This window comes from Nocardia sp. Tas62D01, from assembly GCF_055232035.1.
Genome location: NZ_JBUYUZ010000001.1, coordinates 8,619,685 through 8,732,953, shown reverse-complemented (window position 1 = coordinate 8,732,953; position 113,269 = coordinate 8,619,685). Strand labels below are relative to the sequence as shown.

Here is a 113,269-nt window from a genome sequence, read left to right as displayed (position 1 = left end):
TTGCCGCCGTGGTCGGCGAGAACGTTCGCGAGAGCGTCGGTGATGCGCGCCGACCCGCCCTTGGCGACCGGCCACCCGTAGCGGTGTGCGATCGCCGCGAACATGATCGCGTACGCCGAGGTGGTCGGCCGGTTCAGCGGAAACCATCCATGGGCTGCGTTCCCTCCGAACAGGGCGCGGGCTTCCGGCGTTTTCCATAGTCGTGCCAGGACCGTTGCCGGCATCAGTGCTGCGGGTCCGAAACGCGCGAGCAGCAACGGGTGCCGCGGTATGTGGGGCAGCGGCTGAAGTACTTCGGCGGCGAGTTCGTCGAATCCGTTCGCCAGCGGTTCGAACACTCGCCGCCACCTGGGCCCGTCGGCGCCGAGCAGGTATTCGGTCTGCTCGAGTGAGCGCGCCATGACGCCGGCGCGGCCACCGTCGAGGGGGTGGGCGAGGTCGATGTCGGGCCAGGCCCATTCGAGGCCGTGGGATTGGAGATCGAGGCTGCGAAAGAACGGGGAGGCGAGGGCGATCGGGTGGATGGCGGCGCAGTCGTCGTGGATCAGACCGGGCAGGATCCGCTCGCTGGTGCGGGTGCCGCCTCCGATCGTGTCGGAGGCTTCCAGGACCGTCACGTCGACACCTTGCTGGGCCAGGGTTACGGCGGCGGCGAGCCCGTTGGGTCCGGAGCCGACGACGAGTGCATCAGACATCGATACTGTTCGGGATCGTGTCGGTGGTGTCCTCGGACCGAGCGTTCTTGCCGCGGGCCAGAGGTTGGACCGGCCACCGCCACGAGTGGCGGGTGATCGGGCTGTCGATCACCTCGACCGGGAAGGTCGGGTCATCAGGATCGAGGCACGGTTGGCGGGTCAGCATGTCGTCGGTGTAGACGTATCCCTGCTCGATCAGGCCGGTCTTGGCGTCGACGATCCGATAGTGCTGACGCTTCCGGTGAATCGGCTGCGACTCCAGGAACACCAGGCGCAGCTCGCCCTCCTCGAAGTTGCAGCGCCGCTGGACGGCAGCCAACTGCCCTTCGTCACCAATGTGGCCGTCACCGAAGTTCCAGCCGCTGATCACGCCGGTGAAGGGTTCCCCGTCGACGACCACGTAGTCGTCGAGGTTGTCGACCGCGCGGCTGAGCAGTCCGTTCAAGGCTCGGCCCTGCGGGTGCATCGACCGGAACGCGCGGAACCGGAACGCCGTCACCTGTGCGAAATCGCGGTTGTAGAGTGTCTCGAGCTGAACCTCCATCAAGCTGGACGCCTTGGTGATGTGGGTGTCGAGCTTCTTCTCGGCGCCGTTCTTGAACAACCACAGCCCGACCGCCCAGTTGCCGGCGTAGTAGCGCATGGCGGGCAGGAACGAGACCAGATCGGGCCGGACGTTGCCCAGGATCACCGGGAACACCAGCGCCGCAAGCAGGAAGGCGATCAGCAGCGGGTTGGTCAGGTCCGACAATGCCACGTCGGCGTGGCCCCAGAAGAGGAACAGCGTGCCGAAGATCATGAACACGTTCCACTCGTTGGGTACGCCCACCGGGATCGTGGAGATAATGTGCAGGTGGAAGATGACCATGAGGCCCACGGCTAGCGCCGAGACGATGCCGCCGTGGCTGAAGAGCATGACCCACGGCAGGCCCAGCTCGATGACGGTCCCCGTATGAGCCCATGCGAACGCGGTCTTACTCGGCCGGATGTCCTTGGTCGGGTGGATGTACATCGCGCGCTTGAGTGACTTCGGCCGCAGCGGCGCCGCGCTGATCATGACGGCCACGACCGACGGGAAGATGTGGGTGAGTTTGGAGGTGCCGGCACCGATCCAGATGAGTAGCAGCGCCATCTTCAACCCGATCATCATCTGGTCGTAGGGGAAAAGGAAGATGACCGAGGCGACGAGATACATTTCGGCTCGCGCGGCCAGGAACACCACCTTGTCCCGCAGTCCCATGAGGCCCCCCAGCACGACGATGGCCACGATCGGCGCGTGGTGGAGTAAACCGACCGAATAGCCGGGGGGCGGCGTGCCGACACCGGGCGAGAGCAGCGTGTAGATGAGCACGGCGATGAACGCCGTGAACAGCGATACGTCGACGACCGTGCGGGCGTCGCCGCGCGTCAGCGGGATCTGACGGGGCCAGGGCGGCTGCCGGACGGTGCCCGGGCGGAACCAATGCAGAAACGCGGTAAACGGGGGAAGGAATCTGAACATCAGCGGGCCTGAGCCGCCAGCGACACCGAGCACCTCGACCAGCATCGTGAAGAGCACGACCTTCTGGTACACGATCGGTTCGGTCCACCATGTAGAGAAGTCACCGATCCCGCCCAAGCCGGGTGTGGTGGCAACGATCGCGAGCCCGCCGAAGATGTAGGCCGTAATCTTCAAAATGTAGAAGATGTGGATGACAGGCGGGGAGTCCGCTCCGTGCTCGACCCATCGCAGCACCAGCGGGTGGATTTTCCGAATATCGGTGAGTGTGTTCCACGACACCGGCTCCACGGGGATCGGTGGGGCTTTCAGCTTCTTCATCAGGAGTTCTCCTCGAACCTGTTGCGGTGGCGTTAAGTGTGAATTTCGTCGCATTACCGGGCCATGTGCGGAAGAACAACACGTTTGTTTGCCGGTCACAAACGGCACGAGTAACGTCTCCGGTACTGTGCGGGCATGACCGCATCGGACGCGGCTGTCGGCCCGCTTCTGTGACTCGACCGATTCGACTGGGCGGTCACCGCGCTCAGCTGAGGCGCTGGCGTGACCGAGGCGAGGGGGATGCACTGATTTGCAGTGTCAATTGGCGCGTGATGAAGTGTTTGCGCTGGATCTGATAGGGCGAGAAACTCATTGAGCCTTTCCGGGTAGCGGTGGTGTCGGCCGCGTGACCTCGCGACACGCCGGAAGCTGTTGGGGTGCAACAAGAAACGCAGAGCCCCTGGTATGAGGTTGTCTCGACCAAGATCCAACTTCACAGAGGCTCTGCGCAAGATGGGCGTGACATACACGGCGGTTCTGCCGATCTCCGAGACCACGGTCGAGTGCCTGGCCGGCGTGCTCGAGACCCATCGACGTGTTCGGGGCACCCGGTGGCGGGCGTTGACCTGTTTTGATCAAGCAGTGATGGCGTTACGCTGGTTCCTCGACGGCACCCGGATCGCCCAGCTCGCGGTCGACAACGCGATCGGTAAGACCACCGCCTACGACTACCTGCACGAGGTGATCGACACCCTCGCAGCCCAGGCTCCGGACCTGACCGCGGCACTGCTGGCAGCGAAAATGGCTGGCCATACCCATGTTTCGGTCGACGGGACACTGATCCACACCGACCGGATCAGCGAACTCGGCCTCACGGTACGTCAGGGGCGCAGCACCAAACCGGTGGACCTGTGGTGGTCGGGAAAACATCACTGCCACGGCGGTAACGTGCAGGTCGTGACCGCCCCGGACGGATGGCCGTTGTGGGTCTCGCCGGTCCGGCCCGGCCGCGAGCACGACGTCACCGCCCTGCGTACCCACCCCGCGCTGCGTGTCGGGCTCACCGAATGGGTCAGCCAGGCCGCACGGCCTGTGCTGGGCGATCTGGGATACGAAGGCGAAGCCGAGTTGATCACGGTCGCGGTCAAGAGGCCGGCCGGCGGCGGACTGACCGACGCCGAGCGTGACGCGAATAAGGCCCACAACAGCAAACGCGCCATCGGGGAACGAGGGAACTCGCTGCTCGAGACGTTCAAGGCGTTGCGGCGAGTCAGCCTGTGCCCGTGGCGGATCGGTGCGATCGTCGCTGCCGCTCTCGTGCTCCTCCACATCGAAAACGATCGCACGACATGACCACGACACACCGCTACCCGGAAAGGCTCATTGTGCGGTGGACCTATGAAGGTCCCTCGGGGAGTGAATTCCCGGTGGTTTCAACGATTCTCAGCGCCATTTCAAGTTCGAACCGATCCTCACTCAATGGGCGCCCCCGCAGTCGTTCGGCGTTGCGCAGGCGGTAGAGCACAGTGTTCTTGTGGACGAAGAGGCGCTGTCCGACGGCCGCGGCCCCGTCGGGGGTGCTGAGGGATAGCCGGAGGGTACGCCTCAGGCAGGCAGTGGTGTCGTCCTGGGCGGCGAGGCCGCCTAGCTGTTCGAGCACAAATGCGCGGATCCTGGACACATCCGTGTTCAGCAATGTCATCGCGGCCAGGGGTCGGTATCGGCATACCCCGCCGCTTGCCGCTCGGGCTTGTGCGAAGGAAAGGACCGACTGTGCTTGCTCAAACGTGCGCCGGAAGCCATTGACGCCCGTCTGTGGTTCGCCGATCGCCAATCCGATGCCCTCCGACACGTCGAGACTGTCGAATCGGTCGGGAGCTGCAAGAGATTCGGCGTCCAGCCAAGCGCATACCCCGGCGTCCTCGGTCGACGTCAATAGTGGCCGACCAACGCCTAACAGTGACGCGACACGATTGAGGTAGCGGCCCAGTCGTTCGATTTTCTGCTCGGGTTCGTCGTTGTGTCCGAACTGCGCGTCCGCGACCGCGATCAGCGCCACATGCCGACCGGACATCCGCCACCCGACGCGGCGTGACGCCTCGGTCTCGTCTGTCAGCGTGCCGTCCAGTACCGCGCCGATTGCCTGTGCGAGCCGGAGTTCGTGGTCGCGTCGAAAGCGTCGACTCTCCTCCGCGAGGGCCTCGAGGCTCGATGTCAGCGCCCGGTCGAACAGCGTGAGGCTGATCTGCGAGGCCAGGCTGGTTCCCCGAACGAGATCGTCGACTTTACGGGCGTGCTCGCCGAGGTGTCGGAAGACGTCATCGAAGTAGGGGGCCTGTCCAGTGCGGTATATCTGGATCAGGGTGCTGGAATCGTGACCGTGCTGAACGAAGACTGGCACCACTTCCAGCGACTCGGTCGCCACCGGGGCAACATCGCCGCCGCACAGTTGATCAACCACTTGCCTGAGATTCGATTGAGCCGACTGTGTGATGGCATTCCGCACCGCCGCGGAGCCGTCGAATTCGAAATGCCGTGAGAGCACAATGTCGGCATACTTGCGGGCGTACTCCGGGGCGTGTCGCTGCATGTCTGCTGCGGCGGCTGCGAGCAGTGCCCGCAAAGCCGAGTCGGGCTCGCCGTCGGCCCGCGGCGTGGTGCTGGTTGTCAGCCGTTTCCGATCCATGAAGTCTTCTATCTCGGTGAAAATCGCCCTGATGTGAGTCAGGGGTAGTCAGGACGCGGTATGGCGTACGCCATTATAGGCATCAAATGTGGTCTACATCATAGTAAGTTGCAGTCTTCCATCTGGTCGGCGAGCCGTGTCGACCGCGTGCGCGGATCGCTCATCTCGTCGGCTGGCAGCGAACTCCGATCCAAGCCCGAGCAGAACCCGCGCCCGGCGCCCGTGAGGACGATAACCCGTATATCAGGGTGCGCCCCAGCTCTTCGACCGCTCCGGATTCCGTGCATCAGGTCCCATGTCAGCGCGTTGAGCACGTGCGGGCGATCGAGGGTGATCGTCGCGATCACGCCATCTACCTCCACCCGGATCATCGCTGCGCCACCTCACGATGCGACAGCGCCTCGCACAGTTGGCGTTTGAGCATGATTCCGGATGGATTGCGTGGAATCTCTTGCGCGACAACCAGATCGCGGGGCAGCCAGCGCCGTGCGATGCGAGACGCGGTGAACCTTTCCAGCGTCGGACTCACGAAGATCGCGCCGAACCGGTGCCCGGCCTAGAAGGCGATGACGAATCGGTCGACGTTGCTGACTGGCAGGGCCAGCCGGTCGTCCGTATGCAGACCGCGTTCGGCCGGCCGTCCGTAGGTGTAGCGGGTGTCGCCGCATACCAGCGCCTCTCGGTCCGGCGCGCGGGCGGCGGTGATGCGCAGGAGCGCGCCGATAGGTCGGCATGGTTCTCCTTCAGCTGGCCCTCATGGTCACGGCCAGCGCGACCCAGGCGGTCGTGACCGAACTCCTCCAGATACTATAAGTGAATGCTAGATAGTTGTAAACGGTGAAGTTTGGGTGAAGGCGCCGATTGCATGCGTGCTATTGACATGTGCTAGCTAGACGGTGCTCAATAAGTGAATATTAGATAGCCAAATTTGAGGAGTTCGGTGATGAGTGCGCGTACTCTGGTGGCGGGCGTGGGGATGATCCCGTTCACCACTCCACGCATGAGTGAGACCTACGACGTGATGGGCGAGCGTGCCATTCGCGCGGCACTCGCCGACGCTGGCCTCGACTACGGGCGGATCCAGCAGGCCTACGTGGGCTACGTCTATGGCGATTCGACCTCCGGGCAGGCCGCGCTCTACCGGGTCGGCGCCAGCGGTATTCCAGTGGTCAACGTCAACAACAACTGCGCCACCGGTTCGTCGGCGCTGTTCCTGGCACGGCAGGCGATCGAGCACGGCGTCGCGGATGTGGTGCTGGCCTTGGGTTTCGAGCAGATGCAGCGCGGCGCACTGGCCATGTCCTACACCGACCGGCCGACTCCGTTCGACAGTTTCGGCGAGGTGGTCACCCGTCTGCAGGGTTCCAGCGATGCTCCGTTCGCCGCGCAGTACTTCGGTGGCGCCGGTCGCGAGTACGCCGAGAAGTACGGCATGGACCCGAAGGTTTTCGCCGAGATCGCGGTGAAGGCGCGCAAGCATGCGGCCAACAACCCCTACGCGGTGTTCCGCGACCCGATCACCGTCGAGGAGGTGCTGGGCTCACCACATATCTATGGTTCGCTGACCCGGCTGCAGTGCTGCCCGCCCACCTGCGGCGCCGCCGCCGCTGTGCTGGTCAGCGAGGAGTACGCGCGCAAGCACGGCCTGCGGGCCGACGTGGCGATCACTGCCCAGGCCATGACCACCGACTTCGCATCCACTTTCGACAGCGCCTCGATGGCGAACATCGTCGGCTACGACATGGCCAAGGCCGCCGCGCAGCAGGTCTACGAGTCGGCTGGGGTCGGCCCGGAGGACATCGCAGTGGTCGAGTTGCACGACTGCTTCACCACCAACGAACTGCTCACCTACGAGGCGCTGGGACTCACCGCCGAAGGCACCGGGGAGAAGTTCATCGCCGACGGCGACAACACCTACGGCGGACGCGTGGTCACCAACCCCTCCGGGGGGCTCCTGTCGAAGGGACACCCGCTGGGCGCGACCGGGTTGGCCCAATGTGCCGAATTGGTCTGGCAGCTGCGCGGTCAGGCCGACAAGCGTCAGGTCGACGGCGTGAATGTCGCTCTGCAGCACAACATCGGGCTCGGCGGCGCGGCCGTGGTGACCCTCTACCAGAAGGTGGGTTGAGCTAATGCCCGTGGACACCACGGCAATCGGCGCCGAATTGCCGCGGACTGAACTCACCGTCGACGCGGGCCGATTGCGATACTTCGCCATGTCCATCGGCGAGACCAACCCGATCTTCACCGACGAGGTAGCGGCGAAAGCCGCAGGGTACGAACGGCTTCCTGTGCCACCGACCTTCCTGTTCGCTATCGAGTTGGAGAATCCGAATCCCTTTGCCTGGCTGGTCGAGCTCGGTGCAGATCTGCGGCATCTTCTGCACGGCGAGCAGCGGTTCACTTACCACTCGGTGGCGCATGCCGGTGACATCGTCACCGCCCGGCCCCGCATCACCGACATCTACAGCAGAAAGGGCGGTGCGCTGGAGTTCATCGTGAAGGAAACCACGGTCACCCGAGCCGACGGCACCCTGATCGCCGACCTGACCTCCGTGCTCGTCGTCCGCAACCCAGAAGCAACCAAATGAGCACACCTACAGCGGAAGTCGCGGTCGGCGCCCAACTGCCACCGCTCACCGTCGGCCCGATCACCCGCACCACCCTGGCCCTGTTCGCGGGCGCCTCCGGCGACCACAACCCAATGCATGTCGACATCGACGTCGCCCGCTCGGCCGGTCTGGACGACGTGTTCGCCCACGGCATGCTCTCGATGGCCTACCTCGGCCGCATCCTCACTGATTGGGTTGAGCCGCAGTCTATTCGCTCTTACCGCGTGCGCTTCGGCGCGATCACCCCGGTTCTTGGTGAGCCGACCGCAACTGCCGTCGTCGCCGCGATCGAGGAGGTCGACGGCGAGCGCCGGGCCACGCTGAATCTCGCGGTCACACTGCCAGACGGCACCGTCACCCTCACCGGTGCCGCCGTCATTGCCCTCTGAACCCGCAACCGCACAAGGACATTCACCATGGGAAATCTCGAAAACAAGGTCGCCATCGTCACCGGCTCGGGCCGCGGCATCGGCCGTGATATCGCACTGAAGTTCGCCGCTAAGGGCGCGCGGGTCGTGGTGAACGACCTCGACGCCGAACCGGCCAAGGAAACCGTCGCCGCGATCGAGGCCGCCGGTGGCGAGGCGGTCGCCGCGCCGGGAAGCGTCACCGAGGAGGGCTTCGCCGAGAAATTCGTCGCCGCCGCCGTGGACAACTTCGGCGGGCTGGACATCATCGTCAACAACGCTGGCTACACCTGGGATTCGGTGATCCAGAAGATGACCGACGAACAGTGGGACGCCATCCTCGACGTGCACCTCAAGGCACCGTTCCGGATCCTACGCGCTGCCCAACCGGTAATCACCCGACTGGCGAAGCAAGCAAGGGAAGCCCGCGAGCCGATCCCGTGTCGCAAGGTCGTCAACATCTCCTCGGTGGCCGGCACCGGCGGCAACGCTGGGCAGGCGAACTATTCTGCCGCCAAATCGGGGATCATCGGCCTGACCAAGACCCTCGCCAAGGAGTGGGGCCGCTACAACGTCACCGTCAACGCGGTCGCGTTCGGCCTCATCAAAACTCGTCTCACCGAGGCGCCGGCCGACGGTGACAGCACCATCGACGTGCACGGGCGTGAACTGAAGGTCGGCGTGAATCCCGATCTGCTGTCGGCCATGGAGCGCATGATCCCCCTGCGCCGTGCCGGGACTCCGGCCGAGGCCGCGGGTGCGGTGTATCTGCTGTGCACGCCCGAATCCGACTACGTCAGCGGGCAGACGCTGATCTGCGGCGGCGGGTACACATTCTGATGCTCGGCGACGCGATCGGCTATGAGGCCGCCTGGTTCGACGGCGATGTCGTCGCCGTGGCGCAGATAGCTACGACGTTTTTCAAGACCGAACGCTGCCACACCAGGAACGTTTTGCGGCGCAGAAGCATGTCGACCGCGAATTCTGTTACAGGGCAGGCGAAGTCGGCCTGCTGTGCGCCGGAATCCCGGAAAACGATGGAGGCGGCGGCGGAACGATCGCCCACGATGTGGCGATCTTCGACGCGCAATACCGGCTGGGCGACACCAGCTTCGGCAACATGGTGCACAGCGGTCTGATCGCACACTATCTGCTCGCATACGGCACCGAGGAGCAGAAACAACGGTGGCTACCCGGCATGGCCAACGGCCAACTCGTCGGTGCGATCGCCATGACCGAACCTGGCATAGGCTCGGATCTGAAAGCCGTCCGCACCACCGCGATTCGCGGCGGCGGACGGTACCAGATCAGCGGCGCGAAAACATTCATCTCCAACGGCAAACACGCCGACCTCGTCATCGTCGTCGCCAAGACCGACCCCGCCGCCGGCTACCAAGTCGGATGGCTACTCGACAAGGTCGGCATGAAAGGACAGGACACCGCAGAACTCTTCTTCGACGACGTCCGGGTCCCGGCAGACACCTGCTCGGCACCGAGAGCGCCGGATTCGGGTATCTCATGAAGCAACTCGCCCACGAATGGCTCATCGTCGCGGTCTGCGCCGCGGCAGCGACCGAGGCCGCACTCCAGGAAACGGTGCGATACACCAAGCAGCGCACGGCGTTCGGCGCGCCATTGTTCGACATGCAGAACACCCGCTTCGAACTGGCCCAGTGTGCGACGCTGGCCCGGCTCTGCCCGTCTTCGTCGACGAATGCATCGAGCAGCACCTGCGCGGCCAGCTGGACAGCACCACGGCCTCCATGGCCAACTGTCGGCCAGCGAGATCCAGGGACAGGTCGTCGACCGGTGTGTGCAGTTGTTCGGCGGCTACGGCTACATACTCGAATATCCGATCGCCCGCATGTACGCCGGCGCCCGCGTCCAGCGGATCTACGCGGGCTCCAACGAAGTGATGAAGGAGCTGATCGCGCGCTCGCTGTAGCCTGTCGGGACAGCAGTCAGAGGGAGACGACAACCGTGAGCGAGAACCGTCGGCCGACACTGGAAGCGCCGGCTCGCGGTACCCGCCCCACCAACCGGCGGGCACTGATCATCGTCGCGGCCGCCGATCTCTTCTACCGCAACGGATACGCGAAGGTCGCGATGAAGGACATCGCCGCCGCCGTCGCCATCGGCCCCTCCGCCCTGTACCGCCACTTCTCCGGCAGACAGGACCTGCTCTATGCGGCCGTCGCCGACACCCTGACCACCGTCGAGACGATCCTGGACGAGCTGCTGACCGATCCCACTGCCGACGTCGCAACCACACTGGCCGCGACCATGCTCGACCACCGCGGAACCGGAGTCCTCTGGCACGCCGAAGCCAGACATCTCGCGGACACGGCCCAAACGGAACTACGCCACCAACTACGCGAAATCAGCGCCCGGCTCGCCGAAGTCCTGCAACGCCTACGCCCCGATCTCGCCTCCGAACAAGCCGACTTCCTGTCCTGGTGCGTACTCGGCATCACCACCAGCGTGTCCTACCACCATCTCCACCTTCCGGCGGACCGATTCACCAATCTGATCGCCGACCTCGCCCGCGCGGCAATGTCGGCACCACTGGCCGGATTCAGTCCGGCACCCGGAAGGGAGGATCATGCGGGGATCTCGTGGTCGCCGAGCCGCCGCGAAGCGATTCTCGCCGCCGCCACCCGCCTGTTCGCCCAGCACGGATTCGCTAGCGTCGGAAACGAGGATATCGGCGCCGCTATCGGCATCGCGGGCCCCAGTATCTACAACCACTTCGACAGCAAAGCCGGCATCCTTGCCGCCGCCATGCGTCGCGGCACCGAGCTACTGCACGCGGACATGGTCCGCCAGCTGACACGAGCCCAGGGACCTAGCGACGCAGTGCGCCGCCTCATCACCAGCTACTGCGAGTTCGCCTTCGAGAATAGCGATCTCATCCGACTGCTGACCTCCGAGACCGACCAGCTCTCCCCAGACGAACGCCACCGCACCCGCGCCGCCCAACACGACTACATCACCGAATGGTCCCAGCTCCTGCGCCAGGTCCACTCGACCTGGGATCCCACTGAAACCCGCGTCCGCATCCAAGCCGCCCTCACCGTCGTCAACGACATCGCCGCTACCCCACACCTGCGCGCCTTCGGCCACATCGATGACCAGACCGCAGCCGTATGCAGAAGGATTCTCGACATCGCCTGACCGTCATCAGACCGCAACCAAAACGGGGGACTGCACGAGTCCGCTGCGCGCGGAGCAATCCCGCGCAGCTGGGAGCCTCGTGTTGAGCCTGTGGGCTGGTCGGGGTTCATCCGATTGCGGCGCTCACGAACGGTGCATTTACCGTCGCCTTGTCTGTGGCGATCGCATTCCCCGTCGCCGGAGCCACTGTGTCCTTCAAGGCGTGAACCCTGACTTCCAGGGTCAGCGGCGGTGGCAGCTGGAGCACTCGGTCGAGGATTCTGTCTTGAATACTCAGGCGCGGGTGCCCCTGCTTTCGGCGGTACAACCTGCCATCGGTTCGCCTGATTCGTCGGATCTATCTGTGGTGCAATCGGTTTCAGGGTACTTGCCGGGCGCCGTCGCCCAGTGCATGTCGAGGAACGCACCGATGCCGGACGTGTCGAAGGTCGAACTTTCTCTAGTGCGCAGCGGTCGCTGCCCCTGGACGAGATCGCCCGCGGACCAGGCACGGGCGACTGGCGCAGGGGGCCGGGTTTCGCCGATGACACCACTCTGGAGATCGTGCTGTCCGCCCTGCACCGCGCCGCCCCGGGAACCGGCTTGCCGTTGATCCATGCCGCGCTGAGCGGCTATGGCCTGCGGTTGCACCGCGCCGCACTGGAAGTGCTGGTCAAGTGGTCTGCCCACGACATGCCTGACCAAGTCCACGCTTGGGTGTCCACCGCTGCCGTTCTCGAGCCCGATGAAGAGCTACGGGCCGAGCTGACCGCATTCACCCGCCTCTGACCCGTTACCGGGGCGTGTCAACGTACACGTCGGTGCCTTGACACGCCCCGGCAACGGATGCCTACCACTCATGATCGGGCGGTTCCGCCTCCTCTGCCGGTCTGTAAGCGTTGCGCGACAGGACTCGGCGAAGCAGCCTAGCCAGGTCCGATGGCAGCGCGTCGATCGTGGTGGTCACTATGCGCGGTCCGATGCTCGGCACCGTCTTGCACGTCGTCTATTACCCCGACAATGCGCAGGCGTCGACGTTCGCCGACGGGTGCATGGCCGAGGGGTATTGCGGCAGCCGCGTTCGAGATCCCTTGTTCCGAAGGGTTTCCGGTTATGATCGCCGATCGCGCGGATTGACGGTGCGCACGATTGGACCGAGTTCAGGGTGATCGACCTGCTTGTGGCGGTGTGGGATCAACGGAGGTTGTGCCGCCGACGCCGTCCCCTGCTTGTCAGGCTGAGTTGAGTCCACTGGTTAACAGCAAATCGGCCTGACACGCAGGGCGAGATACGGATCAACTTCTTCATGACCACCAGCACGAGGACCTCAACGATCGGGGGCCACAATGGACGGATGGATTCACCGGGGCCACGAGCCGACGAGCCCAAGCGGCGCCGCGCGTTCAGCGCGGCCGAGAAGCTCGCTCATCTTCGGGCCTACGAGGCCGCTGTCGAGCACGGCGACGGCGGTGGGTATCTGCGGCGTGAGGGCCTGTACTCGTCGTTGATCAGCGAGTGGCGCAAGCAGCGTGACGCCGGGGTGCTCGCGGGCCGCAAGCCCAGCGACAAGATCGGCAAGCTGACCGCCGAGCAATCCGAGATCGCCCGGTTGACGCGGGAGAACGCCCGGCTGAACAAGCGCCTGTCGACCACCGAGGCCGCCCTGGATATTATGGGAAAAGCGCACGCTCTCTTGGAAAACCTTTCCGAGAGAGCGGATTCCGACGAGCAGCGCAAGAAGCGTTGACCGCCGCGTATACGGCGTTGACCGCCGTGGGGGTGCCCACCCGGCAAGCGGCGTCGTTGACCGGGCTGGTGCGTTCAACCGCGATCCGCCGGGGCAAGGCCGCCGCCGCGCTCACTGTGGCGATGTCCACGACACCGCCTCCGGACCCGGTTAACAAGCTGACCATCCTGGAACGAGCGGGCATTCTGGCGGTGCTCACCAGCGACCGGTTCGTCGACCTGGCGCCGCTGCAGATTTACGCCCAGCTGCTCGATGAGGGTGTCTACCTGTGTTCGGTGTCCACGATGTATCGGGTGCTGCGAGAAAACCGGCAAGTCGGCGAACGCCGACGACTGGCGCGACACCCTGCGAAGGTGTGTCCGGAGCTGGTCGCCACCGCGCCCCGGCAGGTGTATTCGTGGGACATCACCAAGCTCGCCGGCCCGATCAAAGGCCAATATTTCGATGCCTACGTGATGATCGACATCTACTCCCGCTACATCGTCGGTGTCCATGTCCATACTCACGAATCCGGTGTTCTGGCAACGGAATTGATGAAGGAGATCTTCGGTGTCCACGCCCGTCCCGCAGGTCGTGCACGCCGACCGCGGCACCTCGATGACATCCAAGACCGTCGCAGCGCTGCTCGCAGACCTCGAGGTCACCCGGTCGCATTCCCGGCCGCGGGTGTCAAACGACAACCCCTTTTCCGAGGCGCTGTTCAAAACCTTGAAATACGGGCCGGAATTCCCTGAACGCTTCGGAACACTCACCGAGGCAAGACAATTCATGGATTCATTCGCCCAGTGGTACAACCACGAACACCGCCACACCGGCATCGGCTTACACACACCCGCCGATGTCCACTACGGGCTGGCCACCGGCAAAGCAGCCGACCGGCGCACCGTGCTCGACGCGGCCCGCGCCCGACACCCGCACCGCTTCGCCACCACAACACCGCCGAAGATCCTCGACCTGCCCCACACCGTCTGGATCAACCGACCCGCCGACGACAACACCCAGGAGACCGATACCTCAGCCGCATAACACACCCAGCGGTCTCATTCGGCTTGACAAATTCCGCAGCAGCCGCGGTCGGCTTCTAGCGTTTACCGACCACGGCCCACCGCAGTAGACCGACTCGGTCCGGTCCGAAACGCCCGCTCATGCCGCATATCGCGCGTCCGGCACTGGGTCGACGCAGATCATGTACGTAGCCGCCAAGAAAACCTGGGAACACCCGCCAACTACACCTGGGAACGGACGGAAACAGGCTCCTCAGCCTTCTCGCCGCCGCTATATATAGCTGGGAGTCACAGGCGTGCGACTCGGTGGGATATGGCGTTTGGGCCGACACCGACCGCTCAATGGCGCAGACTATCCCGCAGAACGGTCTAACGCTGCGTACCCGAGTGCCCATTGCCACCACGTTTCGGTGGTACACGAGCCGATCAGTGGATGGAGGTCCGCAATGTCTATTTCGTCGACTGTGGAAGCATGCTTGCGCGATGCGGGCGTCACGTACGAAGTCGTACGTCATCCGCACAGCTTTACCAGCGCCCAGGCAGCGGAAGCGGCACATATCCCCGGCGACCGCCTCGCCAAGACGATCATGCTCGAAGACGAGCAGGGCTACGTTGGCGCGGTGGTGCCGTCTACGCATCACCTGCGTCTGTCGAAGCTGTGGTCGCAAACCGGACGACATCTGGTGCTGGCCAAGGAATCCGAGCTACGCAACGTGTTCCCGGATTGCGAGGTGGGCGCGATCCCGGCCGTTTGTACCGCGTACGGCGTACAGACGCTGATGGACGAAAGTCTCACCACGGTGCCCGATGTCTACTTCGAGGCCGGAGACCACGAGGAGCTCGTCCACCTGGGTACGGATCAGTTCATGCGTCTGATGGAACAGGCGGAAAAGGGACACTTTTCGCACCGATCGAGCGGCGGTGAACAACACTGAGCCTTCTCCGCAGTGGGTGATCGTCGGCGGGAATCCGGACCGAAGGCACGCCCCATACATGCCGACTGGGTGCGCGACCTGCGTGACCAGTGCGTCGACGCCGAGGCCGCGTTCTTCTTCAAACTTCTCTGCACCAACCTGTCAGGCGGTATCGATCCACGGTCGAGCCGGCAGGGCGTTGAGTTGCTGGGTCCATTCATCGGCGGCGGCGGTGAGTTGGTCGCGGACCAGCCGCAGCAGCGTATCCCGGCTGCCCGGCAACCCCAACTGGGCTGCCAGCCGAGCCCCGGCACGCCCCGCCAGCGCCACCGCGATCCTGGTGAGCATCGCGTTCAGCTGATCAGTGCGCCGTGACCGTTTTACCGTGAGCCCGTCGACCTGTTCAGCGAAAGTCTTTGCCCGGCAGTCGGTATTCACACAGAAGAACCGTCGCACCACCAGCCGCAGGACCATCCTCCGGCCGGCGACAGCAGCATCGGCGAGCCGACGGCGATAGCGGGAATGCACACGGACCGAGGAGGTTCCGCATCCGCTGCACCGGGCCATCGAAGTGGCAACCATAGCGTCCACAAGTACGGTGTCAGCCTCGGTTCGGACATCCTGGATCAGCAGATCGCTCAAGTGCGGCAACAATATTCGAACAAGATCAACGCACGCCTGCCACCTTCACCCATACCGAGCCGGATCTTGCGGTGACACGCCGACCAGCGCGATCACGCTATCTGCGTCAGAACCCTTCCCCTGGCAGCCGATACCTTGTGCGACCGATTGCGGCGACAGTAGCCAGCCGTGACAGCGGCGGCAGTGCGCGACCAGTCTCACCGTGGGCCGGTCATCGGTGGCGGCCATTTTGTTCTCCTCTGGCCAGGGCGGATCCATCGCAAAGTGTGGCACAACGGACCGACACCGAATAGACGAAAAGTGTGGAGTACGCCGAGGGTTCTGTTCCTGTCGGTGGCTGGGGTGACCATTCGGGATATGGAGGGGTCCCGGTAGAAACGGCGCGCAAAACAACACATTTGACCTAGCCCCGGATAACGGGGCCGCTTCGCGCACGGTTGAAGCGGTGTCGCCGCAGGTCGGCAGTCGCGCTGCCCCGGATGTCGGGCTGATATCCGGGGCAGCTCTCAGATCGAGTCGCGGGGCTCTGACCAGCTGATATGCCGAACACTGTTGTTTTCCGCGCCGTTTCTACCGAGACCCCTCGTAGCAGTCCATCTCTGACGTAAGGGTGTGCAGCCTGCGGCGCTCAGGCGAGCGAGAGGAACAGCTTCTCCAACTTCTTCGTGTCGACGCTGTCCGGGCCATCGTGGGTCAGGCAATGTTGGAGCCCGGTGGCCACGAGCGCGTAACCACTGCGACTAAGGGCTTTGTTGACCGCGGCGAGCTGGGTGAGGACGTCCTCGCAGTCCGAACCCTCCTCCATCATGCGAATCACGGTGGCGAGGTGCCCGTGTGCCCGTTTCATCCGGGTGATCACGGCCTTCACTTCTTCAGGGGCCAATCGCATGGTCTTCCTCCTCTACCGGCCGGCGACTGTGCCGGCAGTCTCAGTTTATATCCCCCCGGGGGGATGTTACAGTTGCGTCATATACCCACAGGGGGATATGGAAGGAAGGAACACGATGTCGTCAGCTATCGAAACCGCGCATACCTCCGGTCACGGCAAAGACGTGCTTCGCGAGATTTCCCCGCTACACCGCGAGCTCCGCGGCGCCATCCCTGATGTGTACCGGGGTTTCGGCGAACTCAGCAAGGCCGCCTTCGTTCCTGGTGCTCTCGACCGCAAGACCAAGGAACTGATTGCACTGGCCATCGGCGTGGTCGAGGGCTGCGATGGCTGCATCGCCTCGCACGGGCAAGCAGCTGCCCGTGCCGGGGCTACCCGCCAGGAGGCCGCCGAGGCCATCGGTGTCACTTTCCTCATGCGCGGCGGCCCCGCCACCATCTACGGCGCCCGCGCCTACGACGCATTCTGCGAATTCGCCGACGCTGTCGACGCCGGTGAAACTCCGGCCTGACCATTCCCTGGAGGAATCACCCCATGTGCCGACCCGTCCGCTGCAAGACCTGCGGTAAAACCACCTGGTCCGGCTGCGGCCAGCACATCGCCCAGGTCCGAGCCGCCGTCCCCGCCGACCAGTGGTGCTCCGGCCACCGCAACGTCGAGGGCAGCACGTGGCTGCGCCGCATCCTCGGCCGCTAGAAACCCCGGTCACTGTCGGCGCTTGCCGCTCACAGGCGTGTCGGCGCAGCCCGGGCGCCGGTTGCGGGAGTGGGACGACATTGCGCGGCTGTCCGCGGAGGAAGGCGTCGATGTTGTCCAGCGTGGCTTCGATGAGCCGGTGGCGGGCCTCGTGGGTGCCGGAGGCGTTGTGTGGGGTGATGAGAACGTTGGGCATGGTCAGCAGGACGTGGTCGGCCACCAGTTTCTCCAGTTCCTGTATGCCGGATGTCCGGTCGTGGAAGATCTCGGCCTCCTCGCGGATGACTGGTTCCTCGGGTAGCACGTCCAGAAATTCGACCGCTGTGAGGCGGATGATCACCTGCATGCGTGTGGTGTTGGGGTACACCCATACCCGACAAGACGAAGGACCGCGCTGCGGTGTCGGAATAGGGTCAGAATGTGATCTTCGGAGATATCTGGCGCTGATACTTCGGCGATAGTTGGCGTGTCGTACGACGTCGCTGGGGTTGGTGAGCTGAAGCGGGGTAGTTGTCACATAGGCGGGCTGTTGTCACCGGAGCGCTTTGTCGATCTCGGCGGCCAGCTGTTGGGCGTGTTCGGTGAGAAGTGCTCGGAGATGTCGGTAATGGTTCACCGGGTCCGGGCGGCTGAGTTGGTAGTCCGTGGCGCCGCGGCGGGATGCCCAGTTCGCACGGATGTGTTCGGGTTGCCCCGCTTCGATGGAGCGGGGTGTGTAGCGGAGTTCCCCTCCCCTCGAGTGACGCAGGCGCAGACCCCAGGTCAGCCCGCACCGTCGGTGACAACTACCGTGCTTCTGCTCAAGGATCGTGTTAGGAGCGGCAAACGAAGCTGATCGCCCAGGTCAGACGCCCCGATCGTGTCACCGGGCATGGGCGAACATACCGACGAAGTGGCCGAGGTGCGCCGGGGCGCCGGTCACCTGAACCAGCCCGCCGGCGAGCGCGGACTCGGCTGGCAGGTCTCCCGTCAGCAGAGCGTGCAAGGTATGTACATCCATGATCATTACAGCGTCTGGGCTGGTCGCCTCGCCCTCCCGCGTACTGCAACGACCTCCACTCACCCGCACCTCGAACACCAGGTCATCCACCCTGATCTCGTAAGTCACGTCCGCCGCATCGTCGTTTCCCGGTCGGAACACAGTCCTCATTGCGACGAAGTAGGCGCGCGGCAGTAGCGCATCCTCACGGCTAGGGCTGCCCAGGAACCCCGCTCCCCAGCGCCCGATAGCGGAGAGCACCGGCTCCAGTCCTTGGCCCACCGCGGTGAGCCGGTAGACCGATGACGCGGCCGGCGGCGGCAGGACCGCGCGCTCAACCAAGCCTGCGTCCTCCATCTCCCGCAGGCGCGCGGCAAGCATGTTGGTGCCGATCCCCGGTAGGCCACCCAGCAGGTCCTTGTACCGCTTCGGCCCCAGCAACAGGTCCCGGGTGATGAGCAGCAGCCACCGGTCACCGATCAGGTCCAAAGCCCGTGCCACAGCGCAGTACTGGTGATAGCTCCGCTTCGTCATGCTCCGTCCCTCCTCTGCACTGTCTCTTGCAAAAGACATAACTTCAACTATATATTTTACAAGCACCGTAGCTCCTGTGGGAGATCCGGGCACCAACCATCAGCATGAGGAGAGCCGATGTCAGCCGACCCGATCAGCCATCTGTCCACCGCGCTCCGCGTCACCGGAGCGCTGATCAGCGGGGTGCGGGACGAGCAGTGGACCGCGCCTACGCCCTGCACGGAATGGCACGTTCACGATCTCGTCAGTCACCTGGTCGGTGGCAACACACTGTTCGCCGGCGTCCTCCGCGGCCAGCGCTGGGCCAGCGGCCTGTCCCCTGCGGACACCGCGCAACCAGCCAGCGCCCTCGTAGCAGGCTTCCAGGACTCCGCTGACAACCTGCTCGAAGCCTTCCGCCAGCCAGGCGCGCTGGAGCGGACCATCACCATCCCGGTCGGGACGATCCCTGGTGTCGCCGCCCTCCACCTACGGATCACCGAACTGCTTGTGCACGGCTGGGATCTGGCGGCGGCGACCGGGCAGCGCCCTACGTTCCCCGCTGAACTCGCCGAGCAGGCACTGCCCTTCACTCGCAGCAGACTCGCGGACATCCCGCTCGACCGGAGGCCGTTCGGACCTCCGCAGCCGGTCGCCGATGACGCGGCGGCCATCGATCGGCTCGTTGCCTACCTGGGCCGCGACGTCACCGCAGCCATGGCGAGAAGCGGGAGTACCCGATGACCGTACTCGGCAGAATCGTGCACATCTTCGCCCGGCCACAGCGGCGCGAGGAACTCGAGTGGTGCTTTGGGACAGTGCTGGGCTGCCCGATAGCAACGGCCAGCCTGCCAGGGATTGCCGAAACGATGCTCGTCATCCGCTTCCCCGCAGGTAGCGGGAATCTCAGCATCGAGTTCACCAACGACGCTCCGGATAGTGACCAGCCCCGGCTCGGGGCATGGCTGGAGTTGCGGGCGGATGAACCAGCGGCGCTAATGGAACGCGCCGTCAGCGCAGGCCTCAAGGAGGTCAAGCACCCAGGCCACCCGTACTACTTCATGGCCCCAGGTGGCCAGGTGTTCACGATCGCCCCCACAGGATGAGCCCGGCCGCAGGACGCTTCTACCCGCAGCATGGCGTCTGGCGTGGTGTCTCCTCTTGTCGTTGGACCGGTACCTCGACAGGACTCGCAGGCGTCGACCAGCTTCTCACTGGCATCGGCGAACAGGTCGGCGGGCATTCGAGTGTCCACACAGCCGACAGCTTGTCCACCTCCCGCAACAGGGTCTCGAGGCTGACCTTGCCCGGATCGACTTCAACTCCGCCAACAGATTCCGGCCACTGGCCAACGGTGCGGCACCGACCGCGACCAGATTGCTCAACGGTCGATCGACACGGCACTCAGCCGTGAGACAGTGCGAACCGCAGCGCTCGGCGAGGCCCGGCCGCTGGCCGAGGTCGCCGGGACGGTGCGCACCAGCACCGGGCGGTGACCGCTGACGAAGACCAGCGCCCGCCCGCGCGGCAGTGCCGCCAAATCGCTGGCGGTCAACGTCTTTTCGGTCTTGAGCGACATCGACCGCGACAGACCGCCCTGGCCGCGCGAGATAGAGGTGGTCTGCTCGTAGTGCTCGCCGATCAGCTCCGAGATGTCGCGCAGGAACGAGGCGTCGGCCAGGCCCGCGCCGAGGACGCGTACGTTCGCGGCCGACCACAGGGCGGTCATTCCGTCTGAGCCCCAGCAGCGCATGCCTTGGGCCCAGGACTGCAAGATCGTCATGACGACGATGCCGCGCGACCCGAAATGGCTGTACTGCTTGGGCAGCTCAGCCCATTTGACGATGTTCGCTGCCTCATCCAGGACCACCAGCATCGGCACCGGCAGACGCCCACCGTGGCGGGTGCCTTCCTCGGCGGCCGCACCGACCACCGCCGCCGTCAACGCCGTGATCAGCGGACCCGCCGAGCCCTTGCCTTCCTCGGACAGCGGGTAGAGGGTGTCGCGGGAGCATACGAACGCAGCCACGTCGAACGACTCCCGCTCGGCCTCACCCTCGGTCGGCGGGGTCACCCACTTGGTGATCGACGCCAGCTTGAGGCAGCTGGCCATCTTCTTCGCCGTGGAGAAAATGCCCGCCCGCTGCCGGTCCGGGGCGCTGTACTGGTCCGACAGCGCGGCGGACACCATCGGGTAGCCGTGGGCGTCGAGGATCTTGATCGGCTCGTACTCCGATGGCCGCTGAGAGAACATGTTCCAGATCCGCTATGCGGACCGATCATGGCGACGGCGGCCGAACGTCCGGAAATGCCGAGGGGCGGAAGGTTCTTATGCTTGGCGCCGCACTCTCCGAAGGTGTGGGCTGTGCGGAACCTAGTGCGTCTGATTCGCGGCTGTCGATTCCTCGAAGTCGACGAGTGCTTCTCCGTGCACCTGTGCCCACTCCGTCAGCATCGCTATCGGCTCCTGGAGCGTCCGGCCGAGCGGGGTCAGGCTGTATTCCACCCGTGGGGGCGCTTCGGCGTACCGCTGTCGATCGATGAGGCCGTTGCTCTGCATGCGGCGGAGGGTCTGGGTTAGCACCTTCCGGGAGATCCCGCCGGACAGAGCGACAAGTTCACTGTGCCGCTTGGGGCCGTCTTTGAGCGCGTACAGGGTGAGTACGGACCACTTGTTCGCGATGATCTCGATTGCTGTGCGCGCAGGACAGTCGGACATGAACATGATTCCGGCAGGGGGGCTCACGGTCCGAAGGTTACCAAAGGGTACCTATCGGATTCCTAGCGTTGCCATCATGCAAATCGCAGCCCTGATCCTGTCCGTCCTGCTCGCTCTGGCGATGCTCCAGTCCGGAGTGATGAAGTTCGTCCGCCCAGCGTGGATACGCCAATTCGCGGAAGCGGTCCACCTCACCACTTCCCAGCTCACCGTGCTCGGGAGCCTGCAGATCGCCGCGACGGTCGGTCTCATCTGGGGCATCTGGTTCCCGCCCTTCGCGATCGCCGCCGCGATCGGGCTGGTGCTCTACTTCGGCGGCGCGATCGTCGCCCACATCCGCAGCGGCGACCGGAACATGCTGGGAGCCGTGATCTTCCTCGCGTTCTCGATCGCGACGTCAGTCGTGCTCGTTCTCAATGTTCGCGTCGCCTGAGCTCGCGTTTTACCTCGGCGGCCAGCCCACCTCGCCCTCCGACCCGAGCTTGCGGCAACACACCACCCCACACCAGGAACGGTTGGGTGGGCTGCGTGGCGAGGTGCCTACCGAATGGTGGGTCCTTTTCCGCACAGCCTCCCGCCGAACCGGACGTGCCAGTTTCAACAAACCCACACAAGCAGCCTGGTGACCAGCGACAATGCCGAGCCTATCCGCCAGCTCGGCATAATCCGAAGCTCGGGATATTCCCGGCATCCGGCTCTCCAGTGACTTATTCCGTGGTTGTGTCCGGTTGGCCGCTGTGGATCAGGTCGTGACAGGATGGGCAGACTACCAGTGTCTTTCGCCGTTTCCGTGCCATGATCCTGACCCATCGCGGCTGGTCCGGGCCGGGGTATGCGAGATCTGCGAGTTTGGCGATGTGGTGCACGTGCACCACACCGTCGTGGCAGCAGAGCTCGCAGGTTTTCCGCAGGAGCCTGGTTACTATCTCCTTGCGGACCAAGGGGTTCGGTCCGGTGGCGCGATCATGAAGGATCGCGGTCCGGTTCCGGGCAAGAGGGATACCTCCGAACCGTGCGACCTGTGGTTTCCGGTTGCCCTCGCGGTGTCGGACAGCCTCGAAGCAGGTGCGTGGACCGTGCGGTGTGTCGATGGTGGCGCGGTAGCGGGCCGCCATCTTGAGCACCGACGATTTGTGCTTGCCTGCCAGCGTCTTCAGCAGCGAGGTCTGCATGACCCACAACAGTCGACCGAAACGGTGAACGTCGCCGGCCAGCTGGTAGTAGGCCACGATGCCCCGGTATTTGGCCCCGTATATCGCGACGATGTTGAGGTCGTCGAGGTTTTGCAGGGCACGCCGCGCGGCGGGTTTGCTGCGGGCCAGGTAGGGCTTGCACGAGTCCTTGATCACCGACAGCGGCACCCGCAGCCCGATCGTGCCGTTGAGCCGCACGCGGCCGCCGACGCCGGTCTGGGTGGTGATCTCGTAGCCGAGGAATCTCGCCGCACTGGTGCGCGCGTGAGTGATGAGGGTTTTCTCGGCCGACAGTTCCAGGCACAGATCATTGCGCATGAACTCGGTCAGCCGCCTCTTGATGTCCTCGGCCTCGTGTTTGGGTCCGGGAACCCGAGCAGCACGTCATCGGCGTACCTCGTGTAGCGCAGTCGACGGTAGCCGGGGTCGCGGCAATCGACGCTGGGCAGGCGTGCCTGCCGTGCGCGCAACTGCCGCGCGGTGTCCCGGTTTCCTTTCTTCCGCGCCCGTTTGATGGCGTGACGCAACCGCTCGTATTCGTTGTTGATGGTTCTCTTGTCCCCTCGGGTGTATTCACCGATGAGCGTGTTCTCGACGAAGCTGTCCAGTTTGTGCAGGTAGATGTTGCAGAGGATCGGGGAGGTTACGCCTCCAACGCAATGGGCAATGTTCGCCCTCCGAGTCGGTGCTGTCGGCGTTTGGGGTGTCGTCGCCGGTGCGTTCCCGGATGGGGATGCGGTGGCGGATGGTGATCTTGTCGGCCCCGACCAGGACATCTTTGACGAGCAGCCGCAGCACCCGTTGGCGTTCCTCGACGGTCATGGACGCAGCGGTTCGCTTCGCCGCCTCCTCCATCTGCCGATAGGTCAGGCCGGCGTGCGACATCGCCCGCCGCAACAACCCACCCAACTGCTCGAGCGACGTCACCGCGGCAAGATCCGCGTCGCTGACCGCAGTCGGGGGTGATGGCGCCATGCTGGAATCCTCCTCGCTGGCGGGCCTGCACGCGTCCAGGCCCTGTCCGATGTCCGAAGACACCGATAGCTAACCACCTCTGACCGGCCAGGACGAGGTTTCCCAGTCCGAATCTTTAAGACGCGCTCCCAGGCTGCTGTCCTGTTCTGGCGGTACGAAATCCGTACCGCCAGCGCACCTTTCAGGAGAAAAGGATGTGGATTCAACTCGGCCGGACCGTCCGCAAGGCCATGGACAGCTGGGCACAACTTGCCCGGTTCTGCGCCTGCGTGCTCGTTCTCACCGCGGCCGCCGCCGCGATCATCTGGATGAGCGCCCCGCATTGAGTTACCGACCCGACGAAAGTAAGGATCAGGGGTTGCCGCGACAGCGAGCCGTCCCCGGCCTGTGCAGCTCCCGCGGGCTCACCACCCAGCTGCGGCGACTACACCCCGGGCGCGCCGTTCACGCGACCGCCGACGAGCCGTGGGCCCCAGCCGAACTTGCTCAGGGCCTTCGCTACTTCTCGCCCCACACTGTCCGCTGCGATCGGCGTCTGGATGGACGCCACGAACACGCGACAGTTGAATACGCGCCTCTGCCAGTACTGAACCCCTACCCGTCGACCAAGGGAAGGTCTTGTTCGCGATGCCACACCGGCAGTTTGAGTGTGTTGCGGTGCACGTGCTCGGCACGGGGGAAATCGCAGGGCCGATAAGCGAATTCACTAGTGTAGCCAGGGAAGAGGGTACCGGGGTTCAGGTCGAGCCCGGTCTGTCGATCTCGTGGCAGCCTTCGGCTATCAGTGCCTGATGGAAGCGTTCGATCGGCAGCGCGTCGAGTTCTTCACCGAGATATTGCATGGCCATTCGAGCAATGACCAGAACCTACCGGGGAAGGAGTACCTTCCCGGATGATCTTCGAATCCAGGATCTGATCAGTCCGGCGCGCCAACGCCGGGCGGGAAGGTACGTCCCGTGCTCAAGATAATCGACGGCGGCACCGAGTCCAATCAGGACGGTGTGGCGGCCGGGGTGTCGCGTTCACCGATCGACGAGATCGTGCGCGAAGGTGCCCGCCGGATGATCGAGGCCGCGTTGCGGGCCGAGGTCGCCGCGTATGTCGAGCGGTTCGCCGACCAGGTCGACGAGGACGGCCGGAAGCTGGTGGTGCGCAACGGCTACCACAACGAACGCCAGGTGCTGACCGCCGCCGGCGCGGTGACGGTGAAAGCGCCACGAATCAACGACAAACGTATCGACACCGAATCCGGTGAGCGGCAACGGTTCTCCTCGGCGATCCTGCCCGCCTGGGCGCGTAAGTCACCCCAGGTCACCGAGGTGCTGCCGCTGCTGTATCTGCACGGACTGTCCACCGGTGACTTCGGTCCGGCGCTGGAACAGTTCCTCGGCTCCGGCTCCGGCCTGTCACCAGCGTCGATCACCCGGTTGACCGGCCAGTGGCAGGACGAAGCCGAGGCATTTGCGCAGCGGGAGCTCTTGGGCACCGATTATGTGTATCTGTGGGTCGATGGCATTCACACCAAGGTCCGTCTCGAGCAGGAGAAACTGTGCCTGCTGGTGATGATCGGCGTGCGGGCCGACGGCCGCAAGGAGTTGATCGCGATCGCCGACTGGTATCGGGAATCGGGTGAGTCGTGGGCGGATCTGCTGCGGTCATGCCGCCGCCGCGGGATGACCGCCCCGGTGCTCGCGGTCGGTGACGGTGCGCTCGGGTTCTGGAAAGCGCTGCGCGATGTGTTCCCCGAAACCACCGAGCAGCGCTGCTGGTTCCACAAATCGGCGAATGTGCTTGCCGCGATGCCGAAGTCGGCGCATCCCGGCGCGGTCGCGGCGATGAAGGAAATCTACATGGCCGAGGACATCGACAAGGCGCAACTCGCGGTGAAGCCTTCGAAATCGAAAGTATCCCAAAGCCGTCGCGAAAATCACCGAGGATCTCGATGCGCTGCTCGAGTTCTACAAGTATCCGGCCGAGCACTGGATTCATCTGAGGACGACAAATCCGATCGAATCAACCTTCGCTACCGTCCGACTACGAACCAAGGTCACCAAGGGGCCGGGCTCCCGCGCGGCCGGAATGGCCATGGCCTACAAGCCGATCGAGGCCGCCCAAGGCCGCTGGCGCAAGGTCAACGCCCCCGAACTGGTCGCACTCGTCCGCAACGGTGCCGTCTTCCATAGAGGTAAACTGCTTGAGCGGCCGATCAACATCACACCCACCGAACCAGCCGCCGAATCACCCGGTCAGGAGGTCGCTTGAGCCACACGGTTCACGCGATCGAGGACGCGCTGACCGGCCTATGACTGTGGATGGTCAGGTGGCGGAAACTGCAGTGTAGTGCGTTTTTCACGGGCATATCGCCGTAGTACCGGAAGGCCGAATGCTATCTCACCGGCTTCGGCGGGCCGGCCACCCACGCCATGCACCGAGTAGATGGCACCCTCCCAGAACAGCACTTGGTCGAACACGACGTCATCGCCCTCCCGCCGGAAACGCCTCGCGGTGACCTTGCCGCACGCGACGAAACCAGATCCGAATGAGCCACCAGCCAGCTGCAATAGCAACAAAGGCAGTGGGGCCTCGTCGTCGAGATCACCGTGACGGGAAACCGGCGTGAGGGTGAGCCCGCCCGTGAATCGCGGGTCCAGTTCCATCCGCTCCACGCCTTCGAAACAAATCTCAGTCCTATACTCGAACGCCCCGAAGTCGTTGCTGCGCAACAACAACTCCTTATGACTGACCGTATATCGATGAATATACAGATCGCAGCCGACGGTGAAGGGGAGGTTACTCACACATCCACAGTGCCATGTTCACCGCGCTGCCAGCATCCGGCCACGACCGGCAGATCAAACCGACGACCCCATCCGTCCTCGTCCGCCCGGTCCAGCCGTTCGCCCATAAAGCAGTGCTCGCACCTGAGTTGGCAGGCTTCGGTGATGTACAGGTAGACGTTGCGGAAGCGGCCATAGGCCACGCGGTCGATCCGATCCGGTTCGGGCACGTTGCCGCCGCGCGGCATGCGGGCGTGGCCGTAGCCATCACCGCGAAGTTGCGGGGTCGGCAGGGAGATGGCAGTCATAACGAGACGCTCCGGGAGATGAGAAGCGGGGCAAGCAGATTCGCCGCCCCGTCGATGGTGTTGGTGGTATCGAGGTGGAACGGCAATCCCGGAATCGGTGAAGCCAGCACGGATACCGGCTGCCGTCTGGTGGTAGCGCTGCATCCGCGCCTTGAACAGGCGAGGTGAATAGCCGCGTCGTGGATGCAGCAGCCCGCGGCACCGGGCGCACTTCCAGTTGTCGTCATCGGTCGGAATCGCCGGCAGGCGAGGATCGGAGATCGGATCCCGTTCGCACCGGTGGCAGACCTTCCGGTTCCGCGACCGCTGGTTCAACGTCTTGGCGTCGGTCAGCAGTTCGATCGCCTCGACGCGGCAGGTAGGTGCCACCGCCCGAACGGCAGCAAGTAGGTGATCGACCTGGCTGGCGAACCTGGGAAGTTATCCAGCAGCACGGTGTGGATGCCGGGGTTGGAGCCGGCGTCAGTGAAGTACGAGCGCACCGCTTCCATCACGGTGAACTCGTCAATCCACCCCAGCCGTTCGCTGCTGGTGGCGGTCGCGGCCAGCACTTCCTTCGATACGTGCTCTCTGAGGCGGAAGACCCGGCGCCCAGGTTCTGATCCCAGACGCAGGGTGAGGGTGGTTTTGCCAGCGGCTGGCGGGCCAAATATGGGGACTACTAGGGACAATGCCACGGCCTACCCCTTTCCTAGGGGCCATTTCTCGAGACCGGCCAAGGGTGGGCCGGGGCGGCGAAAACGGCCACGACAAGGGCGTATGCGGGGTATGTATGAAACGTATAGTCGTTGGTGTCAAGCCCTGGTAGCGTCACGCGACCAAGGCAGAAGGCGACAAAATCCCCAGGAAACCCCGGGAGCGGCCACCATGACGCGGGTATCCCATGTACAGCGCTACTGCGCGCGGTGTGGGACCAGGTTGAACAACTACAACCTCGAATCATTCTGTGCGCCTTGTGAATCCGCATATCGCGATCAGCGGCAACAACCACCGCTCCTGCCGCCCGCTTTTTGGCTGACTGATCAGATGCGTGATGCCCTCGCTACGTGGCTTCCTCGGGCACACAGCAGGTTTCATGGCCTTTGACGCCTACGCACACACCGATGCTCGCAGCATGTTCCAGCTCGGCCTTACCTGTGCCGAAGAGGTCGGTGACTGGCACCTCCGTGGCAAGGTGCTGTCGTCGATGGCACGGCAAGCCATCTGGTGTCGGCACCCCGATGACGGGTTGACCTTCATCGAGCTGGCCATGGTGCGTGCCGATCGACTGACCGCCACTGAACGGGCGATGCTGCATTCAGCGCGGGCACGGGCGCTTGCCAAACTCCATCGAACTGAGGAAGCAGTCCGGGCGGTCGGCCAGGCAGACGACGAATTCGCGCATGCCTCACCAGCAAATGACCCGCCGTGGATGTCGTACTACGACGCGGCCCAGCACTCGGGCGATACCGGTCACGCCCTGTTTGATGTTGCGCTCGACGGCCGATTCGTCGGCGAAGCCAGGCAGCGATTGGAGGTGGCGGTCGCTGGGCATGCGGCCAATTTCGTTCGCTCGCGGGCGATTTCGGGCATCAAGCTAGCGTCGCTCACCATGGCCACCGGTGACCCGGTCGAGGCAGCGTCCTTCGGCCAGGCCGCGCTGATTGATGCCGGTCATCTGCGCTCTCGGCGTGCGGCTGATGATCTGCGTGAGCTTCGAACCTTCGCCGAACCGCACCGTCAGGCCGGGGAAGTTGAAGAACTTGATGCACGGATTGGCAGCACATTGGTGGGTGCATGAGGGCCGGGGAAACGGACCTGCTCGCGATCGTGCGTTTGGCCGGAACCGCAGCCGGGCTGGACGTCGATGATGCCGAACCGCTTCGGCTGAGCGAAAACGCGCTCTTTCGACTGCCGGGATGCGTGATCGCTCGCGTCAGCCGGCCAGGCCAGCATGCAGCAGCTCGGCGCGAGGTGAACGTCGCCCGTTGGCTGGAGGCATCAGGCATCGCCGCCGTGCAGGTTATGCCAGACGTCGAGCAGCCGATCGAGATTTACGGTCGGGCGATCACCTTCTGGCGGGAGCTGCCGCAGCATGAACACGGCACACCTGTACAGGTGTGCCGCAGTGCTCGAGCAGCTGCATCGTCTACCACCGCCCACAGATTTCGACCTCGGTCAAGTGGCGCCGTTCGTCAGACTCGAGGAGCGCATCGCTGCGGCGTCGATTCTGAGCGACGCCGATAGGCGTTGGCTCCGTGAACATCTGGCCGAACTGCACCAACAATGGACGGATCTTCCGGCCGGATTGCCGTGGTGCGTCATCCATGGTGACGCGTGGGTCGGCAACGTCGTGGCGGCCGACGATGGCACCGTGTTATTGCTCGATCTGGAACGGACGTCGATTGGGCCGCCGGAGTGGGATCTGGTGCACACGGCGATCAAGTGGAGATCCTTCGGGTGGATCACCGCGGACCAGTACGGCGAGTTCTGCGATGTCTACGGACATGACGTCACGGCCTGGGAGGGGTACGAGCTGCTCCGCGATATTCGTGAGTTCCGGATGACCACGATGGCGGTGCAAGCAGCATCGAACAATCCGGCATTCCAGGAGCAGGCGCAGCACCGGCTGGCGTGTATCCGAGGGCAGCGGGGGCTACGACCGTGGTCGGGATGGAAGGCTCTGGAGTGACTGCGTGACCAGATGCGAATTCCTGTCTGGCCGACCGTCAGACAGAAATTCTTGCCGACGTGTACGACCTACGGATGTCGGCGGGCCGGTGTAACCTCACCTTCTTGTGGCGATAACTGATCGAGACCGGAAGATGTTGAAAGTCCAGGTAGAAGCGTCTCCAGTGTTGCTCGATCAACCCTGATCAGATAGAATTCGAACATTAGTTCGACGATGCGAACTTGCGGCTATCGCGCTCGCCGCCCGCACGGCACCTACACTGAGCGCCGAAGCGAGGGGCGGGGCCCTCGCCGGAGAGGTAAGGGGAGTCCGATGGCGTTGGCACGTGATGACGGCACCTACCCGGCATCGACGATCGCCAAGTGGTTCATCGACTGGGCGAACGCCGAGGACGCTGGCCTGTCCAACCTGAAGCTTCAGAAGTTGCTGTATTACGCACAAGGACACCACCTGGCAGCGAAGGGAACACCCCTGTTCCGCGAGCCGATCCAGGCGTGGTCGCATGGTCCCGTTGTTCCCGCCGTCTACCACCAGTTCAAGGAGTTCGGCTCCGACTGCATCATGCTTACCGAGGACGATCCCTTCGACTGGGGCGACATCAACCCAGACACCACGCGATTCCTGAACAAGGTGTGGAACACCTACGGGGGGATTGCGGCATGGAAGTTGCGCAACATGACCCACGACGAACCACTGTGGCAAAACCACTTCGAGCATGATGTCCGCAACGCCGAGATCCCGATAGACGAGATCGCCGCGTACTTCACATCACGACATGGGCGCTAGTCGAGCTGCCCGCCGGAAGGGATCGCGGCCGAACCTGCCCACGGACGAGAAGTTCATCCCGCCGACACCGCCCGCGGACTCCAGAAATCGAACCCCCGTCTTCTGCCTGCACCACCTGCAGGATGACTTCGGCGTCGCCGCCCTGCGTGACAAGGATGCTCAAGCCCAGTTCGCCCTCACCCTGCATCGGCGGGCCAAGCTGACCTGGCAGGACATCATGCAGGCGGGCCGACACGGCAATGGGACGGAGTGGATACCCGCTCGGCAGATCAAGGCCCCGATCCCGGAGACATTCCGCGACCAGGAGAAGTTCATGGCATTTCGGTACAAAGGGAAGCTGCCGATGCTGGGTGTCCGGATCAATGAGGTGTTCCACGTGCTGTGGATTGAGCGCCATTTCGGTGAGGTCTACGACCACGGATGATCTCCCGGCGCGTCACCGACGACGAGAAGGTGGACCCCTAGTATCTCCGCGCCCGCCTGGCCCATCACGAGGCACAAGACTGGATTCGAGATTGACCGGGCGGCAACATGATTCGCTCCGTCAGCGTGGGAACGCTTCGGGCGCATTGAGTCGCTACCACCAACGTTTCTGCCTGGTCTTGATGTAGACGACGGGCATCTCCCAGGGCTCCAACGGCCGGTCGACAACGGGCCGGGCATTCCAGTTGGTTGGCGCAGCTCGCTGCGGAACATCCACGCCTCCAGGAACAAGCGGCGCATCGGATTGCCTGCGACTCACGCCCCACACGGCGATGCCGGATGTCGACGACTTCCGGCAGCAGGTGTTCGAGCTGACTACGCGTCGAGACCGAGTGTCCGGTAGACAGCGACGATCGTTGCCGCGCCGACGATTTCACCGAGGTCGATCATCGCCGCCGCTTCGGTGAGCGGTATCCTTCGGCTTCGATGATGTCGGGTGCTGTGTCGGTCAGCTCGGCGCCGCGGCCGAGGTAGATTTCCTGCGGCTGGTCGAGGCTGCCGATCGAGGGCTGATAGGTGACCAGGTGCTTCATGGTCCTCGGTCGCACCCAGTCAGCAGATGGGGCTGGGCTGTCGGCCAGACATGGAAGACTGTTCCCTCGTGACCGCCGACTCGTCGATAAGCTGTGGTCCTACTGCCACGTCCTGCGTGACGACGGCGTTGGTGTCATCGAGTACACCGAGCAGCTCGCCTATCTCTTGTTTCTGAAGATGGCGCATGAGCGCGAAACGCGGAAACTGAACCCGCAGCGGATCGTCCCGGCCAAGTACTCGTGGCAGCGCTTGCTGGATGCCGAGGGCACCCAGCTCGAGCTCGTGTACACCGAGGCGCTCGTCGGCTTGGCGGAGGAGCCGGGCACCCTGGGCACGATCTTCCGCAAGTCGCAGAACCGGATCCAGGATCCGGCCAAGCTGAAACGGCTCATAGTCGACCTGATCGACAAGGAGAACTGGTCCCCGTCCGGTACCGACCTAATGAGATGTAGCGGGTCGGTCGATCGGGCAGACTCGCTACTGGTAGCGGCTGGTAGGTGAGCACTGATTGGCCCCGGACTTCGAGTCCTGCTTTGAGATCGTGCCCCTGCCGGTCGGCCGGGAGAAATGGATCGCTGATGGGATGTCGTGCCTGCCGCATGACGGCGTGAGCACCGATTCATTAGGTCGCCGACGTTCTCCCGCACGCTGCCGGATTTGGTGTCCGACAACGATGAAGAGGGAACAGCTGTGCTGCTGGTCGGTGATGACTGGGCCGAGGACCACCACGATGTCGAGCTGATGGATGAGGCCGGGAAACGGCTGGCCAAGGCTCGATTACCGGAAGGGATCGCCGGGATCACCCGGCTGCACGCCATGATCGGTGAACACCTCGGCGACGACGCCGATGCCGCGCGGGTACGGATCGGGATCGAAACCGATCGTGGCCCGTGGGTCGCGGCGTTGATCGCGGCCGGCTACACGGTGTACGCGGTGAACCCGTTGCAGGCGGCCCGGTTCCGGGAACGCCGCAGCGTTTCGGGTGCGAAGAGCGATGCCGCCGACGCGCATACCCTTGCCGACATGGTCCGTACCGACGCGCACCAGTTGCGTCCGGTCGCCGGGGACAGTCCCGCCGCAGAAGCGGTGAAAGTTGTTGCGCGAGCACATAAAACGTTGATCTGGGAACGCACCCGCCACACGCAGCGGTTACGGTACGCGTTGCGGGAGTACTTCCCCGCCGCTTTGGAAGCGTTCGACGACCTCGACGCTCCCGACGCCCTGGAGCTGCTCGGCAAGGCACCCGACCCGGCCGCCGCGGCGCGGTTGTCGCTCAACCAGATCCGGGCCGCGCTGAAGCGGGCCGGCCGCCGCGGCGACCTCGACGCTAGAGCCGCCCGTATCCAGGCAATCCTGCGCAGCGAGCAGCTGGGCCGCAACCAGGTCATCGCGGCGGCCTACGCGGCAGGGACCCGCGCCGCGGTCGCGGTCCTGGCCACCCTCGACGAGCAGGTGAAAGTCCTGCAAGGGGAGGTCGAGGCCCATTTTGGCCGGCACCCGGCCGCTGAGATCATCTTGTCCCAGCCAGGACTGGGCAAGATCCTCGGCGCCCGGGTGCTCGCCGAGTTCGGGGACGACCCCACCCGCTACGCCAGCGCCAAGGCCCGCAAGAACTATGCCGCGACCAGCCCCATCACCCGCGCCTCGGGGAAAATGAAGGTCGTCGCGGCCCGGTTCGTGCACCAGGACCGGCTCGTCGACGCGCTGATGGCCCAAGCATTCAGTGCGCTCAACGTATCGCCGGGAGCCCGCGCCTACTACGACAAGCAACGCGCCCGCGGCCTAGCCCACCGTGCCGCCCTGCGTCAGGTCGCCAACCGGCTCGTGGGCATCCTCCACGGCTGCCTCAAATCCGGAACCCTCTACAACGAGACCACCGCCTGGACACACCACACCCAAGATCAACAAGCCGCAGCTTGACAAGCTAAGCCCTGGGATGTCTCAAAGGCGACGCCTATGAGGAACTGCTGTCCAAGGGGGCATCCGACAAAGGCTCGGGTGCCGGCCAGTACTTCACCCCGCGTGACTTGATTACCGGGATCGTCGATGTCATCGACCCGAAACCCGGCGACACGGTTGTCGACCCGGCCTGTGGCACTGGCGGCTTCCTGCTCGTGGCGCACGAGCACGCCGCCCGCGGCGCCGAGAACCTCACTCCCGCCCAGCGAGCCCACCTGCGCGACCACTTCGCCACCGGCTACGAACTGGTCGATGGCACCGCGCGGCTGGCCGCGATGAACCTGCTGCTGCACGGTATAGGCACCCCGAACGGCGATTCGCTCATCGAGGTCCGTGACGCTCTCATCGCCGACCCCGGACAGCGGTGGAGCGTAGTGCTCTCCAACCCGCCGTTCGGCCGCAAATCGTCGCTGACGATGATCGGAGCCGACGGGCGGGAGGTTCGCGAGGACCGCGAAATCGAACGCCAAGACTTCGTCGTCACCACCAGCAACAAACAGCTCAACTTCCTGCAGCACATCATGACCATCCTCGACATCAACGGCCACGCCGCCGTAGTGCTGCCCGATAACGTCTTGTTCGAGGGCGGCGCGGGCGAAACCCTGCGCCGCAAGTTGCTGGCCGACTTCGACCTGCACACCCTGCTGCGACTGCCCACCGGCATCTTCTACGCCAAAGGCGTCAAGGCCAATGTGCTGTTCTTCGACAAGAAACCCGCCGCCGAGCAGCCCTGGACCAGCAAGCTGTGGGTGTACGACCTGCGGACCAACCAGCACTTCACGCTCAAACAGAACCCGCTGCGCCGCCGCCACCTCGATGACTTCGTCGCTGCCTACCGTGCGGGCGCGGACCGCAGTGAGCGCAGCGAATCCGAACGCTGGAAATCGTTCACCTACGACGAACTCATCGCCCGCGACAAAACCAACCTCGACATCACATGGCTGCGCGACGAATCACTCGAAGACACCGACAACCTGCCCGCCCCCGAAATCATCGCCCGTGAGATCGTCGAGGATCTCACCGCCGCGCTCACCGAGTTCGAAGCGGTCGCGGCGGCGCTGGAGCAGGGCGCGGTGAACGCGACAACCAGATCGTCGAGCTAGCCCGGTGGTCTGGTGAGGCCGGCATCGACTTCTTCGCTATCGCCGCCGCCGAAGACGTTGTCCGCCCGGTGATGCCGCAGGAATGCCTGCTCGGATGGTGAATCGATCTGGACCTACACGCTGTGCATACTAGGTGATATCATGTATACATTGCTAGATATCACCGGAGGTTGCGCCATGGCTCGAACTGTGATTGATCTCGATGACCAACTGGTGGCCGATGTGTCGAAGGCGCTCGGGACTGGAACCAAGAAGGACACAGTCAATGCGGCGCTGCGAGAGGTCCTCGACACGCGTCGTCGTGCGCTTGCCCTGACTCGGTTGCAGGACGCCGCTGCGGATGGCGCCTTCGATCTGGAGCTGTTGGAGGACAAGCGGAACTACCGCCGGTGAGCGCGGCTGCGTTCCTGATCGATACCAGTGCGTTAGTTCCGCTCATGCGACGTGATTCGGGTACAGACAGCTGGTACAGCGCGGCCGCGGCCGGGTTGCTCGCGGTATGTCCGATCATCGAGTTGGAGTTCTTCTTCAGTGCACGTTCTCTCGTCGATCGGGAACGCGCGATCGAAGACATGCGATTGTTGTTCGGCTGGGAGCCGGTCGACGATCGGGCCTACGCCCGCGCCTGGGATGTGCACAGGGAGCTGACCAAACGGGGGCAGCATCGCAGCGCAGGTCCAGTCGATCTCGTCGTGGCCGCCACGGCCGAACTCCGAGGGCTGACGCTGCTGCATCGCGATCACGACTTCGACTGCGTTGTCGGAGTGACCGGCCAGCCCCATCAGTGGTTTGGATCGACTTAGCCCGTGCGTTCTCGTATCGGTTCGGCGAACGCGCGGATCTGCGGTCGCGAAAGTCGGACAAATCGGCGATCATGAATCGTGATCTGCCCGCATTGCAACACGAACCTGCTACGCAGGGAGCGCGGTGGGCGGCGCTGCTTGAAATGTCGGCGGGTGTTCGCGCTCGAGCCGAAGGAAAGTCCGCTCGGGCTGCACGATATTCGGATGCGCAAGCTGGCGCAGCGGCTCGGTGACGGGCGGGGCTTGCGCTACACGCCAACGCAGCTCTGGTACGCGGCCGCGCGCAAGAAGATTCCGGATGCGTACCGGCACTTCCGGCGGGTCCGGATCGGGATATCGATCGCCATCGTGGTGATCGGGTACTTCTGCGCCGTCAGCGGTGGGTTACCGGCGGCGGTGGTGATCGGTTCGGCCACAGCGTTATTGGTGTTGGCCAACGTCGGTCTGGTGGTGGCCAGGCCGTGGTTCGCCGACCGGGCCACGATCCGGATACCGGTGTCCTATCAGACTTTCCGCGACGAGGTGATCGGCTTGTGGACACGGGTCTACGGCGGTCTGCCGCCAGGTGCGGTGGACGAGAACACCGTGTCGCCGCCCGCCGTGGACCGGCCGCGATTCGCGGTGCTGTGCCCGGACCGCAGCGTGCCGACACTGTCAGCACTCGATGTTCGGTATGGCAGTGCGCGGCAACGAGTCCGGAGTAGGCGAGTTCATTCGGGGTGGTCCCGCCGAAGCTGATCGAATAGGAATGCACGGTCTGGTCGTGCAGTTCGGCGGCGAGCGCGGTGACCAGGCTGCTGTCGATACCGCCGGACAGCAGCACGCCGACCGGCTCACCGGCGGGCAGCCGCCGTGCGACGGCGTCTTCGAGCAGGGCACGCAGAGCGAGCGCATGTTCGGTGGCGGACCGGTCATCGTCGACTTCGACCGGCTCCCAATAGATTTCCTCGGTCAGCGAGCCATCGGCGTGCAGCCGCACGCAGCGACCGGGCAGCACCTCGTGGATGCCCCGCAGCAGGGTATCGCGTCCCGGCAGATAGGCAAAGGTGAGGAAGGACCGCACGGCGGGCAGATGCAGTCCGGTTCGCAACGCCGGCCAGCGCTGCAATGCCCGCAGCGAGGTGGCCGCGGCCCACGCCGCACCGGCCCTGGCATGGAAGACGGTGCGAGCCCCGACATGATCGCGCACCAGCACCAGATCAGCGCCGTCGGCGATGGCCAGCGCGAACATACCGTCCGCACCGGCGATTCCGTCGAGGCCGAAGCGTGCGTAGCAGCGCAGCAGCAGTTCACCGTCGGCACAGTTCCGCGACGGCGCGTCCGCACCGAGCCGGGCGCGCAGCCGGGCGGCGTTGAACAGCGTGACCTCGCCGACCGCCGACAACTCACCGACGGCGAACGGTCCGTCGGCGACACCGGGACCGTCGAGCAGACCGAGGGCATGACCGCCGCCCACCGACACCGGTTCACCACCGACCGCTCGCACCTGACCGGACGGATCCCGCGCGGTCAGAAAGGCACACCAACGAGACATCGTTCCCTCAGCCGAAATCGCCGCCGCCGTCGTCGCCGGCGTCATCGTCCCAGCCGCCGTAGTCGCCGCCCGAGGAATCACTGGAACCCGACGACTGCGCGGCCGCCTGTCTGCGCAGTTCCTCCTCCTCGGCCGCGGTCAGCGCGCTCGGCGGCATGATCAATCCGCCGAGCAGCGCACCGCCCGCCACCGCGGCCAAAATGCCGCCGAGCCTGCCACCGAACGAGGACCGGTTGACGGTCAGCACACCGTCTCTCCAGAGGGTGCGTCCGTAACCGGCTTCCCGGCCGTAGACGAAGGAGCCGTTGCGATAGGTGCGTTTGACGAGCGCCCGGCCGAGTGGTTCATCGGTCCCGGAGAGTCCGCGATCGTCGCGCCAGGACACGACATGGCCGGGACCGCGGGTCCGCCACTCCTGCCTGCCGTCGGCGTAGCGCCGGTGCGCCGTGCCGTCGGCGAGCAATTCATCGGTATAGGTGATCTGCCGATGCTCGGGCACGGCTGTTCCCTTTCATGCGGCAGGCCAGGTCATGAAGCCCGCGGTCCGTGCGCGGCGTAGCGCGGTCAACGTTGTTCTCGGCGCGCGAACCTCACGGACCAAGCGGGTGCACGGTGCGTAGCAGCGACGCCGGGCGCACTGCTTCCAACTCGACGAATCGGCCGTGCCGCAGCCACGCGCGCTCCCACCGATCGACGTCGGTCGCCACCGCAGCCGGTGCCGGCCCGTGGCGGTGCGTCACATGCAGCGCGCCCGCTTGCCGCGGTCGCAGCCCCAGCGCCACCACTCGTACACCCTCGGGGATATCGGTGAGTCCGGCCAAACGCGCCGGGAAGGTGAGCCCGTCCGCGCTCGCATCGTGCAGCAGATAGACGGTGCCCTCGACCCGGGCCAGCATGCCCGCGACGCCGGGATCCAGCGGCAGTTCGGTCGCGCTCAGCACCGGACAGGCCGATTCCATCGGTAACCCGTTGGCGCGCAACATCTGTGCGATCCCATCCGACTCGCACACGAGCAATCGCGGCAGTCCGTAGTCGAACAGATCCGGTTCGGTCGTGTGCCGCCCGGCACGGGTGGCCGGCGGCGGCCCGAGGGACAGCAGGCCGGGCACCGCACCGTGGTGGTCGAGCGCGGATCGGAAGACCGGGTAGCTCACCGGCGCGGCGAGTGTGAACGCGAACCGCCGCGGCACTCGATGCACGGGCGAGAGAAAGCGGCAGACTTCGTAGTAGAGCTGACGCTCGGTGAACCGGATATCGTTCGGCGCGGCCGCATGTTCGGCCGCGATGCGTAGCAGCCGACCGAGCACGTGCTGCTTCACCCCTGCGGCCACGTGAGGAAACCTACCTCGCGGGCGCGGCGGCGCTCCGGATCGGCCGCCTCCTCGACGCGCTCGACCGACCGCTGCAGCACGGCAAGCAGCTTCGCGGGCGGGATCGCCGCCACCGGCGACCACCCCCCGCCCGCCAGCCATTCGATCTCGGCCTCCGACAAAGGTTCCCGGCGCAGGAACGCTGCCTCGGCATCCGTCGGCCGCGACTCCCGCAACCGCAGCGCCGACTGGTTGGCCAGCACCGCGCGCGGTGACAGTCCGACCACCACGGCCCGGTTGCCGAGCGTGACGCGGGCCTGCCCCGCCAGTGCGATACCAGGCAGGCTGGCGTCGTGCAGCACGATCACCGGGACCTGCGGTGGGAGCCGATCGATGCGGTCGCACAGCGCCACCGCCCAGCTGCCCGGCACATTGTTCGCGGCGAGGCAGGCCAGCTTTGCTGTGGAGTTGGCCGAGGAATCCCTCGAGGTCGGCGGCGAGCGCGAGGTAGCCTTCACGGTCGGCGAGTTGACTGTCGAGTGCTTGAATCTGGTTGTGTAGGTTGGCTTCTCGCGCTCGTAGGTCCGGCATGCGTGAGCGCAACTCGTCGATGGTGATCAGTTGCTCGCCGAATGCTTCGATCATGCGGGCGATCCCGGTGCGAGCCTTGGCCAGCGCGGTCTCGAGCTGCTTGCGTTGCTTGAGGACCGGGTCGCTGCTGCGCTCGGCGACGAGGCGTTTGTCGATCTCGGTGCGGATCAGTTGCGGGTCGGCGAGCATCCCGGTGATGTGGTCCCAGACGACGGTGTCGAGGTAGTCGGCGCGGACCGGTTTGTTGGCGCAGACCCGCCCACCCTCGTAGCGGTAGTCGTCGGAGCCCAGGCATCGGTAGTAGTAGATCTTCTTGTTCGTGGTGCGGGTCGAGGTGCGGTAGTAGCCGTATCCGCAGCTCGAGCATGCTGCGAGGCCTTGCAGCAGCGAGGGGATCTTGCTGTTGCGGGAGGCGAATCGCTTGTTGTCGGTCAGCCGTTGCGCGACCCGGTCGAAGGTCTCTTCGGTCACGATCGCGGGAACGGCGATCTCGGTCCATTCCTCGCGGGGCCGGTCGACGGTTTTCGACGCCTTCGGTGTTGAGCGTCCCTGCAGTCGGGCGACCCGATTGAGCCCCGGCGATTCGTGCACGACCATGGTTTTGCCGAATACAGCGCGACCGGCGTAGGCGGGGTTGCGCAGCATCCCCCAGATCACCGAGCGGTCCCAGCGGCTCTTGCCGGTGCGGGTGGGCACGTCCTGTTCGGTGAGCCAGCGGGTCAGCTCGGCGATGGAGGCGCCGTCGTCGGCATAGCGCCGAAACATCTCCGCGACCAAAACTGCTTCGTGGGCGAGGATTTCGTAGGCCGCGCCGGTGTGGTCGCTCTTGCGCAGGTATCGGTAGCCGAACGGCGCGCCCGAGAGCACGTTGACCGACCCGGTCTTGGCGCGGTGGGTCTTGCCGCGCCGATAGCGTTCCATGATCTGGGCTTTCTCGTATTCGGCGAACATGCCCTGGAACTCCCACCAGCAGTTGATCCTCCGGGGTGTCCCCGCGCGGGCCCTTGACGAACTCGACCCGTGTCCCGGCGCGGGTGAACTCCTCGATCAACAGCGCCTGGTAAGCGAACTTGCGGGCCAACCGGTCCGGGGAATAACACAGCACCACGTCCACCCCGACCCCGGCGACCAGGTCACGCAACCGTTCCAGCGCCGGCCGGATCAGGGTAGCCCCGGAGTGTCCTTCGTCTTCGAAGACCCACTCCGCGGGGACCTCAAGCCCCAGTTGCTCGGCGTGGGCGCGCAGCGCCACGGTCTGCGAGCGAATCGTCTCGTCCTTCTTCTGCCGGGCCGAAGACACCCGGGCGTATATCACCGCACTCGTCATCAGGCGGTAGTCCTTCCTCCCGGGTCCGCGTGAGGCGGGCCCGGCGTTGTGGCACAAGAATGTCGTAAGCCACCGACAAATCCGTGGCCGCGTGGCGGTCGAAGACGAATTCCGTCTCCACCGCCCGGTCGTTCACCTGCGCCGGGGCTGGTGGTGACCCCGCGCCAGGAACTCGGTCAACGCGCGCGTAACCAGGGCGGAGATCGTGCCGCCCGACTCACCGGTTCGTTCACGCACCCGATCCACCAGCGCCACAGGCAGTTTGACGGTGAACACCACCGTCTGCTCCGGCACAACCACCCGCCCCTGCGCGGCGGCCCGCTCGACATACCGGCGAGCCTGACGCGGCGAGCAGCCGAACTCGCCCGCCAGCACCCGTGCAGCCTCGGCAACCACGACACCGTTGCCGAGCAACTCAGCCGCCGAGTTGACCCGCTGCGCGAATTCCATAGCGCCGCAACGACTATCACCAACACGCATGACACAAAGATAACATCAAACATGTCACACCGCCGTCCCTGCGATGCGCCGAGGACGTTCCAGCCGCCGGTAATTCAGCGTGACATCGAAGCAGAAGTTGCCCATTGCGTTGGAGGCGAGAAAATACCCCCTTGCGGTGCGCCACTCAATGTTTCGTGGTAACGCCATTCCTCTAGATATCCAGCCTGGAGCAGTCCGTCGATCAACCGCAAGAAACGGTTGTCGTGAATGTCTTCGACCAGAATGGAGTGCAGCACCCCATGGTCGAGCCGGTCGAAACACTGGGAGATATCTCCCTCGACGAACCACGTCATACTGCGCCACGACTGCGATATTTCCGTCAGAGCGGTGTGACAGCCCTTCCCCGGCCGGAAGCCGTGAGAACGTTCGGAAAACTGCGGCTCGTAATACGCTTCCAACAGGGAACGGATCACTTCCTGCAACAGCTTATCCGACCACGACGGCAGACCCAGGGGTCGGCGTTTCTTCGGCGATCCTTTCTTGTCGATATATACACGCCTTACCGGGGACCACCGATAGCGCTCATACCGCAGCGCTTCGATGATCGCCTGAATCTTCTTCAGGCTCATGCCATCCACGGTCTCCTGATTAGAGCCGGGCGTCATGGAACCGTCGTTTCGGTAGATCTTGCCGTAGGCACGCAGATACAACTCCGGGTTGAACAAGTGCCGATACAATCTCTCCAGTGGCAATCCTCTCTTACCGCGTTCATGGATGATCTCCCTCAGGACTTCGGCTCTCTGCATTACGCATACCTCATCTATCCGGATAACCTCGACACCTGTGCCACTTGGCCCTGTGAACGGCTTTCCCGCTCTCCCTGGTGGGGCGTCACTCCCACGACTACTATTGGCACTCCGTCACCGTGGGGCTCGCGCCCGGTAGGTGATCCCGAATTCCTCTTGCGCTGGACGTATCGAGTGCGACGTAGGCGGCCCGTCCGTTCCCTTGAGTGAGCTCGTTGCCCACCGCCCACCAGCCGGAAGGGTTGGGGCGAAGCAAAGGGGATTCGCCTGATGCTGGTGGCTCCGCTCCGGGCGTTGTATGTCGGAGGATGCACATTTCCATCACCGGGAACTGGGCTTCAAACAGTCTGGTCTTCGCCATATCACACGGGTCTTGCGCGGCAGCACCATCAACGCCTTCACAATGCTCCACGCTTTCCCGCCATGCTGTTGTCCCCTCGCGCTTTCGCGTCCAGGTAAGACGGGTGACCCAAAGGGTCTGCTCCTTCCGAACCTCTACTCTCTGCGAGAGTGATCCAACGCCGAGTTAGACGGCGCAACTTCGCCCTGCAGACGGCTTTTGAGGTTCACCCCGAACGGTGGACAGGGGGCTATGCGGCTTCCGCTGCGGCTGTCGCCAGGGACTGCTCGTAGCGTAGCGGACTGATCATCCCGATCGCAGAGTGACGGCGACCGGTGTTGAACCATCCTATCCAATCATCAACGGCGGCAACAAGTTCAGCCTTCGTCGCGTAGGCGTGACGGTAGTAACACTCGTGCTTGAACGTGGACCAGAACGATTCGGCGGGACTGTTGTCCCAGCATATTCCGGTTTCGCCCATCGACCGCCGAAGCCGGTGTCTGGCACAGGATTTCGCCGTCAGACCAGCGGTGAACTCGCCACCACGATCGGAATGCAGCACGGTGTCCTCGCATCGGCCGCCGCGGGTGGCCACGGCCGCATCAATGGCCTCACAGACCATGTCGGCGCCGATGTGGTCGGCCACGACATGCCCGAGCACGCGGCGGGAGTGCCCGTCCCGGATCGCACACATTCTGTGGAATCTGAATTGTCCGGTTTATATGGATTTGCTTGGGTCTGCAGGGGTTATGGGCAACAGGGTGGCGGTGGGCGGGACGCCGATCTCGCGGGGCGTGGCGCCAGTTGGGGCGGGGACATCGATCAGTCGTTCGAGGAGCTGATCGAGGGCGCTTTGTCCCTCGTCGACGGCGACCCGTTCCTCGTCGGTGAGCGGGATGTTGGCCAGCATCCGCTGCAGGTTCTCTTTGGCCTCCAGGAGTTGCCCCTTGCTGGAGTTCTTGGGGGTGTAGAAATCGCAACGAGCGCAGGCCATTCGGTGCGGGCATTGTTCGAAGAAGGTGTAGGTGCAGAAGCCGTGACCGAGGTCGTAGTGCTGCCAGGGTTCTCCGGCGGCGGCTGCGCCGGAGGTGACAGCGTCTCGGTCGACGAGGACCTCGATGGTGCGGATGTTGCGGGCGAAGTACCCGGCCTCGGAATACGCCTTGGACAGGGTGTTCGGGGTGATTTTGGCGTAGTGCTGGGTGGTGTTGGGGGTGCGATGTCCGAGCCATGCCTGCAGCTCGAACAGGGTCATCGGTTCCTTGGCGTTGTAGAGCTGGCTCGCGATCGTGGACCGGGCGCGGTGGCTGGTGATGTTGCCGCGGACGTCGGTGGTGGGGACACCGGCTTTGGCGCAGAGCGCCGGGATGACGGTGCGGTTGATGTAGTACTTGGCGACGGGCTGGGCGCGGACCGAGAACAGCATGTCGACATGTTCATTGGTCTTGCGGTCGAGCCGTTTCGGCTGGTGCGGCCGTATTTTCTGCCAGGCTTCGATGGCTTGTCCGACGATCGGGTCGACCGGTTTGGTGAACGCGGTGCCGGTCTTGTGGACGGGAACGTCGAGCAGGCAGACCGCGTCCTCGGCGAGGACGTCGTCGGAGTCACCGGGGATGGGCAGTCCGGCGTGTTGCCAGCGGATGCAGCCCACCCGCAGGCGGGAGAGCTCGTCGCTGCGCAGCCCGGAGAACAGCCACGTCACCGTGATGGCGCGGACCAGCTCCATCGGATAGGCGGTATCGCCGGAAGTGCCGGGCAGGTCGGGGGGTTCCAGGTTGAGCCCGGCCCACAGCAGTTTGGCCCAGACCTCGTCGGCGATCACGCGGGGGTTGGGGCCGATCAGCGCGGCGACGCTGCGGGGGACGGCCAGCGCCCGGTTCGGGTCGAACCGGCGATCGATCCACTCCCATTCCTGGCAGTCCCGGAAGAACGTGCGGGTGGCATTGAGGTTCTGGGCCTTGGTGCGTGGTGAGATCGGAGTGCCAGCGCGGTCGCCGAGGGCGTCGTGGCGCTGAACCCAGTCACCGACACTCATCCGGTCGACCACGGCGACCCAGGCTGCGCAGGTCGCCCTGGTCCAGTGGCCCGGTTCGGTGATCTCGGGGTGCTCGGCGGCCAGCCAGCGGCCGGCTTTGGCCATGATATTGCGGACTGAGGCGCGGACTTTCGGGGTCAAAGTTGATGTGGCATACCATCGTTCGACCCACGGCGCCCACTCAGGATCGGTTTCTTCGATGCCGAGGACAGGGTTGTATCCGCTGCGCACCGGCGCCTCACAGTGCCCCAGTTCCGCCACGACGCGTTGCAGCGCGAACAGCATCGACCCCTGATGCCCCTCAGTTGCCGGATGCGCTCGCAGGGCCGCGAACGCCGTGGTGCTCAACTCGTCGAGGCGGGGACTGCCGTTGAGCAGCAGGGCTTGACTGACCCCGCCCCGCATCCGATGCTTGGCGTCCATGACGTCGCAGTAGCCCCACCGTTGCAGCGTCTCGCCGGTAGTTCGCAGGGACTGCTCTACGTCGGATTCACCGAAAATCAAGCAGGCCAACCGAAAACGGTTGAACGTGCCCAACCGGTGGAAGTCGGTGAACCCGCCGAGCAAGTAAGCCAGCGCCACGACGAACGGCCTGACCGTCGACTCGGTCGGCAGCGGCTGGGCGGTTTCGAACTCCCGCGCGCTGCCGCCACACACCCTGGCCCACTCCCACGGTGTCCACCCCCAATACGACCGGCCAGTGTCCGCGCAGTGCGCCAGCACGATCGCCGCGGCGTGCAAGCCAGCCCGCCGGAACCGGACATCCTCACCATGATGCAGCCCGGCCAGAGTCTCATCGAGCGGAACGACCAAGCGGGTCACCGCATTCCAGTGCCGCGCCGTCCGCCGCGGGACACCGGTGGACCGTTTGCGCCGCAGCCCCGCGGGCCCCAACGCCAGCACCGCCGCAGCCTCACCGTCGAGCAACACACCACGGCGGTCCCAGCCGCGGCGGCGGCGCGGCAGCGCGGCGACACCGCTTGCCGCCGACGACACCGCCTCGGCCGCCGTCACGCCGGCCCGTCCTGTCGGCCGTCACCGGTTCCGGTGAGCATTCCGATCCGCCATGCGTGGACGTGCGTCATCGAGGAATTCAGTTTTGCCGACAACTCCCGCCCGGACAGGTGGATGTACTGCAGTGTGGAATCGGTGCTGCGATGCCCAGCGAAACTGGCGATCGCGTGCAGCTCCCACCCCATCCGGGCCAGATCCGTCAAACACAGATGCCGGGTGGTATGGGTGGAGAACCGAGAAACATCAGCCGCCAACGCAATGCGCCGCACCACCTTCGACCACGTCCACAACGTCAGCGGCTCCGCGCGATTACGGCGTGACTCCGACAGAAACAGCGCGCCGCGAGCCCTGCTCAGGGTGGCCCGGTGCTGCAAATACTCCGACAGCAGCACCCCGGTCGGCGCCGAATACGGCACCACACGTTCCCGGCGGGTCTTGGTCGTCTCCGCCCGCACCCGCACCGTGCGGTGCGCCGGATCGATATCGTCGCTGCGCAACGAGCACAACTCCTCCCGCCGCAACGCCGCGTCGTAGGCCAGCGCCAGCATCAGCCGATTACGGATCGGCTCCTCGGCGAACACCCCCAGCAGCCGCAGCCACTCCTCCTCGCTGGGAATCCACGGCAGCTTCACCATGCGAGGCACCAGCGACCGCGCCCGACCGCTGACCACCCGGCCAGGCGTATACCGGCCCCGGCCAACAGGATTCGAGTCCCGCACCCCCTCCTCAACCAAGAAATCATAGAACAGCCGCACCGGCACCAGACGCTGCTGCATGGTCGCGTTCGCCAGCCCCGACCCCGAATCCAACGCCACCACATTCGCCCCTCGCCGACTCGGCCGCGACGTCAACTCCCGCACGAACACCGCCACCTGAGCGCGAGTCGCGGTCAGCGGATCGAAACCCTCCCGCTCACAGACCAGCAGATACTCACCCAAACCCCGCGCATACGCATCGATCGTTCGCGGCGCACGCCCCAGATCGGTCCAGATCCGCAACCACTCCGCCGCCCGCACGTGCCGACCGAGAACCGGCCACTTCGCCTCCACCGTCTCCGGCATGCACCAGCCCCGTCTGTCCGTCGAGTTCGAAAGTTCGCCGCGACGTTACTGAGCCCAGGCCCGGACCCCGCTGACCGACACACGGTCAGATTCCACGTAACTTATAAGTAGGCCCAGCCATCCCAGGTCTTGATGTAGGTGATGTCACCGCACCAGCGTTGATCGACAGCATCAGCGATGAAATTGCGTCCGATCAGGTCTGGGGCGGGGACCGGTGCGTCACCGGCGACGGTGGTACGTTTCCACTGCTTCGGGTGCCGTCCGCGCAGGCCGGCGGCCTGCATCAGCCGCCACACCCGTTTGAGGCCTATCCGGATGCCATGGGTGTGTAGCTCGGCGCGCATGCGTCGCACGCCCGGGTTTCCACGTAATTCCTCGTGCAGGGTGAGGATCAGCGCAGCGAGCTCGGTATCGGTGCGTGCCCGGTCGCATTCCGGGCGGATCCGCCAGGCGTAATAGCCCGAACGAGAGACATCCAGTTCGATGCACATGAATGAAATCGGGTATGAGTCGGAGTCCGCCCAGTCCGCGATCGCAGCGAAAACTATCGCTGGTCTTTCGCGAACCAGGTCGCTACTTTTTTTGCGAACTCCAACTGCATCTTCAGGTGCGCGTTCTCTTTCCGGAAGCGTTCGAGTTCCGCTCGCTCGTTGATATCGAGCGGTCGGTCCGATTCTGCACCGTCAGCGTTTTCTTTCTTCACCCATTTCCTCAACGTCATTTCGTGCACACCGATATTCGCGGCTACCGTCGCCACCGATGTGCCGCCGACCACTAATTGTACAGCCTGCTTTTTATACTCGGCAGTGAAGCTCCGTCTCGTCGATCCCATAACTGTTCCTCACGCTCGGAGACCAGTCGCTAATCAAGCGACTGTCCACCAAACCGGGAACGGTCCATCCAAGGTCGGCCCTCGGCAAGCATGACGAGGACTTCGAGGAACTGGTGGCCGTGTTTGGCGGCTGTGGATAGGTAGCTGCGGATGGCGCAGAACTGTTCGGCACCGGTAAAGGTTCGCAGGCAGCCGGAGACTTTTTGTCGGAGTTTGATCATGCGGATGTCGCGTTCGGAGCCGTTGTTATCGGGCGGGATCCGGATGTCGGTGGTGAACCGCAGGTAGTCGTCTTCCCGTTTGAGGAGCCGACGGGCCAGCGCGTTCTGCTTCTGCATCAGCTTCGTGGAACGGGCGGAAGTCTCGGCGAGGCCGATCTTGGCGGCGTCGCGGTAGAGACGGACCTGCGTGGCGAGCGCGTCGGGGTCGATCAGTGGCATGTTGTCGGCGACGGCACCGCTGTCGACGGCGGCGGTGACCAGCCGTTGAATCGCGACCAGCGCGTCGGCGACCTGATCTGCCCAACACCACGGGGTGCCGGCGGGCGCGTTGTCGGCGACACCTTGCAGCTCGCGTTGGGCATGGGCGCAACACAATTGGTGTTCGGCGTCGGTGTAAGTGTCATACGGCGCCCACGCGTCGTGGACCGCGACGGTCTTGAAGTCGGGCAGAACCCCAGCGGCTTTCATCGCGTCGGTGCCGCGCTTGGCGTGGCAGGTGATCAGCGTGTACTTGTCGGTGCGGGCGCAGTGGACCCAGTGCAGCTTGCCCGCGACCCGCAACCCGGTTTCGTCGAACCCTGCCACGGCGACTGCGCGATCCAGAACACGAGCCCCGCCAAGAAGGGCTCCAGGCCGGTCGCCGCGCGTTTGGTCATCGACGCCACTGTGGCGTCCGACATCGGCGCGCCGAACAACTCGCTCAGCGCCTCGGCGGCACGTTTCTTCGACAGGAACTGCCCCACGTACAGATACAGCACGATCGCATGGACGCGCGGCCCGTACTGCACCGGCGCGGACACCCCTTCCGGCGCCGTCGCGCAGGTCGACGCCCCACAACCACACCGGCGGGTGATCAACCGGTGCTCGGTGACCTCCAACTCCATCGGCGGCAGGTCGAACACCTGTCGCCGGGTCACGCCCACCTCCGGGGCACCGCCAAGACCAGCGCCGCACCCGCCACACGCGGGCGGCTCATGCCGCACGACCCACTCCTCGGGCACGTCCTCGACCTGCGACAACGTCGATCCCGGATGACCGTCCTGCCCACCCGGTTTGCGACCAGACTTGCGGCGCAACGACTTCAGTGCAGGCTTATCCAAGCCGTAACTGGTCAGGTACTCGCTGGCGTGGCGTGACTGGTTTTGCTTGTTGGTGATGGATTATGTTGGGGTGCTTGGTGATCCGCGTCCGTCCTATGAGCAGCTCGCTGCTCTGGTGGTGGCGCTGGGCGGGCAGATCGAGCGTCTCGAATCCGAGATGGCTGAGCGGACGGCTCGTTTCGAGGCCGAGATCGCGGAGTTGAAGCGGCGTTTGGGGCAGAATCCGCGCAACTCGTCGAGGCCGCCGTCGAGTGAAGGCTTGGAGTGACTGGTCAGGTCCTCGTTGGCGTGGCGGCTTGATTTCGGTGGATTGTGGTCAATGATGTTGCAGTGCCTGGTGATCGGTGTCCGTCCGTTGAGGAGCTGATGGCGGAGAACGCTGCGCTTCGGGCGGTGATCAACGAGTTGCGTGGCGAGATCGCGGAGTTGAGGCGGCAGTTGGGGCTCAACAGTCGCAACTCCTCGAAGCCTCCGTCGACCGACGGGTTGGGTAAACCGGCTCCGAAGTCGTTGCGCCGCAGGTCGGGCCGTAAACCTGGTGGCCAACCCGGGCATCCGGGGTCGACGTTGGCACTGGTCGATGGGGTGCCCGACGAGCGGATCGTGCGCCACGAGCCAGCGGCCTGCGGTGGATGCGGCGCGGGCCTGGACGACGCGCCCGAAGTCGGGGTGGTGCGGCGTCAGGTGTTCGACCTGCCGCCGATGAGGATCGATGTCACCGAACATCAACTGGTGACCCGCCGATGCGGATGCGGCGTGTCGACGTGCGGGCCGGCCCCGGCGGGGGTGTCCGCGCCGGTGCAGTACGGGCCGCGGGTCACCGCGATCGTGCTGTATCTGTATGTGGGCCAGTTCCTGTCGAAGAAACGCGCCGCCCAAGCCTTGTCGGAGCTGTTCGCCACGCCGCTGTCGGATGCGACGGTGGCGGCGATGACCCGCCGCGCCGCCGACGGTCTCGAGGGGTTCCTTGCTGCCGTCGGCGACCGGATCGCCGACGCGCCGGTCGCGGGTTTCGACGAGACCGGGCTGCGGGTCGCGGGCAAACTGCACTGGGTGCACGTCGCACGCACCGACATGTTCACCCTCATCACCTGCCACGCGAAACGCGGCAGGGACGCGATGACCGCCGCCGGGGTGCTGGGTCGGTTCCGCGGCATCGCGGTGCACGACGCGTGGGCACCCTACGACACCTTCACCGGCATTGCGGCACACCAGCTTTGCGCGGCTCATGCTCTTCGAGAGTTGCAAGCCGTCGCCGAGACAGCCCCCGCAGACGACGACTGGCCGTTCAGGTCGCCGACGCGCTGGTCGCGATGCAACGCCTGCTCACCGATGCCCTCGCCACCGGCACCGCCATCGACGCAGACGCGCTGGCCGAGCAAGTACGGCTCTACCGCGCGGGCGCCCAGATCGCCATCACCGAGACCGCCGCCCGCGAGAACACCGTCACGCGCAAACACCACGCCCTGGCCCGCCGATTGTTCGACCGGTGCGAGGACTACCTGAGGTTCACCACCGACCACGTGATACCTCCGGATAACAACGGCTCCGAACGCGACATCCGAATGATCAAAATCCGCCAGAAAGTCTCCGGTTGCCTGCGCAGCCTCACCGGAGCCCAACAGTTCTGCGCGATCCGCAGCTACCTGTCCACCCAGGGCCCCGGCAAAGTCGTGTTTCAGCATGTCAGGAGTAGTTCGACGGGCCGGTTGAAGTCGTGGGCATTGTGTCGTAGGGCGGCGGTGATGTTGGTGTGGCCGGTCAGGCGGAGCAGGCTGATGGCGGTGTTGCGGAGGGTGGCCATGACTTGCGGTCCTGCGCCGGTGCGGATCTGGGAGCGGTCTTCGTCGGAAGCGGTGTCGCGGACCCAGTGGAGTTTGTTCTCGATCGACCAGTGCCCGCGCAACCATTCTGCTATCTGTTCGGGGGTGGCGTCGGTGCACGATATGGACGTGACGGCGTAGACGGTTTCGGTGTGACGTTTGCCGGTCTTGGCGATGGTCCGGGTGCGGGTGATCCGCAGTACCTGCGCGGCGCCAGGGAATCCGATTCCGGTGGTGATGGCGGTGGCTTTGAGGGTTCGCCGCTCACGGCGGCCGTGACCGGAGGAAACAGTGCTGGATGCGGGAATGTGTTTCCATGGAAGGGCTTTCACGCGTTTGCGCAGGCCGGGTTGGTTGTTCTTCACGGTCAGGATGTAGTGGCCGCCGCGGTCGGTGATAGCGGTGGCGGTGTCGCGGCAGCAGTGCAACGCATCGGCGGTGACGACCGCGCCGGTGATGTCTAATGACTCCAGAAGTGCTCGCAGCACGGGGATTTCGTTGGTTTTCGCGCCGACCGTGATCTGCGCGAGCACCATGCCGGTGCGCTGGCACAATCCCGCCAGCAGATGCGTCAGGTTCCCGGCGGCGTCGCGGGCTCCGCGCACGGTTTTCCCGTCGAACGCGATGACCCGCCGCCCACCGATCATGCTCGTACGCAGCCACATCCACGCGCCGATCACTTCGTCGAACCCATCGGCGGACAGCTGCGCGAGCACACGGCGGATCGTCGATTCAGACGGCACTGGTCCGGTCACTCTCAGCCGCGCCAGCACCCCGGCAGGAGCGTCGGCGGCCCATTCGGCGATCGCGGCGAACGACCGCGCTCCGGCCAGCGTCGCCGACAGCGCGATCCCCAGCAACGGCCCCAATCGGTGGCGCGTACCCCGACGATCCCGCGGGTCGGCCACCCGATCCAACACCTCCAGCAAACCCAACGGAACCAACACCCCAGCCTCGCCACCAGCAATACCGCCGGCTTCGGCACCGACCCGGTGAGCCGACGAATCCAGGACAGGGGATGATGAGAACGCGGGCACGGCAACAGCTTTCGGACGGTCCAGGTGTGGTAACCAAGATCATCACCGACCGTTGCCGTGCCCGCCCAAACGACACTCCAAACCCGCAGGTCAAACCCTCACATCACGACTTTGCCGGGGCCCTGCCTGTCCACCGCCAACAAGCACGGCAAACAATTCCTCGAAGTCCTCGTCACACTCGCCGAGGGCCTACCATGGCTGCCCGCATAACCTGACCAGTCACAGGCCGATCGACCTTTCTTCTCGGGAGCTGGTGATTCGTGGGCGATGAGGGGACTGCGAAATCCGTGGTAGCCCACCGGAGTGGCATAAGTGAGGACGCTTCGTTACCGTGACCGCATGGTTGGCATGCGTTACCGAACACCGTCCGAATACAAATGGAATGCCGTCTGGCCTGAATCACGGCGTCCAGGGGCGATTCTGTTCGGAACGGCAATGATCGCCTCCGCTGTCTACTCGACTGCAGAACACCTTCTCCCAGTCATCCTCAACATCACGTTCGGCGTCCTGGGATTACTACTCGTTGTCGGCACTAGAATCAATGCCGCTTAGCTCGCCCCCTGTAGAGCTGTGACCGGCGGTTTTGCGGATGGTCGTCGTTGTGTCGGCGTGATGCAGCTTTGGTTGGCCAGCCGGATGGTAGCGGGTCCGGTGTGACGGGTTCCCTTGTCTGCCTTGCGTTTTACTCGGAAGCTGTTGTGTCTGGCGCGTTTGACGACGCGGGGGTAGGAGCGGTGGCGGCGGGGGTTGAGGTGGCGTTTTGCGGTGATCTGTTCGGCGAGTTCGGTGTGGAGCTCGAGTTGGCGGTCAGGGGGAAAAACCGTCCGGGCCTGCGATGGTGTCGCGGGCGAGTCGGACGGTCTGGGTGAACTTCACGCGGTCGGGATCGATGCCGGTCTCGACCGCGGCCCGGCAGATCAGCGAGCAGATCGCGTAGTGGGCGATGAGGAATCCGTATATTTCCTGGCGGACCATGTCCGGGGTTTGCGAGCGCAGGGTTTTGGCGGGGCCGCGGAGCTGCGTCTTGATTTGCCTGTTCGCGGCTTCGTGTTCCCAGCGTTGGTGATAGGCCTCGGCCAGGATCAGCGAGGGTGCCTCGTGCGGGTCGAGGATGGTGGTGAGCAGGCAGATCAGCTCACCGCCTTCGCCACGGTCGGTGATCTCGTACTCGATGACGCGGGCGAAACGAGTCCGGTCCCAGTCCAACTCCTCCCCGGCTATGGCCGCCTCCAGCAGCTCGGCCCGCATTTTCGCCGGGGTTTTGGGCGCGAAAAGCAGTGTCACATAGGAGCCGTCACCGAGGCGGTCCACGATCGGCAGGTCCATAATGTCACCGAGACGCCACAACAGGTCGGCGTCGGTGTCGGCGCCCTGGCACCACAGTTTGAAACTGTAGAACCCCTGGTCACACACCAACATCATGCCGGGTTCGAGTAACCAGATCAGTTCGGCCGCGGCGGTGCGTTCACCGGTGCCCTTGCCCACGACCGGCCCGATCACCGCGCCCAGGCTCACATGCGAGCCGCATTCGGTCAACGTCACCACCCGTGCCTGTGGCAACACTCCCTTGCTCGGTTTACCGAATTCCGTTGCGTTGGCCTCGGTGTCGGCCACGTCGAACACCATGCCATCAATCGAGACCAGCCTGCGTCGCGCGTAGAACGCGTCCAGGGTCAGCCGCGACGCCACCGGCACCGCGATCCGCTCGAACAGTGTTTTCATCGGCTCGAACCCCAGCCGCTGCCGGGCCTGGGTGATCCCACCCGAGGTCGGCAAACTCCACTTCGGATCCCAACAACGCCAAAGCCGCAGCGGCCCAACCAGTTTCCGCATCACCCCCTCGTAGTCCACACCTGCGAACAACGCCAACGCGACCACGAAATACATCACCAAATGCGGCGGCAACGTCCCACCACGACGCTTGGGCGCCTTGCCGTGCTCGGAAATCGCCATCTCCACCGCATCACGGTCCACCACAGCGGTCAACACACCCAACGACACCTGATCGATCAACGACACCGCACCCACATCCACCACGTCGGCGACGCTAACCCCAGCACCGACACGATCCGGCACCGACACGCCCAAAAACGCTCCACACCAACCAGTCTCACAGACCAACCAGCTGGCACTACATCGCAATCATGCCGATGACCTGCGAAAACACGTCAAGCTAAGTGGCATTGGCACTAGAATCGGTCGACGGCCGGCCGTTTCCGCCGATGGCGCCGGTCGATTTGTGCTCCGTTACAGCCCATGGCTAAGCCCGCAATTTCACATGTTCTTGTTGTTCGGCATCGCTGGCGTCATGACGATCTGCAGCGGCCTGACAACTGCGACGCCCGGGTGGTTCATCGCAGCCGGCGGTGTATTGACATTCGTTGCCCTACTGTCGATTTCGATGCTTCTCGTCAGCGCAGGCGCAGCCCATCTCGTCTTCGACACAAAGACTTTTCGTGTTGTAAACCGGCTGCCACGAGTTGGTTTCGATCGGGAATACCGCTGGGACAGCGTCAGCACGCTCACATTGCAACGCGACACCACTCGCCAAACGAGCACGCCGTTGCCAGTGATCACCTTCATCTGCCCGCCGGAGTCGGTCACAGCCCATTCTTCGCCGAGCCGAGAAGACGCCGCCACAACGATCAACAACCAGTGGCAGCTCAGCGTCACCTGGTTCAGTGTCGAACCCAACGCACTGCTGGCCACCATGCAGTACCTCAGCGCCGACCCGAAGCACCGCGAGACAGCAACCATTGCCAGCATCAAGGCGATGCTGACCCCTCCGCCGTGGTCGGAGCGACCGAGTGTTACTGAATCACCTACGGCCGCATGATGTCTCCGTTCTGCACCGTGAGCAGCAACTGGCGCTCCGTGACGGTGAACGGATGATTGGCAAGCGTTACCGAACACCGCCTGAATACAAATGGATCGGGGCGCATTGATAGTTGTTGCGCTACTACTGATCTCATTGGGACTCATCACTGCGGGGAGGATCTTCCTGGTACTCGGTACAAGCACCTTTCGAGTCGTCAACTTGATTCCGCGCGTCGGCTGGCGTCGGTGGCGTCGTCGCTGAACACGGTGTCGTGCCGGAAAATGATCGAGGCGCTGATCAACGGCGAACGCGACCCGCGGGTGTTGGCGGAGTTGGCGCGCGGAGTGATGCGGCTCAAACACGATGCTCTGGTCGAGGCCCTGACTGGGCGGTTCGACGACCACCACGCCGAGTTGGCGCGGATGCTGCTCGACCAAATCGACGCACTCAGCGCCCAGATCGACACGATCGGCGCCCGGATCGAGTCACTGCTCGATGCCATCGTCATCGACGTTGCCGATGACGATGACGATGAGAGCCTCGACGGTCCCACGACGTTGATCACCGCGACGACCCTGGTCGAGCATCTCGACGAGGTCACCGGCATCGGGCCGCTGAACGCCCAGCTCGTTATCGCCGAGATCGGCGTGGACATGACCGTGTTCCCCACCGCCGCCCACTTGGCGTCGTGGGCGAAACTGTCCCCACGCACCATCCAATCCGGCGCCAAATACCAGGGCGGCACGACCGGCAGGGGCAACCCGTATCTCAAGGGCGCGCTCGGGGAGGCCGCGGCCGCGGCCGCGCGCACCAACACCTTCCTCGGCGAGAAATACCGGCGCATCGTCAAACGCAGAGGGAAGGCCAAAGCCCTGGTAGCTGTGGCCCGCTCGATCCTGGTGATCGTCTGGCTACAGCGGCCGAGCTGGCACTGGTACGGGTCCCGGCCCTTCTCAGTTGCCATGTTGCAGCGACGGGGACGACCACAGCATCGCTGCCATTCTCGGACGCACTCTCGGTACCGGCCTGCCCGGCTTGCGGCGGCAGGGGCTCGATCGTCCCGCCACCGTCGTCGCCACCGTGTGTAGTGGGTCGATGGTCACTTTGGGATGGGTTAAGTCTGAAGCGTCGCATGTTCGTGCCCTCGGCGGGGCGCTACAAGGATGGGACCGGTCGTGAACAGTGGTTTTCATTGGGACGTTAACGGTTGGAGCGGGTTTCGTCCATCCGAAGCCGGATTAGCTTGTCTTCGCGGCAGCTGCGTCGGTTTCTGCCGCTCGCCAGACCGGCACCGGATTGTGCGTGGCGCAAATCGCGATCGGCAGCGCTATCTCGCCGATGATCAGAGCCACGATCGCGGCGGTGTGCTGATCGGTGTACAGACTGTCCACCCTGGGCGCATTCCGCGCTGAATACATATGTCCGCGCGGGCACGGCGGCTAGCAGCGTGTCCCCACAGACGATCATCGGAATCGGCCGGGGCGGGGGTCGGGCCGATCGTCGTCGATTCCTCACGGCCCTCTTCGGCGAGGAGATTCTGCCTGGTTCGTGTGAAGCGGGAGTGGATGGCACTGACTGACAGCGGTCGCGTCCGCCGAGGGCCCGGTCGCCCATGACCCCCTCGATCACATCGCACCGGGGCTGCGGACCCACTACCCGCGCCAGCTGCTGATCGCTCACGGCGTGCTGCCCGACCGTGATCGGCAGTTGGACCATTTGGAGCGGTGGCTTCCCACGCGCGCCGGCCGAGGCCCTGACCGTAAGAGACGGTCAGTATGGCCGCGGGCGGGCCCGCTTGCTGTCGGTGGTCACCACCTGCTTCGGCTGGGGCGGAGGAGATCAGCCGAAGAAGTAGCCGGGGTTCTGCCGCAGTTGTATGAGGGTATCGAGCGGTGTGGATGGCAGCCTGGTGTCTACCGGTGCCGGGGGAGGTGGCGGCGGCGGCACCGCGCCGAGTTTCTCCCACGGGAACAGCTTGAATAGCTCGGCGTAGTGGCTGTGGCCGAGGGTGATCTCCTCGTCTTTGTCGAACCACTTCAGCACCACACACTTCGCGCTCACCGCATCTTTGGTCACAGCCTTGTGGTGGATGATGTCGTGGCGCAGAAGTCGCAGGTCGCCGAAGTAGCCGATCTTGACATCGTTTGGGCTGCGCTTCCCGAGAAGAGGCGCGATCCGCGGCTTGTGGTACCCGTCCCACTCCTCGTAGAAGGACGGGATCCACGCCCGGTTGAACCAGCGGTAGTACTCCCCGCCCGGCCCGAATGCCCTGGTCTGGTTATCCACCTGGATCGTCGACAGAGACGGTTCGGTCACGAGGTCCATGCCCTTCTCGGGATGCGCAAGGTCGAAGTAGAGCGGGCGGTTGCGACTCACCGAGTACGACTGCCTGAGCTTCAGGATGGCGAACGTCGCACCTCCGGCGGGCGAGAGCCTGGCCATAAGGACATGGCGCCGAAGCGATTCGAACACTTCCTCGGCAATCGTTTGTGCATCGTTCATCCTCCAATGATGAGGACCGTCACCGACATAATCGGGTATCCGGCGATGGGCTTGCGGTCACCAGGATGCCTGGAACGGGAAGTAATGCCGCGCTGGCGGCAACGCGCGCGAGCTCAGTTCTCGAGTTCTGCGGCGTGGCGGTTCGCCCTGTGCCGTGGTGGGGTGTGCCCGGCCGGAGCTTCGTCGATCTCGGCAACCAAGTCGCGCCCGACTCCCGTCGGGCGCGGTTTGCCTCGTCCCCGTACCGACAGCAGCCTCCGGTCCGATATCCCGCCGCCTTCTCTACGTGATCTTCCATGCACCGGCGGACATCTCACGCTCGAAGGGCACGTCGCATTTCGTGACGCGGATATTCCGGATCACGTGCAGTTGAGCGTGCACACAGACTGGGTGTCGACGATCGTCGCGTAGCCCAACCTGAATTGGCTGTCGCCGTCGATTGACTCGGCAACCTCCCGGCATCCTGCCGAGGCGTCGCCCGTGTCGTGACATTCCCGCGGCGTGGCGCCTGAGCGCGCCTCGCGACGCCGCATACGAGGACGTCCTAGTAGCCGATATCGTTCTCTGTGCTCGATTCCGCCGAGAGGCACTGCCTCCTGCCTGGTCTGTGCGGGCGGCAGACGAAAGCTGGTGAGCCAGTTCCTTTCCCGACTTCGTGAGCAGTAGCCGGTCGACATGGGAGTGTGCCCAGTGCGGCGATTTGCCGGTCGGGGTCGGAACCTTCTCGGCGGTCAGGCGCGCCGCGATCTGTCGCAGCGAAAGGCCGGCGATACGAAGTTCCACGACGTAGCGAAGGACCTTGAGGGGGCACTGCATTGGGCGACCGCGACCCCGGCCCGCGCTCACTGCTTGCGTCCGCGAAGCAGCGCCAGCAGAGCGTTGAGCAGATCGCCGAGTACTCCACGCGCGTGGACGCACCGGACATCGCTGGCCATCAGCGCCACGAACGCGGCGACTGCGACAAGTCCGGTGAGGACAAGCACGGGAAGGACGGCGATACAGACAACGGCAGCGCTGGCCAGCGTCGCGGTGGGCTCGGGGCAGACCTCCAGCACCCGAGAAATGAGACTAGAAATGTTCATTGCGTATAACTCCTGCATCTGGTGCAGGATTACGCGCAGGTCGTTACGACACGTGTACGCGCATCCCGCAGGCCATTAGTTGGTCTAAGTGGCTTGCGGGGAAGTTGGGCCCACGTGTGAGATGCGGATGGGAGGTAACGGCGTCGCCGGGCGCAGGAGCCGACCGCATCCTTCGCATGAGCTGCACTCGAAGAGTGGCGGCTAGTGTAGATGCGGCGTCGGTCACCCGCCGGACTGGGGAGTTCTCCAGGGCTTGGGCCAGGCCGGAGACCCTGATCGGCTTCTCCAGCCAATCGAGAGCATGCTGGCGAGCCTCCATAAGCTGCTTGAACCAGCCGCGACGCTTCCACTCCTCGGCGATTTTCCAGTCGCTGGCGATCCGGAAAGGCTGCGTTCTGACCTTCTCGGCAGCTACCCGCATCTGGTGGTTGATGTAGTCGCGGGCTGCGGTGTATGTCGGGCTCCTCATGACCGAACTGGCGAAATCCCTGAAGACGGGCGAGGAAGAGTGCAAATCCGCGTGCTGTACGACCGACTGATAATGCGCGTCAGCCGCACGTCCTCCTCCAACGGCGCCGCTGAACCGGGACCACTCGGATCCCGGTGGCTGCGTCATCGGATTGCTCATGGCTCAATTCTAACGACACGGTGAAACTGTCCCGGTATTTCAATAGCAAACCCGCAGCTCACGAACCGGCTCCATACGACAGCGGGCCTGGCGACCGATCGCGGGCCGCCGATCGTCGGAATTCTGTGAAACGCCGCCCGAGGGGAACTCAAGTACCGGAGCATAAGCGAACTCGGCCCGCCTCGTGCAGTCATGCGTTCCGGACCACTCTTCGGCCTCTGGGTGTGCTACGACCGTCAGGCGGGTACCTGGACCGGCGGCGCTATGCCCGCTGAGGTTCAGCGTTCCTCCGTCCGGCCCGTTAGGCCAAGCCGGTGTCGAAGCGGGGGAGTGGGAATGGTGATGATGATCTGAGTTCGGGCCCGATGGTGTCGTCGATGGGCTTGGCCGGTCGTTGGTGAGTGCCCGGGGCAGAAGGTTCTGGCTCGCAGTGGTGACCATGGTTGCTCGGTCGTTGGCGGAGTCGCAGTTCGGCGGCGGATGCTGCTGCCGAGTCTCGGAGAGTGGAAGTTGGCGGATGTGTCGGAAAGACGAGTGCAGGTGGGACTTGAACCCCTTAGATCAGGACACGCGGTACCGCTGAACCGCAACACGCGGGGTCCGGTCCCAGCCCGCCCTACCGCGCGAGAAAGTGCCAGCCAACCCATCCCCACACGAGCACAGCGGCAATCCTCGCCGCCCGAGTGCGGGTGAGGTACGCGATCGTTTCAGCCACGGGCGCGACCAGATCCCGGCGCACATTCGTGACCACGACCGCCGAGCACGGCCACCAGCACCAGCACGAACCCGACGATGACAATCTCCCGATCACTCATCTCGACACCAGCCACCAGCCGACACCCAGCCACACCAGCCATCCCGCGAACCGCAGCGGCCCGTGCTCGAGTGCCGGACCCAAACGTCGACAATGTCGGGTGTTCGTCACTCGGCCGGGTCCAATCAGGTTGCCGCGCAAATGCGTACACCTCCCACACCGACGCCACGACCAGCAGCGTCGACCAGAGGACCGCGCCGCGCCGCAGCCGGGCGGTGCGAGGAATCTGCTCAGGCCTCACCCGCCAGGCCAGCACCGAAACCACAGCCACCGCCATCACCACCAGCACAGTTGCCGACCAACTGAACGGTCGGGTAGCGGCCCCAGCCGCCGCCAGCACTGCACCGACGGCCACCAGCGGCACGCGCCGCCGGAATGGTCGTGCCGAACGCGCCGGTACTTCTGTCACATTGGCAGAATAAGTATAAGGCGCCCGGCGGCCGACCCTGGTGTTCATTGGAGCGTCGACAGGTCGGATACTTATAGCTACCCGCCAGTAAGACTCGCCGCGATGCTAATGGCGTGACAATTTTTCATCGACGCTCCACCTCGCGCCGTGCCGTCCTGGCCGGCGCCGCAACTGCCGCCGTCGGGATGGCGATAGGCACTCGACCTGCACAGGCGGCGCCATCGCTGCCCGATCCCGCCGCCTCCGGTATCGATCACATCGTCGTGGTGATGATGGAAAATCGGTCATTTGATCATTACCTGGGCTGGCTGCCCGGTGCCGACGGCAAGCAATCGGGGCTCACCTTCCTCGACCGAAACAACGTGGCGCACGACACTTTCCACCTGACCACGACCCAGGGCTGTAGCTACAACGACCCCGATCATTCCTTCGAAGGCGGTCGCATCGAATACAACAACGGCGCCTGCGACGGCTGGTTGCGCGCAGGGCAGAACGATGTCTTCTCCATCGGCTACTACCTCCCCGAGGACCTCGGGTTCTACCGCAACGCCGCACCGGCCTGGACGGTCTGCGACAACTACTTCTCGGCCATCATGGCCGAGACCTACCCGAATCGCTTCTATCAGCATGCGGCGCAGACGGATCGGATCCACAACTCGACCACCGTTTCGACGCTGCCGACCATCTGGGATCGGCTGGCCGCGGCGGGCCTGGACGGCCGCTACTACTACACCGATGTCCCGTTCACAGTGTTGTGGGGCACGAAGTATCAGTCGATCAGCCGGCCGTTCTCGGCATTCCTGACCGACTGCGCGGCCGGCACGTTGCCGCAGGTCTCCTTCGTAGACCCGAAATTCCTCGACGAGGACACCGGCACCTCTGCCGACGATCACCCGCATGCCGACATCCGGGCCGGACAGGGCTTCCTCAACCAGGTCTACCAGGCAGTCACGAAGAGCCCGGCGTGGGCGCGGACGCTGCTCGTGATCAATTACGACGAGTGGGGCGGATTCTTCGATCATGTGCCGCCGGAGGTCGCGCCTGACGCCAATCCCGATTGGGGGTTACGCGGTTTCCGGGTGCCGTGCCTGATCATCTCCCCGCTGGCCCGCCGCGGTCATGTGGCGCACGGGGTTTACGACCACACTTCGGTACTCAAGGCGATCGAATGGCGATGGGGTCTGCCAGCGCTGACGCCAAGGGACGCGGCGGCACGTAACATCGCCGAGGTGCTGGACTTCTCCAGCTCGCCGAATGCGGCTGCGCCGCAATGGAATGTCCCGCCATTCATCGGCGGTGTCTGCACTCCCGCGGTGGTCGCCGACTTCGAGCAGTGGAATGCGCTGCGCGCCTTGGGCGCTTCTCTCGGATGGAGTTTCTGATGAAATCAGCAGTGCGACAGCTTGTTTCGCGTTGTTCGCAGGTCGCGGCCCTCACCGCGGCACTTGTTCTGGGCGCTGCCGCAGTGGGTGTCGGCGGGACAGCGGAGGCCAACCCCGCTCCCGGTTCCGTCGGGCACGTGTTCGTTATCCAGTTGGAGAACAAGAACTACGACGAGACCTGGGGCCCGAACTCGGTCGCACCGTACCTCAGCAACACCCTGCGTTCGCAGGGGGTGCTGCTCTCGCAGTACTTCGGCATCGGGCATTTCAGTTTGGACAACTACATTGCGCAGATGTCCGGCCAGGGCCCGAACGCCGACACCCAGGGCGACTGCCAGGTCTACAGCGACTTCGTCGGAGCCGGTACGGTGCCGCCCGGTCAGGCAGTGGGACAGGGCTGCGTGTACCCGAGTTCGGTGCCGACTCTGGCGGGTCAGCTCGGCGCCACCGGCCGTAGCTGGAAGGGCTACATGGAGGACATGGGCACGCCGTGCCGGCACCCCGCCATCGGCAGCCAGGATCCGACGCAGAAGGCTACGGCCACCAATCAGTATGCGGTGCGGCACAACCCGTTCATGTACTTCCACGAGATCATCGACTCGCCTGCCTGCCAGACGCAGGTGGTCGACCTGAGCGCGCTGAAAACCGATCTCGCGCAGCCGGACACGACACCGAACTTCTCCTACATCACTCCGAACCTCTGCAACGACGGCCACGACGCGCCCTGCGTGAACGGCGCCCCGGGCGGACTGGTCTCGGCCGATGCCTGGCTGCAACAGTGGGTTCCGGTGATCACCTCGTCACCCGCATTCAAGCAGGACGGCCTACTGATCATCACCTTCGACGAGTCCGACGGTCCACAGCAGGACGCCTCGGCATGCTGCGGTGAGGGACCGGGCCCGAACAGCGCACTACCCGGGCTGACCGGACTCGGCGGCGGCCGGGTCGGCGCGCTGGCCGTCTCGCCGAAGTTCATCACCCCGAACACCTGGACTGACACGCCCTACAACCACTACTCGATGCTGGCCAGCATCGAGGACCTGTTCGGCCTACCGTACCTGGGTTACGCGGCCTCACCCGGACTCCCCCGCTTCGGCACCGACGTCTACAACCGACACAACTGAAGCCGGGGTCCCCTTCTCCGGGTGGGCGGCGGGATGCGGTGTGGGTGCGCCGCCTGCCGCGGCCTCGTCTTCGTCGTCGGGTCGGCTGAAGATCTCTCGCAGCTTTTCGCTGGCCGCGCTGTCGCCGGGAAGAGGGAAGGAGCCGGCTACTTCCTCTCGTTGGCCTCCGGCGATGCCCTCCTCGCGCGCCACCCCGGCCGCCGCATCGGCGGCAGTCGGCGCCGCCCGACCCGCCATCACGGTCCCCGGTCCGACCGAGCCGCGATCGCCCGCTGCTCCCGGACGAAGGCGAATATCGTGTCCGACGGATTCATCGGTATCGTCTGGCGGCCGACGGAATACGTCAGGTGGCCGGTCTCCGCGGCGACCGTCATCGCGAACACCGCGTCGACGCGCTGCCAACCCCGCGGACCGTGGGCGGCCAAGGCACGGCCGAGACTGCCGTCGGCATCCGGGCGGGCCAGTTCGTCTGCCACGCTGTCCTCCTCGGGGCGCCGGATGTGCGCATCACAACCATTCGCAGCCGACTTCCGATTGTCGAGCCTTCCATCGCTGGGATGCGGATCATGGTGCCGCATCGAGTCTCCATTGCCGGGTCGTTATCTAATTGTGTAATGGTGCAGGCAAATATTCGGGCGGTGCATATTCCCCGTCGGCGGGTCTACTCGGAGACGGTTTGGCTCCAGTCTGGGCGTGTGTGTTCGGGTCCTGGACTCGCCGAAAATCAGGCGGATGTGGCGTAGCTGCTGGTCAGCTGGCGCAGGTCGGCTCGGTGATCGGATGTCGCTCGGGTCAGAGCGGAATCTGTTCGCGGAGTTTGCCTTTGACGTGGGGGCGTTCGTCGCCGAGCTGAATGAATGCCGAGGGCCGGGAGCTTGCGGGCGATCTCGAGATCAGTGAGCGGTTTGGACAGGGCCTTGCCGAGCTCGGCGTAGCCGCGGTCGTCGTCTTCGCTCCATTCGATGTCGGGGTCGACGGCGCGGACACGGGCTACGGCGCCGTCGACGACGTAGACGATCGCCCTCAAGTGCCGACGGCGGACCTGCGCGATCGGCCACCAGCGGCGGTCGGCTTCGTGCTGAACTTTCTCGTTGGTTCGCGTCTCGCCGTAGCGGCGGTTGTTGTCCGGGTTCACATTCGGCCCGCCGAGCTGGACGCTGGGGCGCTCACGCCTCGCTCGGCACCCCGCTCCGGACCCGGAACGTGTTCCGGTACGCCTGGGGCGATACCCCGATCGCCGCATGCAGGTGCTGCCGCAACGACGTCCCCGTGGCGAAGCCGACTTCCGCCGCGATCCGGTCGACCGGGAGGTCGCCGGTCTCCAGAAGGTGGCGGGCGCGGTGCACCCGCTGCTGGATCAGCCAGCGGCCGGGGCTCGTGCCCGTCTCCTCCTGGAAGCGGCGGGCGAACGTGCGCGGGCTCATCCGGGCGTGCGCGGCCAGCTCCCGCAGGGCGAGCGGCCGGTTGAGGTGCTCCAGGGCCCAGGCGCGGGTCGCGTCGGTACCGCTGGCGCCGTCCGCAGGCATGGGCTGGACGATGTACTGGGCCTGACCGCCCTCGCGCCAGGGCGGCACGACACACTGCCGGGCGACCTGGTTTGCGACGGCGCTGCCGTGGTCGGAGCGCACCAGGTGCAGGCACACGTCGATTCCGGACGCGACCCCCGCCGAGGTGAGCACGTCGCCGTCGTCGACGAACAACACCTCGGGGTCCAGGGCGACTTGGGGGAACATCCGGCGGAACAGGTCCGCGAGCGCCCAGTGCGTCGTCGCGGGCCGGCCGTCGAGCAGCCCGGCTGCGGCCAGGGTGAACGCGCCGGTGCAGAGGGAGACGATGCGGGTGCCGGGGCGGATGCGGGCGAGCGCGGCGCGCACCGGCTCCGGCAAGTCGGCTGTGAAACGACACAGGTCGTACGGCGGGACGACGACCGTGTCGGCGCTCTCCAGCGCCTCGGGCCCGTGTTCGAGGGTGAGGGTGAAGTCGGTGTTGGTCGCGACCGTGTGATCGTCCGTCGCCGCGCACGTCACCACTTCGTACGCCCCCTCGATCCCGCCGAAGACCCGGTCGGGGATGCCCAGCTCGAAGGGGTACACGCCGTCGAGGGCGAGGACGACGACGCGGTGCGGCGGCTTGAGGACGGTGCGGGACTCCATCGCAGGCATGGCATGATTCTATCGGTTATTGACCATCTTGCCATTGCCCAAGCCCAGGCAGTTGCCATACGTTTGCTCCGTGACCAAGAACATGATGCGGGCCATCAGCCAGGACACCCTCGGGGGGCCGGAGGTCCTCCAGGAGGCCGAGCTCGAGCGCCCGGAGCCCGGCGGCGGCGAGATCCTCGTCGCCGTCTACGCCGCCGGTGTCAACCCCACCGACTGGATGCACCGCAGGCTCGGCCTCTTCCTGGGCGAGCCGCCGTTCACGCTCGGCTGGGACGTGTCCGGTGTCGTCGAGGCGGTCGGCCTCGGTGTCTCGCTCTTCAAGCCCGGCGACGAGGTGTTCGGCATGCTGCCCTACCCACACGGGGCCGGTGCATACGCCGAGTACGTCACCGGCCCCACCCGCGCCTTCGTACCCAAGCCCGCCACGCTGAGCCACGTCGAGGCCGCGTCGCTGCCGATGGTCGCGCTGGTCGCCTGGCAGACCCTCGTCGACACCGCTCACCTACAGCCGCGACAGCGGGTGCTGGTGCTCGGAGCGGCCGGCGGTATCGGGCATGTCGCGGTGCAGATCGCCAAGGCGCGCGGCGCGTACGTCATCGGCACGGCGTCCGCCGACAAGCACGACCTCGTGCGCGGCCTGGGCGCGGACGAGGTCATCGACTACCGCACCACGGACTTCGTGAAGCAGGCTCACGACATCGACGTGGTCCTCGACCTGGTCGGCGCTGCCGACCGGCTCCGCTCCCTGGACACGCTCAGGCCGGGCGGCGTTCTGGTCTCGAGCCTGCCCGTCGACTTCGATGAAGTGAACGAGCGCGCCACCGAGCTGGGGGTGCGCGCTGCGGCCGTGTTCGTTGAGCACGACCAGGCGGGCATGGCCGGCATCGCCGCGCTCGCCGAGTCCGGCCAGCTGCGCCCGCACGTCTCCAGCATGTACCCGCTCGCCGAGGCCGCCAAGGCCCACGCGCAGGGCGAGACGGGCCGCGCCACGGGCAAGCTGGTGCTCACCGTCCGCCCGTAGACAGAGGGACGCCCGGGCCCGTCTCGGGACTCCGCTGACGCCCGAGGCAGGCGGAGCGCGACGACGGGCCTGGGACAGGCGCGCGGCGCGAACGTGCATGTCGTCGGCCGCGACAAAGAACGTCTCGGACGACGCTCGGCACTTCGCGCAGGCGGCACAGGCCCTGCTGGTCCGCCGCCGGATCGCCACCGCCGATATCGTCGTCACTGTCGCCACCCCAACATGACCGGCACGATCGTCGAAGCCGACGGCGGAGCACGCTTGGTGTCGATCGGCTGACCTCGCCAATGGACAACCACCGGTGAGACCGGATTCCGCAGTCTGGCGGGGATACTCCGGTAGTACTGCCCGGTAGTACTGCTTATTGCGGGTGGTGTGTGGCCGCGTATTGGCTCCAGTCTCGGGCGACCGCGGAGACCTCCATGAAGTTTGCTGATGCATTGCTGGAGTGTTGAAGTCTTCGGTGTGTCGTTTCGCGACACGCCGGAGGCTACTTCTTCGAAGAGCCGCGACGGCGCTCGACTTCGAGTTCCGCCTCGAGTTCGGCGACATGAGCTTTAGCTTCGAGTTGTTTGCGGCTCAGTGGCTTTGGTGGTGACGGCCTGGGCGGGATCTCCTTCTCCGGCCGTTCGGCAACGAGTCCTATCGGCTCGTTGGCGACGATGCGGGCGGGGTCCTTGCCGCATTTCCGGGCATCGCCTGGACGACGAGCCATGCATGGTCGGTTCATCGACCTCGCAATGGCGAATGGTTTCGGTAGGTTTCGAGGGGCAGACCGTGGCTGTGGTAGGTGGTCATCACCGAAGTTCGGGGCCGACTGAATTGTGGATGGCAACGCACTATGACCAGTCGCGCAGTGCGAACCGGCTCAGGCTGGGTCCGCGTCCCGGTCTGGTTGGTGCGCGTGTTGCGGGTGGGCGTGCTCACCGAAGTCCCGCGGATGCACCTGTGCGGCGCGGCTGATGATCCTGCTGATCGCCGATCGACTCCGGTTGACTTCGCGGGCGATCTGGGTGGGCGTTCGTCCGTCCTCGTGGTGGCGCGTGAGGATGGCGGCGACTACGTCTGGATCCCGGTTCCGGGATCGGTCTCGGTCGCAGATCATCTGCGCCATCTTCGCCCACTGACCGTCGCACGATTCGAGCGATCTGCGCGTGTGTACGGCGGGTTTGTCTTCGACGATGTGCGCACTGTCGAGACGTTCATCGGTCGGTGCGGCGTCCGTGTCGGCGGCGTCGATGCACTCGTCGGAACCGGGCTGTGCGGGCTTTTGTGCACGGCCCTGCGAGTGGGCGAGCGCGAGCAACGCCACGGTGGCTTGGGTCATCGAGCCTTCGATGATCAGTGGCCACAGCCATGCTTCGCTGTCGGGGACTCCAGCGAGCAGAGCCAGTGCGCGCAGGGCAGTGAACGACAGCCGGAAGGCGGCGGCCGCGATCAGCAGGGTCATGACGGTGGCGATTGCGCGGGTGAGGCGCGCGGTGAAGTGCGCGTGGACAAGGACGGCGACGCCGTGCACCGCGGCGAGCAGGGCGACCGGCGGCACGATGGGCACCGCAGCTGCGATCGCCGGCAGGGCGGGCGCGTGCAGGACCGCATGGGTGGCGTTGCCTGTGACGCTCACCGTCGCGGCGGTGATGAGGACGCATCAGAAGAAGGTATGTGCTCTCGGCTGTCCGTCGCCCGTTGCGGGAGGTGGTGGGGAGCACGCAGGTTCGAGGGTTCGTGGACGAGGTGAGACGTTGGCGGTATTGCCGATCGGCTGCATGTGACCGCTTCCTGACGGGTCGGATAGGGAAGGCTGTCGGCCGGTTGGCGTGGTCGCTGATCGACCGTCGCGGTTCCGCTCCAGGGCGGGCGCGGCGGTCGGGTGGCGAGAAGATGGTGATGTGGCGCCCATCGAAGTGGCCCGATCGGAACTGGTCCGCCCTGGATTCGGGGCAACGCGAACTGCCGACTCTTCTCGGGCCACTCGACCAACGACACGCAAACGTCACGCTTTCAGCGGGAATTGTTCGGATTCAACGGGATTCGTTGGGATCCCAATTTCCGGCATCCGTGCAGCTCACGGGCACTTTCGGGAACTCTCGAGAACTCAGAAAAACCGTCTACTCAGAAACGGCAGGTTTCTGGTTCGAGTCCAGATGGGGAGCTGTGACCAGGGCGAACGTATCAGTTCGACCCTGGTTTTCCTCGTTTGTGCCCGGGAGCGTCGCGGAAATGTCGCGTTTTCAGCCGGCCAAACGGTCCAGGGTGTTCGTGAAATCTGGGGCCTCGGTCGGCTCGTCGATGTAGTGCCGATTGGTGGTTGCAGTGTTCGTGCGATGGGTATCGTCTCGCCGTCGAGTTATTCGACGCGCCAGGCCGCAGCTTTCACGATCAGGTCACAGATCGAATTGCGTGGATCCCACACGGCGTCGGTTTGGAACTGGCACAGGCTGCCGAATGCAGGCCAAACAACCGCCTCTCCTGCATGTATAGCAAAACGATATAGTCGAGCTAAGGGGACACCCTCCCAATGGCCGTAACCACGCTGCTGTTGGCGCCCGTGGTGGGCAAGTTGGGCGACCGCCTTCACGGAGTCGTGCGGCATCCGCATTCGGCGTCACTCCGGGTGGGGGCCGTGCTGGCTCGATGACGCGGCGCTCCCACTCGTCGACCTCGCTCGCCTGAAACTTCCAAAGGCGGCCGAGCTTATGGGTGGGCGGGCCTTTCTCGGCGATCCGCACGTAGACTGTGTCCTTCGTGACTCCGAGGTGGGAGGCGATGTCATCAGCCGACAGCCTGGGTTCAGGCAAGACGAATCTCCAGTGAGCACCGAGCGGTATGCGAGTCAATGAAGCGCGCCCTTACCGCACTTGTACCTGTTTAGCCGGGTTTGGCAGGTGGTGACTCTGTGTAGCGGGTAATCGAGCCAGCGAGCCGTACCCCAGGCAGGCTGATCGCACCCAAGCGGCAGCCGAGCGGGTGTCGGCGTTTGGGAGGATTCCGACGACTTGGATCGCACCCAGATCCCGGCTGCTGGTTCGCACGCGGAGCACACGGTGCGAATGCCCTCGCGGATCGGGGTGGATGATGGCAGCAGACGCCGCGGCACCCGGCGCTAACCCTGCGACGTAGGTGAGCAATTGATGCACGTCGGCGGCCGACACAATGCGGGACTCATACGGCTTGTATTTCGCGTCTACAGGGAAGAATGTGCGTTCGTTTCCGGCGTTGGGGAGCTGGAGGAGGACGTCGGGCCGAAACGGTGGTCGGCTCTGGATGTCGCCGTGGACTGTGATTCCGTTGGAGCCGGTGGACTGGACAATCCGTGCGCCTGCCGGGGCCGCATCCGCCATTAATCGGACCACGGCTGACTCCCAAAGCCTGGGCATATCGAGCAGCAGGCTTTCGCCGGCTGTCCCCGTGTCGGCGAGCAGGTCCGCCACACCGCCACCCCGCAATACCAAACCCGACCACAGGTGCGCTGGTTGGTAGCGACGATTCAGCCGGGTGTACTTGGCCCGGTTCAGGGCGTGTAGCGCAGTGGAAACCGAACCGTGGACTGGGAATTCGACCGCGATCGCGGCGATCTGCTGGGCCAGATGTGGATCACCCACTATGGTTCGCGCAGCGCGCAGTGCGTGGCCGCAGATCTGGTTCTCCCAGATCTCGACACTGCGGTCGAACGTTTGCACATGCAGTTGGTCGAGCATGCCGTAGCGCCGGGTCGCCTGGGCTGCCGCGTCGAACCTGCCCCGGAGGACCGGAACGACGTCGTTGTGGCGGACGTACTCGCGGCGCAGGCCGTCGCGTAACAGGTTTCGGCATTCGCCGAGCAGAGCGGCGGCGACGATGTCGGCGAAGCCGTGGCGGTCTACGGTCCAGTCGCGGGTGGTCGCCTCGTGGGGGACCGGGGTGGCCATCGCGTAACACAGCCAGCGGATGAGGGATTCGCCGGTGAAAGCCATCTTGGGGGTGATCACCAGGCGAATTCGGTCGAGGGTGAGGATCCCGACTGTCGCTTCGGCTTTGAGGAGCCATCCGTGGCGGTCGGGGGTCACGGTGAAGCGGCGTTGTTGCTGCAAGACCTGGAGTCGTGCGAGGTCGTGCTCGGTGAGCAGGTCCTCAGGCACGGTGACCGAGCGGTATTCGCCGAGGCGGATTTCGTGATGGTCAGTCATCGAGATCCTGTGCGCCTGCGGTGAATTCATCGGCGAGCACGTTGGGCAGGTCGCTGACGGCGATGTGGGCGGGGCGGCCGGTATTCGCGTCGACGAGGCGGCCGAGGATCTGGCGGAGCAGTTCGACGCGGCCGACGCAGTAGTCCTCGATGAGGGGGAGGATGTCGTGGTAGTAGGCGGCGGCGAGTTCTTCCTCGGTGGCGACGGGGTCGTTGTTGCGCAGCAGATATGCGTGGCCGATCTGGTGGTCGGCGTCGAGGCTGGCGGTGATGCGGTCGTTCAGCGACGACAGGAATCCCGGCAGGTCGAGTGGGCCGACGGCGCCGGAGAGGGTGTCCGGGTCGGGGCTGACGTGGAGGAAGGCGAAGCGGCGGCGGATGGCGGCGTCGAGGTGGCTGACACTGCGGTCGGCGGTGTTCATCGTGCCGATGATGCGGACGTTCGGGGGGACGGTGAATTTGCGCTGGCTGATGGGGAGGTCGACGCTCATGCCGCGCTTGTCGGATTCGAGGAGGGTGATGAGTTCGCCGAAGATGCGGGGGAGATCGCCTCGGTTGATCTCGTCGATGATCAGCAGGAAGGTTTCGTCCTCGTCTGCCGCTGCGGCTGCCGCGCAGAGTTTGTGGAACAGGCCGTCGGTGAGTTCGAGGTTCAGGCCTGCGCCGGTGGGGTGGTGAGCGGGCTTGAAGCCTTCGACGAAGTCCTCGTAGCCGTAGGACGGGTGGAAGGTGACGATGCGTGTGCGACCGGAGTCGAGCATGGCTTCGACGGCGTTGGCGCGGTCCGCAGAATCGATGTGGTCGCCACGACCGTGTGCTGCCAGTGCGGCGTTGATCGCGAGGCGGGTCTTGCCGGTGCCGGGTGGGCCGTGGAGGATCACTTGGCCTTTGCGGTCGAGCGCGAGGAGGACCTGCGAAATATCTTCGGGGAGTTCGATGATCGTGTTCTCGGCGACTTCTGGTGCCTTTTGGCTCGGGCCGCGGAGCAGGAGAGTGAGTAGCTTGTCGGGCACCTTGTGGAACGTGGGAACCCAGGCGTTCTGCGGTTCGGGAAGGTCCTGCTGGTAGGAAGTATCCCACTCGACCGGGACAACGTGCTGCTGATGCGGGCGCGATTCGTCACGGCGGTAGCCGCCGGTGACGGTGCCGATCGCGAGTACGTGGGATTTCCCGCGGTTGGCCACGATTCGGTCGCCAGGCTCCAAATCACGGAAGGCCAATAGGTTTCGTGCTTTGACGAGGTTGCCACCGGTGCCTTCGTCCGGGCGGCTCGCGTCCAGGGCTTCTTTGAGTTCGGTATCACTCGTGTATTGGGTGAGATCGCCGACCTCGTCCCAGCCGACGCAGATGTACCCTCCGGCGAGACACTCGTCCCAGTACACGGCATTCCTGCCTGGAGCAATCTTCCAGGTGGTGCGCTTGCGCGGCTTCGGGTTGAACTCCTTATACAGGAATCGCATCACCTCTTGCGGTGCCCATCCCGCGAACTCGGGAGTATCGACGATAAGTGCGCGAAGTTGGCGGTTCGCGCGCCACGCAGGAGCGTTGCGCTCCGGGGTGCCGCCAAGTGTTTCGATGAATGCGCGCAGGTGTGAGGCCGAGAAAACCGGCAGGAAATGCTGAGGGAAGTAGGCCGCGAGGGACTTGGTGACGACCATTTGGCCCGACAACAGAACGTCGAGCTCGTCGAGCTCCGCGAAATCCGCGCGCCCGGCGGCGTCGAATGCAGCAACGAATTGGCCGCGCAAACGTTTCCAGGCTGCGTCGACCTCGAGTCCGGCGAGTGGTGGTGCGAGCCTCCACTCACCCGAGTTGTGCCTGAACATCATGTGCTTGCCCGCACTGCCACCGCTGACGCTGCCGAGATCGGTGGTGACGAATTCCATCAGCCGGGAGTAGCCGATCTCGTCGCCATCCCGGCCGAGCCCCAGGGCGTAACTGGTGAGGGGAAGTGAGCTCCACCCGTCCAGAGGGAACAGGTCGAGGACCTGCTGACGCTGTTGTTCAGCTCGGGCAACGGCTTCTGCGACTGAGGCGCGGTCGAAGTCGGCTACGGCGGTACGGAGATCCATGATGTCCTTGCGATCGGTGGGTCGATATTTGTAATGAAGGTCAGTGTGTCGCCGAGGGGATGCGGTGATCGGCCAGGTGGCTGAGGACGGCCTGATTGGCCTCCCAGCCATCAGGGAACTTCACCTTGACACCGAGGTGGACAGGTTCGGCCGACGGGTGCGCATCCAATAGCTCTGCGATCCCCGCTCGCCCCACCACGATGCACGCATGCCGGTGCCGTGAGGTGAGCACACACAGCCGCCCTGCCTCGAGATGGAACGCGCCGGCGTCGCGCCGGCCCGAAAGAGGATGCAGGACAATGGTTACGTCGTATTCGCGGCCCTGCAGCCGGTTGGCGGTGTCGACCGTGACGGATTCGCCGATGGTGCCGCGCAGGGCCGTGCGGATCGCGTCGGCTTGGTCTCGATGCGCGGTGCCAACCGCGACGCGATCGGCGGTGACGGGGTGAGAGCCATGTTCGGAGTGGGCGGTGGCGCCTCGTTCGAGGAGGCGGCAGGCTACTTCCGCCACGGCGTGGACGGCTTGGCGGTCGGTGCGCAGGGTGTTGCGGGCGGGCAGTTCGTACCAGCCCCAGCCGTGGTGGGCGGCCTCGTCGACAACGGCATCGACGGGGCTGCGCAGCCCTCGGGTGGCGAATTCCATTCGGCGCTGGCCAGGTTCGGTGCCAGCTTCGAAGGGGGTGAAGGGGTAGAAGGCATTCGAGACGACCGGCGCCGCGCTCGCGGGCAGGCGCCAGGAGACGGGGAGGCGGTGGATGGGGACACCCCGGTCTGTGTTGTTGGCGAGCATCACGGTGACTGCGCTCATCGTCGGGTCCCAGGTGAGCCCAGCCCAGCGGTCTGTCTCGACGGTGGCGAAGGGATCGAGTTGGCCGGGGTCGCCAACGAAGAGGCCGCGGTCGAAGCGTTCGGCTATGCGCAGGAGCATGTCTGAACGCATCTGGTAGGCCTCGTCGACGATGGCATGTTCCCAGGTGCCATCATCCACGGTGGCCCATTTAGCGGCGGTGCCGACGAGGATGGTGCTGGCGATAAGATCAGCTGTCTTGGTGGCGATCTCGACGTTGGGGCGGGTGACCCGTTCGGTGGCCTCATAACCGGCCGCAGAGAGGCGGCCGATGGGCAGGGCGGGGTCGGCGGTGGCGAGGCGGTCGATGAGGTCATCGACCTGTTCGTTGGTCTGGGCGACGATCATCTGCTGGGTGCCGTCCTCGGCGGCGAGCTGGCGGGCGGCACGGACGACGAGGGTGGATTTGCCTGCGCCGGGTGGGGAGTCGACGACGATCGCTTTGTGGGACGAGTCGGCGAGGTCGGTGAGGATGCCGGTGACTGCCTGATCAGGGGAGGACATCATCGCTCCTCGATGTCGTCGGCCGGCGGGGCCCATTCGGGAGGTGGGCCGCCGTGGGTCCAGGGCGTGTCTTCGGGGGCGGGCAGTTGCGCGGGACGCGACGAGCTGGTCGGGCCGAAGCGGGCGAAACCGACGTTGTCACCGGGGCCGGGGACGCTGCCGGCCGCGGGAGCAGTGGAACTACGGCCCATGCCGCCGGAGAGTTCGAGGACCATCACCTCCGCCTCGAGGTCTATCACCGTGGCTTTCTGGGCGGGGTTGGCGATGCTCGTCAGCTCGTCGCCGACGGTGGGGGTGAAGGGATCTGTGGTCGACACTCGCAGCAGTGGGCGCAGCACGCGCCTTCCGTTGGGGTTGGTTGTCCGGGTGGGTTCGGCATCGATGACGATGCCGTGGAAGGCATTTCCGATCAGGCGATATTCGAGCATCACGTATGGATCGTCGTAAGCCTGTTCGGACTGCAGGGTTTCGAGCGCGCGTTCGCGGTTCAGCAGACGGCGCACCGCCGACACCGCCGAATCGCGGCGGGCCTGGGGGATGCCATCGGGGATGGATTCGACGAAATACGAGAAGGCGGTGACGTCGTCGGACCAGCGGCGCGGGACATGCGCGGCCTCCGGCAGGGTGCGCAGGAGGTCGAGGCCCTGCCACATGAGTGCCCAGGTCGGTGTGAGCTGGGTCCGCAGGGACTGTTCGAGGCGTTGGGCGGCAAGGGCTTTCGACACGTCGTCGCGGGCGGTGTCGTGGGCGGTGATCAGCGCGGCCAGGACGATGTTGTCGAATCCCGGGTCGGTGGCAGGGCCCGCCGGTGGGCAGCTCACCGGATCCTCGGCACGGGCGGCGGCTTCGGGCCCGGTAAGGCCGGGTGGGGGTGCGATCCAGCCGAGGACGGCGGTGAGGTTGGCGTCCTCGAGGGCGGACTGACCGGTGGTCCAGTGGGTTGAGAGAGCAGTGGTCATCGGTTGCAGGACAGTGGAACCCGGGTGTTCGGCGCGATCACAGAACCAGGTGAGCCAGCGGCCCAGGAGCGGGATGGATTCGGGGACGGGGTTGGCGCCGTCGGTCGTGTAAAAGCGGACGGAGCGGCCGAGGAGCTTCAGGAAGGCGACCGCGCCGGTGTTGGGGACCCAGATTTGCGGCGCGTCGAGGCAACGATCGAAGGTCTGGTCCTTCTTGGTGATCTGCTCTGTGCGTTCGGCAAACGACGAAATATAGGGCAGGACAACGGCTGCCAGCTGTACGACGAACTCCAGTCGGAGAACGCGGTCACGAGGCTGCGGGACCGCCAGCAGCTGCGCATCGTCGGGGTTGGTGCCGAGCATCACTGCCAGTGGTGCAGCGGCTTCGCCTGCCAGTTTCAGCGGAATCAGGATCATGGGGTTGTCCGCGAGGTGGCAGTGGCCGACGGCGGCGATGGGCTGCGCCCGGCCGGCGCGGGTGGCCTCCAGTTTGGCAAGGGCTGTCAGGACGCTCATCCGGCGATCTCCAGCCGCAGTCGATGCGCGGTGCGCAGCAGGTCGGTGATGTCCTGCTGGTCCGGGCCCGGCGGCAAGACCCCCTCGGCGAGAGCGAGGACGGTGTCGATGTTGTCGAGGCCGCCGAGTTCGTCGCAGACGCCGCGGCCGAGGGCATCGACCGAACCGCAGGCGCGGGCCTCGGCGCGGCAGGCGAAAGCCAATTCGCACGAGGAGATGCACTCGGGGACGTAGCGAGCGGGAATCGCGGCGACAGTCTTCTCGAGGTCGGGACCAGGGGTGAAAGTGGCACCGCCGGGAACGATTTCGACAAGGTTCGCGATGGAAGTGAGACGCGAGAGCTGGCGGGAGACGACCGAGAGCTGCCTGCGCAGGTCGACGAACTCGGCGGTGGGGCGATTGGTGAAATCCCTGGTGCACACCAGGATCACCCTGTGCGCGACACGGTTCGCGTCGGCGCCGATGTCTTCCATCAAGCGACGCAGCGCGATCACGTAGACGGCGGACTGGCGGGCTGCAGCCGCGACCTGGGCGGGGTCGGCCTGGCCGTCGACTACCGGGAACGATTTGATCTCCACGACGTGGAACTGCCCCGCGATCTGCAGCGCGACCACGTCGGGCTCCAAATAGGCCGTCGCGCCGGCGATGTCGAGACGCAGCATGGGGTGGTCGAAGAGGGTGCCCTCACCGGATCGCACCGCATGCGACAGCAGTTGACGGGTGCGCTGGTAACGCACGACATTGCTCGCGTTGCCGCCGACGGAATTGAGATCGTGGTAGGCGACTTCGGGGATGGTGAGGCCCAATGTGTCGCGCAGCAGAGCCAGGAGTTCGGCACAGCCGTTGCCTTTGACCATGGCCTCGAAGGAATTGCCGCGGGTGATGGCGAACTGGGACTGGCCGAACTGGGGTGGGTAGCCGAGTTCACGGGCGATGGCGGCCTTGTCGACCGCGGCCGCGTCGAGCAGGGCGCGGCGGGCGCAACCGGGGTTCGCAGTGAGCGCCGCGATCGTGCGGGCATTGTGGCGGGTCGCGGGGGCAGTGCCGCGCAGCTCGTCCAATCGAGCCGACAAGGGATTCATCCCACCTCGCTTCGTCGTTCGTCTGCCACACCGAGCCGCGCGCCGAAAAGCTGCGCCGGGTTGTCGAGCTGCCGCGCTGCACGCTGCGCGGCCTGGGCGCGCAGGCGCGCGTCGTCGTCGTTGTGGACCGCGAGTTCCCTGCCAGCGGCATCGATCACAGCTGCAGGATCGATCGCATCGGGGGAACCTGCCACGCCCGGAATCGAATTCGCCAGCCGCCACACGACCCGGCGCGCCGCAGGGGTCGGCTCGGCTTGTTCGCCGAGATGGCGCGCCAGACGGATCGCCGACGTCAGCAGGTCGACGCGGGGGCTCAGCGAGCCGATCATGCGCTGCGGCAAGGGCCAGCTGCTGACCGCGAGCAGGCCGCGCGCAGGAGACAGGAGGTCGGTGGTGAGGGCGGAGCAGATGTAGTACGGGCGGGAGAACGGCGCGGCGCGGAACGAACGTTCCTCGTCGCGGCGCAGGCTCGTGAGCCGCGCGGGAACGAGATCACCAGAGAAAAAGGCTTCATGGACAGCCAGCACCAGCTTCGGAGAGGACGGGACCCCCAGCAGTATCAGGGCACGGTGGACATGCTCGCGGACCGGCACGGCCAGAGAGTCGTGAGTTCCCTGATCCGCAGGTGCCACCGGTCCGAGAACGACTGCGTCCCAAGCGGATTCCGCGTCGCGGAGGTCGGCGCGGAACTGCCGGGCTGCTGCATGGTCGCCGGTCGATACGGCGCGGCGCACGGCGGCGCGTAGATCGGCAATGCGGGACTCGAGCTGTTCCGCGGACTCTGTCACGGGAAGCAGCGTAAACGGGCGTTCCAGTGAAGTCCAGTAATTGCCAGTATTTTTCGCGCCTGCGGTCGTGCCGCGGGCGAGCCCGGCAGCGACTTCCGGCTGCTCGGCGACAAGGCGTACTCGCATCCCAGCACACGAACCGAATTGCGTTCCAGGAGCATCAAACACACCATCCCCGAGCGCAAAGACCAGATCGCCCGGCGCAAAGCGAAAGGGCCAGCAGGAGGCCGGCCACCTGCGTTCGACGCCGAACTCTACGGCCTGCGCAACACCGTAGAACGGGGCTTCAACCGGCTCGAGCAGTGGCGAGGCATCGCGACCCCCGCTACGACAAGTACGCGCTGACCTACCTCGGTGGGGTTCTATTGGCCTGCGCCGTCATCCACGGCGCGGAAACCTCCCGGAGCGAAACATCGGCGGCCTCGAACAGTGGCCGACCCGGCCGTCGTCGCAGCCCAATGACCAGAGCCATCTCCGGAGATCAACCGATGTCCAACGACTCGAGGAGCAGCGCCGTGACGGCTTCGGGTGCGGTGACCATGGCATTGTGCGCCGCAGCGAGGACGCGATAATGAAAGCGAGGGTCTGTTGCACTGCGCTGGCGCGCCCTGTCGAGCACCTGCATTTCAATACGCGAAGGCACACATTCGACGAATGTGTACCAGACCTGGCACGCGTCGGGGGTGCGCACGGAGCGGCGTTGCGGGCCGAGTATGACGCCATCGCTGAAGCCAGCCTTGTCCGGCAACGCGGTCCTGGAAAAGCCGAGCCAGGGGGCGTCGATTGCTCTGCGGTACCACAATTCGGGCTCGGCCGCTGTCGTCGAGTGCGGTGTCGGCGTGGTGGGATGCACCGAACGCGATTCGGCCACAAGCGCCGGCCGTACGGTTTCGAGCTGTCTCAGCGATGTTCCGATGATCGCCGATTGCAGCTTGTCCAGCAGCGCATCGCGTCCCAATCCGTCGTGCAAAGCCTGCGCGGCCGCGGATGCGGGATCGGCGACCAGGCCGAGTGCGACCAACCGATGGGCAGGGGACGCAGTTCATAGCGGGAGGCGAGACGCCAGGCGACATCGAGCCCGACGCGCTGTCATCGGGGTTGTCGGGAGACGGCCCTTCGAGGAAGACGCTCATCAGCGGCATCCGCCCATTTCAGCGACAAGGCCGTAGATCACTAGTTCTTAACTGACCGCTAGGCGCTGGTCGAGGGCCGCATCTGAGCCCCTGGGTTCCACAGGGTTTTCCGTACGCTTCACTTGGCCTTGCCCAGCTTGTCGGCGATGGCGTTCAGCGCCTGTTCCTCGGCGTATAGCTTGACCATCCAGTGGATCTCGTCCTCTGTCAGCGGTTGGCATCGCATCTTGACGCCGTGGTCGGCCAGGATCTCGAGCAGCCCGCCCTTCGAAAAGCGGTGCTTCCCGCGCACCTCTCCAACCGAGCTGCCGCTGCGGTAGTCATCGACCAACCCAGCAATCGTGCTGGCCTCGGGCATCAGTTTGGCGAATGAGGAGATCTTTGTGGAGACGGATACCGCTGCGAGACAGTCATGTTCGCGCGGTGACATGGCAGCATTCATGGGTCTTGCTCCGTACCGAATGGCGTCGGTTCAGCTGTTGACCAGGTTTCATCGATGCCTGCTTGGAGGGGGTGTGGTTCGCCGGTGAGTTCGGCGACGGCCGCGGCGACTTCCCGCATGGTCGCGCGGATATATGTGTTGGTGGCGCCGTCGCCGCGTTTGTCGGTGTGCCCGGCGAACGTCCGGGCGACCGCGTAGCCGAAGTTGCGTTCGACCCATGTCAGGGTGGTGTGGCGCAGCCAGTGGATGCTGATGCCTTGGGTGGTCACCCAGGGCAGCGCGCGGGCGAGGCGATCCCACAGATGGTTGTATCGCCGGCGGGTGATTTTGCGTCCGTTGCGGTATCGCAGCAGCTGCTCGTTCTCGGGGGCGTGGCGCTCGATGCCGTGACGGCACAACGCGGACATCAGTGTCGGTGACACCGGCTGCCACCGCTGCGTGCCGCCCTTCTCCCGCAACAGGATCAGGCATTGGGTGGGATCGAGGTCCTGGGGCCGCAGTGACAGTGCCCCGCCACGTCGGCACGCGGTCTCGGTGTGCAGCCGCAGGATCAGGGTGTCCAGATCGGGGTCGTTGCCGGTGGTGGCGGCGACGTGATTGATCTGGGCCAGTAGTTGTTCGGGGATGGCACGCCGGTTCGATGCCAGCATGCGGGGCTTGTCGATGCGGATTGCCGGGTTGTCGGCCGGGGCGATGAGGTCGTCGTGCTCGGCGTGGCGATACAGACACCGCAGGGCGTCGATCACGTGACGAACCACGTTGCGCCCGTCGCGGGCGTTGCGGCGGATCACTCGATCGGTCTTGATGGATTCGACCAGTTGCTTGAGCTGCGTGACGGTGGGCTGGTCGATGCGACGATCCGGCCAGCCCTTCGCCGCGAGGATCTTGTCCCAGTAGGACTTGTAGTGTTCTCGCGCGCCGCCTGGTGGCATCGCCGCGTAGACGAGGGGGACGTATTCGGCGAAGGTCGGCGCGGGCGGTCGAGCCGTGGTGGCGCCCAGTAGATCGTTGGGGGACAGGCCCATTCGCTCGAGGACCAGCAAGGCGGCGGCGATGGCGTCCGCGCCTGCGGGAGGAGGGGAGCTCATGATGCATCTCCGTCCAAGCCTTCGGCGAAGCGGCGCGCGACCATCTCATCGATGGCTCGCGGTGGGTAGACCACGAGCAGGCCGTGACTGGCGTCGGCGGCCAGCAGTACCTGGTCGCGGACTTCCAGCCGGGCCGCGCGCCGTACGGCTACGGGCAGGCGCAGGTGGCCGTGCGCGGTGATCCCGAGTGCCCCGTACCCGGGGCGGGAAATGATCACCAAACCGTGACGAACCCGCCAGTGCAGGTGATCGCCGATCTGCCAACCGAGGGCGGTCATGACTGCCTTGTCGATCACGCGACCGTTGGTGTCGATGGTGCGCACTCCGTAGACGGCGGTGTCCTCCCGCGGTGTGTGCATCGCGGCTAAAGGCAGGCCCGAGCGCGCGGACCGCGTCTCGCCCAGCACGAGACGCTCGGCGGCAGTAGCGGACGACGAGGACGGAACGACTGGCGTCAGTGTGAACTCAGTCACAGGATCCACCCCCGAATAGAGCAAAAGCCCAGGTCGGGGGGTGAGAGTATCGGGTGGGTGTCAGGACGTTGTCCTGACACCCAATCTGGTGCATGTTCGCTACGAAAAAGTGTCCGGAGGGGGAGTCGACCACTACGCACACGCCCTCAACCAGCGAAAAGTACTGGTTATCGACTAATCGAAGCTCCAAATCTGCCACCCTATCGCCTTTCCCATTATCTGGCCGCGCCGATAATCCACTCCCGTCGACCATCGGCGCGGCTCCGTCACCATGGGTTGGGCGCGGTCGCGGGCGTCGCGAGTCGACCGGACGACATTGTCCAGTCTTCAGTGATCTGGGGGGGGTGGATGGAGCGGCAATATCCATCTCAGACACCGACTGTGAAATCTCAGGCGATATGGTCCGGGATATTCGGATCCAAGGCGAATGGAGCGATTGCCGCGGCGGTGAGCGGGGAGGCTAAGTACGCTCCGAATGTGTGAAAGTCGATACGTCCGATTGGAGTATCGGCATGTCGGTCTACGGGGAATCGGTCGCCGAGCCGATGTGGAATCGCTACCAGGTCACCTGTGTCGGCGAGGTTCACCCAGTAGCGGACTCCGGCAGGCCGGGCACCCCGATCGGCGATCGGTGCGGGCACCAAGTGGTCGAAGATCCCAATGGGCAGGCCGAGGGGAGAGCCCAAGGTTACGAAGCAGTCCACAATCAGTTCCGGGTGGGCATGGAGAGCCTCGTACGCGACGACGGAGCCAAGGGAATGTGCCATCACTACCCGGGGGCGCGCCTGCCGGATCGACTCAGCCACGCAGGATCGGGCGGCAGCCCGTACATGCGGAACGTGGAGGTAGCGGTGCGCCTCGCCTGCCAGCTGCATGGCGATCCGAATGACTGTGCCGATGGGGATCTTGCGGCGTTGGGAGACCCAAGACAGAACCTGTCGCAGTGGTGCGGTGATCAGTCCCTGTCGTTCGTGCAAGGTAGGTGACCCCAGGGCCAGCGCCCAGGCGATGACGACAGACCGTTCTTGTGCGTCGATAGAGGACAGGTCGGGCACGACAGCCTGCCGCTCCGCGGCGTGGGTGTGGTGGGCGTAGTACGCCGCGTGCAGGGCAGGGAGTCTGTTACCCAGTCCAGCGGCCGCGAAGCCCTGCTGCAGCTTTGGCTGCCACCGCCCCGCTAGTTCGGCGGCTGCCTGTTCCGGCGATCGGCCGCTCAGATGGTTGCCGATGCCGTGCACTGCAACGATCGTCACTTCTGTGGTCCTTCCTCCGAGTAGCAGTGCAAGCCGTAGGCCGGGAATTGCCAGGGCCCGCCCATGGTCAAGCCCTCGACTTCGCTGATCTCGTACCAGTTTGCCTCCAGCCGTACGAGCTCAAATCCGTCGAGCTTCAGTACGGCAACGAGAGCTTCCTCGAATTCGGCAGCCGTCGCAGTGACAGGCCGGGTGCAGATCAGGCCGGAGGAGGGAGGCTGTCCTTGCTCCCATTCGTCTATGGTGTGCAACTCCCATCCGTCTGCGCGGGTATCGCCGCAGAGGAGTTCTCCCGGGAACCAAGCCAGGACGTGGGTGACGCGGACAGTTGGCCGCGTCGGGCGGAGTGCTGGCGTCGCCGAGGAATACGACCAGCCGAGGGCTGTGACGTGGCCGGCCTTGCCGCCAACCAGTACGCCGCCGTCGTAAGGGGCGATCGTGTGCACTTGATCCGGCACCGGGTATGGGAATCCGAGTGACTCACCGGTTTCGACGTCCCACGCGTGGACCTCCGCCTCACGGCCAGCGCCTACAAGTGCTGGCCTGCCGTTCACATGGCTGATTGTCATTACCTGAAGGCCGGTCGCCAGGACAGAACCCAAGAGCGTGGCCGTTATCAGGTCCCAGATCCGCAGCCGGTCGCTGTCTGGTGACTGTTCCACCGCGAACAGGTTCCCGCCCAGCGTCACGATCGCACTGACCCGGTCCAGCGTGATCGACCGCTGCAGGGTGCCGTCGGCCAAGGACCAGAGACAGACCTTCCCTCCGTCGTGGATGCTGACCAGGAGGCACTTGCCGTCGACCTCGCCTGCAACCAGTTCCATGACCGGTCCCTCCGCGCCTGTGAGCGTGTGGGAAAGCGACTCCTTCTGCGTGTCCCACACGTGGATGCCGCCGTCGGCGCCACCAACCACGGCCCACACCGAGTCGCCGTGCGGGACAGCCGTCAGCGCGGTCGCCGGAGCTGGGAGGCTGACGGTCGATTCCAGAGTCTCCTCAAGAACATTCCAGGTGTCGAGATCATTCTCGGTGGTCACCGTGACGACGTAGAACATGTCGCCGGTCATCACAGTCACGATCTGGGTGAGTTCGCCCAGATCGGCCAGTTGATGCTTCTGGGTGCCGGTGCTCAGGTCCCAGGCCTTGATCTCGCCAGACGCGGGTTGGGCGCTGACGGCGAGTTCCGAGCCGCCGAGCCGGAACATGCCGAGGACCGTTGCGGGATACCGGAGGTTCTGGCCGTGACCGAACCGCGGGCAGACGTCGAGGTCCCACACTCGTATGTTGCCGTCGCGATGGGCGGTCAGCGCGAGCCGAAAGCGGTCGATCTCACAGATGTCCCCGAGAACCAGCCCGCGGTCCTCGGCCAGGGTGATGATGTGGACGGTCGTGTCATCCACCGGGACCGCATACTCGCGAGGGTGGTAAGCGATGAGGGAGAACAGCGGGGCGGGCACGTCGGTGGGCTGGATGTGCACCGCCTGGAGTGGGCCGTCCGATGAGAGGGTGACGGGCCGCTCGTCAAGCTTGCGCAGCAGTGTCGCGCTGGGCCCCTTGGTTTCGGAGAAGACGCAGTGGAAAGCGACGGAACCGTCCGTGGTCTCCACGCCGACCAGCGAACAAATGGTGGTGTCGCCGGCGCTCACAGTGTCGAGGATCTCCCCGAACGACTCGCCTAGCAGACCGATCAGGCTGATGTCGCCACTGACCCGACCGACTGCAAGTACCGTTTCCTCCCCGGTGCCGACCACCGCCAAGGCTGAGACCCTCGCGCCGTCGAGGTGTGTGTCGGCGACGATCGCACCCGTCGCGAGGTCGTACAACAGGAGAGCGTTCTGCTCAGTGACCGAGGCAATGATCGCCCGCTCCTCGAGATCAGCGATCGCTACTTGGGTGATGGCACCCTCGGGTGTTTCGGGAACCGAGAAGTACTGGAACGCTTCACCAGGACTCGGTGTAATGTCCCACGCTTGGAGGGAGCCGTCTGTGCCGCCGAACACGGCGAGGAGCCGTCGGTCGACGGCTCCGACGGCCAGGGCTGACACGGTGGCGCTCAACTCGTCCTCGCTGATTACATACAGCAAGGACTCCTCGGGCAGGCCGGTGCTCCAGAGCGTGCGAAACGCCGCACGCTCTGGGTGAAGGCGTCGTGCGAGCGCGGTGGCTTGGTAGGTCACCAGGCTCTGCTCAAGCTTGGCGCGGCGCGTCTCCAGCGGTATGCCTTGGTCGAAGCCGCTGCCGAAGGTGGCCCGGCCAAGGGCCGTCCGGTACGCGACTTCGGCTCGCCGCGCCGTAGGGGTCTTCGTCCGGCGGACGGCCTGCCTCATGCTGGTGGGGTCGGCGCGGACTAGGTACTCCGGATCCAGAAAGAGCTGATCGACCGCGGACCCGTCCGGGACAGCGACGGCATGTTCCATTAGGTGTCGCAGCAGATAAGGTGAGGCGAGATCCCACCTCGATCCTTCAGCGGCCCACTGGCCGGGAACCGTCGCCAGCAGTTCGTGGAAGAGCGTATCGGCGAGTCCGTCGAGTTCGGCTGCGCCGTCACGGAAGTGCTCGGTGACCGACTCGTGGAAAAACCGGTAGAGCTGACGTCCGTCCGTGTCGATGCTTGTCCGCAGATAGAAGTGGGCGATGGCCAGCTTCTCGCGAGCCTGGCCCAGGGCTAGCGGCTGGAGTTCATGACCGGCGGTAATAGCCGCAGCGGAGGCGGCCGCAACCAAGAGCTCCAGCGGCATGCCCTGACCACGCGCTTGGGCTAGCCCGATCATCAGGTGCCGCATCCACGGGTCACCATCGAGCGTGGTCCGGAGGTGCAGTTCGAGCAGCTGAGGCAGACTTTGCGGCAGCTGGGCGACCGCCTCGTCCGGATTTAGGGGTTCACCGGTCCGCAGGAAGTCGGCGAAGAGTGCTGCGAGGAGGAAGGTGCTGCGGTCAGGGCTCTGCGCGATCGCGGTGGCGACTGCTCGGGCCACGGACTCGCGGAGGGCCTGGTCGCTGTACCCAGATACACTGGACAGAACGTCGGCGATGTAGGTCATGAGGTCGTCAGCGAGCTCCTCGACACCGGTGGATGTGTCCAGGTTGAGTACGACCCCGTGGGGGCCTGGCCAGTCGCCGAGCAGGTAACCATCCGACTGTCGTGGGCGCATCCCCACGAGCACTCGAAAAGCCGGGCGCCCGTCGGTGCGGTGGGTGCGCAGGAGTTCCGGGATTAAATCGCAGACAATGCGGTCGCTCTCCAGTGCTTCGTCAACGGCATCAAGGATGAGAATCACTGGTTCTGACAGGTCGCTGGCAATGCGAATCAGCTCTTTCACAGCTTCGTCGCCGCGGGGCACCGCCGGCTCCGCACCATCGGGGGTCAATTGAGCAATGATCGAACCGGTCACCGCATCCACGCCTCGGTGCCGGGCGTGAACCGCGACCAGGGTCGGGTAGCGACGCTCCGGTCGGTACTGAGCAGGGATGCGACTGGCCAAAACCATGCTCATCTCGGCGAGCTGGTTGTGTGCGAGGAAGACTGTCACTCCCAGCAGCGCCGACTTACCAACCCCGGGGCTTCCGGTGACAAGCAACATGGATTCGTCGCTGCTCAACCACGAGCGAATCTGAGTCAGCTCACGGGTACGGCCTGTGAATAGGCAGCCCGTCATCGCGGCGGCGTCGTCCGAGCGGCCGGAAGCCCGGGTAAGGAAATGCACCGGGTCCAGACCGGGGTCGAACTCCGACGCCAGTTCCCGAAGTGCCGACCGGAGTCGGCTCCGAAGCCGCTGCCAGCCGTCGGTGCTGAACGCCGGGTTGACGAAAAATTCCGGCACCGGCAACGAGGCAGCCCGGCGCGGCGAGTGCAGCACGGTTTGTGGATATCCCTCGCCGAGGCGGACTAGGTCTCGCGCAATCTCGTTGGTGACCACCTCCACCGGGACGTGTGGTAGAGCGGGAGAAATGTCCCAGTGCCCCAGGCGGAGCCGCTCCAGTGCCTGGGCCGTGGCCTTGGTGAAACGAGCGCCGAAAGCGCTCTCGTCCGCTGTACATGCCGCGATCACCCAGGTTCTTCGGTCGCTCTCGGGAATGTCTTGGAACAACTGATAGTCCGTCGCGGCGCCTGCACCGCAGACATCGAGCAGGAACAAGACTGGCGACTGGCCGGAGCCGTGTTCGACCTCGTTGAGCCATCGACTGACATCGATCGCCGACTCCGGCAGGTCGGTCAGACTGCTGTCGCGCACTGCCAGGTACAGAACTCGGCCACGAGAGACTCCGTGGCCAGTGAAGTGAACGATACAGGGTCGGCCCGCCGCATCATGCCGCATTTGCCGCCAGTTCTCTTCGACGCTCGTTCGGTCTGCGTCGATCACCGGCCCATTGATGTTCAGGCCGTCGAAGAGCGAGAGTGTCGCGGCAAGTTCATGCACCTGCGGTTCGACCGACGGCAGCGGAGTCAACTCCTCCGACGCGGGGTTCCACTCGTCGTCGCGTGTGCTCTGAAAGGTACCAACCCCCAAAAGAAGTGCTTGAACCAATGTCCCCTCGTGACTGTTCATCCTGTTCACCAGGCTAACGCGATCGATCCTGCGGCGGAAAACCATGGCACATAGGCGGACTCCAGGCGGTGTTAGGTTCCCCCGCATTGTTGGAGGGAACCATCGAGCGCCAGCGGCGGCCCCCTTTTTTTCTCAAGCGACCGACCGGCGCGGGCGGGCAGTGGCGTTCCAGCCAGCGCAGCGCCAGGGCGAACACCGGGCGGTCCGGCAGGAGTGCGCGCACCTGCGCATCCGCCGGAAGTAGAGCGAGCAGTCGTGTCTGAGGCAGCCCCCGCAATCGGTCACGGTAGTCGCCGCCAAAAAACTTCACCGCGTCACGAGTGAACCGTCCCGCTATTCAACGATCTCGGCGAAGCGTGCCCAGTCAGTGAATTCCCACTCCCAACGACGGCAGACGCGTTCTTTCGGCAAATCCTTCCTTGAGGGATCGAGCATCGCCAGTTTGACGCCTTTCCCATCACCGATAATGACTGCCAGCAGGTACTCGCCAGGCGAGTTCATCATCAGTGACAGTTCGTTATTGGTCATCGAGAAGCGGGCTGTAGGACCATCGACCTTCTTGACTTCGATCCGGGCTATTCGGTCAAACGGGTCGGTACCTTCAAGGTCATAACCGAGGTTCTGGTTGCTGACTCGACTTTCGCAGTTACGCGGCTGCTTGCAGCCAGGCTTGCTGGACTTCCATGATTTCCTGGGTTGTCGCTGGTCGGGGTGTGGTGGGCATAAATCGGGTGGCGATGATCTGGCGGCGGAGGTTGGTGAGCATGTCCAGGGTCGAGGGTTCGGTTTTGCTCTGGTACCAGGGTGCGGCGGCGCGTCGTTGGGCAGCGTCGTCCTGGTCGTGGCCGGCCATGGCGTACCAGATGACCAGGATGCTGTGGCAGAACAGTCCGAAGGGCACCGTCCGGGCGACAGCCCTCTCGACGCGGTTGCGGGCGTCTGCGACGCCGAGGAGGTTCTTGACATCGAAGAACGTGACCTCGATGGCCCAGCGGGCCGCGTAGCGAGCGATGATCTCTTCGGTGGTGGAGGTGAGGTCGGTGGTGATCAACGCGATGTCATAGCCATGGGCCGCACTGGTTTTGGTGGCGCGTCCGGTGTCGGTGACGAGGATGACCCGGACCGTGTCGGTGCGCCAAGTCCCGAACCACAGGCATACGCGTTCGGTGAGGTTCACGGTGCCGGTGGTGCCGTACCGCGATACTGTCCCAGTTTTCCAGGCCGCGGCCTTGGCGATATCGGTCGGTGTGCCGATCCTGGTGCCCCTCAACGCCGGTCGACCGCGTTTACCGGTTCGGGGTGGGGCGAGCTCGTGGAACACGGCGTTGACTTTGGCGCGGGTGGTGATCGTCATGCCGTCGCCGAGACCGGCGAACGCGCCGCAACCGTAGGCGGAGTCACCCACCAGGTGGACCGTGCGATCGGCGAAACTGTTCGGCGAGGACATCGAGCATGTCACGGGCCAGATCCGGTTTCCCCGCACCGCCTTTGACCGCCAACGCGGCCAGGACCGGCAACGCCACCGGGCGGGAACAGAACGGCAGCCACACCACGATCGCGAGGACCACCCAGTTGTTGCCGAATCCGAGTTTGACCTGCCCTGCCGCGGACCCGTCGTGGAACCAGCCCGCCGCGTGAACGTGGCGGCCCCGTCGACGGAACAGGGTGTCATCGACCGCGACCGTGATCGGCGTACCAGCCGGAAGTAGTTGGGACACGATCAGTTCCGCCACTATCAGCCCGAGCTGTTGGGGGTTCCATCGTGCGGTGGCGAAGAATCGGTGGGCTCGGCTCGGCGACGCGCAGGTGCTCGCCGCGCCCAACGCGCTCGGCGCCGACGGGATCGCGCAGCTGTGCGCTGATATCGACGAGCACAGCGCGGCGGCGGATTTCAGCTACACCCCGCGCCCGGCCGCAGGCTTCGCGGTCAGCCCGCTGGTCGCCGACGAACATTCCGGCAGGGTAGCCCTCGAGCTCGGCTACAACCGTGCGATGCAGCTGGTGTACGGCACCCAGCCGTCAATGCAGGACTGCCTGAACTCGATCCGCACCAACGCCCACGTCCTCTAAACCGGACGTTGGTTCGCGGCGCACGGCCGACACCTTCGTCAACAACGCCACGGCGACGGGAGCGGTGTACCCGGGTTTGACCGTGGGGTTTCGTGCAGGCACCGCGTTCAGGGCCGAGAATGGCGCGGCTCTGGTCCTCGGGTCTCTGGCGTCGGTCGGTGTCGGAGGAATTGCTAGAGCAGGGTGTATGCGGTGATACAGGCCAAGATCAGGGTGAGGGTGCTGGCGAAGCCGATTCCGCCAGCTGTGATGGTGGTGGCGAGGGTGGCGCCGTCGATGCGGGAGAGTATGCCCGCGGTGATCCCGACGATGAGCGCGGTGAGACCGGCGACGGTGAGCAGGAGGGCTTTGTTGGTGCGTGACATGAGGTTTCCGATCGACGTGAGGTGAAGCGGTCGCCTTCCAGTGAGCCGTTGGATTCGACGGTGTACGAATCCCGGAGTCAGTTATTGTGCGGATATGTGCATGTCGGGAGGGGTTTCGCGGGTCTACGACTCGTGCTGGGTCGTCACGAGTCGAGGAAGACGTAGTGATGTCCGGTAGGCCTGCTTCGCCGCGAGATGAGTACCTTGCGCAGTGGCGGGCGCTGTACGCGGCGGCCGGTGAGCCCTCACCGACGGCTATCGCCTGCGAAACTGGTGGCATGGTATCGAGCAGTACTGTCGCGGGGTGGTTCGACTTTGATGACGCCGCAGTGGTAATCCCGCGTGATACGGCCAAATTCGAGAAGGTACTGCAGGTGTTGTACGCCAAGTCCGGGAAGACCCCCGCGGCGAGGACTCCAGATAAGCGCACAATCGCCTACTGGCAGACCCTACGCGGCAACGCGCAACGCAAACCACCGCGATCCCAACCCGGCCCGGATTCACTCGATGCCGGGTGTGTGGTGGTGGGCAGGATCCCCCGACGCGCACCGTATTTCGTGGTCCGTGCGCAGGTGGAGGAACTGCGGGAGACGCTGCAACGTGTACCGGTGGCGGTAGTGGTGACCGGGATGCGGGGGGCGGGCAAGACACAAGTGGCGGCTGCCTATGCCCGAGATGCCATCGGTGCAGGGGATGGGGTGGTGGGCTGGGTCAACGCCGAAACCTCCGACACCCTGCTGGCCGGTCTTGCCGATATCGCGACCCGAGTCGGGGTAGCCGACCCCGACGGCGATTCCGCGGTCTCGGCCCGAAGGCTGCGTGATCACTTGTCGGGACGCCAGGAGCCAGCGCTACTGGTGTTGGACAACGCCACCGACCCTGACCTGGTAGATCGATTTCTGCCGACCGGTGGTGTGACCCGGGTGGTGGTTACCAGTATCGACCGCTCGTTCACTCAACTCGGCGAGATCGTCGACGTCGGTGAGGGATTCGCCCGCGATGAATCGATCACCTATCTGCAAGAGTCGACCGGCTTGAACGACGACATCGGTGCCGCGCAGGTGGCGAAGGATCTGGGGGATCTGCCGTTGGCGTTGTCGGCCGCGGCGGCCACCATCACCGGCCGTCGCCTGGACTACAGCCGCTACCGACAACTCCTTGCTGCCCAACCACTGCCCGCGGTGCTGCCGCGCCGTAGAGGAAGCGACCACCCCTTGGCCGTGGATCAGGCGCTACTGTTGTCGATCCAAACCACCGAAACCCCCACCGGCGCCACAGAACTCGACGAGAAGGTGCGCTGGCTGCTGGGCGTGATGGCGTTGCTGGCCCCCGATGGCGTCGACCACATGATGCTGCCCGACTCCGACTGCCATCTAGCCGCAGCACTGCAGCGGTGCGTGGAAGGATCGCTGCTGTCGTGGTCGACCACCGGGAACACCATCGTGATGCACCGACTGCTGGGCCGGGTTCTGCGACAACGCGCCCAAACCACCCACACAATTACCAGTATCGCCACCGACGCGGTCGCGATACTTGCACCGCAATTGTTCGATGAAGCCCATGCGTTCCAACGGCGGGAAGAAGGCTCCCGGCTGGTCGACCACATAGAAGCACTCTGGGAAGCCATCAAAGACATCCCCGACCTCGACACCCTCACCATCGTGTTGGCCATGCGCCGGTGGGCTACCCATCAACTCATCGAATCCCCTGACCTCACCCGTGCTATCAACCTAGCTCACCACACTGTCGTCGAACACGAACAGGTTCTCGGTTCCGACCACCCCGATACCCTGACAGCCCGCCATACTCTCGCCTACGCCTACCACTGGGCGGAGCGACTGCCGGAGGCGATCACTCTGCACGAGCAGGTTTTCACTGACCGTGAACGGGTCCTCGGCCCTGATCACCCCGACACCCTGACAGCCCGCTACAACGTCGCCAACACCTACGAGTCAGCCGGGCGGCTATCCGAAGCGATCGACCTGTATGACCGGAACCTCACTGACCGTGAACGGGTCCTCGGCCCCGACCACCCCGACACCCTGCACTCCCGCAACAACCTCGCCAACACCTACAGATCAGCGAGACGGCTATCCGAAGCGATCGACCTGTATGAGCGGAACCTCACCGACCGCGAACGGGTGCTTGGCCCCGACCACCCCGACACTCTCACCTCCCGCCACAACGTCGCAAACGCCTACTGGTCGGCGGGGCGATTGATCGAGGCGATCGAACTGCACGAGCACGTCCTCAGTGATCGCGAACGCGTCCTGGGCGCTGATCACCCCGACACCCTGCTTTCTCGCAACAGCCTCGCTGGCACGTACAGATCAGCGAGACGGCTATCCGAAGCGATCGACCTGTATGAGCGGAACCTCACCGACCGCGAACGGGTGCTTGGCCCCGACCACCCCGACACTCTCACCTCCCGCCACAACGTCGCAAACGCCTACTGGTCGGCGGGGCGATTGATCGAGGCGATCGAACTGCACGAGCACGTCCTCAGTGATCGCGAACGCGTCCTGGGCGCTGATCACCCCGACACCCTGCTCTCCCGCAACAACCTCGCCCTCGCCTACCGAGATGTGGGACGTGCGGCCGAGGCGATCCCGTTGTTCGAACGGAACCTTGCGGACTGCGAGCGGATCCTGGATCCCGACCACCCCCACATCCTGATTGCCCGCGATAACCTCAGTTCGGCGAGGCAACAGGATGAAAGCGTGCCCTCAAACGAAGGCTCAACGGATGATTCAAGCCCGTAGGTAGGTGTAGACGGTTTCGCGGCTGATCCCGAATTCCCTGGCCAGTGCAGATTTTGGTTCACCGGCGGCAGCACGTGACCGGAATTCGTCGGCTTGTTCTGCCAGTGAAGCCGATCTTGACCGAGGGACCACTGCCGCAGGTCGAAGGTATGGAAGGGGAGCTGTTTTGGACGTTCAGCCCAACGCGGTGGGACGACGAAGCGTTTGCGCCACCGTGGCCTGTGCAGCGATGGTGGGACGGGCGGTCGATGCAGCAGTTCCCGAGTTTGAGGAATCCTGGCTCGACTGGGCGTGTGGCCTACGTTCCGGAGCGCGAGGAACCACGGCGGGCGAAGCGGAAAAGGCGGCGGCGCCGAAACGTATTCTCGCCCAAGCGAACTGCACGGCGGGTATCCAGTCGTCGGTGATCTGCGGGTCGAGGCTGAAGGCGGCGACACCGAGGGCTGCGGGTCCGTCGCGCTTCGGCGTTCGGTCGGGGAGCATCCACACCTTGCGTGGATTCACCAGAACGGGGCGAGGCGGTTGAAGTCGGCGCAACGCCGCGTACCTGTCGCCGTCCATGGTGGCGCTCATCCGGTTTGCGTGAGCGGGCTGGCGATCGCCGCGACCGCTGTCTGCCGGGTCCAGCATGTACGGCCCGGCCCGGCTCCGGCGAGGGTCAGTCGCGAGATGCTCGGGCGAGTGCCACGCCCGGATACGCGGACATCGAGATGTATTTCTTGCAGGCGACCGCGGCCTTGGCCGAGGCCGGTGTAGGCGGCGGGGCGGGACTCCAGTTGCAGATCCGGCCGTGCCCATCCGCGGGTGGTGACGATGAGTACGGTGCCGTGGCTGCGTGCTCGCGCGACGACCGCGCGGGACGGTGACGGCGGTGCGGATCCGGCGACGTCGAGCACCACGACGGGGACGCCTTCGAGCAGGGCCGCGGCGATCGACATCGGGTCGTCTCCTGGGTTCGGCACGTGGGCGAGTCGTGCGAGGTTGCCGCCCATTTCGTGGAATGCGAGTAGGCCGATTCGCGGGTTGCCCAGGACCGCTGCCGTTTCGCCAGCGGCGGTGGCGGCGGCCAGTAATCCGAGCAGCACCGAGCCGCCGCCGGTGCAGCCGAGGACACTGCCGCGCGGCAGTCCGCCATCGGGTAGCGCCTCGCCGAGTCCTCCTGGGATCTCGAGGACATCCGCCGCGGGCGCTGGTGGGGTGGTTACGGCGTCGACTTCGCCTGGGATCGCCGCCATTTGGGCGCGCAGGGCGTCCAGTTGTGCGGCGCGCGGCAGCCCGGCCAGTGGCCTGTCGGGTCGCTCGCCATCTCCCTGAAGGCCGTTTCTGTCGAACATATGTTCGTATAATGACACGCCTGGTGGCGCTGCGTCGATAGCGAACCCGGATCGCGATAGCTGAAAGTACGCTGATGGTGTGGTTGCGGTGCCGGAACCGATGCTGGCCGTCGCAGGGCGGCCGCCGGATACTGCTGCCTGGGCGATCGAAATGAAGTGGGACGGCGTGCGCGCAATGATCGTCTGCGACAGCGACAGCTGCCGCCTGTACAGCAGAAACAGTCGAGACGTCACCAGTTCATATCCGGAGCTCGCCGCAGCGATCGCGGAATCCGCGCGGGGTCGGGAGTTGATTCTCGACGGCGAAGTGATCGCGCAGAAGCCGTCTGGCGCACCATCGTTTGGTTTGCTGCAACGTCGCATGCATGTCGTGCGGCCCACCCAGCAGCTGATCCGGTCGGTGCCGGTGCAGCTGTATGCGTTCGACGTATTGACCGCGGACGGCGAGGATGTCACGGGGCTTCCCTATCTGACTCGGCGCGCCCGCCTGGCCGACCTCGAGCTGTCGGCACCGTTGGTGAGCGTCCCGCCGTACTGGTTGGAGGTCGACGCCGATCGGATGCTCGAAGTGGCCCGCGAGCACCACCTCGAGGGCATCGTGTCCAAGGAGATCGAATCGGCCTACCACCCGGGTCGCCGGTCGCCGGTGTGGATCAAGACCCCGATCCGCGAGACCACCGAGGCGATCGTGACCGGGTGGACGCCCGGGACCGGGATGATGTCGCGCACCTTCGGGTCGCTGGCGTTGGGCGCCTACGACTCCGACGGTCGCCTCGTCTACATCGGCAATGTCGGCACCGGGTTCACGATGGCGGCCCGCCGCAGCCTGAGGGCACGACTCGACGAACTCGCCACATCGGAAAGTCCGTTCGACACGCCTCTCGGTGGTCGCGCCCGCCCCGCAGCGGTGCGCTGGGTACGGCCGGAGCTGATCGGCGGCATCGAATACCGCGAATACACCGGCGAAGGGCTGCGACACCCGAGCTGGCGGGGTCTGCGCAGCGACAAGGAACTTGCCGAGATCACCCTGCCGGGTTAGTCGGGCTAGTTAGTTTTTCTGGGACGGCCTACATCCGAGCAGCACCGTCACGGCCGTGCGCTTTGCGTAGGTGTTCGGCCAGCGTGTGGAACACGAAGAAGTTTCGAATGCTACTGACCCGGTGCGGGCCAGCGAGAACCATTGTCCTGCTTGTTTGATACTCACCACCCCGTCATGGACCTTGATCTCCTCGATCTGCGGCCACGGCGCGGATTTCTGCTCCCCGCCGATCTCGGACATGGTGAGCCACAGCGGACCGAAGTCCAACCGCTGCCCGGCCTGCAACGCAGACCAGGACGCCGGCAACTGGACCCTGGTGACCGCATCCTGGATCTGGGGGCCCCACTCCTGTGGCCGCGGATAGCTGCCGGTCAACTCGATCGCGGTACCGGCCGTGTCGGTAAGCGTGTAGCGGTAGCCCACGCCGCCGGTCTGCTGATACCTGATAGTCGACTGCAGCACCGATGCGTTGTCGTAGCGAATAATCCGGATCCCGGTTCCGGTGGCCTGCACCAGCCCGTGCTCGTACAGATCGAGGCGTAGGTCGCGAACCTTGCCGGAAACCGTCCGCGCCCCAACAACAGCGAGCAGCAGAAAAACCCCGCCGATGCAGCAGCAGATCGTTGAAAATATGATCAGCGACTCGGATTTCACGAACACACCCACGAGCACGGCGACCAGGCCGACCAACTCCAGAACGGCCGGCCCCTGCACAGCCTTCCGGAATGTGATCGTCGGGACCCGATAGGCCGATTGGTGCTGTCCCAGCTCCGCCCGCGCTGCGGCCTGCCCGATCTGCGCGAGCAGATTCGGATCGTCCTGCGCCTGAATTGCCTGAGCGGCCACGCCTCCCCCTTCGTCCCGACAGCGTTTGCGAACGGAAGACTACCGAACGAGCCCGGCCGGGTGCCCGCCGATGCAGGCGCGGGCGGTGCTGCCGGGTAGCGAACTACGCACCGCCACAGATTTTTTGACGTTCCTGAACTGCATGACGCACAGCGCGTGGTTCGGCCTGAACGGCTACATCTGAAGACCAACAGCACCAGACGATCTCGGGTGCGTTACAGTGCACAGCCGTGCACTTCGCATGTGCAACAACACTGTTCATCGGTAGTCTGACATCCCGGTAGAGGTATAGACGAGGGTGGGCACGATGACGGCAGCGGTCTTGGCGGCCGTGGCACTTGGTTGACACTGGCCGACCCAGCGGCCGAGCAGGAGAGGTACTTGGCAGGCAGGCGTAGAGCCCCGGGGCTACCCAGGGCGTCGGCGTTCTTGTGGGGTGACGGTCTGACCTGGTGTTTCGGTGTGTCGTTGAGGGCGGGCGCGGCAGCAGTGCGTGATGATCGTGGTTGCTGAAGCCCGATCGCCCGAAAGCTGTTGCCGTGCCCGCTGTCTCATCATCTCTTGTTTCCGATATTCCAGTCGAGGCGAGTGGCGTCGGCGGTGTCCCCGGCGCCCGCGACGACCTCGCGACCGTGGTTCCTGCCGAATTGCTGGAAGTGCTGAAGCGGGTGGCTGATCCGCGGCGTCGGCAGGGTCGCCGGTTCTCGCTGGCATCGGTTCTGCTGGTGGCGCTGGCCGCGACGATGGCCGGTGCCCGGTCGTTCGCAGCGATCGGGGAATGGGCCGGCGACGCGCCGGTGACCGTGCTGCGCCGGTTGGGTCTGGCAGGCTCGGCGCCGAGTGAGAAGACGATCCGCCGCCTGCTGCAACGCCTCGACGGCGATGGGCTCGATGTCGCGCTGGGAGCTTGGATGTGGTTGCGTGCCACAATGATCGGTGGTGTCACCGTGTTGTCGTTCGATGGTAAGACTCTCAAAGGCGCCCGCGATGCCGCCGGGCGGCTGACGCATCTGCTCGCCGGGATCTGCCAGGCCACCGGCCTGGTCGTGGCCCAGATCGCGGTGGCGGGCAAGACCAGCGAGACACCCACGCTGCGGGAACTACTGAAGACCTTGACCATCACCGGATGCGTGATCACCGCCGATGCCGCCCACACTTGCCGTGAGACCGCGCAGCTGATCGTCGATGCCCGAGCGCATTACATTCTCACCATCAAGGCCAACCAGCCGAAGCTGCGGAAACGCTGTAAAGCGTTGCCCTGGAACAATATTCCCGTGCTCGACCGAACGACCGGAAAGCCTGCGCACGGCCGGATCGAGACCCGCACCCTGCAAGCCACCGAAATCTCGGCCGGGATCGGGTTCCCCGGCGCGGTCCAGGTACTGCGTGTCCGGCGCACCCGTACCGTTGTCTCCGGGCATCGCCGCACCCGCAAACAGACCCGCGAAACCATCTACGTGATCACCAGCCTGTCGGCTCTCGATGCCAGCCACCAACAGATAGCCGACTGGTTGCGAGGACACTGGTCGATCGAAAATTCCCTCCACCACGTCCGCGACGTCACCTTCGACGAGGACCGCCACCAGAACCGCACCGGCACCGGCCCCCAAGTCCTGGCCACGGTCCGTATTCCGTCATCAGCGTCCTGCGACTGGCCGGGCACCACAACATCGCCCAAGCACTGCGACATCACTCCCGAGACTTCAATCGCCCGGTCGAACTACTCCTCACCTGCTGAAACAAGAACGCCGAGGCCCTGCGGGGCTACCCGGGGCGCAATCAGATCAGCGTGAAATCTGCGCCGCAGCCCGCTATTCGACGATCTCGGCGAAGCGTGCCCAGTCAGTGAATTCCCACTCCCAACGACGGCAGACGCGTTCCTTCGGCAAATCCTTCCTTGAGGGATCGAGCATCGCCAGCTTGACGTTTTTCCCATCACCGACAATGACTGCCAGCAGGTACTCGCCAGGCGAGTTCATCATCAGTGACAGTTCGTTATTGGTCATCGAGAAGCGGGCTGTCGGACCGTCAACCTTCTTGACTTCGATCCGGGCTATTCGGCCAAACGGATCGGTACCTTCAAGGTCATAACCCAGGTTCTGGTTGCTCACGTCGCGAAGCTTCCAGCCCCGACCGTTGAGGTACTCCATGGTCACGACTTCGGCGGCACGCCATCTGTGAATCACCGCAGCCAGTGCTTGTGTTCCGTGGACGGACCGGCCCGCTATGTCGGCGAGTCGAGCTGTTGCATCGACCGGCTCGACGGCCTTCCTTACAGAAATTACGCGAGGTACGTCGCTGCTTAGCTCATTCGTAGGCAGGGACTCGATAAGCTCTTGTTCCGCCGCTGAAAGGGAACGACCGTGCGTAGCTGAGAGTTGACGGAGATGACCAGCAAGTCGCTGGCGCAAAGAATCGGATAGCTCGGACGGTGCCACCTTCTCCAATACAGACGAAAAATTCACTGTCCCGAGCCCCAATGCAGCTTTGACGGCACGAGCGCTCGACTGGTTGGACTGCGCGTACAGGGCTTCCGGAGCACCGGCCGGGAAGATAGTTGCGACATCTTCTGGCTCAAACGAAACTGGCGAGTACCCAAACGATGGCGGATTCGTCGTCATGTCGTCGCGTAGCGCGGTGACCAGCAACTTGCTGACCGTTACGTTGGATGCCAGCATCGAGCTTCGTAGATCCTCCCCCTCAAGGACAAATTTCCACAAGAGCTCGAATAGCGTGCCGGAGCCCCGCAAGATACCACCAATAATCGACGCGGCGTCCTGCAACACCGCATAAGTAGAGTCATCGGCTACGACAGCATGTGTCCGCGACGGGTCGGTCAAAATATCGCCGGAAATTACGACAGGAAACCCCACTTCATCGTTCAGGGGTAGGAAGCATGCTAACCGACCTCGCGCGCCTGCCAGGGCCAGAGCGCGCGTGTCCAAGGGAATCGCAACCGTTGCGATCCGTCCGGTCAACAGGCCGAAGCTTGCCTCGCCCTGGTCATCTCGCAGTACGACACGGTCAGGCTCCCGGCCGATGCGCATAGTCTTGCGACCACGATCCGTCGCGATGGTGACATGCTCGATGTTGCGCAAGAAGAGGAAGCTCATCGGGTCGATCTCGCCAACGTGACCGTCATGATCTGCTGCACACGAGACCGCGAACGTGACCCCATCGGTCCACTGCTCTGGACGTACCTCGGACGGAACCCGAATAAGTGGAACTCCTGCGGGATCCACACCGCCGAGCATTTCAGACGCCGAATAGCGGTCGAAGGTGAACGCGACATTCCCCGAGTGCACGTCGATGCGATGCGCGATGGCGGCCAGAGACTTGAATCCGATTCCCCGGTACCCGATCGTGTGTCCGCCACGCTGTTTCGTCGAATTCGCGCTTCGACATAAGGACTCGATGTCGGGGTCGTTCAGAATTCTTCCGTTGTTTCGCCATTCGAAACTGCCACCGCCAACAATTACCTCGACGGCAGACGAACCGGCATCGTCGGAGTTTTGCAGGAGTTCGTACGCCACACGATTCCGGTATGTTTCTGCGAGTAAACCTTCCATGCGGGCGATTTCACCGAAGAGACCGGGCGCCTGTGTGTACTCCCTCAGTAGGACTCTCTGAAGAGCCTCGATCTTGTCTACAGTGGCCGTAGCCATTTCGTCACCAGTCATGATGGCCGCTGTCCCGAAGTCGGATGATCACACGGGACGGCTCGCCGGCATAATCGTCGGTTTCGTTTTCCCAGTGCATAACCCACCGCGGCTGCCGGCGCGGTGACCCCTCCGCTGCCCCGCCAGGGATCACGCAGCAGAAATCCAAGCTCTTGGTGTCCAGTAGGAAGCCCTCCTCATCGAGAACCTCCAGTCCCAGGCTTGGCACCGCGACGCCTCCGGAACGAGTGAGGGAAGATTCGGCGAGCTGTTCCGAAACAACTTCGAATGCGCCTTCCAAGTGAACCCGAACCGCAGGAGGATTCGGGCGGATAGTTTTCGACCGCGTGCCGACATCTGCCTTTGCTGAGGTAACATGCGTGGTGACGGATTGAAGCCGCGTCTCGTCGATAATCTCGACAGGAAGCGCCCTGGGCTGCGCAGGCGGGAAATCCCACCATGCGTATATATTATCGATAATCGACAGATCGAAAGCGGAAATCCTTAATGAAATTTCGTCGGCACGAAGCGGTTCTTCGCTGAGCCACTTCTCACTTACTTCGGAAAGGCGCAACGCCGATTCGCCAACCTCCTTTACGGTTGCAAATTTACTGACCAACTCCAGACAGCCGGGAACCAGCTCTGGGGTGTGTCGATTCAAGGTAACGAACAGTTGAGGAACCCTGGCATCGTCGCCCTCGCCGCCGAATCGCGATCGTATGAAGCGGTCGTTCCAATCTTCCGGGAGGAATCGGGCCGTAACGGAAACTGCAACCTGCTGTGCGTGGTAGTTGTCATAGTGCTCGCGTGTTGAAAGTCGCCCCTGACATTCCACATCCCAGCCAAGGAGTGACAATCCTAGCTCGTCTACCTCGGCGCCCAAATTCTCAATGGTCTTGTCCGTCATATCACTCCAAAGCTGCCTATACACATACGAATTGGCCAATAGTCCTTATTATCTGTCTCCGTCAACCGGCTGTGGTCACCGCCAGGAATTTGAGGATCGTGGATTGATTATCCCGCCTGGCTGACTTCGCACTGTCCGCCTTTCTCATCTTCATTGCCGCTGGCGACGATGTTCACGCTGGCGATGCTGTCCACCGGGTGAAGGTCCTGAAACTCATGCCCCTTGAAGCCGACGCCGATTGTCGCCTCACGTCCGGCGTAAGTGCTGCCGTCCTTGAAGATCAATGTGTAGTCGACATCCTGGACGGCATCGACGTTGACCTGAATATAGGTACCGCCATGGCTGTCGCTCGTGAAGTAGGCGACAGCCATGGGACACTCAGGCAGCGGGTCACCGGACTTCCACGGGACTCCCAGCGCGTAAGTGATGGTGGATGCGTCGGTGGCGGTCGATTGGGTAGTCGACGGAGAAGTTGCGGCCGCGGGACTGGTGGTCGCCGGAGTCGTCAGCGCTGCTGTGGTCGGCGCCGCAGACCCCGGTAGCGTGCTGTGGATTGTGGTCGGCGCACTGCTTGCCGGCGCGGCTGTGGTCTTGTGTGAGGTGCTTTTCGGCAGGATCAGCGCGACGACGAACACGGGGATCGACGCCAGGAGTAGGAATCCGGCGGACTTCCGGTTGTGGATCCTGACGTAGTCGATGTGGCCCCGGATCAACGCTATGACCCCGATGACGATCATCGTCATCCAGATGAGGACGAGGATCGTTCCTGCAGCCTGCATGCGGCGTTCCCTGCTCTAGTTGATCTGCGCGACAGCAGATCCCGACCGACGCTCATCGTAGAATCACCCCAGACCGTTAACGCGGTTCCGAGAGCACTTTTTCGGCCTCGTCAAACGCGCCCGACCGGTCAGTGCGCCTCGTCAACCTGGACCGGCGCCGGTTGCGTCGACACTCCCCCACCTTCCTCATGGCCCAATCCTCTGTCCAGCCGAATGAGGACGGCCGGAGAGAGTAGTCAATGCGACCCGGGCGATCCCAGACACGCCAAGACCTCTCGTACAAGCAATCGTGTGACCGCCAGGCCGAGGAAGGACCGGTGTCGGATGCCAGGGGGAGGGGCTGGCAGGCGACAGGCCCGGAACCCAGCTGAACTGCGCGCCCTCCCGTGACCTACGCCCGCCCGTAACAGCACCACCCCAACCAGCGATCATGGAGGCGCACCAACAGCGCAACCGACATCAGGTCCTGGAGAGGTTCAATGACCGACGACATGCGACCGGACATCGCCGAAGCGTTCAGCGACATCCCGAAGACCGGCAACCGCAAACGCTCGGTCCGCAAACTGCCCGAATACCTCACCGCCGGTGAAACGGTCCACGCGATCGCTGGCGGCTGGACCAACGAGCAAGACGGACTCCTCATCGCCACCGACCGCCGCGCAATATTCGTCGCCGAGGGCATCATCAACCACAGCTTCGAGGACTTCCCCTACGACCGCATCACCTCCGTCACCACCACCCGCGGAATGCTCCTCGCGAAGGTGCTGATCTCCAGCGGCGGCGCGCAACGCGTCATCGAGAACATCGACAAGAAATCAGCCGAACGGGTAGCCGCCGTCATCCGCGAACGCGTGGAGGCGATCACCCGCGAGCGCTCCGTGCCCGCAGCGGCTGCCGCGCCGGTCAGCATCGCTGGGGAACTACGCGAACTCGCCGAGTTGCGCGACGCAGGAACCCTCACGACCGCCGAGTTCGAACAGCAGAAGGCGCGACTCCTCGCGCGCTAGTCCCGGCTAAGGTGGCGCGAGGTGACCGCCGTGCGGCACCGCTGCTCGTCTGTCTACCGGAAGCCATGTCGTGCCACCGGTGTGATCATCTCCTCGAAGCTGGAACACCCTCCCTCACGCCAGGACTTGAGCGCGTCCGCAAGTACGCGGCGATGACGCTGGCGCTCACGGCGATTCGCGCGTCGGGCCTCGGCGCCGGCGTGGCACAGGAAGCACGGGCAGACGTTGGTGCCGGTGTAATGCAGAGCCCAATGGCAGCGAGTCTGGCACTCGGCTCGAGTGAGTGGAAGGTGTGGCGGCAGATCGCACACGTCATGGTCGGACGCGTGATCGCTACGTGCCGCGAATTCACGACGGTGGAGCCGGACGCGAAGCGGGGTATGGGCATCGGTGCGAGACAAGGCAGAGCCTCCGAGGGATCAGAGCCCCTGCCCGCTACCCCCGGATGAGGACGAACAGGGGCCACGGCGTCTCCACCGCATCCCTGGGCCGACGTCCCATCGAATTCACATCGGCGACCGTAACATCTGCTTACGACTGGACGCGATCGATTTCACGCATACCCGCACAATCTCGTCATCACCTGGCCTTTTCCCGGGCGGGACCGACGCGCCAGATTTCGGACGGGCAGGGATTGTCTGAGATCTTGTGGGCGAGAGGGTGATCGGAGAGGTTGAGGCGGTCTGTCCCCGCGGATCATCGTGTCGGAGGAGTCGATGCCGGCGGCTGGGGAGCGGTCGGCAGTGGACGGTCTGAATGTCCGGATCGCCCAGGAGTTGGTGGACAAGGCTCGGAAAGAGAACCAGAGGCAGTGCCTCTGTATCCATCGAGGCAGCGAATGTGAAAGTGATCCCCGTCCCGTTAGCACGCGCTGATCGTTCCGGACGATCGGGGGCGCACGATGAGCGGGTGTTCCGCATGCGGGACGAGATTATGGAAGCGCTGCGTTTCAGTCGTCGCTGATGTGAATGATGCCGGGGCCGCGAGACCAGCCGCTGCGTGCTGCCGTCTGATGCGTTGCAGCCGTGCACCGGCCGGTCCCCGGCGGCGAAGCGGCGCCAGGTTGTCCGGGAATGCCCGGAAGGAATCGACCCGATCCTCGTCGAACGCGACAGCGGGCCGGGAACGTGGTGTTCCCGGGCCGTCGTCGCGTGTCGCGCTGCTATGTCACGCGCTGGCCTGCAGTGCGGGCCCGGCGAGGTCGTTCAGGATGGCCGTGGCCATCTTCTCTTCGCGGCCGTCCACGCCGAAGTAGATCATCGCCCGGTTGTTGGACTCGACGTAACCGGAGGCGGCCGCGGAGACGATAGCCGCCAAGGTCTGCGGCGTGAGGCGGCGGCGCGCATCGGTCATGCCCTCGCGGCTGGGGCCGTTGGTGTGCAGCGGCAGGATCGACTCGATGTGCGGCTGGTTGTGAACCGCGGCCGAGCACAGCCGGTAGGCGAAGATGCCGTAGTTGGAGTTGTTGCTGCCGCCGAGCAGAGTGTTGACCAGGTCGGTCTCGCTCGGTATCGCGTCGCCGAAGTGGTGCGGCAGGTGCGACCGGCCCCGGTCCTGCATCGTGATGGGGAACCCGTGCAGCTGTGCGGTGGTGAGCAAATCCTGGATCCATGCCTGTACCTTGGCGAGTTCCGTCGCGTTCGGGATGATGCTCGGGGCCTGGATCAGCCGAAGCTGGGCGTTGTGGGAGGCCAGCACGACGTTCATCACGCGGCAGATCCGTTTGCGGACCTCGATATCGGGGTCGAGCAGGTAGTAGGTCTGGCTGCTCGCCGACAGGGTGATCCGGACCAGGCTGAACACGCTGTAGAGGATGCCGGGCGCGGGAATCGCGAGCGCGAGTGTGCGCAGGTGATCGGTGGCGCGTTCCATGAAGCCCTGGGCATGCATCTGCAGGGTGTCCACCGGCTGCTGGCTCCAGGCCCCAACGAGGTGGTGCTGTGCGTGGCCATCCTTGCGTGCCAGACTGCCAGGCTGCCGGGCTTGTAAGGCTTGCGCAAGCGCAGCTGGCTCACGGTGAACATGTCTGCGAGCGAGTCGAGCTGCCCGGCCATCCGCTGCAAGGCAGCGTCGTTGATGTCGTTCAATTCGGTGTCTTTCGTGTCCCACGCCCGTCGGCCGCCCCTGGTGGGCGACCGACGTCCCGATCGCCGGAGCGTGGACCGCAGGACACACCGAATAACCCGGTTCGGCGCGCCGCATCCTACCGGGTGTCGTAGCATCGGGGTGTCCTGCCACAGACAAACCCGAGGCTCATGTCCTGGAGCACACGCTCCGGCGCGAGCCTCGGCGTTTTTCCGGTGTGCGCGACCGCATCTGCTGCCGCACCCGGAAATCATAGATGTAGTGACCGACAAGTCCCCGCAACACAAGAAGTTGTGTCGCGCGGTGTTTCAGACCCGCGTTCACCGAACGAGGCGGCGCTGAGGACTGCTGAAGGATCCGTCCGATCACCTGCGACTTGCGCAGGCGGTCGCCTGCTGCTCAGCCACGCAACCGCCAACCAGCAGTTCCTGGTGCGATGATCGCGGTGCCCACGCCAGAACCCCTTACGCCGGCAGGCGACACCTATTGGCAGAATATTTGGGTGACGTTGCGTTCACGCTCGCGCTTGACGTTGGCGCGTGCGCCGTCGAGAGAGCGCCGCAGCGTTCGGTTTTCGGTCCTGGCCGTGGTGAGGTTTTCGTTGAGGGCCGCGACGAGGGCACGGAGTTTGGCGTTTTCCTCGGTCAGGTGGTTGCCGTCGGGATCGTAGAGCTGCCCGACGAGGTCACCGATGCGAGCGTCGCGGTCCTTGACCGCAGCGCGGAGGGAACTGACCAATGCCTCGGCGTTGAGGGCGCGTTCGCACCAGGACGAGGTTTCTGCGGTGTGAGCCTGGTCGGCGCGGGAGGTAGTCGCGGCCTGGGATGCGTCCCGGGTGGTCAGGACGGCCCGGGTGAGTTCTGGGCGGCGTTTGTCGTAGATGAACGTTCTGCCGACTCCAGCCAGATCGCAGACGTTTTCGATGGTGAACGGCACCTTCGCTTTGGTCAGTTTGACCAGGGCCTTGCGGACGCGCTTTTCGCATTCGGCGCTGGTGCGGGATCGCTGTTCGATCAGCTCGACCGGACGACGCCGCTTGTTGTTGGTGGCCACCGTGTTTCGTTCTCCTAATTCACTGAGCTCGGTGTGTTGTCCGGTGCTTTCAGTTGTGTCGGTTGTCAATGGCCAAGTTGAAGTGGCTCTGGCGCACTTTTGATGATTTCGGGGTCAGTCCGCCAGTAGCACGCGGGCGCGGAGGAGGTCGAAGTTGGCGCGTCCGTACATGGTTCTCTTGATCATTTTGATGCGGTTCACGTTTCCTTCCACAGCGCCGCTGCTCCATTCGAGGGTGAGTCCGTTGCGGACGGCGTCGTAGTCCTTGAGCAGGCCCTCGGCGAAGCTGCGCAGGTGGCTGATGCCGCTGTTGCGGGTGGTGGTGATCCAGGTGTCGAGATGGCTTCCCCGCCGCTCGCGGGCCATGCCGGCGAAGTCGCTGACCAGCTGGTTCACCACCCGTAGGGTGTCGCATCGTTCGAGGTACTGCTTGAGTTTTCCGGACTGTTCGTCGGTCAGTTTCTCGGCTGGCAGCATCATCCAAGCAGCGATCTCACGAGTCCTCGGGCCGGACTTCACCGGTTCCGCCGACGTCGCTGCGGTAGGGGTGCGCCACGTCTGCAGCAGGCGCCGGACCGTTCTGGTGCTGCCGGCGAAGCCGCGCTCGCGGATCTCTCGGTGTAGGACGGCGGCGTTCTCACAGCCCTCGTTCCATCGTTGCTGCAGGTAGGGCTCGTAATCGTCCAGGGCGGTGACTCGTTCGCGGCGGTCGGCGGTCAGATGCTCGGGTGACTCGGCTCGGGCGTAGCGGCGCACCGTTGTGCGGTCGAGCTTCAACGCCCGCCCGATCGCGGAATGATTGATTCCCTGTGCCAGCAGGTCGTGGATCTCTCGGTGGCGTTGCCGCGTAATATTCTCTCTGCCAACAGGATCAGCGTCCTCTGTGATGGTTTGCGGTGTTGGTAGTGGCTGGGCGAGTTCTGGTTGTGTGTCCGGGTCTGCCAGGCATTTGCGGTGCGCCCGAACAACTTTGTCGACAGCTTTGGCCAGGTTGTGCAGCAGGTGCCAGCGATCGGCGACCTGGATTGCGTGGGGTGCGCCGCGGCGGGCGCCGTCGGCGTAGGGTCCGCCGCGGTCGCGGCACACAATGCGGACCTCGGGGTGTCCGGCCAGCCAGGCCGCTACGGTGTCGGAGTTGCGGTCGTCGAGGACGTCGACAGGGCGGTGGGTGGCCATATCGATGATCACCGTGCCGTATGTGTGGCCGCGCCGGATGGCGAAGTCATCGATACCGACAGCCGGTAGGCCGCCGGGTCGCGGCACCTCGAGTCCTCGGATCAGCCGCAACAGTGTCGATCGGGATACCTCCGTGCCGAGGGACCGGGTCATGCGTTGGCCCGGGCGCCCACCCAGTGCGAGGCCGACCGTGGTGAGCAGCGTGGTCAGCAGTGAACTGCGGCGCTGGTAGCGGTCGGCCAGGCCTGGGACCTGTTCAGCGAAGATCGACCGCGGACAATCGGTGTTCGCGCAGCGAAATCTGCGCGCTTGCAACCGGATTGAAACTTCACGACCACTCACCGCATGATCGGCCAGCCGACGCTCGTACCGACTGTGCACCCGATCCGAGGATCGACCACAGAGCGTGCACGCGGCAGTGCGGGCCGTCGCCGCCACTTCGAAGCGCAATGAGAACTTCGTTGCGGATACGCCGTGGACGCGAACCGCGGACCAGTGCGGGAACAGCAAGCCAAGCAGGGCGTCGGCGACGCCATCGAGAACCACGACGAGTGTCTATAACGCAAACTGTTGCACCCCACCAGAATCGACACGCCCATGATCATCACAATTGCGCCAGAGCCACTTTAAGTTGGCCATGGACAGTCGGTTGCCATCCGGTGGAGAACACCGGGGCGAAGTAGTCGTGCGTGGGGGAGCGCAGGTCCAGTTTCTCGGCTTCCTCGAGCAGGCCGAGTTCGTCCAGGGCATCGCGCAGGCCGGTGAGGACGGGTTCCCAGGGCTGCCACTGGCCCAGGATGTAGTCGCGGGCCTCATCGGTCGGTGCGCCTTCGGCGAAGTGGTAGGCGGCGTCGCGTTTGCGTTCCCAGTAGGCCAGGTCGGCACCGGTGAGCACGAAGTGCTCACACGGTCCCTGCGGTCCGTCGGTGCAGTTCTTGCCCCAGAGGCATTGCGAGCCGCCGACGACCGGGCCGTAGCGGCAGAGGCCATGTTCGACCGGAACCGAGGTCAGATCGATTCGGGCGGCCGCCGCGGCGGGGTTGTCGGCCTTCACCTCGGCGGGGCGCAGAAGGATCGTTCCGGGCTTGTCCATGCCGGGGCCGGCGGCCCAGATCTGTTGCAGGTGACGGGCCATGGTCGTGTTGCTGTAGTTCGCATAATGGGCCAGAGCCTCCTCGGAGAAGTGCCCGAGTAGCTGACGCACCAACGCCGGAGGCGCGCCGTTGTTCAGCAACGATGTCGCCAACGTCGCACGGGTCTGATGGCAGGTCACCTGTTCGCTGAGCCCGAGGCCCCCGAACCATTCGGTCCAGACCTGCCGGAACCAGCACTGCGAAACCTCCAGCAACAGATCAGGATTCATTGTCACGCGAGGAAACAGCGGCATCTCACGATCCCACGACGCCTCCAGCCGGGCTCGGCCGCGCTTGTCGAGCTGATCGAGGGTGTCGCTGTAGCGGACACGCAGTTTCGCCAGGGTGATCTCCCGGCGAAGCAGCAGCCGCTCGTAAACCGGCCTGTAGCAAGGCATCCCGTAATCGAGAACGCCGACTTTGGCGATGTCGCGCCAGAGGTAGGGCTGAGTGGCGCCGACGAGGCCGATGCAGCCGAGTCGGAGCCGCAGTGTCTCGCTGACCCGCCCGCCCTGGAACGCTTGAGTCATCCAGATGTCGGAGAACCCGACATTCTCGAAGTCGAGAGCATCGAGGGCGAGCAGATTGTCAGGGCTGATCAGCAACTGGAAGTCGCCGTAGCTCAATGGCCGGGGCCGGGGCTTGCGCGGCGGTCTCGCGTATTCGGGCAGGTTCACGATGAACATGTCCATCGCGGCGCGGGTGCAGCCGGTCTGGCGGGCTTGTCCGAGCACCGCCCGGACACTCATGGCGAACACCGTCCGGGTGTTCTCGGTCAGGGTTCGTGGTTTGGTGTGGACCGAGACGATCGGCAGCGGGATCTGCTCTTGGAACCACAGATCCCAGGTGCGTTTGACTGCTTCGGCATCGGACTTGCCGAGGGCTTCCGGGTTGTTGCCGTGGTCGGGCCGGTTCTGCTCCAGCATCCGCGACAGCAGCGCGATGGCGCCGACCCGGTAGCTGATCGTGGTGTAGCACACCTGTTTCCCGGACGGCAGCTGCGCTTCATCGGACAGGTGCTCCCAGAGCAGATCCCGCAGCCACCGCTGCGAGACCGAAGTCAGGTCCCAGGGCTTGACGCGGTTGCCCTGCGAACCGGTGAACGGCGCGCCGCCGATCAGGACGGGGTCGAACCATCCTGCCGCCTTGGCCGATTCGGGGGTGCAGCTGAGGCTGCGCGCCGCGGCAGGCAGATCCAGCCAGATCCGCCGCTCGATGTTGTAGCGGTCGGCTGTCAGCTCCGCGACGACCGGATCAGCCAGTGATTGCACCCCCGCGTCCGCCAGGGCATCGACGACCGCCTGAACGCTGGCCGGGCGCCACTGCGTGCGCCGGGCGGTGTTGGCGTGCCGATGAAGGGCGTAGCGGATCTCCCGCTGCAAGCTGACCGGCAGCTTCGCCAGCGACAGCAGCCCGCGGCTGTCGGGGTCCATCACGGAGACGACAAGCGGCTCGAAGGCCAGGAAATCCGTCCAGGAACTCACCGTCGCGGTCGGCGATTGCAGCCACCGGTCGAACTGCTGCGCGTGGGTGCCGCAGAGGTTGCGGGGTTCGCAGGCCAGGATTCGGCTGAGCGAGCCATCGTGCACGCAACCCTCGACCCAGCAGAGGGCCGCCGGCGGCATCGGCGATTGGCTCGCGGCCCAGAGAGTTTCGCAGAACCCCTTGCGGACGCAGGCGCGTCGGAACGAACTGCCATGTGTTTTGCAGCAGCCGTCGACGTCGATTTCGCGGGGGCATCCGTTGACGCGGCAGGGCTGTCTGCGGGCCCGTGCCCAGCCGATCCGGTGTGATCGGGAAGCTTGGGCGGACGCCAGGAACTCTTCGAGGCCCACAGCGTCACCGGCCCGGGTGCAGGCGCGGGCGTGTTGAACGCATAATTGCCGCGTTTCGGTTGTCGCCATCGCCGCGTCGCAGCCGCTGACGCGGCAGGCCCAGCCGTAGGTCGAGTGGTTGCGCGGAAATTCGATCGGTTCGGTCAGCAGCCACTGCGGAAACCGCTGGCTGACAACCGCATAACGCTGTTCCGGCCCCAGATCCAGGTAGTCGCTGGCCGTGGTGAGTTCGAATGCCTGCGCCGGTGCCGCGGCCGTAGCGCTCACGAGTGCGTCCGGTCCGTGGGAGCAAGGTAGGGCTCGGCCGCCGGCCGGGCCGTGGCTTCCCATGCCTGCTCAAGGAACTTCATCGACTGCCGGTTGGCCGACTTGCCGTACACGTCGGTAACCATGGCCGGACTCGACCAACCGAACTCCTGCGCCACCAGCTCCGCGTTGAAATCGGACTCGGCATACAGCGCGGCCGCTGCCTTGTGGCGGAACGAGTGGGGTCGAACGATAGTGTTCAGTCCCGCTCTGCGGCAGGCTCTTTCGAGCATCTTGCGGACACCTCCGGTGTGCAGGGCCGCGCCAGGGGTGCGGCCGCTAATGTGAACGAGGACCTGCTCGTGGTCGACCAGGTGCTGAATCGGGCGGTACTCGTCGAGCAGATAGGCGTAGAAGGTGCTGATCATGTCGTCGCTGACAGCGCGGATCACACCGTCGACCGTGTAGCCGTCCCTGCTCGGTGTCGCCGGAGCGTAAGCCTTCGCGCGAGCACGGTTCGGGTTGTCGTCGCGGCCGACGATGTGGATGTGCGGGTCGGCGCGCTGCCTGCACGGGTGGTGCCGGATCAGGTGCAGATCACACAGCCTCAACCCGCACAAGCCACCGACCCGGATTCCCGGGTTGGTGAATTGTGCGGGCTGCACCTGGTCGACCTGCATCTACGCGAGGGCGCCGACTGTGGGCAGTGTCGGTCGCCGCACGTGCACATCTGTCATCGGGAGGTGAACCCGAACCAGGCGCGGGCGAAAACCAAGCCCGCGTGGATCTTTGAGCACGGCATCGTCACCGGCGGCGCGATCCGCCGGGCGAGCCCGGCGATGATCCACACCTACTTCGAATACATGACCACCGAATATCCACGTGACGCCGAGCATGGCATGCTGCTGGTTCAGCAGCACGGCCCCAATCGCGGGCAGCCGCTCGCGCCGGTCGCGGTCCGCAAGGTGATCATGAACGCTGGCAAGCGCGTCGGGCTGGGTGTCGTGCGCCCCCACGCTTTTCGTCACCGGTTTGCGACGGGAGTGCTCGACGCGTCCGGCGGCAACACGGTAATCGCTCGCGATGCCGGTGGCTGGGCATCGGCGACGACGGTCGAGCAGATCTACGGGCACGTCGACGTCCACGATCCGGCGTTCGTCGCCGCCCTCGACCGCGTTTGGGGGCAACAGTGACGATCCCGTTGACACTGCTGCCCAGCGACAATCACAGCCGCCGCAGCCGGGACCGTCTGGAGCTGCTCACCGCGCTGATCTCGGCGCCGAACTTCGATCCGCTGTTCCGCGACGATCACATCGTGATCCCGCGTGATCACCCGGTTTATGGGTGGGGTTGTGGTTTCGATGGATGTCAGCGATCCAAGCTGGATCATGCGGTGTTCTGCGGTGCTCATTACGGCGAGTGGACGAAGGCGAAGGCCCAGGGCCGCAGTCGCGGCGAGTTCGTGGCCGATGCGGAGCCCTATCCGCTCACCGAGGGCGGACATCCGCAGCCGTGCTGCATTTGCCCGGAGCGGCCGGCAGCGTTGCTGACCACAAATTTGTGCCAGTCACACCTGTCGGAATGGCAGAAGCAGGACCCCGTCGGCACGGACTTCGACGAATGGGTGAAAGCGCAGGCACCGCGGCCGGGTTTCGGAGTCTGCCGATGCACCGTGTGCCCCTATCCGGCAGCCTCCACACTGGGGCTGTGTGATTCGCATCGGAACCGCTACTGGGCACAGGAAAACCCCGGAAATGCGCAGGTAGTGCACAGACTCGTGGGAGGCTACGGGAAGCCTGGAAGCTCCGAGATCATCTACGACGACGCGGATATGTTCCGGCAGTGGTGCATTGCCGCAGAGCCAGCCTACCGGGCGGGTGTCGTGAACCTGATCGGGTTGTCGCCGCTGATCAAGGCAGAGTTCGCTTGGGGGCTGCACGCCCACAGCCGGATGCGCCGCCCCTCGGTCTGGGACACCGCAGCCATCCAACGCGCAATCAACATCTGTCGCGAGCTCCGGTACGCGTCGATGGCGGACGTCGTCGCGCACGACTTCACCGGCGTCTCGGGCCACCCTGCCAAGACCCGGTCGATCTGCCGTGAGATCGCCGAGGGCCTGCGCCTGATCTACTCCAGTCCCCAGGACACACGGGAGGCCGGCTACATCGAGACCGAGCACTTCGGGCGGCGCTTCCCCAAGGCCGCCAGCACAGTCGATCTGACCGCAGTACCGCAACGCTGGCTGCGGGACCTGCTCTGGGACCACCTGGCAGAGGTGCTGCGCTCACCGCGCTACCCCCGCACCCGAGGCGCGTTCGACTCCCTGCGCCGCGCCTGCATCGAGCTCGGTGCATTCCTCCAACTCGACGCCCCCGCTGGCGGCCACAAGCCCACACTGCTGCGCGAAGAACACATGCAGCGCTTCGCCGCCGACCAATACCACCGCGAACGGCACGCAATGCCATCCATGTCGATGACCCGGACGGACGGCAGCCCATCCATCGTCACGACGATCACCCGGCGGATCGTATTCAGCTACGCCCGCCACGTGCTCTACCGTGCGCTCGAAACCGGCCGCACCGCCGAGCTGGGACTGGATCCCGCGTTCATCGCCGCCCTCCCCGCCGCTGGACCTGAACTGAAGCGCTCCCGAAATCCGTTCACCGACGACGTCGCCCGTGCTCTCGCCGATGAGACCAACCTGCAGATGCTCGCCCGCGATCACGACCCCAACGACCGCGGCCTGCGCGACATCTGGGAAGTCATCATCCTCACCGGCCGCCGCTGCCGGGAGGTGATCGAGCTGCGGCTGGACTGCATCGGCCGCTACAGCGGCCTGCCGATGCTCTGGCACGACCAGACCAAGGTCGGCAACCTCAACGAGGGCATCCGGATCCCCGAACCGCTCTACGCCCGCATCGACCAACGCCGACACAAGACCATCATCCGATTCGAGCACCGGCACGGCCGACTACCCACACCTGCCGAACGCGCCGTCATCGCACTGTTTCCCACCCACATCCGCAACCCCGACGAGACCGCCAGCGTCTCCTACAGCCACTTCGGCGATTGCTTCCGAGCATGGATCGCGCAGCTCGAGCTGCCCCGCACGGTCGCCCATCAGGCAAGGCATTCGCTGGCCACCAATCTTCTGCGCGCCGGGGCGAGTCTGGCCCACATCCGCCGTTACCTGGGCCAGGTTTCAAACCGAATGGCCGAGCATTACATCAACGTCGCCCACTCCGACCTCGAGGACATCCTGCACGCGGTCTGGGTCGCCGGACCCGGCGCGGCGCACCCGGGCGAATTGATTTGCGACGCAACAGCTCCAATGTCCCGCGAGCAGGCTATGACGCTTTCGTTGGATCTGTCGCGACGCAGCACCCCCGCCGAGGGCGGCTTCTGCACCTTCCAACCCGTCGTCAATGGCGATGCCTGCCCTTGGAAACTCAACTGCGAGAACTGCGATCACTTCGTGCTCTCGGGTGCCGACCTGCTCTACTGGCGCCGCAAGCAGGAGCAATGGCGTTCCATCGCCGAACGCGCACCCGACGACGCCACCGCCGACTACCTCCACCATGTCTTCGAACCCACCGCCCGCGCCATCGACGGCCTGGAAAAAGCACTCGCCGGGCTCGGCCTGCTCGATGAAGCGCTTCAACTCGACCTTCGCCGTCCGCAGGACTACTTCCACCGCATCTGGGCGACCAACTTTCGCGCCCGCGACCTCGCCGTCACCAACGACCAGGAGCCAGCATGACGTCATCGGCCGCCAAGACCGCGGCTGCCCGCCAAACCCGCCGAACTGCGACCGCCCGGATGCTCGACCGCGTAGCTGAATCAGTCGGACAGCTCAAACGCGAGCGGAGCAAGATCACCGTCGCAGCAGTGGCCCGCCGCGCGGATGTCTCACGGACGTTCCTCTATCAAAATCCCGAGGCACACATGCTGATTCGCGAAGCGGCCGCCACTGCCATCTCCAGTCGAGTCCGCGCCGACGCCGAAGCGGCCAGGACCGAGGCTTCTTGGCGCGAGCGCGCCCTCAACGCCGAAGAGGCACTCACCGCGTCCTACAACGCGATCGCGCAGCAGCGCACCACGATCGGTGAGCTTCTCGGCCACATCCGTGACCTCGAAGCCGATCTTCCCGAGGACGGCGCTCAGCGGCTGATCACCGAGAACACCACCCTCAAAGCCCAGCTCAAACAGCTCACCCGCGACAACCAACACTTGCAAGAACGACTCCACGGCGCCCGAGACAACAACCGATTCCTCGATAACCGAGTAGCCGAGCTGGAAGCACAACTCGCCGACTGACTGCAACCCGTCGGTGCTGCTCTGCATCACCAGCAGGGTGCCGATAGTTGGCCGGATGCCGTCTGCGCGGAGGTGTCCGCGCTGATTGCCGCATCCTGTTGTGGGATCTTGCCGGGCGAGCGGCCTCCGCTGCCCTGCGGATGTGCCAGGACTGTCCCACTCCAGCCAAGGACTACACCAGATCATTACCGGGCACTTGTGCTTTATAGGCCTGCTTGATCCTGCCAGCGGGCCAATTCGCGCTGGCTGTGCAGGGTATCGGGGTGGTCGGGGCCTAGGACCCGTATCCGGTCTGCGACGAGCTCGGCCAATGCCGCCGCCGCTCCGGCGGCGTCCCCCGCCTTCCCGCGACATACGGCCATGTTATGCCTTGCATAGAGGGTGTCGGGGTGGTCTGGGCCCAGCCGTCGTATCTTGCTGGCCAGGCTGGCAGCAGTGTCCAACTGGCGTGCGGCGTCTTGTTCGCCAGCGTTGGCGCGTGCCCGCAGCTCCTGCAGATGCTGCTCGCCCAGCAGTCGGACGAGTTCGTTGGTTGCGTCCGGGTTGCCGCTGGGGGCGGGCTCCTGAACCGTGATCGCCTTCTCCGGCATACTGAAGTCCGTGTGGAGCGCGGGAAGCTGCGCGAGGATGGTCTGCGCTTGGGTCAGGATCTGGGGCAATGAGTCGTGGCCGATATCGGCGCCGGTAATGAGTTCGACGATATTGCTGCAGAAGGCGCGGATACCATCGAGATGTAGTGCGAGGGACTTCGCCGGATTCCAGAACGCATCATTGACCTCGTAGACACCGCGACCGAAAACGTCGTGGGGATCGCCGTCGACGGAGCGCAGATTTGTCGGCAGATCCGCGCGACTGGTCGGCGGATGGTTGTCCCAATCGGGCGCGAGCAGACCACGGATGGTCATCTCGCGGTCGATGGCGTCGCGCACCTCGCGCACGGCTTTCCAGAATTCGCGGAGATCGCGGCGGATGTCGTCGGGAGTGGCGAGGTCAATGCCGGGCGCGATCACGATTGCGATCGTGGGTGAAGTCAGGGTACGGCCCGCGTCGTAGAGAATGTCGAGCTGGAGCAAGTAGATGAGAGTGACGGGCGCGTGCACATCGGGGGCGGCGAGGCGGATGTGGAAACGGTCGGCGTCGCCGGGTGCGATGTCCTGAGAGAGGCCCACGCTGCGTTGAGTGCCGCTGGATCGCTCAGGAATGGGGAGGTCGACGTCATATTCGTGGCTGGGGCGGAGGTAGCCCCAGGGCCGCCGCTGTTTGTAGGGCATGAAGCCGAGCACGCAAGCAGGGGCGAGGGTGGCGGCGCGGTGGATGTGAATGGTGGCGTGGTGAAGGAGAGCCGATTTGTCTCCGGTATTGCGGAATTTGAGGTCGAGAACGGCGCTGGAACCAACTCGTGCGTCGGTCGCAGAGAGACTGTCGACAGCGCACAGCTCAAGTCGGGAGTCGTCGCCAGTGCCGTGATAGTGGATGACGATATCCCGGCCGACCTGCACGTCTGTGATGGAGATCGCGGGCGTGGGATCCGACAGCGCAGCGGTGTCCCGGTCTGCTACTGCTGCGCTGTCGGAGGGTGCAGCGGCTGCCCGGTTCCCGCCTGTACCCCGGTGATCGTGAACGAGCCGTCCACGGACGCGTTCTCGACGCTCAAGCCGGTACCGGTAGTGGTGACGTCAGTGATCGTCAGCTCACCGGCGCGGACCTCCCGTAGCCGCACACCAACCGTGTCGGCAGCCTGTGGTGCGTGGCGATGCACCGCCACCAGCACCTGACCCGCCGCAGCCAGCAGCTCTTCGTCACCTCCGGCGCCGGCCCGCCGGAGTTCCCCGGCTAGCGCCGCCCGCGGGTCAGGAGACTGCGGTTGCTGTTCCACCACGTCCACAGGCACCGACTGGTACCGGCCGGTGATCAGCTGCTTCAGCGCCTGATACGCGTCGGCGATCGCCCGCTCGGCCGTGCTGCCCAAACCCGCGGCGGCACCCGCCGCTACCGCGGCCGCCACCATCGTCACCGGCTCCACCCACTGACCTCCCGTACTCCGGATCGCCCCATCTTGGTATGGGGATACCTGCCACTCAACCAAGTGGCAATCACCCATACAAGAGGATCAGCGAACCATAACCACCGGTCTGATGCGACCGGCCTGTACGCGAGCAAACTCGGTGCACCGCACCGCATCCGGATAGACCGACGGCTGGTGCTGGTGTTGCTGGTCAACGTTGACGTCAACGTGATTGCCTCGATCCGTTCCCGGTGTCTGCGTCGGCGAAGGCCCGGTAGAGCGAGACGTCGGACGGGTGTTTGCCTGCCCGCTTACCGGTTTGATCTGAAGTTCGCGGCGATGTCGGGGAGCCGAAAGAGCC

112 protein-coding genes and 10 pseudogenes (2 of these 122 running past the window's edge) are annotated in these 113,269 nt (G+C 64.8%); 46 read left to right on the top strand and 76 right to left on the bottom strand.

Features of this window, described 5'->3' with window-relative positions:
• Positions 1–695 carry the beginning of a phytoene desaturase family protein gene (locus tag ACV7NQ_RS42425; RefSeq protein ID WP_463364647.1) on the bottom strand. The gene continues 823 nt to the left of window position 1, outside the view, so the window shows 695 of its 1,518 coding nt (coding positions 1–695); it begins with the start codon at positions 693–695; the stop codon falls past the left edge of the window.
• Positions 688–2,514, bottom strand: a complete 1,827-nt coding sequence (locus ACV7NQ_RS42420; RefSeq protein WP_463364646.1) for a DUF3556 domain-containing protein — start codon at positions 2,512–2,514, stop codon at positions 688–690. Before ACV7NQ_RS42420 ends, ACV7NQ_RS42425 begins: the two co-directional genes overlap by 8 nt.
• A gap of 453 nt (positions 2,515–2,967) precedes the next feature.
• Here ACV7NQ_RS42420 and ACV7NQ_RS42415 point away from each other — a divergent pair, with 453 nt between their 5' ends.
• Entirely contained in the window at positions 2,968–3,807 is an 840-nt protein-coding gene (locus ACV7NQ_RS42415; protein WP_463364645.1) for a transposase family protein, read from the top strand.
• 43 nt (positions 3,808–3,850) lie between these two features.
• On the opposite strand, the gene ACV7NQ_RS42410 is transcribed toward ACV7NQ_RS42415, so the two are convergent.
• Both ACV7NQ_RS42410 and ACV7NQ_RS42405 read right to left on the bottom strand, forming a co-directional pair.
• Positions 3,851–5,140, bottom strand: coding sequence for a PucR family transcriptional regulator (locus ACV7NQ_RS42410; RefSeq protein WP_463364644.1), 1,290 nt, complete (start codon positions 5,138–5,140; stop codon positions 3,851–3,853).
• 98 nt (positions 5,141–5,238) lie between these two features.
• Complete coding sequence (locus ACV7NQ_RS42405; protein ID WP_463364643.1) at positions 5,239–5,511, bottom strand: enoyl-CoA hydratase/isomerase family protein; 273 nt, start codon at positions 5,509–5,511, stop codon at positions 5,239–5,241.
• A gap of 572 nt (positions 5,512–6,083) precedes the next feature.
• Between ACV7NQ_RS42405 and ACV7NQ_RS42400 the strand changes: the two genes are divergently transcribed.
• From ACV7NQ_RS42400 to ACV7NQ_RS42355, 10 genes and pseudogenes are all read left to right on the top strand, one after another.
• Entirely contained in the window at positions 6,084–7,268 is a 1,185-nt protein-coding gene (locus ACV7NQ_RS42400; RefSeq protein ID WP_463364642.1) for a lipid-transfer protein, read from the top strand.
• Positions 7,269–7,272: 4 nt separating this feature from the next.
• Positions 7,273–7,731 (top strand): MaoC family dehydratase N-terminal domain-containing protein, encoded by a 459-nt coding sequence (locus ACV7NQ_RS42395; RefSeq protein ID WP_463364641.1) that lies wholly within the window; start codon positions 7,273–7,275, stop codon positions 7,729–7,731.
• Entirely contained in the window at positions 7,728–8,141 is a 414-nt protein-coding gene (locus tag ACV7NQ_RS42390) for a MaoC/PaaZ C-terminal domain-containing protein (RefSeq protein WP_463364640.1), read from the top strand. Before ACV7NQ_RS42395 ends, ACV7NQ_RS42390 begins: the two co-directional genes overlap by 4 nt.
• A gap of 27 nt (positions 8,142–8,168) precedes the next feature.
• Positions 8,169–8,999, top strand: coding sequence for an SDR family NAD(P)-dependent oxidoreductase (locus ACV7NQ_RS42385; RefSeq protein ID WP_463364639.1), 831 nt, complete (start codon positions 8,169–8,171; stop codon positions 8,997–8,999).
• Positions 8,999–10,104 (top strand): annotated as a pseudogene (locus ACV7NQ_RS42380) (acyl-CoA dehydrogenase family protein). Before ACV7NQ_RS42385 ends, ACV7NQ_RS42380 begins: the two are co-directional and overlap by 1 nt.
• A gap of 35 nt (positions 10,105–10,139) precedes the next feature.
• Entirely contained in the window at positions 10,140–11,333 is a 1,194-nt protein-coding gene (locus tag ACV7NQ_RS42375; protein WP_463364638.1) for a TetR/AcrR family transcriptional regulator, read from the top strand.
• Between the two features lie 387 nt (positions 11,334–11,720).
• A complete protein-coding gene (locus ACV7NQ_RS42370; protein ID WP_463364637.1) occupies positions 11,721–12,101 on the top strand; it encodes a hypothetical protein in 381 nt (126 codons plus the stop codon).
• A gap of 565 nt (positions 12,102–12,666) precedes the next feature.
• Positions 12,667–14,085, top strand: a pseudogene (locus ACV7NQ_RS42365) (IS3 family transposase).
• Between the two features lie 424 nt (positions 14,086–14,509).
• The gene (locus ACV7NQ_RS42360) at positions 14,510–14,998 is read left to right on the top strand and encodes an aminoacyl-tRNA deacylase (RefSeq protein ID WP_463364636.1); all 489 of its coding nucleotides are present in this window, start codon (positions 14,510–14,512) and stop codon (positions 14,996–14,998) included.
• A 12-nt stretch (positions 14,999–15,010) separates the two neighbouring features.
• Positions 15,011–15,121, top strand: a pseudogene (locus tag ACV7NQ_RS42355) (DUF5131 family protein); the annotation flags it as partial.
• A gap of 18 nt (positions 15,122–15,139) precedes the next feature.
• Here ACV7NQ_RS42355 and ACV7NQ_RS42350 read toward each other — a convergent pair.
• The 3 genes and pseudogenes from ACV7NQ_RS42350 to ACV7NQ_RS42340 all read right to left on the bottom strand — a co-directional run bounded on the left by ACV7NQ_RS42350 (position 15,140) and on the right by ACV7NQ_RS42340 (position 16,508).
• Entirely contained in the window at positions 15,140–15,415 is a 276-nt protein-coding gene (locus tag ACV7NQ_RS42350; RefSeq protein WP_463366152.1) for a hypothetical protein, read from the bottom strand.
• A 12-nt stretch (positions 15,416–15,427) separates the two neighbouring features.
• Positions 15,428–15,544, bottom strand: a pseudogene (locus tag ACV7NQ_RS42345) (transposase family protein); the annotation flags it as partial.
• Between the two features lie 703 nt (positions 15,545–16,247).
• Positions 16,248–16,508: a metal-sensitive transcriptional regulator gene (locus tag ACV7NQ_RS42340; RefSeq protein ID WP_463364635.1), complete on the bottom strand. Its 261-nt coding sequence runs from the start codon at positions 16,506–16,508 to the stop codon at positions 16,248–16,250.
• Between the two features lie 115 nt (positions 16,509–16,623).
• Between ACV7NQ_RS42340 and ACV7NQ_RS42335 the strand changes: the two genes are divergently transcribed.
• Genes ACV7NQ_RS42335 through ACV7NQ_RS42325 form a run of 3 tightly spaced genes read left to right on the top strand, consistent with a single transcriptional unit; the run spans position 16,624 to position 17,505 of the window.
• Positions 16,624–17,019: a carboxymuconolactone decarboxylase family protein gene (locus ACV7NQ_RS42335; RefSeq protein ID WP_463364634.1), complete on the top strand. Its 396-nt coding sequence runs from the start codon at positions 16,624–16,626 to the stop codon at positions 17,017–17,019.
• 23 nt (positions 17,020–17,042) lie between these two features.
• Positions 17,043–17,204 (top strand): hypothetical protein, encoded by a 162-nt coding sequence (locus tag ACV7NQ_RS42330; protein WP_463364633.1) that lies wholly within the window; start codon positions 17,043–17,045, stop codon positions 17,202–17,204.
• 22 nt (positions 17,205–17,226) lie between these two features.
• Positions 17,227–17,505, top strand: a complete 279-nt coding sequence (locus ACV7NQ_RS42325; RefSeq protein ID WP_463364632.1) for a hypothetical protein — start codon at positions 17,227–17,229, stop codon at positions 17,503–17,505.
• Between the two features lie 561 nt (positions 17,506–18,066).
• On the opposite strand, the gene ACV7NQ_RS42320 is transcribed toward ACV7NQ_RS42325, so the two are convergent.
• Positions 18,067–18,717, bottom strand: a complete 651-nt coding sequence (locus tag ACV7NQ_RS42320) for a winged helix-turn-helix transcriptional regulator (RefSeq protein ID WP_463364631.1) — start codon at positions 18,715–18,717, stop codon at positions 18,067–18,069.
• 117 nt (positions 18,718–18,834) lie between these two features.
• Here ACV7NQ_RS42320 and ACV7NQ_RS42315 point away from each other — a divergent pair, with 117 nt between their 5' ends.
• Complete coding sequence (locus ACV7NQ_RS42315; protein ID WP_463364630.1) at positions 18,835–19,440, top strand: TIGR03086 family metal-binding protein; 606 nt, start codon at positions 18,835–18,837, stop codon at positions 19,438–19,440.
• Complete coding sequence (locus ACV7NQ_RS42310; protein WP_463364629.1) at positions 19,437–19,802, top strand: hypothetical protein; 366 nt, start codon at positions 19,437–19,439, stop codon at positions 19,800–19,802. Before ACV7NQ_RS42315 ends, ACV7NQ_RS42310 begins: the two co-directional genes overlap by 4 nt.
• A gap of 275 nt (positions 19,803–20,077) precedes the next feature.
• Here ACV7NQ_RS42310 and ACV7NQ_RS42305 read toward each other — a convergent pair whose 3' ends face one another.
• Both ACV7NQ_RS42305 and ACV7NQ_RS42300 read right to left on the bottom strand, forming a co-directional pair.
• Complete coding sequence (locus tag ACV7NQ_RS42305; RefSeq protein WP_463364628.1) at positions 20,078–20,950, bottom strand: type IV secretory system conjugative DNA transfer family protein; 873 nt, start codon at positions 20,948–20,950, stop codon at positions 20,078–20,080.
• A gap of 120 nt (positions 20,951–21,070) precedes the next feature.
• Complete coding sequence (locus ACV7NQ_RS42300; protein WP_463364627.1) at positions 21,071–21,442, bottom strand: winged helix-turn-helix transcriptional regulator; 372 nt, start codon at positions 21,440–21,442, stop codon at positions 21,071–21,073.
• 49 nt (positions 21,443–21,491) lie between these two features.
• Between ACV7NQ_RS42300 and ACV7NQ_RS42295 the strand changes: the two genes are divergently transcribed.
• Complete coding sequence (locus ACV7NQ_RS42295) at positions 21,492–21,848, top strand: DoxX family protein (RefSeq protein WP_463364626.1); 357 nt, start codon at positions 21,492–21,494, stop codon at positions 21,846–21,848.
• A gap of 274 nt (positions 21,849–22,122) precedes the next feature.
• On the opposite strand, the gene ACV7NQ_RS42290 is transcribed toward ACV7NQ_RS42295, so the two are convergent.
• Together ACV7NQ_RS42290 and ACV7NQ_RS42285 are read right to left on the bottom strand one after the other, a co-directional pair.
• Positions 22,123–22,926, bottom strand: a complete 804-nt coding sequence (locus ACV7NQ_RS42290) for an HNH endonuclease (protein WP_463364625.1) — start codon at positions 22,924–22,926, stop codon at positions 22,123–22,125.
• Positions 22,927–23,181: 255 nt separating this feature from the next.
• The gene (locus ACV7NQ_RS42285; protein WP_463364624.1) at positions 23,182–23,646 is read right to left on the bottom strand and encodes a hypothetical protein; all 465 of its coding nucleotides are present in this window, start codon (positions 23,644–23,646) and stop codon (positions 23,182–23,184) included.
• Positions 23,647–23,777: 131 nt separating this feature from the next.
• Between ACV7NQ_RS42285 and ACV7NQ_RS42280 the strand changes: the two genes are divergently transcribed.
• Positions 23,778–23,909, top strand: coding sequence for a hypothetical protein (locus tag ACV7NQ_RS42280; protein ID WP_463364623.1), 132 nt, complete (start codon positions 23,778–23,780; stop codon positions 23,907–23,909).
• Between the two features lie 642 nt (positions 23,910–24,551).
• A pseudogene (locus ACV7NQ_RS42275) lies at positions 24,552–25,845 on the top strand (IS256 family transposase).
• Positions 25,846–25,883: 38 nt separating this feature from the next.
• Here the strand turns inward: ACV7NQ_RS42275 and ACV7NQ_RS42270 are convergent.
• The 3 genes from ACV7NQ_RS42270 to ACV7NQ_RS42260 form a co-directional block, all read right to left on the bottom strand.
• Positions 25,884–26,381, bottom strand: coding sequence for a hypothetical protein (locus ACV7NQ_RS42270; protein ID WP_463364622.1), 498 nt, complete (start codon positions 26,379–26,381; stop codon positions 25,884–25,886).
• On the bottom strand, positions 26,378–26,668 hold the full coding sequence (locus tag ACV7NQ_RS42265; RefSeq protein WP_463364621.1) for a hypothetical protein: 291 nt from the start codon (positions 26,666–26,668) through the stop codon (positions 26,378–26,380). Before ACV7NQ_RS42265 ends, ACV7NQ_RS42270 begins: the two co-directional genes overlap by 4 nt.
• A 329-nt stretch (positions 26,669–26,997) precedes the next feature.
• Positions 26,998–27,219 (bottom strand): hypothetical protein, encoded by a 222-nt coding sequence (locus tag ACV7NQ_RS42260; RefSeq protein ID WP_463364620.1) that lies wholly within the window; start codon positions 27,217–27,219, stop codon positions 26,998–27,000.
• Between the two features lie 524 nt (positions 27,220–27,743).
• Here ACV7NQ_RS42260 and ACV7NQ_RS42255 point away from each other — a divergent pair.
• The 4 genes from ACV7NQ_RS42255 to ACV7NQ_RS42240 all read left to right on the top strand — a co-directional run bounded on the left by ACV7NQ_RS42255 (position 27,744) and on the right by ACV7NQ_RS42240 (position 30,549).
• Complete coding sequence (locus ACV7NQ_RS42255) at positions 27,744–28,448, top strand: hypothetical protein (RefSeq protein WP_463364619.1); 705 nt, start codon at positions 27,744–27,746, stop codon at positions 28,446–28,448.
• Between the two features lie 294 nt (positions 28,449–28,742).
• Positions 28,743–29,339: a phosphotransferase family protein gene (locus ACV7NQ_RS42250; protein WP_463364618.1), complete on the top strand. Its 597-nt coding sequence runs from the start codon at positions 28,743–28,745 to the stop codon at positions 29,337–29,339.
• A gap of 312 nt (positions 29,340–29,651) precedes the next feature.
• Positions 29,652–30,125, top strand: coding sequence for a Panacea domain-containing protein (locus tag ACV7NQ_RS42245; protein ID WP_463364617.1), 474 nt, complete (start codon positions 29,652–29,654; stop codon positions 30,123–30,125).
• Complete coding sequence (locus ACV7NQ_RS42240) at positions 30,115–30,549, top strand: hypothetical protein (RefSeq protein ID WP_463364616.1); 435 nt, start codon at positions 30,115–30,117, stop codon at positions 30,547–30,549. Before ACV7NQ_RS42245 ends, ACV7NQ_RS42240 begins: the two co-directional genes overlap by 11 nt.
• A gap of 445 nt (positions 30,550–30,994) precedes the next feature.
• On the opposite strand, the gene ACV7NQ_RS42235 is transcribed toward ACV7NQ_RS42240, so the two are convergent.
• The gene (locus ACV7NQ_RS42235; RefSeq protein ID WP_463364615.1) at positions 30,995–31,141 is read right to left on the bottom strand and encodes a hypothetical protein; all 147 of its coding nucleotides are present in this window, start codon (positions 31,139–31,141) and stop codon (positions 30,995–30,997) included.
• On the opposite strand from ACV7NQ_RS42235, the gene ACV7NQ_RS42230 reads away from it, so the two are divergent.
• The 5 genes from ACV7NQ_RS42230 to ACV7NQ_RS42210 all read left to right on the top strand — a co-directional run bounded on the left by ACV7NQ_RS42230 (position 31,140) and on the right by ACV7NQ_RS42210 (position 35,007).
• The gene (locus tag ACV7NQ_RS42230) at positions 31,140–31,643 is read left to right on the top strand and encodes a type I restriction-modification system subunit M N-terminal domain-containing protein (RefSeq protein WP_463364614.1); all 504 of its coding nucleotides are present in this window, start codon (positions 31,140–31,142) and stop codon (positions 31,641–31,643) included. The two genes, ACV7NQ_RS42235 and ACV7NQ_RS42230, sit on opposite strands and share 2 nt — an antisense overlap.
• Positions 31,644–31,832: 189 nt before the next feature.
• Complete coding sequence (locus ACV7NQ_RS42225; protein ID WP_463365766.1) at positions 31,833–33,062, top strand: IS110 family RNA-guided transposase; 1,230 nt, start codon at positions 31,833–31,835, stop codon at positions 33,060–33,062.
• A gap of 11 nt (positions 33,063–33,073) precedes the next feature.
• On the top strand, positions 33,074–34,204 hold the full coding sequence (locus ACV7NQ_RS42220; RefSeq protein ID WP_463366021.1) for an HsdM family class I SAM-dependent methyltransferase: 1,131 nt from the start codon (positions 33,074–33,076) through the stop codon (positions 34,202–34,204).
• 177 nt (positions 34,205–34,381) lie between these two features.
• On the top strand, positions 34,382–34,597 hold the full coding sequence (locus ACV7NQ_RS42215; protein WP_463364613.1) for a type II toxin-antitoxin system VapB family antitoxin: 216 nt from the start codon (positions 34,382–34,384) through the stop codon (positions 34,595–34,597).
• Positions 34,594–35,007: a PIN domain-containing protein gene (locus tag ACV7NQ_RS42210; protein ID WP_463364612.1), complete on the top strand. Its 414-nt coding sequence runs from the start codon at positions 34,594–34,596 to the stop codon at positions 35,005–35,007. The genes ACV7NQ_RS42215 and ACV7NQ_RS42210 overlap by 4 nt, the downstream gene beginning before the upstream one ends.
• Before the next feature lie 373 nt (positions 35,008–35,380).
• Here the strand turns inward: ACV7NQ_RS42210 and ACV7NQ_RS42205 are convergent, their stop codons facing one another.
• The 13 genes and pseudogenes from ACV7NQ_RS42205 to ACV7NQ_RS42145 form a co-directional block, all read right to left on the bottom strand.
• On the bottom strand, positions 35,381–36,541 hold the full coding sequence (locus tag ACV7NQ_RS42205; protein WP_463364611.1) for an asparagine synthetase B family protein: 1,161 nt from the start codon (positions 36,539–36,541) through the stop codon (positions 35,381–35,383).
• 7 nt (positions 36,542–36,548) lie between these two features.
• Complete coding sequence (locus tag ACV7NQ_RS42200) at positions 36,549–37,040, bottom strand: hypothetical protein (RefSeq protein WP_463364610.1); 492 nt, start codon at positions 37,038–37,040, stop codon at positions 36,549–36,551.
• Between the two features lie 91 nt (positions 37,041–37,131).
• Complete coding sequence (locus ACV7NQ_RS42195; protein WP_463364609.1) at positions 37,132–39,393, bottom strand: recombinase family protein; 2,262 nt, start codon at positions 39,391–39,393, stop codon at positions 37,132–37,134.
• 13 nt (positions 39,394–39,406) lie between these two features.
• Positions 39,407–39,769 (bottom strand): annotated as a pseudogene (locus tag ACV7NQ_RS42190) (recombinase family protein); the annotation flags it as partial.
• Between the two features lie 132 nt (positions 39,770–39,901).
• Positions 39,902–40,219, bottom strand: coding sequence for a hypothetical protein (locus tag ACV7NQ_RS42185; protein WP_463364608.1), 318 nt, complete (start codon positions 40,217–40,219; stop codon positions 39,902–39,904).
• Between the two features lie 104 nt (positions 40,220–40,323).
• Positions 40,324–41,016, bottom strand: coding sequence for a reverse transcriptase/maturase family protein (locus ACV7NQ_RS42180; RefSeq protein WP_463364607.1), 693 nt, complete (start codon positions 41,014–41,016; stop codon positions 40,324–40,326).
• A gap of 590 nt (positions 41,017–41,606) precedes the next feature.
• A pseudogene (locus ACV7NQ_RS42175) lies at positions 41,607–42,053 on the bottom strand (transposase); the annotation flags it as partial.
• A 21-nt stretch (positions 42,054–42,074) separates the two neighbouring features.
• The gene (locus ACV7NQ_RS42170) at positions 42,075–44,405 is read right to left on the bottom strand and encodes a tyrosine-type recombinase/integrase (protein ID WP_463359983.1); all 2,331 of its coding nucleotides are present in this window, start codon (positions 44,403–44,405) and stop codon (positions 42,075–42,077) included.
• Positions 44,402–45,466 carry a tyrosine-type recombinase/integrase gene (locus ACV7NQ_RS42165; RefSeq protein ID WP_463361685.1) on the bottom strand — a complete coding sequence of 355 codons (1,065 nt, stop codon included), beginning with the start codon at positions 45,464–45,466 and terminating at the stop codon, positions 44,402–44,404. The genes ACV7NQ_RS42170 and ACV7NQ_RS42165 overlap by 4 nt, the downstream gene beginning before the upstream one ends.
• Before the next feature lie 101 nt (positions 45,467–45,567).
• A complete protein-coding gene (locus ACV7NQ_RS42160) occupies positions 45,568–45,957 on the bottom strand; it encodes an IS3 family transposase (protein WP_463364606.1) in 390 nt (129 codons plus the stop codon).
• Between the two features lie 53 nt (positions 45,958–46,010).
• On the bottom strand, positions 46,011–46,298 hold the full coding sequence (locus tag ACV7NQ_RS42155) for a transposase (protein ID WP_463364605.1): 288 nt from the start codon (positions 46,296–46,298) through the stop codon (positions 46,011–46,013).
• A 29-nt stretch (positions 46,299–46,327) separates the two neighbouring features.
• A complete protein-coding gene (locus ACV7NQ_RS42150) occupies positions 46,328–47,104 on the bottom strand; it encodes an IS66 family transposase (protein WP_463364604.1) in 777 nt (258 codons plus the stop codon).
• Positions 47,020–47,619, bottom strand: a complete 600-nt coding sequence (locus ACV7NQ_RS42145) for an IS66 family transposase zinc-finger binding domain-containing protein (RefSeq protein WP_463364603.1) — start codon at positions 47,617–47,619, stop codon at positions 47,020–47,022. Before ACV7NQ_RS42145 ends, ACV7NQ_RS42150 begins: the two co-directional genes overlap by 85 nt.
• Before the next feature lie 55 nt (positions 47,620–47,674).
• Here ACV7NQ_RS42145 and ACV7NQ_RS42140 point away from each other — a divergent pair, with 55 nt between their 5' ends.
• From ACV7NQ_RS42140 to ACV7NQ_RS42130, 3 genes and pseudogenes are all read left to right on the top strand, one after another.
• Positions 47,675–47,887, top strand: coding sequence for a DUF6444 domain-containing protein (locus ACV7NQ_RS42140; protein ID WP_463366020.1), 213 nt, complete (start codon positions 47,675–47,677; stop codon positions 47,885–47,887).
• A 98-nt stretch (positions 47,888–47,985) separates the two neighbouring features.
• The gene (gene tnpC / locus ACV7NQ_RS42135) at positions 47,986–49,125 is read left to right on the top strand and encodes an IS66 family transposase (RefSeq protein ID WP_463364602.1); all 1,140 of its coding nucleotides are present in this window, start codon (positions 47,986–47,988) and stop codon (positions 49,123–49,125) included.
• Positions 49,086–49,181 (top strand): annotated as a pseudogene (locus ACV7NQ_RS42130) (hypothetical protein); the annotation flags it as partial. The gene tnpC and the pseudogene ACV7NQ_RS42130, both read left to right, overlap by 40 nt.
• 116 nt (positions 49,182–49,297) lie before the next feature.
• Here ACV7NQ_RS42130 and ACV7NQ_RS42125 read toward each other — a convergent pair.
• Positions 49,298–50,479, bottom strand: a complete 1,182-nt coding sequence (locus tag ACV7NQ_RS42125; protein WP_463364601.1) for an ISAs1 family transposase — start codon at positions 50,477–50,479, stop codon at positions 49,298–49,300.
• Between the two features lie 807 nt (positions 50,480–51,286).
• On the bottom strand, positions 51,287–52,561 hold the full coding sequence (locus ACV7NQ_RS42120) for an IS4 family transposase (RefSeq protein WP_463365544.1): 1,275 nt from the start codon (positions 52,559–52,561) through the stop codon (positions 51,287–51,289).
• A 157-nt stretch (positions 52,562–52,718) separates the two neighbouring features.
• Here ACV7NQ_RS42120 and ACV7NQ_RS42115 point away from each other — a divergent pair, with 157 nt between their 5' ends.
• On the top strand, positions 52,719–53,315 hold the full coding sequence (locus tag ACV7NQ_RS42115) for a hypothetical protein (RefSeq protein ID WP_463364600.1): 597 nt from the start codon (positions 52,719–52,721) through the stop codon (positions 53,313–53,315).
• A gap of 227 nt (positions 53,316–53,542) precedes the next feature.
• Positions 53,543–54,385 (top strand): transposase, encoded by an 843-nt coding sequence (locus tag ACV7NQ_RS42110; protein WP_463364599.1) that lies wholly within the window; start codon positions 53,543–53,545, stop codon positions 54,383–54,385.
• A gap of 150 nt (positions 54,386–54,535) precedes the next feature.
• Here ACV7NQ_RS42110 and ACV7NQ_RS42105 read toward each other — a convergent pair whose 3' ends face one another.
• The 7 genes from ACV7NQ_RS42105 to ACV7NQ_RS42075 form a co-directional block, all read right to left on the bottom strand.
• Positions 54,536–54,688 (bottom strand): hypothetical protein, encoded by a 153-nt coding sequence (locus ACV7NQ_RS42105; RefSeq protein ID WP_463364598.1) that lies wholly within the window; start codon positions 54,686–54,688, stop codon positions 54,536–54,538.
• 448 nt (positions 54,689–55,136) lie between these two features.
• Positions 55,137–55,799: a hypothetical protein gene (locus ACV7NQ_RS42100; protein ID WP_463364597.1), complete on the bottom strand. Its 663-nt coding sequence runs from the start codon at positions 55,797–55,799 to the stop codon at positions 55,137–55,139.
• A 282-nt stretch (positions 55,800–56,081) separates the two neighbouring features.
• On the bottom strand, positions 56,082–56,615 hold the full coding sequence (locus tag ACV7NQ_RS42095) for a recombinase family protein (protein ID WP_463364596.1): 534 nt from the start codon (positions 56,613–56,615) through the stop codon (positions 56,082–56,084).
• Between the two features lie 26 nt (positions 56,616–56,641).
• The gene (locus ACV7NQ_RS42090) at positions 56,642–56,881 is read right to left on the bottom strand and encodes a hypothetical protein (protein ID WP_463364595.1); all 240 of its coding nucleotides are present in this window, start codon (positions 56,879–56,881) and stop codon (positions 56,642–56,644) included.
• Positions 56,882–56,924: 43 nt separating this feature from the next.
• Entirely contained in the window at positions 56,925–57,350 is a 426-nt protein-coding gene (locus tag ACV7NQ_RS42085; RefSeq protein WP_463364594.1) for a hypothetical protein, read from the bottom strand.
• A 775-nt stretch (positions 57,351–58,125) separates the two neighbouring features.
• Positions 58,126–58,224: a DUF6186 family protein gene (locus ACV7NQ_RS42080; protein WP_463364593.1), complete on the bottom strand. Its 99-nt coding sequence runs from the start codon at positions 58,222–58,224 to the stop codon at positions 58,126–58,128.
• On the bottom strand, positions 58,217–58,732 hold the full coding sequence (locus ACV7NQ_RS42075; RefSeq protein ID WP_463364592.1) for a hypothetical protein: 516 nt from the start codon (positions 58,730–58,732) through the stop codon (positions 58,217–58,219). Before ACV7NQ_RS42075 ends, ACV7NQ_RS42080 begins: the two co-directional genes overlap by 8 nt.
• A 113-nt stretch (positions 58,733–58,845) precedes the next feature.
• Here ACV7NQ_RS42075 and ACV7NQ_RS42070 point away from each other — a divergent pair, with 113 nt between their 5' ends.
• Together ACV7NQ_RS42070 and ACV7NQ_RS42065 are read left to right on the top strand one after the other, a co-directional pair.
• Positions 58,846–60,114 carry an alkaline phosphatase family protein gene (locus ACV7NQ_RS42070; protein ID WP_463364591.1) on the top strand — a complete coding sequence of 423 codons (1,269 nt, stop codon included), beginning with the start codon at positions 58,846–58,848 and terminating at the stop codon, positions 60,112–60,114.
• Positions 60,114–61,238, top strand: coding sequence for an alkaline phosphatase family protein (locus ACV7NQ_RS42065; RefSeq protein ID WP_463364590.1), 1,125 nt, complete (start codon positions 60,114–60,116; stop codon positions 61,236–61,238). Before ACV7NQ_RS42070 ends, ACV7NQ_RS42065 begins: the two co-directional genes overlap by 1 nt.
• Here ACV7NQ_RS42065 and ACV7NQ_RS42060 read toward each other — a convergent pair.
• From ACV7NQ_RS42060 to ACV7NQ_RS42045, 4 genes are all read right to left on the bottom strand, one after another.
• Entirely contained in the window at positions 61,188–61,475 is a 288-nt protein-coding gene (locus ACV7NQ_RS42060) for a hypothetical protein (RefSeq protein WP_463364589.1), read from the bottom strand. The genes ACV7NQ_RS42065 and ACV7NQ_RS42060 overlap by 51 nt on opposite strands.
• Entirely contained in the window at positions 61,475–61,714 is a 240-nt protein-coding gene (locus ACV7NQ_RS42055) for a hypothetical protein (RefSeq protein WP_463364588.1), read from the bottom strand. Before ACV7NQ_RS42055 ends, ACV7NQ_RS42060 begins: the two co-directional genes overlap by 1 nt.
• Positions 61,715–61,962: 248 nt before the next feature.
• The gene (locus ACV7NQ_RS42050) at positions 61,963–62,373 is read right to left on the bottom strand and encodes a hypothetical protein (protein WP_463364587.1); all 411 of its coding nucleotides are present in this window, start codon (positions 62,371–62,373) and stop codon (positions 61,963–61,965) included.
• 31 nt (positions 62,374–62,404) lie between these two features.
• Positions 62,405–63,391, bottom strand: coding sequence for a GlxA family transcriptional regulator (locus tag ACV7NQ_RS42045; protein ID WP_463366019.1), 987 nt, complete (start codon positions 63,389–63,391; stop codon positions 62,405–62,407).
• A gap of 79 nt (positions 63,392–63,470) precedes the next feature.
• On the opposite strand from ACV7NQ_RS42045, the gene ACV7NQ_RS42040 reads away from it, so the two are divergent.
• Together ACV7NQ_RS42040 and ACV7NQ_RS42035 are read left to right on the top strand one after the other, a co-directional pair.
• Positions 63,471–64,421: an NADP-dependent oxidoreductase gene (locus ACV7NQ_RS42040; protein ID WP_463364586.1), complete on the top strand. Its 951-nt coding sequence runs from the start codon at positions 63,471–63,473 to the stop codon at positions 64,419–64,421.
• A gap of 97 nt (positions 64,422–64,518) precedes the next feature.
• Entirely contained in the window at positions 64,519–64,647 is a 129-nt protein-coding gene (locus tag ACV7NQ_RS42035; RefSeq protein ID WP_463364585.1) for a hypothetical protein, read from the top strand.
• Between the two features lie 264 nt (positions 64,648–64,911).
• Here ACV7NQ_RS42035 and ACV7NQ_RS42030 read toward each other — a convergent pair whose 3' ends face one another.
• The 9 genes from ACV7NQ_RS42030 to ACV7NQ_RS41990 form a co-directional block, all read right to left on the bottom strand.
• Positions 64,912–65,136: a hypothetical protein gene (locus tag ACV7NQ_RS42030; RefSeq protein WP_463364584.1), complete on the bottom strand. Its 225-nt coding sequence runs from the start codon at positions 65,134–65,136 to the stop codon at positions 64,912–64,914.
• Between the two features lie 153 nt (positions 65,137–65,289).
• On the bottom strand, positions 65,290–66,045 hold the full coding sequence (locus tag ACV7NQ_RS42025; protein WP_463364583.1) for a helix-turn-helix domain-containing protein: 756 nt from the start codon (positions 66,043–66,045) through the stop codon (positions 65,290–65,292).
• Between the two features lie 760 nt (positions 66,046–66,805).
• A complete protein-coding gene (locus ACV7NQ_RS42020; RefSeq protein WP_463364582.1) occupies positions 66,806–67,219 on the bottom strand; it encodes an excisionase family DNA-binding protein in 414 nt (137 codons plus the stop codon).
• Between the two features lie 51 nt (positions 67,220–67,270).
• Complete coding sequence (locus ACV7NQ_RS42015) at positions 67,271–68,587, bottom strand: McrC family protein (RefSeq protein ID WP_463364581.1); 1,317 nt, start codon at positions 68,585–68,587, stop codon at positions 67,271–67,273.
• On the bottom strand, positions 68,580–70,658 hold the full coding sequence (locus ACV7NQ_RS42010; protein WP_463364580.1) for an McrB family protein: 2,079 nt from the start codon (positions 70,656–70,658) through the stop codon (positions 68,580–68,582). The genes ACV7NQ_RS42015 and ACV7NQ_RS42010 overlap by 8 nt, the downstream gene beginning before the upstream one ends.
• Before the next feature lie 40 nt (positions 70,659–70,698).
• Positions 70,699–72,009, bottom strand: a complete 1,311-nt coding sequence (locus ACV7NQ_RS42005; protein ID WP_463364579.1) for an AAA domain-containing protein — start codon at positions 72,007–72,009, stop codon at positions 70,699–70,701.
• The gene (locus tag ACV7NQ_RS42000) at positions 72,009–73,484 is read right to left on the bottom strand and encodes a hypothetical protein (protein WP_463364578.1); all 1,476 of its coding nucleotides are present in this window, start codon (positions 73,482–73,484) and stop codon (positions 72,009–72,011) included. The genes ACV7NQ_RS42005 and ACV7NQ_RS42000 overlap by 1 nt, the downstream gene beginning before the upstream one ends.
• Entirely contained in the window at positions 73,481–74,566 is a 1,086-nt protein-coding gene (locus tag ACV7NQ_RS41995) for a hypothetical protein (protein ID WP_463364577.1), read from the bottom strand. Before ACV7NQ_RS41995 ends, ACV7NQ_RS42000 begins: the two co-directional genes overlap by 4 nt.
• On the bottom strand, positions 74,563–75,354 hold the full coding sequence (locus ACV7NQ_RS41990) for a hypothetical protein (protein ID WP_463364576.1): 792 nt from the start codon (positions 75,352–75,354) through the stop codon (positions 74,563–74,565). The genes ACV7NQ_RS41995 and ACV7NQ_RS41990 overlap by 4 nt, the downstream gene beginning before the upstream one ends.
• 87 nt (positions 75,355–75,441) lie before the next feature.
• On the opposite strand from ACV7NQ_RS41990, the pseudogene ACV7NQ_RS41985 reads away from it, so the two are divergent.
• A pseudogene (locus ACV7NQ_RS41985) lies at positions 75,442–75,740 on the top strand (transposase); the annotation flags it as partial.
• 95 nt (positions 75,741–75,835) lie between these two features.
• Here the strand turns inward: ACV7NQ_RS41985 and ACV7NQ_RS41980 are convergent.
• The 9 genes and pseudogenes from ACV7NQ_RS41980 to ACV7NQ_RS41940 form a co-directional block, all read right to left on the bottom strand.
• Entirely contained in the window at positions 75,836–76,312 is a 477-nt protein-coding gene (locus ACV7NQ_RS41980) for a hypothetical protein (RefSeq protein ID WP_463364575.1), read from the bottom strand.
• A 293-nt stretch (positions 76,313–76,605) separates the two neighbouring features.
• Positions 76,606–76,917: a hypothetical protein gene (locus ACV7NQ_RS41975; RefSeq protein WP_463364574.1), complete on the bottom strand. Its 312-nt coding sequence runs from the start codon at positions 76,915–76,917 to the stop codon at positions 76,606–76,608.
• Positions 76,918–76,925: 8 nt separating this feature from the next.
• Positions 76,926–78,017, bottom strand: a complete 1,092-nt coding sequence (locus tag ACV7NQ_RS41970) for a tyrosine-type recombinase/integrase (protein ID WP_463364573.1) — start codon at positions 78,015–78,017, stop codon at positions 76,926–76,928.
• The gene (locus ACV7NQ_RS41965; protein WP_463364572.1) at positions 78,014–78,490 is read right to left on the bottom strand and encodes a hypothetical protein; all 477 of its coding nucleotides are present in this window, start codon (positions 78,488–78,490) and stop codon (positions 78,014–78,016) included. Before ACV7NQ_RS41965 ends, ACV7NQ_RS41970 begins: the two co-directional genes overlap by 4 nt.
• A gap of 389 nt (positions 78,491–78,879) precedes the next feature.
• Complete coding sequence (locus tag ACV7NQ_RS41960; RefSeq protein WP_463364571.1) at positions 78,880–79,743, bottom strand: hypothetical protein; 864 nt, start codon at positions 79,741–79,743, stop codon at positions 78,880–78,882.
• Positions 79,740–84,290: an AAA family ATPase gene (locus ACV7NQ_RS41955; protein WP_463364570.1), complete on the bottom strand. Its 4,551-nt coding sequence runs from the start codon at positions 84,288–84,290 to the stop codon at positions 79,740–79,742. Before ACV7NQ_RS41955 ends, ACV7NQ_RS41960 begins: the two co-directional genes overlap by 4 nt.
• Positions 84,291–84,623: 333 nt before the next feature.
• Positions 84,624–84,923 (bottom strand): annotated as a pseudogene (locus tag ACV7NQ_RS41950) (protein NO VEIN domain-containing protein); the annotation flags it as partial.
• A gap of 13 nt (positions 84,924–84,936) precedes the next feature.
• Positions 84,937–85,695 (bottom strand): hypothetical protein, encoded by a 759-nt coding sequence (locus tag ACV7NQ_RS41945; RefSeq protein WP_463366151.1) that lies wholly within the window; start codon positions 85,693–85,695, stop codon positions 84,937–84,939.
• Positions 85,688–86,113: a transposase gene (locus ACV7NQ_RS41940; RefSeq protein WP_463364569.1), complete on the bottom strand. Its 426-nt coding sequence runs from the start codon at positions 86,111–86,113 to the stop codon at positions 85,688–85,690. Before ACV7NQ_RS41940 ends, ACV7NQ_RS41945 begins: the two co-directional genes overlap by 8 nt.
• Here ACV7NQ_RS41940 and ACV7NQ_RS41935 point away from each other — a divergent pair.
• A complete protein-coding gene (locus ACV7NQ_RS41935; RefSeq protein WP_463366150.1) occupies positions 86,058–86,360 on the top strand; it encodes a hypothetical protein in 303 nt (100 codons plus the stop codon). The genes ACV7NQ_RS41940 and ACV7NQ_RS41935 overlap by 56 nt on opposite strands.
• Before the next feature lie 173 nt (positions 86,361–86,533).
• Here ACV7NQ_RS41935 and ACV7NQ_RS41930 read toward each other — a convergent pair whose 3' ends face one another.
• The gene (locus ACV7NQ_RS41930) at positions 86,534–86,725 is read right to left on the bottom strand and encodes a hypothetical protein (protein ID WP_463364568.1); all 192 of its coding nucleotides are present in this window, start codon (positions 86,723–86,725) and stop codon (positions 86,534–86,536) included.
• Positions 86,726–87,003: 278 nt separating this feature from the next.
• Here ACV7NQ_RS41930 and fxsT point away from each other — a divergent pair, with 278 nt between their 5' ends.
• Positions 87,004–89,487: an FxSxx-COOH system tetratricopeptide repeat protein gene (gene fxsT, locus ACV7NQ_RS41925; protein ID WP_463364567.1), complete on the top strand. Its 2,484-nt coding sequence runs from the start codon at positions 87,004–87,006 to the stop codon at positions 89,485–89,487.
• Here the strand turns inward: fxsT and ACV7NQ_RS41920 are convergent.
• The 3 genes from ACV7NQ_RS41920 to ACV7NQ_RS41910 are packed head-to-tail and all read right to left on the bottom strand — an operon-like array spanning position 89,476 to position 90,821.
• Positions 89,476–89,619, bottom strand: coding sequence for a helix-turn-helix domain-containing protein (locus ACV7NQ_RS41920; RefSeq protein ID WP_463364566.1), 144 nt, complete (start codon positions 89,617–89,619; stop codon positions 89,476–89,478). The two genes, fxsT and ACV7NQ_RS41920, sit on opposite strands and share 12 nt — an antisense overlap.
• A 42-nt stretch (positions 89,620–89,661) precedes the next feature.
• The gene (locus tag ACV7NQ_RS41915) at positions 89,662–90,060 is read right to left on the bottom strand and encodes a hypothetical protein (protein WP_463364565.1); all 399 of its coding nucleotides are present in this window, start codon (positions 90,058–90,060) and stop codon (positions 89,662–89,664) included.
• Positions 90,057–90,821, bottom strand: coding sequence for a hypothetical protein (locus ACV7NQ_RS41910; RefSeq protein WP_463364564.1), 765 nt, complete (start codon positions 90,819–90,821; stop codon positions 90,057–90,059). The genes ACV7NQ_RS41915 and ACV7NQ_RS41910 overlap by 4 nt, the downstream gene beginning before the upstream one ends.
• A 100-nt stretch (positions 90,822–90,921) precedes the next feature.
• Here ACV7NQ_RS41910 and ligD point away from each other — a divergent pair, with 100 nt between their 5' ends.
• Positions 90,922–91,860 carry a non-homologous end-joining DNA ligase gene (gene ligD, locus ACV7NQ_RS41905; protein WP_463366018.1) on the top strand — a complete coding sequence of 313 codons (939 nt, stop codon included), beginning with the start codon at positions 90,922–90,924 and terminating at the stop codon, positions 91,858–91,860.
• Positions 91,861–91,869: 9 nt separating this feature from the next.
• Here the strand turns inward: ligD and ACV7NQ_RS41900 are convergent, their stop codons facing one another.
• Positions 91,870–92,706: a DUF6585 family protein gene (locus ACV7NQ_RS41900; RefSeq protein ID WP_463364563.1), complete on the bottom strand. Its 837-nt coding sequence runs from the start codon at positions 92,704–92,706 to the stop codon at positions 91,870–91,872.
• A gap of 539 nt (positions 92,707–93,245) precedes the next feature.
• Between ACV7NQ_RS41900 and ACV7NQ_RS41895 the strand changes: the two genes are divergently transcribed.
• Complete coding sequence (locus tag ACV7NQ_RS41895; RefSeq protein ID WP_463364562.1) at positions 93,246–94,499, top strand: ISAs1 family transposase; 1,254 nt, start codon at positions 93,246–93,248, stop codon at positions 94,497–94,499.
• Positions 94,500–94,517: 18 nt separating this feature from the next.
• Here ACV7NQ_RS41895 and ACV7NQ_RS41890 read toward each other — a convergent pair whose 3' ends face one another.
• The 3 genes from ACV7NQ_RS41890 to ACV7NQ_RS41880 all read right to left on the bottom strand — a co-directional run bounded on the left by ACV7NQ_RS41890 (position 94,518) and on the right by ACV7NQ_RS41880 (position 98,015).
• The gene (locus ACV7NQ_RS41890; protein WP_463364561.1) at positions 94,518–96,386 is read right to left on the bottom strand and encodes a protein NO VEIN domain-containing protein; all 1,869 of its coding nucleotides are present in this window, start codon (positions 96,384–96,386) and stop codon (positions 94,518–94,520) included.
• Positions 96,376–97,272, bottom strand: coding sequence for a hypothetical protein (locus ACV7NQ_RS41885; protein ID WP_463364560.1), 897 nt, complete (start codon positions 97,270–97,272; stop codon positions 96,376–96,378). Before ACV7NQ_RS41885 ends, ACV7NQ_RS41890 begins: the two co-directional genes overlap by 11 nt.
• A 107-nt stretch (positions 97,273–97,379) precedes the next feature.
• Positions 97,380–98,015, bottom strand: coding sequence for a hypothetical protein (locus ACV7NQ_RS41880; protein WP_463364559.1), 636 nt, complete (start codon positions 98,013–98,015; stop codon positions 97,380–97,382).
• 515 nt (positions 98,016–98,530) lie between these two features.
• Between ACV7NQ_RS41880 and ACV7NQ_RS41875 the strand changes: the two genes are divergently transcribed.
• On the top strand, positions 98,531–99,058 hold the full coding sequence (locus ACV7NQ_RS41875; RefSeq protein ID WP_463364558.1) for a PH domain-containing protein: 528 nt from the start codon (positions 98,531–98,533) through the stop codon (positions 99,056–99,058).
• Positions 99,059–100,225: 1,167 nt separating this feature from the next.
• Here the strand turns inward: ACV7NQ_RS41875 and ACV7NQ_RS41870 are convergent.
• From ACV7NQ_RS41870 to ACV7NQ_RS41850, 5 genes are all read right to left on the bottom strand, one after another.
• Positions 100,226–100,963 (bottom strand): hypothetical protein, encoded by a 738-nt coding sequence (locus ACV7NQ_RS41870; protein WP_463364557.1) that lies wholly within the window; start codon positions 100,961–100,963, stop codon positions 100,226–100,228.
• A gap of 663 nt (positions 100,964–101,626) precedes the next feature.
• Positions 101,627–102,196, bottom strand: a complete 570-nt coding sequence (locus ACV7NQ_RS41865; RefSeq protein WP_463364556.1) for a hypothetical protein — start codon at positions 102,194–102,196, stop codon at positions 101,627–101,629.
• 114 nt (positions 102,197–102,310) lie between these two features.
• Complete coding sequence (locus ACV7NQ_RS41860; RefSeq protein ID WP_463362026.1) at positions 102,311–103,918, bottom strand: ISL3 family transposase; 1,608 nt, start codon at positions 103,916–103,918, stop codon at positions 102,311–102,313.
• A 58-nt stretch (positions 103,919–103,976) separates the two neighbouring features.
• Positions 103,977–106,607, bottom strand: a complete 2,631-nt coding sequence (locus ACV7NQ_RS41855; RefSeq protein WP_463364555.1) for a tyrosine-type recombinase/integrase — start codon at positions 106,605–106,607, stop codon at positions 103,977–103,979.
• A complete protein-coding gene (locus tag ACV7NQ_RS41850) occupies positions 106,604–107,266 on the bottom strand; it encodes a tyrosine-type recombinase/integrase (protein WP_463364554.1) in 663 nt (220 codons plus the stop codon). The genes ACV7NQ_RS41855 and ACV7NQ_RS41850 overlap by 4 nt, the downstream gene beginning before the upstream one ends.
• 63 nt (positions 107,267–107,329) lie before the next feature.
• On the opposite strand from ACV7NQ_RS41850, the gene ACV7NQ_RS41845 reads away from it, so the two are divergent.
• The 3 genes from ACV7NQ_RS41845 to ACV7NQ_RS41835 are packed head-to-tail and all read left to right on the top strand — an operon-like array spanning position 107,330 to position 110,903.
• The gene (locus ACV7NQ_RS41845; protein WP_463364553.1) at positions 107,330–107,779 is read left to right on the top strand and encodes a tyrosine-type recombinase/integrase; all 450 of its coding nucleotides are present in this window, start codon (positions 107,330–107,332) and stop codon (positions 107,777–107,779) included.
• A complete protein-coding gene (locus tag ACV7NQ_RS41840) occupies positions 107,776–110,346 on the top strand; it encodes a tyrosine-type recombinase/integrase (protein ID WP_463364552.1) in 2,571 nt (856 codons plus the stop codon). Before ACV7NQ_RS41845 ends, ACV7NQ_RS41840 begins: the two co-directional genes overlap by 4 nt.
• Positions 110,343–110,903 carry a DUF6262 family protein gene (locus ACV7NQ_RS41835; protein WP_463364551.1) on the top strand — a complete coding sequence of 187 codons (561 nt, stop codon included), beginning with the start codon at positions 110,343–110,345 and terminating at the stop codon, positions 110,901–110,903. Before ACV7NQ_RS41840 ends, ACV7NQ_RS41835 begins: the two co-directional genes overlap by 4 nt.
• A gap of 203 nt (positions 110,904–111,106) precedes the next feature.
• Here ACV7NQ_RS41835 and ACV7NQ_RS41830 read toward each other — a convergent pair whose 3' ends face one another.
• The 3 genes from ACV7NQ_RS41830 to ACV7NQ_RS41820 form a co-directional block, all read right to left on the bottom strand.
• On the bottom strand, positions 111,107–112,402 hold the full coding sequence (locus tag ACV7NQ_RS41830) for a tetratricopeptide repeat protein (RefSeq protein ID WP_463364550.1): 1,296 nt from the start codon (positions 112,400–112,402) through the stop codon (positions 111,107–111,109).
• A gap of 56 nt (positions 112,403–112,458) precedes the next feature.
• The gene (locus ACV7NQ_RS41825) at positions 112,459–112,917 is read right to left on the bottom strand and encodes a hypothetical protein (protein ID WP_463364549.1); all 459 of its coding nucleotides are present in this window, start codon (positions 112,915–112,917) and stop codon (positions 112,459–112,461) included.
• 214 nt (positions 112,918–113,131) lie between these two features.
• On the bottom strand, positions 113,132–113,269 hold the 3' portion of the coding sequence (locus ACV7NQ_RS41820; protein ID WP_463366149.1) for a hypothetical protein. It continues 105 nt past the right edge of the window; the window shows 138 of its 243 coding nt (coding positions 106–243); the start codon falls outside the window, past its right edge; it ends in the stop codon at positions 113,132–113,134.

Excerpts from the sequence above, each read along its gene's own strand:
- ACV7NQ_RS42010 (WP_463364580.1), bottom strand. The coding sequence starts at position 70,658 with ATGGATCTCCGTACCGCCGTAGCCGACTTCGACCGCGCCTCAGTCGCA.
- ACV7NQ_RS42420 (WP_463364646.1), bottom strand. The coding sequence starts at position 2,514 with ATGAAGAAGCTGAAAGCCCCACCGATCCCCGTGGAGCCGGTGTCGTGG.
- ACV7NQ_RS42335 (WP_463364634.1), top strand. The coding sequence starts at position 16,624 with ATGTCGTCAGCTATCGAAACCGCGCATACCTCCGGTCACGGCAAAGAC.
- tnpC (WP_463364602.1), top strand. The coding sequence starts at position 47,986 with ATGGCGGAGAACGCTGCGCTTCGGGCGGTGATCAACGAGTTGCGTGGC.
- ACV7NQ_RS42340 (WP_463364635.1), bottom strand. The coding sequence starts at position 16,508 with ATGCGATTGGCCCCTGAAGAAGTGAAGGCCGTGATCACCCGGATGAAA.
- ACV7NQ_RS42195 (WP_463364609.1), bottom strand. The coding sequence starts at position 39,393 with ATGTTCGCCGAATACGAGAAAGCCCAGATCATGGAACGCTATCGGCGC.
- ACV7NQ_RS41970 (WP_463364573.1), bottom strand. The coding sequence starts at position 78,017 with ATGAGCTCCCCTCCTCCCGCAGGCGCGGACGCCATCGCCGCCGCCTTG.
- ACV7NQ_RS41880 (WP_463364559.1), bottom strand. The coding sequence starts at position 98,015 with ATGACGATGATCGTCATCGGGGTCATAGCGTTGATCCGGGGCCACATC.
- ACV7NQ_RS42415 (WP_463364645.1), top strand. The coding sequence starts at position 2,968 with ATGGGCGTGACATACACGGCGGTTCTGCCGATCTCCGAGACCACGGTC.
- ACV7NQ_RS41995 (WP_463364577.1), bottom strand. The coding sequence starts at position 74,566 with ATGAATCCCTTGTCGGCTCGATTGGACGAGCTGCGCGGCACTGCCCCC.
- fxsT (WP_463364567.1), top strand. The coding sequence starts at position 87,004 with ATGGTATCGAGCAGTACTGTCGCGGGGTGGTTCGACTTTGATGACGCC.
- ACV7NQ_RS42320 (WP_463364631.1), bottom strand. The coding sequence starts at position 18,717 with ATGACGAAGCGGAGCTATCACCAGTACTGCGCTGTGGCACGGGCTTTG.
- ACV7NQ_RS42315 (WP_463364630.1), top strand. The coding sequence starts at position 18,835 with ATGTCAGCCGACCCGATCAGCCATCTGTCCACCGCGCTCCGCGTCACC.
- ACV7NQ_RS42390 (WP_463364640.1), top strand. The coding sequence starts at position 7,728 with ATGAGCACACCTACAGCGGAAGTCGCGGTCGGCGCCCAACTGCCACCG.
- ACV7NQ_RS42030 (WP_463364584.1), bottom strand. The coding sequence starts at position 65,136 with ATGGCTCGTCGTCCAGGCGATGCCCGGAAATGCGGCAAGGACCCCGCC.
- ACV7NQ_RS42160 (WP_463364606.1), bottom strand. The coding sequence starts at position 45,957 with ATGTGCATCGAACTGGATGTCTCTCGTTCGGGCTATTACGCCTGGCGG.
- ACV7NQ_RS42205 (WP_463364611.1), bottom strand. The coding sequence starts at position 36,541 with ATGTCTCGTTGGTGTGCCTTTCTGACCGCGCGGGATCCGTCCGGTCAG.
- ACV7NQ_RS42235 (WP_463364615.1), bottom strand. The coding sequence starts at position 31,141 with ATGAAGCACCTGGTCACCTATCAGCCCTCGATCGGCAGCCTCGACCAG.
- ACV7NQ_RS42095 (WP_463364596.1), bottom strand. The coding sequence starts at position 56,615 with ATGCAGTGCCCCCTCAAGGTCCTTCGCTACGTCGTGGAACTTCGTATC.
- ACV7NQ_RS42240 (WP_463364616.1), top strand. The coding sequence starts at position 30,115 with ATGGGCGCTAGTCGAGCTGCCCGCCGGAAGGGATCGCGGCCGAACCTG.
- ACV7NQ_RS42410 (WP_463364644.1), bottom strand. The coding sequence starts at position 5,140 with ATGGATCGGAAACGGCTGACAACCAGCACCACGCCGCGGGCCGACGGC.
- ACV7NQ_RS42185 (WP_463364608.1), bottom strand. The coding sequence starts at position 40,219 with ATGGAATTCGCGCAGCGGGTCAACTCGGCGGCTGAGTTGCTCGGCAAC.
- ACV7NQ_RS42405 (WP_463364643.1), bottom strand. The coding sequence starts at position 5,511 with ATGATCCGGGTGGAGGTAGATGGCGTGATCGCGACGATCACCCTCGAT.
- ACV7NQ_RS42035 (WP_463364585.1), top strand. The coding sequence starts at position 64,519 with ATGTCGTCGGCCGCGACAAAGAACGTCTCGGACGACGCTCGGCACTTC.
- ACV7NQ_RS42005 (WP_463364579.1), bottom strand. The coding sequence starts at position 72,009 with ATGTCCTCCCCTGATCAGGCAGTCACCGGCATCCTCACCGACCTCGCC.
- ACV7NQ_RS42385 (WP_463364639.1), top strand. The coding sequence starts at position 8,169 with ATGGGAAATCTCGAAAACAAGGTCGCCATCGTCACCGGCTCGGGCCGC.
- ACV7NQ_RS41885 (WP_463364560.1), bottom strand. The coding sequence starts at position 97,272 with ATGACGGACAAGACCATTGAGAATTTGGGCGCCGAGGTAGACGAGCTA.
- ACV7NQ_RS41910 (WP_463364564.1), bottom strand. The coding sequence starts at position 90,821 with ATGTTCGACAGAAACGGCCTTCAGGGAGATGGCGAGCGACCCGACAGG.
- ACV7NQ_RS42165 (WP_463361685.1), bottom strand. The coding sequence starts at position 45,466 with ATGCCGGAGACGGTGGAGGCGAAGTGGCCGGTTCTCGGTCGGCACGTG.
- ACV7NQ_RS41850 (WP_463364554.1), bottom strand. The coding sequence starts at position 107,266 with ATGCAGGTCGACCAGGTGCAGCCCGCACAATTCACCAACCCGGGAATC.
- ACV7NQ_RS42265 (WP_463364621.1), bottom strand. The coding sequence starts at position 26,668 with ATGACTGCCATCTCCCTGCCGACCCCGCAACTTCGCGGTGATGGCTAC.
- ACV7NQ_RS42290 (WP_463364625.1), bottom strand. The coding sequence starts at position 22,926 with ATGCGCAATGATCTGTGCCTGGAACTGTCGGCCGAGAAAACCCTCATC.
- ACV7NQ_RS42065 (WP_463364590.1), top strand. The coding sequence starts at position 60,114 with ATGAAATCAGCAGTGCGACAGCTTGTTTCGCGTTGTTCGCAGGTCGCG.
- ACV7NQ_RS42250 (WP_463364618.1), top strand. The coding sequence starts at position 28,743 with ATGAACACGGCACACCTGTACAGGTGTGCCGCAGTGCTCGAGCAGCTG.
- ACV7NQ_RS42045 (WP_463366019.1), bottom strand. The coding sequence starts at position 63,391 with ATGGAGTCCCGCACCGTCCTCAAGCCGCCGCACCGCGTCGTCGTCCTC.
- ACV7NQ_RS42085 (WP_463364594.1), bottom strand. The coding sequence starts at position 57,350 with ATGAGGAGCCCGACATACACCGCAGCCCGCGACTACATCAACCACCAG.
- ACV7NQ_RS42255 (WP_463364619.1), top strand. The coding sequence starts at position 27,744 with ATGGCCTTTGACGCCTACGCACACACCGATGCTCGCAGCATGTTCCAG.
- ACV7NQ_RS42015 (WP_463364581.1), bottom strand. The coding sequence starts at position 68,587 with ATGACTGACCATCACGAAATCCGCCTCGGCGAATACCGCTCGGTCACC.
- ACV7NQ_RS42090 (WP_463364595.1), bottom strand. The coding sequence starts at position 56,881 with ATGAACATTTCTAGTCTCATTTCTCGGGTGCTGGAGGTCTGCCCCGAG.
- ACV7NQ_RS42245 (WP_463364617.1), top strand. The coding sequence starts at position 29,652 with ATGGCGTTGGCACGTGATGACGGCACCTACCCGGCATCGACGATCGCC.
- ACV7NQ_RS42360 (WP_463364636.1), top strand. The coding sequence starts at position 14,510 with ATGTCTATTTCGTCGACTGTGGAAGCATGCTTGCGCGATGCGGGCGTC.
- ACV7NQ_RS41955 (WP_463364570.1), bottom strand. The coding sequence starts at position 84,290 with ATGAACAGTCACGAGGGGACATTGGTTCAAGCACTTCTTTTGGGGGTT.
- ACV7NQ_RS41875 (WP_463364558.1), top strand. The coding sequence starts at position 98,531 with ATGACCGACGACATGCGACCGGACATCGCCGAAGCGTTCAGCGACATC.
- ACV7NQ_RS42310 (WP_463364629.1), top strand. The coding sequence starts at position 19,437 with ATGACCGTACTCGGCAGAATCGTGCACATCTTCGCCCGGCCACAGCGG.
- ACV7NQ_RS42280 (WP_463364623.1), top strand. The coding sequence starts at position 23,778 with ATGTGGATTCAACTCGGCCGGACCGTCCGCAAGGCCATGGACAGCTGG.
- ACV7NQ_RS42295 (WP_463364626.1), top strand. The coding sequence starts at position 21,492 with ATGCAAATCGCAGCCCTGATCCTGTCCGTCCTGCTCGCTCTGGCGATG.
- ACV7NQ_RS42305 (WP_463364628.1), bottom strand. The coding sequence starts at position 20,950 with ATGTTCTCTCAGCGGCCATCGGAGTACGAGCCGATCAAGATCCTCGAC.
- ACV7NQ_RS42100 (WP_463364597.1), bottom strand. The coding sequence starts at position 55,799 with ATGAACGATGCACAAACGATTGCCGAGGAAGTGTTCGAATCGCTTCGG.
- ligD (WP_463366018.1), top strand. The coding sequence starts at position 90,922 with ATGCTGGCCGTCGCAGGGCGGCCGCCGGATACTGCTGCCTGGGCGATC.
- ACV7NQ_RS42400 (WP_463364642.1), top strand. The coding sequence starts at position 6,084 with ATGAGTGCGCGTACTCTGGTGGCGGGCGTGGGGATGATCCCGTTCACC.
- ACV7NQ_RS42180 (WP_463364607.1), bottom strand. The coding sequence starts at position 41,016 with ATGCAGAGAGCCGAAGTCCTGAGGGAGATCATCCATGAACGCGGTAAG.
- ACV7NQ_RS42140 (WP_463366020.1), top strand. The coding sequence starts at position 47,675 with ATGGATTATGTTGGGGTGCTTGGTGATCCGCGTCCGTCCTATGAGCAG.
- ACV7NQ_RS42215 (WP_463364613.1), top strand. The coding sequence starts at position 34,382 with ATGGCTCGAACTGTGATTGATCTCGATGACCAACTGGTGGCCGATGTG.
- ACV7NQ_RS42000 (WP_463364578.1), bottom strand. The coding sequence starts at position 73,484 with ATGAGCGTCCTGACAGCCCTTGCCAAACTGGAGGCCACCCGCGCCGGC.
- ACV7NQ_RS42330 (WP_463364633.1), top strand. The coding sequence starts at position 17,043 with ATGTGCCGACCCGTCCGCTGCAAGACCTGCGGTAAAACCACCTGGTCC.
- ACV7NQ_RS41930 (WP_463364568.1), bottom strand. The coding sequence starts at position 86,725 with ATGTCACGCACCAACAAAGCCCTCCTGCTCACCGTCGCCGGTCTCACC.
- ACV7NQ_RS42155 (WP_463364605.1), bottom strand. The coding sequence starts at position 46,298 with ATGGGATCGACGAGACGGAGCTTCACTGCCGAGTATAAAAAGCAGGCT.
- ACV7NQ_RS41835 (WP_463364551.1), top strand. The coding sequence starts at position 110,343 with ATGACGTCATCGGCCGCCAAGACCGCGGCTGCCCGCCAAACCCGCCGA.
- ACV7NQ_RS41890 (WP_463364561.1), bottom strand. The coding sequence starts at position 96,386 with ATGACTGGTGACGAAATGGCTACGGCCACTGTAGACAAGATCGAGGCT.
- ACV7NQ_RS42060 (WP_463364589.1), bottom strand. The coding sequence starts at position 61,475 with ATGGCGGGTCGGGCGGCGCCGACTGCCGCCGATGCGGCGGCCGGGGTG.
- ACV7NQ_RS42395 (WP_463364641.1), top strand. The coding sequence starts at position 7,273 with ATGCCCGTGGACACCACGGCAATCGGCGCCGAATTGCCGCGGACTGAA.
- ACV7NQ_RS42230 (WP_463364614.1), top strand. The coding sequence starts at position 31,140 with ATGGTCCTCGGTCGCACCCAGTCAGCAGATGGGGCTGGGCTGTCGGCC.
- ACV7NQ_RS41975 (WP_463364574.1), bottom strand. The coding sequence starts at position 76,917 with ATGTCACCGCGCGAACATGACTGTCTCGCAGCGGTATCCGTCTCCACA.
- ACV7NQ_RS41915 (WP_463364565.1), bottom strand. The coding sequence starts at position 90,060 with ATGAGCGCCACCATGGACGGCGACAGGTACGCGGCGTTGCGCCGACTT.